Source organism: Novosphingobium sp. ST904, assembly GCF_001298105.1.
In the GTDB taxonomy this organism is placed as follows: Bacteria; Pseudomonadota; Alphaproteobacteria; order Sphingomonadales; family Sphingomonadaceae; genus Novosphingobium.
This window is the reverse complement of record NZ_LGJH01000144.1, coordinates 1-89507: the sequence shown is the minus strand read 5'-3', so window position 1 is coordinate 89507 and position 89507 is coordinate 1. Positions and strand designations below refer to the sequence as shown.

The window sequence follows — 89507 nt, the reverse complement described above, 5'->3', positions numbered from 1 at the left end:
ACATCACCCTGGAAATGGCGCCACTTGAAATCCGTCATCGTTCCGTCCGTCCAATCTCCGCCAAGCATGCTCAAGCTTCACGATTTTTGCAACAGAGCCCCGACGCGAGCGTGAAGCCCTTCACCGCGACGCGGCGGCCGCGATCCGAGCGCCAATGACCAGCGTCGCCATCCCACCAGCGACCATCGCCCAGGTGGACAATCCGGCGCAGGTGAGGGCGCCTGCACTTCTCGCAACGCGATCCCGCACGCTCGAACCGGATCGCATCCGACAGTTGCTGCCAGTCGATGGGATAGAGCCAGCGGTTTTCCGGGCGGATCGGCATCGGACACCTATGAATCATCCGCGAGCGTGATGGAAGCACAATGTACGTGTTGTGTTTTTGCTATGTTCCCTTCACGTTCTTAATCGCGGTATGAGGGACCAATGTCCACCGCTCTTGCCATTCCTGCGTCCACGCCGATTCCTCTCAGCGATCTCCCGCGCCCAGTACAACTCAAGGTCATCGGCGCTGCCGGCGCCGGCTTTCCCAGCCCCGCCCAGGACTGGGAGGAATCGGCGATCAACCTGGTCGATCTCCTGCGCCTCGATCGCGCCGCCAGCTTCGTTTTCCGGGTCAGCGGGCAATCCATGCTCGATGCAGGCCTGTTCGATTCCGATGTGCTCGTGGTCGATCGCGATGCCAGGCCGGTGGACGGCCGCATCGTCATCGCCGTTGTCGATGGCGGCTTCGTCGTTCGCCAGCTTTGCGTGCGCAATGGCGTGCCGACGCTCGAGGCGCGCAACAGCCGCATGCACTACGATCCTGTCGTCGCGGACGAGAGCGTCGAAGTGTGGGGCGTGGTCCGGGCCAGTGTCCGCAACCTTCTGGCCTGATCCGTCATGAGCTGGGCTATCGTCGATATTGAGAACTTCTATTGCTCGGCCGAGCGGGTCTTCGACCCCTCGCTGCGCAATGTGCCGCTGATAATATTATCGAACGGCGATGGCTGTGCCATCGCAAGGTCCTCAGAAGCCAAGGCGCTGCCTATCTCGATGGGGGCGCCCATGTTCAAGATACGCGACATCGTGAAGCGCCACGGCGTGCAATATCGATCGAGTTCGTACGAATTGTACTCGGACATGAACAGGCGCTTCAATCAGGTGCTGGCCGATTTCAGCGATACCGTAGAAATCTATTCGATCGACGAGTCGTTCTTCCGCTTGCCGGTTTTACCTTCCGGCCTGGGCGATGTCGAGCAGGCGCAGCGCATCCGCGCGACGATCAAACAGCATGTCGGCCTGCCGACGCGGATCGGGCTTGGCCCGACGCGCACCCTGAGCAAAGGTCGCCAACGCGTTGGCAAAGGCGTCGGAGGAAGTCTGGAACGGCATCATCGACCTGCACGACGAGGGCCTGCGCCGGCGCATGTTCGCGAAATGGCCGATCGAGGAGGTATGGGCATCGGCTCTGCCATGGCTCGGCGTCTGCGCCCGCTCGGCATCCGCACGACGGCTGATCTTGCCGCGATGCATCCCGATGTTGCCCGCGACGTCGGGACGGTCGTGCTCGAGCGCCTGGTGCTCGAGTTGAACGGCGTTGAATGCAGCGACTTCCAGCCTGAGCCGGAAGCACTCAAGTCCACGGCGGTGACGCGCAGCTTCGGAGAGCCGGTGCGCGACCGTGAGGTACTGCGCGAGGCGATGGTGCGAAGGGCGGTACGTGCGGCCGAGAAGATCCGCGCACAGAAACTCAAGGCTTGCCGATTGATCGCCTTCGCACACGGCAGCCGGTTCAAGCCCAATGCGCCATCGGCTTCCAGGGTCGCACGGCTGTCGCCCTCGACCAACGATCCGCGCGTGATCGCCGGCACCGCGGCGCGCATGGCCGAAGCGATGTTCGAGCAGGGCGGGGTCTACACCAAGTGCGGCGTCATGCTGGAAGGTCTGGAGCCGGAATCCGGCGCGCAGCAGGATCTCTTCGCCGCGCCCGACCCGCGCTCGCCCGCCTTGCTGGCAGCGCTGGACGGCATCAACGACAGGTTCGGCCGTAATACCCTGCGGCTTGCCTCGGAAGGGGTGGGCGCCAAGTCCTACGACATCAGGCGCACCTTCAAGAGCCCGGCGTGGACGACGCGCATCGACCAGGTTCCTATCGCACGCTAAAGGCGGCGCGAAGGGGACCTCCCCATCCAAAGCCCGAACAAGGAACCGGCCATGTGTAATCGCGCCCGTCTGAAGAATGAGCCGGAAACCCTGTTCGACTCGGCCGCCAGGCTGTTCAGCCCCCGGCCGCGAGACAACCGTTTCGATCCGCAGGATCTGCGCCCGAAGGGCCGCTGTCACGTGATCCGCGAGCAGGCAGGGCAGCGCGCATGGGACGTGATGACGTGGGACGTGCTCGGCGGGAAAGCGCCCTGGCCGATGACCAACGTGCGCAAGCTGGGCCTGCCGCAGTGGCGACGCCTCGCCGAAAAGCCGCGCAACCGCTGCATCGTGCCGCTCACCGAGTTCTGTGAGTTCACGCCTGACAAGCACGACCTCGAGGACGGCAAGCCGGCGCTGAAGGGCGAGATGTGGTTCTCCGTCACCGATCAGCCGGTCTTTGCCGTAGCGGGCTTCTGGCAGGCGACCGAAGCGGGCAGCGGCTTTGCCATGGTGACATGCGATGCCAACGAGTTGGTGGCGCCGATCCATCCCAAGGCGATGGTCACGATCCTCGATCCCACGGATGTCGATACCTGGCTGCGCGGTTCCTTCGATGAGATCGCCGCGCTTCAGCGGCCCTACGATGCGGAAAGGATGAGCGTGCGCGGGCCGGTGTTCCCGACGCGGCGCAACGAGACCTGAGGCGGAATCCAAAACGCCGATCCTTGGACCGGCCCCAGTTGGGAGAGGATGCCCGAAGGCACGTCCCTTTTGCATTGCGGTATGGATTTCGCAAGCGCGGTATAAGCAACCCCGGTTGCCTCGTTCGAGCAGGTCAGGCGCTACCCAGCCCCTTGCCGCAGACGAACAGAACCAGCGCGAGGGACATCGTGAACAGCGACAGCCAGATCACGATTTGCCCATAGATGTGCATGACAAGCCCCACCCAGGTGTAGCGCCGCCGCAGGATAATGCCGCTGGCGACCGCGATGAAGAAGGCGATCGTTGTCGGCGTCGTGATCGAGGGCGGGCGATCGAGCACGGCCTCCGCGATGGGCATGAGCCCGATCGCCATGACTAGCACCCACGAGAAACCGAAGAGCAGGTTCCCGGCCATGCTATCCACCGCTTCAGCGGCAACGGGGTTTTCCGTCGAGGTTGTCATTGGGCGGCTCCTATGGAATCCTCCAACGCCAAAGCTGCGGAGGAGCGACTATCATGGGCATCGATTGGGACACGTACCTGATAACCCATGATCAGCCTGGAGGACCATTAATTACATCGGAGATGGAATATGCTCCTGCGCCAACTGGGCCGTTCTCAAAGGGCGAGAAAATCGGCTATATTCTCGGCGTCGCAATCATGATCCCGGTCTTGATCTGGATGGTCAGCCTTACTCTCTGAGCTTGCGGTCATGGAAAAATCCCTTGTCGAGTGCCTGGTTGACCTCTGATTGCAGGTCAGCGCCGCCGATCGCACTTTGCATCCGGCCCTGCCGCTTGGCCTCAGCCTCGCTCTCGAGCTGTTTCCTGCCCGCGGCGATCTGATCGGGGATCGGTGAACTCTCGGCCGGTTCCGCAAGGGTGGGAACCGCGCTCAGCCCCTTCGGGTGATACATGGCCTTGACGTCCTCAGCGCTACTGACCGGCGGTGGTGTGACGTCGGCCGCCAGTTCGGGTTCGCGCAGATAGGGTGCGACTTCAGCGTAGATCGCCTGCTGCCGCTCGCTGAGGAACCTTGCGATCAAGCCGTCGCGCACCTGACGCTGGTGACTGTCGAGCGATACTTCGTGCAATCCGGGGGCCTGCAATCCCGGTTTGGTCGCAGCTTCCCGCCGATACCATTCCGCCAGTTCCTGGCTGAGGTTTTCGCTCATTTGCAGGCCATGGCTTTCCGCGTAATTGGCATCCTGGGACAGCTGCTGGGCCTTCTCCCTGAAGTGGCGAGCCCTTTCCTCATGCGAGTGGGCAACAGAGAGAGCTTCCTCCTCGGACAAGGACGATGTCTTGCTGGCAGATGCGCGTGCAAACGTCCCCGACGTATCCATAGTGCTGTGAGTGTCAGACAGGTTAGTTCCGTTAGCGTGCTCGTCACGGGTGCCATCGTCAGCCGTCGAGCCGCTGTCCGTCGTTCTCGTGTTGTCAGCATCGTATTTAAGTCTGGTCGATTGTTGAATACTGTTATTTTTACTAACCCCGGCAGAGATTGGAGAAAGTCCGCCCCCCATACCTCCAGCCCCCACGCCGACCCCAAGTTTGGCTGACGTCAAATCTGTCGTGTCGGAACCACGAGCAACCCCTTGGGAAACCCGATTCTGGTCTGACGTGCCGGTCTTGTTGGTCACACCGTTGAATGTCGATCCCGAATTCCGGTCAAAATTATCGATAGTGGTGCCGTCGGCCGTGCGCGTTCCTCGCTCCGAGCCGTTCGTAACATCGGTGCTGGTGCCCTGAACGCTCCGATTGGTATGCGATGCCGTGATGACCCTTGCCGCCGCCGCCTCTTCGCTTTCGGCCGCCCGAATATATTGTGATGCCGCCTGCCGGGTTTCACCAACGAAGCCGGTGTTGACGTTCACCCCCATCGGCAGGCGCGACATGGCTCCCGTAACATCCGTCACCACGGCGCCACCTTGGGTGAAGGTCTCGCTCGCTCCATTCGCCAGCCTGGTCGTGAACGAAGACGCCCCTGTCGAATACGTCGGCGCATCGGACCACTGATTGCTCTGCCGCATGTTCGACGTGAGGTTCGCAAAACTGGTGTTCCCGTAGGAATAATTGCCCGTCGTCTGCTCGACGGCCGCCGCCTCGGCCGCATTCTGCGCCGGCGCCAGCATAGAGGTCGCTTGCCCCGAAATCCCCATCGCGCCCCGCGCGAGACCGCCCGCCAGGAAAGGCACGCTCATCAGCATGAACCCGGCGATCGTCGCCGTCTCGGCGTTGACCGCGCCATCCCGGCGTAGTTCGCCAGCGACATGCCGCCTTCGGCCACCGCATTGGCGGCGCTGGTCCCGCGCGTCATGCAGATCATGTGGAGGATGACGTACAGCGGTCCCCAGGCGGCAAGATAGAAGAAGCCCGTCACGTAGCCCTTCAATGTCTGCACGCCGGTCTGCGGCATCAGGAACAGCGGGAAGATCACCGGGAACATCGCGTAGAAGACGACCGTAAGCACGATGTTGAGGATCGGCACCCAGGACATCGCCTGCTGCGCGATGGAATTGTAGGTGTTGCGCGCCTGGATATCGGCCCGCGTCGTCGCGAAGGTGTCGATCGCGGCCGCTCCGGAGCCCCCCGCCATGGCATCGCGCGCCTGCATGAAGGCGTTGATCGCGGTGTTCTGGCGCATCGTGCCGGTGTAATCCGATCCCGAACCGGTGAAGGCCGCGTTCACCACCGGCACGTCCTGACGCAGCTTCGCCTCGGCCGCCGCTTCGGTCAGCTTGGGGAAGGCCTGCCGTCCCCAAAGCCGGGTATGGTCGTTGATGACCGCGCTCCATGCATTGGTGAGACGCTGGTAGGCGTTGTTGCAGGTGATGATGCCGCTATCGACGCCGCCGCCCGAACGCTCGATCCAGGGCTGCGCGCGCGCCACCGAGCCCGGCCCGATATCGGTCCACAAGTCCTTTGAATCGGCGAGCGCGGTCAGGGACTTTTGATGGAGCATGACGTCGCCGAAGGCGCAGTTCTTGAAATGGGCCTGAAGGTTGGTCGCGAACTCGGCGTCGCGGATCTGGAAATTGCGGGTCTGATCGAACAGGCGGGCGCCGTAGATCATGCCGTTGGTGGTGTAGTTGAGCTGGCTCGGCATCACGAACACGGTTTCGGCCGTGCGGGTCAGCCAGTCGCCCACCTGGCTGGTGAAACTGGCGATGACGCCAAGCCCGAGCGGCACGTTGGCGACGGTCGTGGGTGCGAGCGAGGGGTTGATGCGGTCGGTCACCTTCACATCGACGGTCGGCACCATGAGGCAGGTGTAGATCATCGTCGCGCCGAGGAACCAGTTCAGCCATGCGCGAAAGTTCATGGTGAAGGCGACCGAGAGCAGGGCGTAGATGAGGCCCAGCACCATCACCACCCGGATCAGCGACTTGTAGCCGCCGCCGCCCGTCCAGGCGCGACGGCATTGAAGGTGTTGACGATGTATTCGCCGCCGCCGATCGTGAAGACTTCGACCATGGCCCGTTCCCCCTGAACGCTAATCGCCGCTTAGTTGAGCCCCTGGGCGCTGAGGCCCCGCGAGAAGTTAAGGGCGGCCGCCATCCCCGGCGACATCGAGTTCTGGAGCGTCGATTCCAGCATCACCGACTTGTTGATGAGCGCGATCGTCACGTTGAGCGTGTCCTTCAGCTTCATGTCGCGCTGGCTGTATTTCTGGCGCACTTCGGCGAGTTGCCGGCGCCAGGTCTCGGCGGTCGACTGGTCGGCGGGCTGGAAATTCACCTGCGCCTGGCTGACCCGATCGAGCATGTTGTCGATCATCGAACTGAGCAAGTTCACCGCGACGATCTCGGCGAGGGTCTCGGTCTCGTCGACGCTGAAGGTCTGATGCGCCATCGCCTGCACCGCGAGCATCTTGTAGAGCGGCACCGAAGTCATGTTGAGCAGCTGCTGTTCGGACGCATCGAGCGCGGTGTCGGTGCGGATCTTGCCCGCCATGGAAGTGATCATGCGCAGCACGCGCGGACGCAGCGCCGCCGTATCGCTGATCGAAAGCGTCTTCTCGGTGACGCCCAGGCACTTGTCATCGTCATCGCAGGTCAGGATCTTGACGCTCGATCCCGAACTTGTGCCATCGAGCAGCGCGGTGACAACGGCCTCCTCGGCGGGGCCGATATACTGGAGCTTCTTGTCCTCGGCCGCCTTGGGGTTGGTGACGATCGTACCTACCAGCGTCATGAGGTATTCGGAGAATTCCTTGTCGAAGCTGCCGAACTTGTTGGAACGCTTGATCGCCTCCCAGGTGTAGTTGCGCTCGGCCAGCGGAATATGGTCCGCCATCGCGGGATCGCTGTTGCCCTCGAGGACGCTGTCGATCTGGTCTTCAGCGCCGCAGCCCTGGCGCGAACGCGCCCAGTCGGAGAACACGCCCTGGCTGTTGCCGACAGATGCGCAGATGGTCGAACGCGCGCCTTGGGTCTTGGGCCAGACCGCGCCGACGAGGCCCTGCGCCGCCTCGCACGACGAGATGTTCATCTGGTTCATCTGCTGTGCGGCCTGCTGGAACTCGCCCATGATCTTGCTGATCTCGGGCGAGACGGCATCGATCGCGAGCTTGAAGGCGAAGCCCAGCGCGTTGTTGGCGACGGCTTTGAGCATCGCGACCATCTCGGAGGCATTGATGAACGAGAAGGAACCGGCGAACAGATCGATACCGCCGCACCCGGCGCGCGCGCTCGGCAATTGCAGGTTGAAGGGCTGCACGCTCTTTTGCGGGAAGCGGGTCCAGACGTTGCCCCCGGTGTAATACCCCGCCGACTGCCCTGATAGGCGGACGGGCCGGTGACATTGGCCGCCCCGCCCGCATCGTTGAAGAACGAGTTCATCTGGCTCGAGACATCGGCGCGCGCGATGCCGGTGGGCACCATGCTGGCCGCGCCCATCACCAAAGCCCCCGTGGCGATCCGGCGCATCAGAGCGCGGAAGCGGGAAGGGCGCTGGTGTTTGGGATGAGAGGTGGGGGCAGGCTCGTGCATCAGTAGTCACTCCCGACCCTGGTGTTGGTGAGCAGGAATATCCGCTCCATGATCTCGTCGGCCGACATGATCCCGAAGCCGACCGGCATCGTCTTTCGGGTCGCGGTGTCGAACAGGACCAGCGCCGGTGTCGCGTTCCCCGGCACGCCCATGCGTGCACGCTGGCCGGAATCGACGACGTAGTTCGGGAACTGGTTGCTGGGGCCGCCGTCCATCGAGACGGCCATGATCGCCATGTGATGGCTGTCTGCGACCGAGCGCAGGATCGGCGCGAAGATCTCGCAGGCCCCGCACGACTGCGCGAAGAAGTAGAACAGGCCATAGCGCCGGCCGAGGTTCTCGAGAACCTGGCTGCGATCAGCGACGCGGTTGTCCGCCCATGCGCGCTTGGCGACGGTGCCGACCGGGCGCTGCAGCGTGTAATCGAGGTCCGGGTTCTGCCAGAGCGCGCGCTGCCAGGTGTCGGAGAACAGTGAGGCGCGGTCCAGCTGCTCGCGCTGAAAGCGCACATAGGCGATCACGTTCTCCTCGCTGGGTTCAAGAATCGCGCGCGACTTCAATTCGTCGAGCTGCTTCGTGATCGCGGCGATCCGCTCGCTCGCGGACTGCTGGGGCTTGGCCGCCTGCGGCGCGGCTTCGCGCTGCTTTGGCTTCTCGCAGTAGAACCACTGGCCGAGCGGCGCTGGGCGCAGTAGAAGTCGTCGCCCTGCTGGTCATCAGCGGCCGACGCGGTGATGCCCGCCTGTTCCTGCGCGCCCCCCGGCGACGCGAGCGCGAGCGCGGATGCCAGCAAGATGGCAAGATGGCATGTCAGGCGGCGCAGGCGCGAGAGCGGGCCAGCGCCGGAGGGGAGGCCGGAGGCCGGGCGCGGATCAGGCGTTATCGTCATCGACATCGTGATCTCCATCGAGTTCGACCATTGCGAGCTGAAGGACGGACATCATGCGCGCGACGTCGAGCATCCGGGTGCCCTGGTCCATCATGCGCACGATGCCGCGAAGGTGCAGGCGAGAGTGGCGGCGGCCCTCGACAGTGGCGCGCATGCCGCCGTCCTGGCGGACCATCCAGCCCCGGTCGATCAACTGGCGGGATCGATGCTCGATCTCGCGCGGATCGACCTCGCACAAAAACCAGTGCGCGATTGTCGCGGCGATCTGGCCCGAGAGGGAGGGACGGTTGGTGCGGTGAACGCGCAGGAAGATCGCAAGATCGAGCACCGACATGTCGATCATGCTGGGATCGTAGGCGACCGCGCCGCCTTTATCATTGGCTGGTGTGGAGGTCATAGTAGTCCTGGATTTTGGTCTGGATGTCGCCGAGCGTCGCCACCTCGTCGGGCAGCTTCGCCGCGTCGGTGAACTCGGAATAGATTTCCGTGAAATCCATCACCGAGAGGTCAAGACGCGAGAACTCGTCGATGGTGAAGCCCACGCACTGCTCCTTCTTGGGCTTGCCCCAGGGCTTGTTCAGCTGCGGGCGGCCCTGTTCCTGAAGGATGCGCGAGAGCTTGCTCTCGAAGCAGCAGTAGGCGGTGCGCTTGGTCTTGCACACGCCCAGCACGCTCGAGGAGCAATAGGTGCCGACCTTGTGGCACAGGCCCATGCGGTCCTTGACGTCGAGCAGCTTCTCCTCGCTCGAGCACAGGAACATCGTCAGGAACGGGGTTGCGAGCGCGGCGATCGCGGTCGGGCCACCGGCAATGGCGGCAGCACCGGCGCCGGCGGTGATGAGGCCCGAGGTCTTGCCCGCACAGCAGTTGACGAGACCGAACACCGGCTTGTGACAGGTCTCGCGCGATCCTGAGAAGACGGTGAAATTTTCCTCGTCAAATTCCTCGCCCGCCTGCCCCAGCGCATGGAGCGCGACCAGCGCATCCTTGAACTCGGTCGAGGCCTCCCGCTCGATCGTCTCACAATCGCCGTTGATGCAGTAGACGTCGTTGCCGCAGACATATTGCTTGGGATCGTTGCCCGGCGTCGTGGGAACCGGACAGCGGTAGACCTTCTGGCTCACCTTGCAGGCGGAAGGGTCGTAGTCGGGATCGTTCTCGTCATCGATGCACTCGTCGCGCACGTACGAACATTCAGGCTTGTCATCGAGCTCGCCGCAGTCGTTGCCTTGCGTGATCTCGTTGCACGTATAGCTCTTTTGCCAGGCCCAGCAGGGCTGGGTCACCGGCACGCCATTGATGACGCGGGTAACGGGCTCGCTGTCGGTGCACACTTCCGCGCCTTGCGCGGTGCACTGCGGGTTGCCCTCCAGCGCTGCGCAGCCATCGACCTTGTTGGTGGTGACGACAGGCGCGGCGGCATCGACCTTGAACCAGTGCTGTCCCGTGGTTCTCGAGATGACGGGGTATACGGCATTGGGGTTGGTGAAGCTGAATTGATGGTTTCCCACCACGCTGGCCTGAACCGAGCATTCCATCACATGGAGCGGGTAATTGCCGTAATCCTTGTTGCAGCTCCCCGCCGCCGTCGATCCGTATTCGGCCATAGTGCCGCAGTAGGATGCGGTTCCGACCGCCTTGCAGGTGCCGGCGGCGATCTCGTCGGCCATGCTGTCCGGATCGACGTAAGGGCCGATGTCGGCCATATGGTAGTAGTAGAGGGTACGGTTTTCGACCGACACGTTGAGGCTCGACGTGCAGGTGCGGGTAACCTCGTCCAGCTTCGAGCCATAATTACAGGTCGACTCGTAATAGCTGACATTGCCGCCGCCGGGAGGCAGGGGATTGCAGCTTCCCGATTGTCCACCCAGCTGCTCGCCTTGAAGGTAGGTGTCGGGATCGCTTTCGATCGCGGTCGCGCGCTGCGTGGTTGCAAGAATCTCCTGCGGATCGAATGTCGGGCGGGTATGGCCCCGGTCCATTGCCGTCACGAAGGCATCGTTGCCACTCGCCTGCGCGCCGCCATCGGAGACCAGCTTGTCGGGATCGTCGAAATACTGGCTCTGCGGCAATTGCGTCCCCGCATAGCCCGGAACCTGATCCTGCATGCCTTCGCTCGGCATCAGGCTCTTGTCGGCACGCATCGTCTTGCCGAGGGTCTTTCCCTCCTCGCGCGCCTCTTCGAGGGTGGATTGCGCCAGAGTAGATTGTTGGGCCAGCACGCCGCCCGCACCGATACCGGCGCCAATAGCGGCGAACGCCATGATCAGCAGGAGAGGACGGCCGATCCGCCGCACCTCAGCTGGCCTTGCCCAGGTTGCGCAGCGCTACCTTCGCCACGCCGGCGCCGGACCATGGCCGTTGGCGAAGGTCTCGAGCACGTAGTTCACCGAGACATTGCCGGTCAGGCGGTCGTAGGGCGGAAGCTGGGTCTCGCAGTGGAAACCCGAGCACAGGTCGAACTCGGACGACACCGCGACGTAAGTCGGCACCGCCTCGACCTTGAAGGCACGGAACAGGCGCGGATCGATGCCGACATTGGCCACCTGGTCCTTTTCGGTGACCACCTTGCGCAGGCCATCGGTGAACGCCTTCACAGAATTATTCGGAAAACCCCGGAACACCACGACTCCGCCCGCGCGCGCGGTATCGGCGAGCACCCGGCGCAGCGACCGGGGCGGCATCGACAGGCTGGCGAAAACGATGAACTGCGGCGCATCGCCCTTGGCGCCGGCCACGTTCTGCGAAGCGCCCTGGATGATCTCGTCGAAGTCCACCGGGCCGGTGCCGTTCATCGGCAGGTCCGCCCTGGCGAGATTCGTGAGACTCTCCGTGCCGCTGCGCTGCACGGCCAGCGCTTCCTCGCGGAAGGCATCGCCGCGGTTCTTCACATGGTCCGCGAGTGTCTCGGCATCGCCCTGCATGGCGGCGCCGCGCTTCCTGATCGCGTCGATATCTAATCCATCGACATTCTGTGCGATGGCCTGTATCGCACCCACACCGGCGAGCGCAGAAATGACTAAAGTTATGCGTCGCAAGGATAATTCTCCTACAGTAGAGTCAGACGTGGGCGCGGTGCGGTGTCTCCACCGCCCGTCTCCCACGCCTGCTCTCCGAACCGGACTTGCACCTTTCGTTGTGCATCCGGCTCTCCAGAAGTCTTGGCGAACTCGGGTTTTCTCATCCATTTCAGATCGAATCTGCGGACAGGCACGTAGCTCATCAAAAATTGCTCCGTGCCGCCTTCAGCCCAGACCTTGGTGCCCGGATGGGCGACACTCGGTCTGCGCCACGATGCGATCTTCCTACCGGGGACACCTGCGTGCTTGGCCCGCAGCCACAGCCAGAGACGTTGACGCACATGCCAGTCGAGACTGGCGAAGATGCGTTTGGACCCTACACAGTAGCGATAATAGGCGGACCACCCCCGAAGGTATGGATTGAGTTCCTGAAGCATGGCCGTGAGCGAACGCCGAAGCGTCTGCCGACGAGCCAGTTGATTTACCCGAATGCGGAAGCCGTTTATCGGCTCGCGGGGGATTTCGATGCGGGCATGCAGCCCGAACCGGTTGTCCCACTTGAGCCTTACTCGGCATCCCAAGAACCGACAGCCATTGGTCAACGCGGTGATGCGCGTCTTCTCAGGCGAGAGCGTCAGACCCATCGTTTCGTGCAGGTAGGAGGCCAGCGCCTGCTTCTCGGCAAGAGCATCAGCTTCCGTTCCTGACACGAAAATCAGGAAGTCATCGGCATAGCGGACAGGGTAGAAGACCGTTCGACCGGCCCTCCGGTCCTTGTCGCGCTTGATGGCCGCCAGCCTGATCCCATCGGATTTCAGCCGGGGGTCTTCGGGGCGACGTACCCATTGTCGATACCGTTCCTCGATCACGCCAAGCGCGATGTTGGCCAGCAACGGCGAAAGTACGCCACCTTGCGGTGTGCCGGTGTCTGTTGGACTGTAGGAGACATCCTCCAGTACCCCGGCTTTGAGAAACTGCACGATCAGCCGGTTCACCTTGCGGTCCGCGACGCCGTGGCGCACGCGTTCCATCAGTGGGTGATGGCCGATGTTGTCGAAACAGGCCTCAATGTCACCTTCGATGACCCATTGATACGGCGCATCATGTCGGTAGCCATCGGCAGCAGGTTTGCCCCGCGACTGGATGGTCACACGGATATGTTCGAGGCAGGCCTGACTACCTCGTCCGGGCCGAAACCCGTATGAGACAGGCCAGAACCGGGCCTCGAAGATCGGCTCCAGTACTTGTTTGATCGCGCACTGCACCACGCGATCCTTGACCGTAGGGATACCGAGGGGTCGGAACTTCCCCGGTTTGCCGGGCTTGGGGATCCACTTCCTTCGTGCAGGAGACGGACGATAATCGCCCGACCGGAGCTCTTCTCGGAGCTCGTGAAGGAAAAGGCCGACCCCTTTGCCGGTAGCAATTTTCTCTACGGTCGCCCCGTCGACTCCCGGCGTCCGTTTGCCGCGATTGCCGGCAATCGTCTTCCAGGCCATGTACAGATTGCGGGGATCGGTTACCCAATTCCACAGATCACGATATGGTGTCTCGAGGTTTTCCCGACTCCACTGGTATAGCTTTCGCTGAACGCTGAGGAGCCATGCCTGAGGGGCTTGATTATCAGAGTCCACTGATAGTTCCTCCGTCATGAAAGCACACCGACTTCCTGCCCGCCTTCGCCATGTGGACGGCTTTCCCGCCCTCGGACTACTACGCAGGCTCCGCCCCACCAGCGCCCGTCCCCGGTCTCCGCGGATAGCCTGCTCCGAAGCAGGCGGACGATGATGGTTCCCGTGTTCCGACGATCAACCTTGGACCCGTAGGTGCGACGCTTAACCCCTTGCGGTTCAGGCATGCGGACAAGAAAGGACGATCCGCACACGAATACTCTGCGAGAATTCACCAGAAGGCAGTATGCCAAACCAACCGGTTCGCACCGCGATCTCCCCACCCCGTCAGGTGATTGGGAGTTCAACTGTAAATAAAGAGGCTTCAGACACGTCATTCGCTTTTATCTCACCATAGGCCCTGTGGTAGCCCGACCTGCGGCTGACGGGCCGCATCCGGTACAGTTAAGGTCTTCTGCTTTGAGGCCGTCCGCCGGAACGTGGAAAACCTTGGAGACCCCCTTCCGACCCGGCTCCTTCCGCCGAGTGGGGTGGCATCGCAGCCACCGGTCAATCGTCAGCAAGACGATCGAAAGGATATGATGTTGTTTTACATACATATTTCCTTTCTGCGCCGTCACGGCGCTCAAACGCAACAATTGCGTTTGCGCCAGACGAGGTAGCCCATGTCCTCGCCCTGGACGGGGAAGGCACGGCCCGCGTCGGGCGGCATGGTGGAGGCGCCCAGCGGCGAGCAGGCGTTCCTGCCGCTGACCGTCGGGATCGGATTGACCATCTGCACGCGGTACTGCTGCTTCTTGAGCACCGGCATGATGTACTTGTTGCACAGGCCCTTCGAGCCCATCGTCCCCCATGCGAGCCCCTCGCGGTGCATCTTGAAGGCGAAGCGCGCGAGCGCGAGGCGCGAGGCCTGGACGTGGCCGATCGAGGCGCCGACATGGCCGTTCACCGGATACATCGGCCCCTGGCAGCCCGCGCACCAGAAGGTCACATCGAGCGGCAGGCGCGCGGTCGAGGCGATGCAGTCACCCGCGCAGGCGGCCTGCGCGATCGGATTGGCGAAAAGCACCGCCTCGGGATTGATGAGGGTGGTGAGCGTGCTGTCCTGCCACAGCGGGTCGATCTCCGTCATGTAGGCGATATCGAAGCTCGCCTGCTCGAAGCAGATGAAGTCCATGAGGATCTCCATCCAGTAGAGGAGCGGATAGACGTACCAGTGGACGTGCCACTTGGACGTATTCTGCGCCTTGCCGCCGATCTGCGAGGGGCCTTCGAACTGGCCCTGGCCGATGTTGAAGCCGGGCGCGATCTTCATGCCGCCAAGGTTCACGAAGCACCACGGCTTCACCGAGACGTCGGCAAGGCGCACCGGCTCCCAGAATCCCGAGGCGATGCCGATGCGCGGGATCGGGCTGCCGCAGGCGCAGACCGGCAGCGAAGGGTTGCCGGTGTCGGGGCGCGTGCTCGGCCAGATCGAGAGACCGCCGATCGAGAGCGGGAACATGCACGACCAGCAGATATCGGTGATCGGGTTGACGAACTTGCCGGTGCAGCGCGCCGCCGTCTGCGCCTGCGCTGCCGGAGTGATCGCCGCGAAGGCGAAGAGGGCGACAAGGCCCATGAGCAGATGGCGCAGCGCTTTCATGACCTGTCTCCCGTGGCGGCATCAAGGTACGCATTGTCGGCCCGGTTCTTGCGCACCATGTAGAGCGCGGTGTGCACGGCGCTCGCCAGCAGCAGCGAACCCACTGCGATCGGGGCGATGCGACCGAGCCAGGCTGTCAGCGGGGAAATGAACGCGACGCCCAGCGCGCACAGCAGGCACAGCGCTTGGAAGGTGCGGCGCATGGTGCGAAGACGCGGCGTCTCGGGCGCGGCCATGGGCGTGCGCAGGAGGTCGAGCCACAGCGGCATCAGCTTGCCTCCTTCGCGGGAGAAGGGGATTTCGCGGCGGCCGCAGTCTTGAGGGGCGGCACCTTGATCTCGGTGAGCCTGACCACTTTGGCGTCCTGTTCGGCCACGGCAGGCGTATGCAGGATGCCCAAGCGCGAGCTCAGGCGGCCTTCCTGGTCGAAATAGAAGCGGCGCTTGCGCGCGGTCATCTCCTCGAGCGGAGATCCCGCGACGAGGATGATCTTGGCGTTGAGATCGGTATAGCGCGCGGTCGCCCATTCCATCTGCGCCTTGTCGTCGCCGTCGACGAAGACGAGGGCCTGGTGCATCGCCACGAAATCGAGCGGGTTCACCGTTTGCCCCGCGCGGGCGATGGTGTTGCCCTTCTGGTCGCGGATGTCCTTCTCGATCACGATCGTGGGATCGAAGGCCCAGACGCGTGCTTGCGTCGCCGGGGTCAGCCCGCCCACGGGCGTCGGACGGCGCACCCTGGCCTCGACGCGCCTTGCGAACTCGGTGTTCATCCGGTCGATGTCGCCCGAGGCCTGGAGGCCCTGCAGGCGCTGCTCGATCACGGTCAGAAGATCGGTCTCGATGATCGGGAAGGCCTGGCCGAGCACGCCGTGATCGCTGGCCGAGCCGGTGGAGGAGAGCGTCATGGTGCAAAGGGCCACCATCGCCGCGGTTTCCAGCGCCCGCTTCACAGGATCGCCTCCCCGACGCGACGATCTTTTTCGCGCAGGCGTAACCGATCGCGGCATAACGGCTGTCGAAGCCGTCCTTGTGCGGGGTGCCCACATAGTAGCAGCCCGAGGGGATGACGCCGACAGGGCCTGCGGCCAGCGCCTCGCCAAAGCGCGTGCGCGGCTTCATGCGACCCACCACATGGCCCGCCACCAGTACCTCTGCGCCGCGATGCGCGACGGTGTCTCCGGGCATCCCGTAGACGATCTTGCCGAACATCTGCTTTTTCGCCCCGAAATGGCGGATCACCAGCGGATCGGCAGGCGGCACGAAGAACACGTACTGCCCGCGTTGAGGCGTCGCCGTCCTGTGAATCACGAAAGCCCAGTTCGGTAGCGATTCAGACGTGTTGATCAGCAGCCCATGCGTATCGCGCCATTCGGTAATGGCCTGATAAGCGAGACCGCCGACCACCAGCAGACCGATCGCGGCCCAGCGCCGGCGGTTCGGCCGCCAGCGCATCGAGGCGGCTTCGGCCGCGTTACTGGCCGCCAAGCCCATCGGGGCCTCCGAAGCTGGATACGCTCGCACCCATCGCAGGAGCGGGCATCGGGCCGAAGGCGGATGCATCGGGCGCTGCGGCCATGGGATTGCCCGACGGCATGGCGGCGGCACCCTGCGGAGCCATCTGGCCCTGCGGCACCTGTGCCTGCGCCTCGATCGCGCCTTTGAGCATCTGGCTCATCTGCTCGGGGCTGGCGGGTACGGGGCGCTTGATGCCCGAGGCATAGACCGCCTTCATCACGTCAGGGGTGATGTCCCGTACCCCCCTGGAGAGCACCGCCTCGCCGACCAGCACGACCTGGCCCCTGTCGCTGCGGCGCTGCAGCTCGCCGTCGAGCGAGGACATGAAGGCGCGCATCTGGGCCTGTACGTCCTCGGGCGAGGAGGCGCTGCGCGCCTGAGCCTGCACATAGTCGCCCACGATCGCGGAGAGGTTGGCCTTGACGATGTGCTGCTCCGGCGCGGCGGTCAGCGTGCGCGTCACCCACATGCCCCATACGAGGCCGCCGACCAGCGCGGCGCCGATAAGGAGCTGCCCCCCCGTATAGCCCGCGAAAAGGGCCCGGCGCCTGGGGAGGGCGGCAGCGGCCTCACCCGCGGGCGGCGTATCGGCGATGAATTCGAAGGAGGGGCTCTCAGGCGTATCGGTCATGCGCTTTTGCCTCCTGCGCTGATGACGTCGCGTGGCACGATCGCGTGGCGACGAAAGACAATGAGAAGGCCCGCCACCACGACGTGCAGGGCTACGACCAGGAGTTTGAAATCGGCGATGCGCGCGGGCTCGGCCGCGACGTAGCGGGTCGCGAGGTTGGCGAGTTGGTGCATCGTGCCATCGAGGCTGAAGCCGCCGATCGCGACGAAGAAGAGCACGAAGGCGCCCCAGGTCATGAGCAGAGTCACCGCGAGGAAGCCCACGGTATGGAGCAGGGCGTAGAGGAGAAATCCGAAGTCCCCGCGTCCCCCCTGACGGCGAACCGCCGCATCCCGACGCTGTGCGATGATGCTGCCCATGGGTGTCCTCACTCCGCTGCGACGGCCATGCCGCCTGAAGGGATGGCCTGCGGCGCGTTCGTGCCCCACTTCTCCGGGTTGTCCGGGTAGGCGACGCGCTCGATCGCCTCTTCCATCGTCAGCCCCTGGCCGAGCAGGTCGTGGATCGCCGCGAAGATCTTTGGCGAGGAGGAGAACACCGTCGCGGAATAGGGATCGAGCACGAGGCGGCCGACCGCCAGCGTGTCCGGCCCCTTGATCATGACATCGGAGTATTCGGTGCCGTTGCGCTTCAGGGAGCGGAGCAGGGCATCGGTGTAATCGTCCATCTCGAAGCGGTCGTGCTTCTTGAAGTCCGCGATCGTCTCGGCCTTCTGCTGGAGGATCATGAACCAGTCGCTGTTCTCCAGCGCCGCCTTCGACCCATCGGACTTGTAGTAGTCGTTGAGGCTCTGCGTCGCGGTGACCAGCGAGGCGCCATACTTGCGGCAGGTACGCGCATAGGCTTCGATAAAGTCGGCCATCGAGCCGCCCTTGAGCATCTGCCATGCCTCGTCGAGGAGCAGGGCCTTGGGGATCGCACGATCCAGGCGGCGCATCGTCTGCGTCGAGAGGAACATGATCGCGGTCAGCACCACCGAGCGCAGTTCTTCGCGCGAGGACAAATCGGATAGCTCGAAGACGGTAAGGTTGGCTTCGAGTTCGAACGACACCTCGCCCTCGAAGAAACGACCATAGGTGCCGCCCGAGGAGAACGGGCGCATGGCAATGCCAAGATCGATGCCGAGAGGATTTTCCGTCGCGGTCAGCGCCGCGATCACATCATCGATCGATCCGCGATTTCCTTTTTCCTGCCACACCTGGTTGACGGCCCCGTCAATGAGGCCGCGCTCGGTATCGTTCAGTTTATCGACGTGGCGCGCCATCTGGCTGACGATCGATTTGAGCATCGCGAAGCAGTCAACGAGGTAATCCTCGTCCCTCTCCGCGACTTCGGGATCAATCATCGAGAAGGGATTGATGCCCATACCCGAGGCCATGGTGAACTCGACGAAGGCCCCGCCCTGGAGCTTGGCCGAGTGCTCGAAGGAGCGCCCGTCGTCGATCACCACGACCTTCGCGCCCGCGCCGCACAGCGCCGCGCACAGTTCCTGAAGCGCCACCGACTTGCCCGAGCCGGACTTGCCGAACACCGCGACATTGTGGTTGCCCGCCGTGTTCTCGAAGGGCGACCAGAAGAAGGGCTGGCCGCGCCTGCCGATCAGCATCATGTGCGGGTTGTTGCCACCCAGATATTCGCCCTGAAGCGGGGCGAGGCTGGCGGCCGTCGTCGTCAGCACCGAGCGGAAGCGCTTCATGTTCCTGAAGTCGAAGGCGAGGCCATTGGCCATCGTCATCGGCATCGCGGCAAGCAGGCCCTGGACCTGGAGATAGCGATCGTCGAGCAGGTCCCATCCCGCCGCCCGGTAAACGGACTTGAGGATACGCTCGTTGGCATCGCCCTTGCCCTTGGGCGAGAAGGTGGTGACCGAGTAGACCGCCTGGATCAGCTTGCGGCCCTGCCGCAGCTGTTCCTTCACGAACTCCCATTCGCGCGACTGGTCCTTGAGCTGGGGCAAGAGGCGCGCCGACTTGGAATCGGCCAGGCTGGTCGTGCGCATGAACTTGCGGCTCGCGCGCAGGCCCTCGCCTTCCGCATCGGGAAAATCGAGGCATAGATTGGTCGAGACCGGGCAGGGCATGCGCAGTTTGTCGGCGAACATGTCGCCGATGAGCTTGGTCATGTCCCACGGCGCCCAGCGCTGGGGCAGGTTACGCACCGAGAAGGAGCGCACGTCGAAGGTGTCGGGGTAGATCTCGCCGATCTCCGGCGCATCGTCGAGCGTCTTGCCGGTGGGGCGGAAGCGCTCGGTACGCAGCAGCAGCCGGTCGGGATCGATCTGCAGCTCGATATCGTGGCGCACCGCCTGGTCGGCGATGGAATCGAAGGGATTGTAGGTGATCGTGTCGTCACCGGGCGCCGTGGTGGGCGAGGTGATGTCGTCGATCCAGGCGATCAGCCCCTGCGGGTCCATCGGCCGCGCATGGACGCCGATCGATTCCAGCGCCGAGGTCAGCCCTTCCATGACCGAGACGATCTCCTCGCTCGTCACCCGGCTCGATTCCGGCGTCGCATAGGAGATCGCGAGCCGGTGATCGCGCAGGCAGAAGGGCGCGGCCGAGGACAACGAGTTCCACACGCCGTCCAACAAATACTCGGTGCGGTGTTTGGCCATGCGCTCGTAGACGCCGGCGGCCAGATAGCGCGGCAGATACCACTGCGAGAGGCGCGCGCCGACGCGCGGGCTCATCCAGCCATGGAACTGGAGCGATCCCGGCGAAGGGATACCCTCCGACAGGAACTGCGTGAGGATATCTGCGGAACGCTCGTCGGCGCCGATCATCGGCGCGGCCTCGAGCACGAAACCGCGCGAGGCGCTGTTGTAGAAGATCTTCGTCCTGGGATCATAGCTGCGATAAGGCAGCCAGTGGACGAGGCGCGGCACGGCGGTATCGGGCCGCTCGGTCTCCGGCTTGGCGTTATCGCCGAGCAGCGAGCCCATCAGCTTGTCGAGAAAGCTCATGGCTGCCCTCCCGGAACGGACTTCGCCTGGAGCACCGGCAGGGCCGATGCATCCTTTGCCCCCACCCACTTGCCCGAGCCCGTCTTTCCGAAGACGGCTACGTGGTGGATTCCTCGCGCCTCACCGCCACGCAGCGCCCCAATCGGCTTGTCGAAAAAGCTCATGGCTGTACTCCCGGAAACGACCTGGCTTTGAGCACCGGCAGGGGCGAGGTATCCTTCGCCGCCTCGCGCGCTTCAGGCGCGGCGCGGTGGAGCGCGCCCTGGACCGCCGGATTGGCCGCGACCGATGCGATCGCCGCCTTGCCCGCTTCGGTAGCGTGCGCGGGCACCGCGATCCCTGCCGAAGCCGCAGGCGCTGCCGAGACCGCCGCCGGTTTGACCGGCGCGGCGGAAGCGACGGGTGGCGCGGAAGGGGTGGGTGAGGATGCGGCGCCGTCTTTTTGCGCCGGCGACGTGGAGGTGGCGGAGACCTTGGTTCCGGTGGCAGGCTTCACCGGCGCGCGGCGCGGCGCCGTCAGTTTGCGCGAGACCTGATCCTTGATGTCGCCGACGGGATCGGCAACGGCGCTCGGCGCGACGTGGGCTTGGCGGCCTCGCCGTTGCGCGCAGCAGCCACAGCGGCCTCGCTGGGCATGTCGGGATCGATGCCGGCATAGTCGATTGTCGGCGGCTCGGCGCGCTCGACCGCCGCCAGCAGCGTATCCCCGCCGTCGCGGCCGCGACCTCGCGCGGGGTCGTGGCAACCGCACTCGATGCCAGTTCCTCGCGCCATTCACCCTGTTCGACCACGGCATGGACCGCGCTCTGTTCGTGGAGGCGGCCCGCCGCATCGATCTGCGCCGGGAAGACGATGCGCAGCACCCGCTCGCGCGTGCGCACGGTTGCAGCCGCGTTCTGGAAGCCGCGGCCTTCGCGCGGCGGCTCGACATAAGGGCCTGCCGGTTCGATCAGGCGGTCGCCCTCGCTGCCCGAGATCAGCGCGAGCGCGCGATCGTCGATCGTCGCGCTGGGCGCGCAGATGCCGTCAGGCGCGCGGCAGGCGAAGCTCCCCGAGACATTGCCGCCAAGCGACGTGCAGCCCGAAAGCGCCGCGCTCGAGAGCAGGGCGCAGGCGAGGAGAAGCCGGGGGCGGATAGGCGCGCGCATCATGCCTTGCCTCCCGCGATCCAGCTTTCGAGGAACTCGCGCGGGCGATAGCCCTCGATCACCGCGCCGTCCTCGCGCACGATCACCGGCGTTCCTGAAAACCCGTGCTGCCGCGCAAACGCCTCGTTGGCATCGAGGCCCTTGGTGTCGCACGAGCCGCCACCGGTCAGCGTGCGGCCCGCATAGACATCGTGAAGCGCCTTCTCGCGGTTCTTCGCGCAATAGACCTGGTTGGCGAGATCGCGGCTGCCGAACACCGAAATCGGCCGCTCGATCACGCGCACGTTCATCGCGGCGAGCGTATTGGAGAGTGCTCGGCAGTAGCCGCAGCGAAAATCGCTGAAGACGGTGACCGTCTTGCCAGAAGGCTTGCCCCACACGATCGCGCCGTCCCTGGGCAGGCCTGCCAGCGAGACCTTCTGCGCGGGCGCCCCAGCGCCGCCCTTGGGGAGCGCCGCCTGCTTGGGCGTGAAGGCAGCGGTCTCGCCGTCCCCGGCTTCAGCGCCCGCCGCATTGGCCCTGGCCGAGCCGCCCAGCAGCATGTCCGGGTTCATCTCGAGGAGGCGCGTCGCGGTAAGGTCCTGGCGCGTCTCCATGTCGTAGACACGTCCGATCACCAGGTAGCGCGCCGAGCGATCGATGTAGAACAGGTTGCTGCCGGCGGTGACCTCGCACAGCCCGTCGACCTTGTCGCAATTGACGCTGGTGACTTTCGTCTTTGGCAAGCGGGCCTTCAGCAGCTCCTCGACCTTCTTGCCCGAGGCGAGATAAAGTCGCTGGCGTAGGAGGCGCCAGCCACGGCGCCGAGGCCGACGAAACCGGCAAGCGCACAGTAAAGGGGCAGGCGCGCGCGAAGGCGCGTGTTCCATTTGCGCTGAACTTGCAGCGATCCGGTCTCGGACGCCACGGTTGCCTCAGCGGCATCGTGCTGGTCAGTTGCGGACATAGACACCCTCCAGGAAGACGATTTCGACATCGATGCCGGTCGGCATCTCGATGACGGGCTGGTACTGCTCGGCGCGCTCGATCAGGTACTTGCTGACCATGTCGCCGGTCTGCGAGACGCCCTCGCCGAGCCCGCCCTTGGCGATGTCGCCCATCGAGAGGTCCTGCCGCTTGCCGTCGACGATGACGTTGGGCTGGGTCAGCGCATTGTTGGAATTGGCCGAAAAGCCGCGCCCGAAACCGCCGAAGAGCCCTGCAATGAAGGCCTGGGTGATGAGCCCGCCCTCGCGGCTGACGACACGGCCGCGAACGCCAGTCTTGCCGCCGAAGGCGATGAAGCCCTTGACTTCGGACACCGCGTAGCGGCCTCCCGATTGCGGGCAGGTCATCTTCTGGAGCTTGACGTAGACCTTCTCCGAGGAAAGCTCGCCCCGCGCCGCGCCGTTGATGAGGCATCCCTGGATCCTGGTGGTCAAGAGCTTGCCGTTCTGCAGCACCGAGCGGGCAGGGCCGGTGACGCGCAGCACCACGGGCAGCGGATCGGTCTGGCTCTGCACGCCCGCCGCCGCATCGACGCCGACGATGACCCTGGCCGAGGCGAAGCTGTTGGGCGGCAGGTAATTGGGGCTGTCGGTATAGACCGTGTTGCCCTTCTCGATCTTGCTGGCAGTCCCGCCCTTGTCGGTGGTGAAGGACACCATCTTGACTTCGCTGGACCGAACAGGGGGCATGTCCGACCCCCCTGCACTTGGCCCAGGCTGCTGGTAGGTCGGCATGCCGGGACCGTAGAGGGCGGCAGGGCCGGGGGCCGGCGCCTGCGGCGCCGCCTTCTCGTTGATGCGGCGGCGCAGCTCCTCGTTCTCGGCCTGATAGGCGCTGACGACACGCTGGCCATCGGCCGCCATCGACTGGTTCTGCGCGCGCAGTGCCTCGATCTGCTCGCCAAGCTGCGTGACCTTGGCATTGGTGCCGTTCACCGACTTGAGCTGGTTCTCCTGGCTCTGAAAGCGGTTCTCCGACTGCGCCATCCACTCCTGTTCGGAGAGGTTGCGATTGACCATGTCCTTGGTCGAAACCTGCACGGTCTCGCTGCCGCCGCTGTCCTCGCCTTGCGGCCTGCCGTTGTCGCCGAAGATCCAGAAGCTGGCGGCGACGACGCCGATCGTCGCGACGCCTGCAAGCAACATGCGCTGCTTGCGCCGGGTCTCGGCATTGCCGTCGAGCCCGCCATTGACCGGGGCGACACCTTCGCCCTCTTCCGGGCCGTCCAGCGGCTTGCGGCCGCGCGAGAAGATATCCTTGATGCCCATGGCTCAGTTCCCGGTGCGAGAGACGAGGTAGGCGGTGGTCACCTTGCCGGGCGCGAGCTTTGGCTCGGCGATCGACACCGCCAGCGAACTGGCGGGCGCAACGCTCGCCTCGGTAAGGGTCTTTTCCTGCGCGCCCTTGTTCTCGATGCGCAGGACGCGGCCCGTGAGGTCATCGCCGCGATATTCCGCGATCATCTGGACCTTGAGATCGCCTACATAGACCGGGCGCATCGAGCGCTGACGCATCTCGTAGCCATCGACGATCCGCCCCCCGTACATCGCCTGCACGAGTGCAATCGCCTTCTCCTCGCTCGATGCCTGCACCGGGCCCTTTGGACCGGCTTCGGCCAGCTCGGCCTTGGCGATCGCGGGATTGGAGATGAACACCTGCACCGCCTGGTCGCCGCCGATGTTGCAGATGAACTTGTAGACGTAGCCGCGCTTGGAGGTCGCGAAGAAGGAGAGGGCGGGGCGCGCGAAGCCTTCGGGGACCGAGAGGTAGATATCGCCGCGCACCGGCTCGTTGACGACACTGAAATCGTCGGCCGGATTGCCGGTGTTGATCTTGGAAACCGAGGCGAACTCATCCTCGACGAGGCTGATGCGGGTAAGATCGCGCGCCGAGGCATTGCACTGTACCTGGCTGCCGTCAGAGGCCATCAGCGTCTGGTCGCCGAGCGCCATGGCGGGCGAGGCCAGTCCTATGACGGCAAGGCCGATGAGCCCGGCACCGATGAAGCGGCTGACAAGGCAGGTCTGGCGCGAGGCCAGCGTGGTCCCGGCGGTCACTGCGCCGATGGCGTAAAGGTTGTGCGTCACTTGGCGCCCCTTTCTTTCTTCTCGTCCTGGACCATGCCGAAGCCGATGAGCTTGAGGGTCAGGCCCGAATATTCCCAATCGAAGCGAAAGGTGCGCATCTCGCTCGAGACCACCTTCTGCCCGACCACGGTGTTGAGCTTGCCGGTGACCGAGGAGGTCAGATTACGCGTGTCGATGTCCATCGACTGGATCTGAAAATACTGCGAGATGCTCGAGCCGCTCTGTTCGTTGACGATCTTGAGCAGGTCCGCCTTGATCTTGCCCTGCGCGCGCGGCGAGACGATCTCGAGGACCGACTTCATCCAGTATTCGAGGCTGCCGGGCGCGCGGTCGAGGGTGAGGATCGCGGTATCGCGGGTGACCAGCTCGAGATACTCGCGCGAGACGCCTGCACTGGAGAGCGTGAGCGGCGAGCGCAGGACGGGCTGGAGCACGACTTCGCGGCTGCGCGTCATCGCAAAGAGCAGCAGCAGGGCGATGACGCCGGCAAGGACGATCGCCGTGACGGCGAGCAGGTTGCGCTGGCGCAGGATACGCTGGCTCTGCGCGTGCTGGTAAGAGAACTCCATATCAGCCCACCATCAGTCGGAGATAGGAAGGCGGCGTGGCGCGCAGCGACGGGAAGCCGCCGGGAAGATGCCAGTAGGCAAGATGGATCAGCCACGATGTTGCCCGTCCCGCCTTGGCTTTGCGTAAGGCCCACCATCCAAGGAAGGCAAAGCCGATCCCTATGACGATGTGTTGGGACAGGATTCCCCAGATGAAGGGGATGACCATCGCGAGGAACTCATCAAGCGTCCAGAAGCCGATCAGCTCGGGATCGTCGAGATGAGAGGGGATCACATACTTGTCTACCGACATGCCACGCCCGCCTTCCAGGTACGTTGCGGCGCAGCTGCCACTACGCCCGCATCCGGGTTCAGATCGTCGCGGTGACGGTCGAGGTGACGATCGGGATGCCGGTGCCCGCGCCGACGCCAACGCCGACCGGGATCGCGACCTGGCCGAGGCTGAAGCGGCCCGAGGCGAGACCGACAATGCCGCCCGCGAGCGAGAGCACCGTGATGATCTTGCCGCCCGAACCTTCGAGGAAGCCGGTGAACTGGGTCAGCGCGGTGTCGAAGGTGGTGTCAGCACCGGCGAAAGCCGGACCGGCAAAGGCGATGGCCGCAGCCGCGACCGCCGCGGCGGCCAGGACAGCGTTCTCGCGAGCACCGGCCTTCATGAGCAGAGTCTTCATATAAGAGGTCTCCTTGGATCGAGCGCTTTCAAGCGCGCCCAGGGAGAGGCTGCGACGGCGATCTCCACAGCATCAAGTCAACGACCCTCAAACAACGCGGGATGTGAAACTTTTCGCGAAGACACCGGTAATATAAGGTGGCGAATCGTTGATTATGACCGCGTGGGCGGCCGCGCGACCGCCATAACGGCCACCTGGCCGCCCACGCGGTCACGTGGCCGTTACGGCGGTCACCATTTCGATGAAATTGGGAGGACTCCCGCCAACACTTCCCATTATCGGCTAAGTGCTCGATTTGACCTTTTCATCTTTGCGAAAGGTATAATGTGCATTTAGCGAAGGACGAAAGGCAGTGTATCAGGACAAAAGGGTACTTAATCATGGGCGGACAACAAAAACATATATCGCTTAAAGTATCTGATTACTATTTTCGGTTGAGCACCGAAGCTATTAGGCTGCACTCAAACCAGAACAAGGAGTTTTCATCCCTTGAACGGGTGGTCGATGATCGCGCCCAAGCTATTGATTCAATTGCTCTACAATACGATCCGGAGGATATGAAGGAGCATATGCGCCTCATACCAAGCGTTGGTAATACCGAGTTTGGGATCTGCATTTTGCAGTCGAGCGAGCAAAGTATATCCGACGCGATCCCGAAGCTGGAGAAGGCAATGGGCGAATCGATTGCATTCAAAGATGCACTCTCGTTGCTTCTTTTTGATTATATCGTCGAGGCTAACGCGACTGAAGTCATGACTAAACTAGGCATGAATTACAAAGATGCAAAGTCATATAGGAATTTATTAAAGAAAAGAACAATAATGTAGCCGCCTATTGCAACGGGCTGCCATGGTTAACTAACACGCCTCAGTGCCATAAGTCTGGCAGTTGCTTGCACAATATCCCCTGATAGGTATCTCTAACTCCGCGACATTATTCGGGGGATACGGAAATGGGCCTGCCAAAAGCGTCCTGTGCTCAACCTCACGAGCAGACGGTCATCATTACGTCTGGCCTGATCGATTTCATTCTCCATCGAATGAAATCGAAAGGGTTGAGCAAGCGCCAACTTGCTGTGGAAACAGGCATAGGGCGCACAAGGATGATCACATGCCTCAAAGAGGCACAGGACAAACGACGACCGTTCCGCGTCGATGAAATCGACCTCATTCTTCAAATCCTCGAAATCAACGAGGTTGAAGCTTTCCTGGCTTCGGAGATGTTATCAAATTCCGATAGAGCCTTTGAAATGGCAACCGGAGATGCCGATCGGCTAATCGGCTTCCTGTCGGAATTCATTCAGGGCCTCCCCGAAGTCGTTATCGACCTCGTCCACCGACTTGAGGGGCTGGAATGGAGCGACATACAGCCGGCTTATGGTAGGCGTTTGCAGTCTACACTCGTCAAATTTCTCAAGAAGGAATTTGAATCTGCTGTCGCATTGAAAGAGCAAGCCTTCAATCGAAGGTATCTTTGATCGCCTATTAAAGCCTTATTTTCTATGGAGTTGCTACGCGAGAAACTGCTTCGCCGCAAGCCGGTCGTAAAGTGCTTAATTGCAAAATGCTTAAGCCCGGGCTAGGCAATGAGAATGGCAGATTCTCTTTCAACTCATCCAGCTGCAAAGGCGATGCGACGCAAGGCGCAAGCCAAGCGCGGCGAAGGCTGGGTGCGCAACAATTTCTGGCTCTCTCCCGATGCGATCGAAACGCTCGATCAAGCGCGGGATGCAATGGGCCTGTCTTCGCGCGAAGCTGCCATCAATGCGGTGCTCGACCGCATTCGCACCGACATGTTTCTGCAACAGGAGTTTTTGGCTGTGACCAAATAAAGGAAAGCCCGGCACGAAGGCCGGGCGTCCCAAAATCAGCGATCGTTTAAGATCGGCTATGTCTGCGTCGCCAAACGCAAACGGTCACTCATCAAGGCCTGACATAGCCCATCCCGATCACCGAATCAAGGATGCGCGCTTCGCGCCACGGAATCTTTTTGCCTGGTCCGGCCTCCATCAAGGAGGAAGGCAATGGGGACGTATGCTGTCGGGACCGCAGCGCTTAACGCGCTGTCCGGTATCCCGGTTCGCACCGGCAAGGCGCGCTCGGGCGCTTTGCATCGTACAGGGGTGCCCGTGCTGGCGGCAGTCTCGAGGCCGAGACGTTCGAGGAGACGTTTTTCCAGGTGCCCGCCAGGGGCGAACCTGACCGGATGCTGCGCGCGGCGAGGAAGGCCCTCGACGCCGGAAAACGGCTGATGCGCGAGTGTCGCGCGGGGACACGCACACTCAGCGCCAGCGAGCGCCTGCTGACGCGGCTCACCGCCTCGGCGGTGCGAGTCTACGAGGAGCTGACCACGCTCGCGCGCCTCAACAAGGGGCGTGTCTATCCCAGCTACGATCATCTGGTCGAAGCGACGGGCCTTGGCCGCTCGACGGTGCGACGTGCGCTGGCCGCGCTCGAGGCGATCGGCTTCCTGATCCGTCAGCGCCGCTTCAAACGGATGGCGGGCGAAGGGGCTGGGCCGCGCTACGAGCAAACGTCCAACGCCTACCGCCTGCTGCTGCCCAAGTCGGTGCTTGGCTACATGTCGCGCTGGATGCGCCCCGCACCTCTGCCAGTCGATGAAGAATGGCGTCGCCAGGAAGAGGCTGGCGAGGCGGCACGTATGGCTGCGGCCCTGCCCAACTATGAGTTCGCGAGACTGACGGTCGGAGGAGAGATGGGGCGTGTGCTTGCGCGGCTTGGCGCATCTATGGATGCCCGCGAGGCGGAGCGTATCGATGCGAATAATACCGCTATTGCGGCGATTTCACGCTCTGCTGAGCGTGAGGTTCATTTTGAACCTGAAACGCTCACCCATTCTATATATAATAGGACATAAGGAGTTGGCCTAACGTCGGCCAACAACTCGATCTGACGATCCTAAACCCGAACCACCGCTTTCACCGCAAGACATCGCTCTTGCGGCCAGGGCAGGAGTGCCGGCTACGCCGTCACATTGCTCCCGGGAGGAGCAAGCGGCTTTGGCGGCTTCAAAACATGCGCCTTGCGCTTGCTGAAACGTCGCAAACGGGTCTCAGCGCGCTCAAATCGGGCGTTTCGTCAGTAGGAGGAGACAGACACCGTAGGGCCATAAGGTGCATTTACCTGCGAGGACCGGGCCTGGACTGCTCCACCGGAATTGAGCCGCGCCCAGTTGCCCAGGATCGTGGCGACATAGCCTTGCGTCTCGGCGATGCGCGGCACCGCGCCACCCCGGACCCGCCCCGGCCCGGCATTGTAGGCGGCGAGGGCGAGGTGGACCTGCCCGAAGCGGTCGAGGTGGTTGCGCAGATAGCGGGCGCCGCCGCGCAGGTTCTGCGCCGGATCGTATGCGTTGACCCCGAGATCCTGCGCGGTCCCCGGCATCAGCTGGGCGAGGCCGAAGGCCCGCTTGGGCGAGATCGCATAAGGATCGTAGCGGCTTTCCTGGATGATCATGGCATCGAACAGACCGACCGGAATGCCCTGCTCGCAGGCGATCGTGCTCATCATGCCATAATATGACGCGCGCCGCGCTTCGGCAGCGGGCTTGAGGAACCCGGCAGGCCGGTAGGGCAGGGGCACGCAGCCCGGTGTCGCGGCGGGCGCGAAGGGGGCGGGGCCGAGCCCCGGCCAGGCTCCCCGCATCCAGCCCGGAACCGCGATCGAGGAGGTGGCAACGGGCTCCGGCGCGCGATCGGAGGGGTTTTGCGGCTCCGCTTCACCCGTGATCGCGCCAAGCAGGAACGCGCGCGCCATGCGATATTCGACATAGCGGCGGCTCAGATCGTGCACCGAGAAGCCCTCGGGTAACGGCGACGGTGCGGGCGCGGGCGCTGCCTCACCGGCACCGGCCCGCATAACCGGCGAGCTAACGCCGTTCGCAGCCGGACCTGCCATATTACCCGTACCGATCATGCTAATCAGCTCCACCTTGCGCGTCGGTTTTTCTTGTCCGGCGCTGGCTATTGTCGGTGCACTCCCAAGTAAAACGACAAGTGCGGTTACTGCATAACGGTGCATGACGGCCCTCCATTGCCCTTGTGGGACAATTGGACCGCGCGCGTCTCGCCCTTGTCAACACGCCGCCGATTCGAAACTCTTGTCCCGTAATGCTGCTTGACGGGAGATTTCGATCCATGTGGCTGGTCGATCGCGACACCGATGGGAAGGGCAAGAGCCGGATACCGCTGCCCGCGGACCTTCGCGCGGCGCTGGTGCGCTGGTATGTGGGTGAGGGCACGCCCCACGACGAGATCGCAGGGATCACGCTGGTGCAGAACGCGCGGATCGGTCATCGCTGGGTCGCCTGCAACTGCCTTGGCGCCGACAAGGCCCCGCCGATCCTGACGCCTGCCTTCCTCTCCGAGGCCGAAACCTACTATCTGCGCCGTCTTACCAGCACCAAACGGCCCGAACACCGGCCCGACTGCCCGTTCTTCCGCGACCAGGTCACCAACCGCATCACCGAAGTGCGCTCGCACGCGACGCCCTCGATGCCGCCCGACGGCTTCTTCTCGGTGCTGAAGCCCGCGCCCGAGCATCTGGCGCAGCGGCCCGAAGACGATGCCACCGACGATCGCACCCGCAATGCCTCCGTCCCCCGGCTCGCGCGGCTGCTGTGGCGGCTGATGGATGCCGCGAGCGTCAATCGCATCGCGCCCATCGCCTGGGGGCACGAATGGTCGATCCGCGGCGAGTTCGCCGCGCTCACCACGGCGGCCGCGCAGATCGAGATCGCGCCGGGGATCGAGCTGGCGCGGGCGCTGTGGACCCATGCCAGACCGCTCACCGCCAATGTCGTCTATGCCAGCCTGCGCGCGCTCGAGCCGCGCTGGCCCAAGGGCCATGCCTCGCAGGGCTTCGTGCTGCTCTATGCCCCGGCCTTCAAGGGACAGGAGATCCTCCTGCCAGGCGGGGAGAGCGTGGCGATCGCCAACCGCATCCAGTCGCCGTCAGTCAGGGCGAACCGCATCGCCGGGCCGTACCTCGTCCTGATCGTCGCGGGGCAATATCCCGAGGCGCACGGCTATGCGCCGCTGCGCGCCTATGCCCAGCCCATCCATAGCGGCAACCGTTTCGTGGCAGTCGATTCCGATTTCGAGCGATCGGTGCTGCGCACGATCCTGGAATGCCAGCGCCTGCTCCACCGGCGCGGCGTCGACATGGCCATCGACAAGCCGCTGTTCGACACGCTCACCAGGGATGGACCTTGCCGCCCGGATTTCGTGATCGAGGCGCGTTCGCGCGTGACCGGCGAGATGCGCACGCTTGTCGTCGAGGCGATGGGCTTCGAGACCGAGGACTATGCGGCCGCCAAGGCCGTGACCCACCCGCGCATGGCGCGCATCGGCCCGCTCCTCACCATCGGTCGCGCCGAAATCGAGACCGAGCAGGCGCTCGGCAAGCTCATGAGCGCACTCGGCCTGTGAGCGCTGGCAGCCATGCGTGCATTATCGGGACACAGATTAACGGTACGGCGATTGCCCGGACAGTTTTCGGATAGGGGCGAAATGACACCGCAAGGGCGTTATGCGTACGCCAGACAACGCTCCGCGCTCCTGCACGCACGAAAGTGCATTTTGCCTACGCTATGCATCACCGCTGCCTACGGAAAAGGACGAGATTTTAACCCTGCGGATAGATCAGCACCGGGAATGCGCAGGCGAACGCCAGAAGGGCGAAGACCCCGCACCATACCGGCCGCCCGGCCGTGCGCGCGGCTGCCATCACGAACAGCGCCGCCATGACCAGCGCGACGGGCCGCGCCTCGCTAACGGTGGTCACGTAAAGATCGAACACGCGCGCAGATTCTGATCGTAGACGTACGGCAAGCGCTCAGGCATAGCCGCCCTGTTGGAGCAGGCGCTTCGCTTCGACCTCGCCCTGCACGCACGCTATCGGCCGTCCATGCCACGGTCCTTCGATCACCCCCAGCATGATGACCTCGCGCGCCTCGTCGGACGGATCGGCGGCATTGGCGCCGCGCTCGAAGGAGAGCATCGCCTGGCGGTTGCCCGCCAGAAAATCGACGACGATGACCCCGTCGCGCCAGAAGGCGCGATGAATTTTCCACTCGCTCGTATCGGTCATAAGCTTCGGTAATACCCCTGTCGGCGGCAATCTAGCGCGGCTCAGCTCCAGCGCAGCGATGCCGCAAAATAGAAAACGATCCCCAATGTCACCGGGGTCGAGAGCAGATAGAGTTTCTGCCAGCGCCACCACAGCTTCGGCACGAACAGCAAGGCGCTGCGCATGTCGCGCACCTGGCTCCACACTCGCTCGCGCACGCTGTCGTGAAGTGCCACCGTCACCGAGAGCGCCAGCGCGATTAGGCAGCACAGACCCGTCGCCAGGTAGATGGCGAGCCAGTTGGCGATCTCGATGGAGCTGAACTGCGACAGACGAATCCTCCGGTAATCTGCAATTTCCTCATAGATTGCACGGCGCTGCGACACACCTGCAATCGTCAGCCTGTAAGAGAATTACAGGCAATGATGGGGGCAATGCACCCCAAAGCGCAAAAGCTGCAAAACTCTTGGAGTTGAGAGGGAGGGCAAAGTTGGCCGGGAAGAACCGGCCAGCCCTTCAGCCACCGGATGCCCGAGGCCTCGAGCCCGGATCTCGCCACGATCTCTTCACGCATCCGCCCCCCATGAGGATCTACCGCCATGGAACACTTCGTCCTGTTCATCCGGGATCGCGAACATGCGGATATCGCCCAGCTGCATCCCGACGAGGCGAGCGTCGAGACGGCGCTCATCGCCTATGTGCGCGGCCGCGAGCGCTTGACCGGCGCCGTGCCCCGGCTTCACGATGACGAGGCGGTCGCGGCCTGGTCCGCACGGGAGGAGCGTATCTACGCGATCGCGCGCGCCGTGCTGACCCCGCAAGCGGAGAACGATCGATGAGCCTTGTCGCCAACCGGCCCTCGCAAAGGCTGGTCGATATCGTCGGTACGCTGCGCGGCACCTGGCGCGGCAACGTCGCGATGTGCCGCTGCCCGGTCCATAACGACCATACCCCGAGCCTCTCGCTGCGCCAGGGCGACCACGGCATTCTCGTCACCTGCTTTGCCGGGTGTTCGCCGATCGACGTGCTGCGCGAACTCGAGCGCATCGCCATTACCCGCCGCTACGAGCCGCCGCCCGATGCGCCAGGGGGCCGCAGCGCCAATGTCCAGCGGCTGTGGGACGAGGCGCTGCCGGTTCCCGGAACGCTGGGCGAACGCTACCTCGCCTCGCGCTTCCTGCTGCCGGTCCCGGGCGATCTACGCTTCCATCCGCGCTGCCCGCATGGCGCCAGGCCCCATACCGTGTTCAAGCCGGCGCTGCTCGTCGCGGTGCGTGAGGGCCCGAGGCTGGTCGCCTTGCAGCGGATATTCCTCGATCCCGTAACCGCGCGCTACTCCGCCAAGGCGACGATCGGGACGCTGGGTTTTGGCGCCTGGCGTGGCGGCGGCATTGGTAGTGGCGGTGGTCTGGCCATCGGCCTTGCAGAGGGCTTCGAGACCGCGCGGGCCTGGTCGCGGCTGCGGGGACTGCCCTGCTGGGCGAGCCTCGGCTCGCGCCGGTTCGGGCTGGTCACCATTCCGGAGACCGTCACCGGCCTGATCCTTGCCGGCGACAACGACACCGCGGGGCGGCGCGCCGTCAACCGCGCGGCGCGCGCCTATGCGGCCGACAACCGGCTGATCCGCGTCGATATGCCGCCTCCCGGCAAGGACTGGGCGCAGGTTCTGGAGGAACAGGAGCGGGCAGGCAGCCCGGATGCAGGCAGGACGGCCGATGGCGCCGGGACTTCCCGAACGTCCGAAACGCAGGAGTGGAGGGAGGAAGGGAAGGGGTGATCTGCCGTCCGGGCAGAGGAACAGGAGACCCCTTGCCATGCGCGATCTGCTCGATCTTCCCCCCCTCACTGCTCCGCTCAACGATGGCGATGCCGCCCGCCATATTGCTGCATTGCTGGCTGACGGCGCGCTTATCACCCGCCGGGACCTCAACGAGGCGATGACGCGCTGTTTTGGCGGCAGCGATGCCGACGGACGCTGGACCCAGCGCGGCAGCTTCGAGATGCTCGAGCATGCGCTCGCCCTGCACCTGCGCACGCGGCCCTATGCGCTCGAAACCCTCGCCGATGTCTCGGCCGCCACGGCGCTGATGGCGCGGTGCCCCACGCAGACGGTGCGCAGCGAGGAACAGATCGCCTTCCAGCAATTCTCGACCCCTGCCGATATCGCCGCGCTCGCGGTGCTGCTGGCCATGATCGGCCCTGAAGATATCGTGCTCGAGCCGAGCGCAGGCAATGGCCTGCTTACCGCGCAGATCCCGCCGTGCGGCGCGCTCTATCTCAACGAGATCGATCCCCAGCGCCGCGAGCGGCTCGCCTCGGTGTTTCCCGAGGCCGTGGTCACCGGCCATGACGGGGCCGGGCTGGTCAGCCTCCATGCCGCGCTGCCGCGCCCCAGCGTCGTACTGATGAACCCGCCGTTTGCGCGCAGCCTCGGGCGCGGCGCCGACGACCTCGCCGCGCTGCGCCACCTTCAGGCCGCGCTTCGCCGTCTTCGCCCCGGTGGCCGCGCGCTCGCGGTGATGCCCGACTGGTTCGCCCCCGACACCCGGGTGCGCGCCGCCTTCGAGGCGGTGCTCGCCGGATGCAGCGTGCGCACCTCGCTGCGCCTCGAGCACTGCTACCGCAAGCACGGCACCGATATCGCCATCAGGCTCTACGCCATCGACAAGGTGGCCGCCACCGGCGAAGACGACATGCGCCCCGCGACGATCGCGCGCGCCTCGCTGGCGGACCTCATCGATGTCGTGACGATCCCGCCGCGCGCCTCGCTTCCATCCACCGGCGCCAATTCCTTCATCCCTTCCGCGCCTTCTTCCTTGTCTTCCTCTTCGTCCTCATCCGCCTCCGCTCGCAAACCCGCCACGATGTTCGGCGCCGCGCGCAGTGCGAAAGTGGCCAAGCCGCGGCCGTTCCATGCCCCGGTGAAGAACGCGGTGCTGCCCGTCGCCTACCGGGTATTGGAACAGGCTGCGCCGCTGGCCGAGCAGGTCGGGGTCTACCTGCCCTATCGGCCAAGCCGGATCGTCTTCGAGACCGCGGGCGAGCATCCCACCGCGCTGGTGGAATCGGTGGCGATGGGCTCGATCCCCGCGCCGGTCCCGACCCACATCCCGCATCTGCCCGAGCGCACCGTCAGCGAGCGGCTGCTGTCGACCTCGCAGCTGGAAACCGTGGTCTATGCAGGCCACGCCTGGTCGCAGATGCTGCCCGGCACTTTCAGGCCCGCCACCGAAGGCGTCGGCCTTACCCTCGATCCTGAAGGACGAAGCTACCGCAAGGGCTTTTTCCTTGGCGACGGCACCGGGGCGGGCAAGGGTCGCCAGATCGCCGCCTGTATCCTCGACAACTGGCTGCAAGGCCGCCGCCGCCATGTTTTCGTGACGAAGAACGAACCGCTTCTGGAGGATTTTCGCCGCGACTGGACGGCGCTCGGCGGTCTTTCGGCCGACGTGCAGCCGCTCTCCAACTGGAAGATCGGCCAGAGCGTATCGCTCGATCAGGGCGTGCTGTTCGTGACCTATCCGACCCTGCGCTCGGGCCGCTCCGACCATACCCGCCTGCAGCAGATTCTCGATTGGGCCGGAGCCGACTTCGACGGCGTCATCGCCTTCGACGAGGCGCACGAGATGGGCGGCGTTGCCGGCGGCGAGGGCGCGCTCGGGCGCAAGGAAGGTTCGCAGCAGGGCATCGCCGGCGTGCTGCTCCAGAACCGGCTTCCGGGCGCCCGGGTGCTCTATGCCTCGGCTACCGGGGCTTCTGACGTCAACAACTTTGCATACGCGGTGCGCCTCGGTCTGTGGGGACCGGAAACCGCCTTTGCCAACCGCGAGATGTTCATCTCCGAGATCCGCCAGGGCGGCATTGCCGCCATGGAACTGGTGGTGCGCGACCTGAAGGCGCTCGGTCTCTACGCTGCGCGGGCCCTGAGCTTCGCGGGCGTCGAGTACGATGTGCTGCGTCACGCGCTGACGCCGGCACAGATCGAGATTTACGATACATATGCCTCGGCGTGGCACGTCATATTGTCCAACATGGAAGCCGCATTGACGCAAACCGGTGTGATCGATGGCTTCGGGGGTGGTACGCTCAATGCTGGCGCCAAGGCGGCGGCGCGCAGCCGAATAGAGTCTGTTAAGCAAAGATTTTTTGGGGCGGTCTTGCTGGCGATGAAGCTGCCCACGGTGATCGCCGCCGTCGAGGAACACCTCAAGGCTGGTCAGTCGGTGGTGCTGCAACTGGTGACGACGGCCGAGGCGATCCTTGATCGGCGCCTGTCGCAGATGAGCGCCGAGGAACGCGCCGATCCTATGCTGACGCTCTCGCCGGTCGACCAGATCGTTGATTACCTGATGCGGGCGTTCCCGACCCGGCAGATGCGCGTCTTTACCGACGATACCGGTACGGGCCGCTCCGAGCCGATGAGCGACGAGAAGGGCAATCCCGTCCACAATCCCGATGCCATCGCCGCGCGTGACGGCCTGATCGAGACGATCTGCGCGCTGCCGCCGATCCAGTCCGCGCTCGATGCCATCGTCGAGCACTTCGGTCCCGAGCGCGTCGCCGAAGTGACCGGGCGCTCCAGGCGGCTCGTGACGCTCGCCGACGGGCGCCAGAAAGTGGAAAGCCGTCCCGCCAGCGCGAGCCGCAGCGAATCCTCGGCCTTCATGGACGGCACCAAGCACGTGCTGGTGTTCTCCGATGCGGGCGGCACGGGCCGCTCCTACCACGCCAGCCTCGACGCGGTGAACCAGCAGCAGCGTGTCCACTTCCTCCTCGAGCCGGGATGGCGGGCCGATCGGGCGATCCAGGGCCTCGGGCGCACGCACCGCACCCACCAGGCCTCGACCCCGCTGTTCCGTCCGGTGACCACCGACTGCAAGGGCGAGCTGCGCTTCACCTCGACGATCGCGCGGCGGCTCGACAGCCTCGGCGCGCTGACACGCGGCCAACGCCAGACCGGGGGGCAAAATCTGTTCGATCCTTCGGACAACCTCGAGTCCGAGTACGCAAGGGACGCGCTGGTGACGTGGTTTCACCTGCTCGATGACGGCAAGCTCAAGAGCACGACACTGGAAGACTTCACCGCGCGTACCGGGCTCGAGATCCACGACAGCGACGGCGTGATGAAGGAGGAGCTTCCCCCCATCCAGCGCTGGCTCAACCGCCTTCTCGCCTTGCCGATCGGCCTGCAGAACGCAATCTTCGAGGAGTTCCTCGCGCTCGTGGAAACCCGCGTCGCCGCCGCGCGCGAGGCCGGAACGCTCGATGTGGGCGTCGAGACGATCATGGCCGACACCGCCACCGTCATCGACGACACGCTGCTGCGCACCGATCCGAACAGCGGGGCCACCAGTCACCTGCTCACCATCGAGATCGCACGGCGTAAAAACCCCATCGCGCTCGAGCGCATCCTCAGGATCGCCGATGCCCACGCCGGTCCACATGGGGATGCGGCCTTCGTCCACAACGCCCGCTCGGGCAAGGTGGCGCTGCGCCTCAAGGCGCGGCCGTGGATGGACGAGGAGGGCGAGCCGATCGCGCGCGTCGAGCTTCAGCGTCCGTGCCGGCGTGAGTTCCTGCGCGAGGCCGACCTCCTCGAAACCGCCTGGGACGTCATCGATCGCGAAACCTTCGCCGCGCTATGGGCGCAGGAGTACGCCGAGGCGGCCGAGCAGCTCGACGTCGAGACGATCCGGCTCGCCACCGGACTGCTGCTGCCGATCTGGTCGGCGCTGCCGTCGGACCATCTGGCCGTCAACCGCATCGTCGATGGCCAGGGCAACTCCTGGCTCGGGCGTCTCGTGTTCGATCAGCATGTGGTCCAGCTCTACACCAAACTGGGCATAGCGAAGTCCGAGGACATGCCGGTCGAGGCCATCGCCCGTTCGGTGCTGTCCGGGCGCAGCGTCGAGGTGGCGCGGCCCTTCGTGATGACCTTCAGGCGCTCACTGGTGAACGGCAACCCCCGTGTCGAGATCGTCGATGCGCCCGCGAACCAGCTGCCCTGGCTCAAGTCGCTCGGGTGCTTCGTCGAGATCATCGCGTATCGCAGCCGCGTCTTCGTGCCGGTCAATGATGCGGAGAGCGTGATCGGCGCCATCCTCAAGGCGGCGTGAGAGCACTGGCATAATCGAGAGCAATGGTGTATGGACAATATCGTCAATACATATGGAGATGATGTGCGGTTCGAATGGGACCCGGAGAAAGCCGAGATCAATCTGCGCAAGCACCGGATCGGGTTTCCGCTCGCCCAGCGGGTGTGGGACGATCCTTTCCTCGTCATCATCCCTGACCGAACGGTCGATGGTGAGGAACGCTTCCATGCGATCGGTGCGGTGCAGGGCACGGTTATCGTCCTGGTCGTGCACAGCTATCCAGATCCAGATAGCGACAACCGGATACGGATCATCAGCGCCCGAAAGGCAACGCCTCACGAAAGGAGACGGTATGAAGAAGAATCTTGATAAGTCCGAGCGTGAGCAGCTGGCCGCGCTTCAGGCGATGGCAGACGACGAGATCGACACGCACGACATTCCCGAGGCGCCGGAGGCCAACTGGGACCATGCCCACCGTCCGGGCCTTTACAAGCCGCTCAAGAAGTCGGTGACCATGCGGCTCGATCTGGACGTCATCGCCTGGTTCAAGGAACACTCCGATGGGGGCTACCAGACCGAGATCAACCGCACGTTGCGCAAGCACATGCTGCGCCATGAGGCTCGCGTGAGCCGCAAATCCCCGAACGGCACTCAGCACCGAGCAAGCACCTGAGCATGCCATAGGATCACAGCGATATCACGACTTCCCGGGGCCCAAAGAGAGGGAGGGGGAAGGGGCGGGGTGTTCGGGAATTGGTCCGAACAGTGCCAAGAAGGTGATATCCCCATGATCCAGACCGTGAAACTCGCCAGGCTGATCCTCTCCGACATCAACGTGCGCAAGGCGGGCGATGACCTGATCGAACAGTTCGCCGCCGACATTTTCGCACGCGGCGTGCTGCAGAACCTCATCGTGACGCCGGTAAAGAAGCCGCGCGGCGCGTTTGCCGTGATCGCGGGCAGCCGCCGCTACCGCGCGCTGATGCTGCTGGCCGAGCGCGGCGATATCGTGGCGGCCGACTACGACGTGCCGGTGATGACGCTCTCGGGCGACGATGCGACGCTCTCGGAAACCTCGCTGGCCGAGAACTTCCAGAGATTGGCGATGTCTCCTGCCGACGAATGCCGGGCCTTCCAGCACTTCCTGGGAGAGAACGGCGATATCGACGGGGTGGCGAAGCGCTTCGGCATCTCGCGCCGGTTCGTCGAAGGCCGCCTGCGCCTCGCCAATCTCGCCGAGCCCATCTTCGAGGCGCTGGCCCAGGGCACGATCACGCTCGACCTCGCCAAGGCCTATGCCTCGACCCAGAGCCACGAGCGCCAGATGATGGTGTGGAACAGCTACGGCAAGTCCAGCTACTACGGCCCCGACACGATCCGCCGGGTGATCGCCAACGAGAGCATGAAGTCCACCGACCCTGTCGCGTTGCTGGTCGGCGAGGACGCCTATGTGGCTGCCGGCGGCGTGGTCGATCGCGACCTGTTCAGCGATGCCGGCGACAGCTGGCTCAATCCCGAGATCGCGCAGACGCTGGCTGCGGCGAAGATGGAAGCCGAAGCCGCGCGCATCGGCGAGGAACGTGGCCTCGCCTGGATCAGGCCGATCGCCGGGGGCTCGGTCTGGGAAGCGGCACGCGGGCTTCACCGTGTCGACCTGCCGATGGCGGCGCTGACGGCCGAGCAGGCCGCCCGGATCGAGGAGATCGATACCCGTACCGGCGTCATCGAGACCGAGATGGAGAACGAGGAGATCGAGGAGGAAGCTTACGACGCCCTCAATGCCGAATACGAGGCGCTGGGCGAAGAGGTGCAGACGCTGCGCTTCCATCGTCCTGCGCTGCTGCCCCCCGAACTGACCCCGCGCGTCGGCCTGTTCCTGACGCTGGAGAACGACGGCACCATGGAACTGGACGACACCTACTACTCCGAGACCTCGCTGCGCGTCACCCTGGTCGATGATGAAGACGAGGCCGGCGATGAACCGGGCGAGGGCGGCGAAGCCGGTGACGGTGACGATGCCCCTTATATCGACGGCGACGGCGCGATCGTGGCGCGCACCCCGACCTTCCGCATCGAGGAAGGCCCCGCGCGTGGCGGTGGCATCGCCGAGGGCCGCGGCAAGGCCGAGGAGGTCGATCCGGCAGCGGCGGCGCCGGGCGGCAAGGCGATGAGCCAGGTGCTGCTCGACCAGCTCGCGGTCCAGCGCCGCGACGTGCTGGGCGCTTCGATCATCGCCAATCCGGCGCTGGCGCTCGACTACATGCTGTTCGTCATGGCCGACCAGGGCCATGCCGGGGCCTCGTACAACGGAACGACGATCCGCGCGCCGTCGCCGCAGGACCCGGTTCTGGCCAATAGCGTGCCCGGCGCCCGCGCGCGCGATTACCTCGCCGAGGTCCATGAGGGGCTCGATGCCAGCTGGACCGAATCCGGTGACATGGTGACCCGCTTCGAGGCGTTCCGCATGCTGGGCGACGAGGCCAAGGCGGCATGGCTGGCCTGGATCGTGGCGAAGTCCTTCGAGGCCAAGGAAAGCCATTCCACGCGGCAGAACGCGCTGCAGAACCGGCTCGCGACGATCCTCGATATCGATGTGGCCAGCTGGTGGCGGCCGACGTCTGAGAACTTCTTCGACCGCATTCCCAAGGGGGCGCTGCTCTCGCTGCTCGACGACGTCGGCGGTCCCGCGCTCTCGGGCCGTCATGCCAGCCAGAAGAAGGGCGAGATCTCGGCATCGTGCGAGAAGCTGTTCGCCGGCGAGGCCGTGATCGAGGCCGAGGTGAAGGAAGCGGCCCTTGCCTGGGTGCCCGCCGCGATGCGCTTCCCGGTGACGCTGCCCAAGGCCGAGGCCGAGGGCGAAACTGCCGGCGTCGAGAACGACACCGATACGGACATCGATCTCGCTGCACTGATCGGCGACGATGAGGGTGACGACGAGGAGGCCCTGGCGGTGCTTGCCACTGACGGTGCCGAAACGCAGGATCCCGACGATGGCGACACTGAAGACGGCACGATGGACGGGCATGAGGCCATCGACGACGAGGCGGATGGCCTCGATGACGAAAGCCCGCATGTCTTCGGCGACGACGACGCGGTGAGCGAATGGGCCGAGGCCGCCGAGTAAGCCTCCCGCACTGTCCTGACAGGTCTCACGCCGTCTCTCCCCCCGGCAGAGTTCCCGGGCCGGTGCCGACCGCATTGCTAACCGCAGGAGTGCGCCATGTCCATTACCGCGCCGGCACGGCTCCCGGCATCCGCCCCGCGTTCCTCTCGCGATATCGCGCGCGAGGTCACCCGCATGATCATTGCCCGCCTCGAGGCGGGAACGAAGCCCTGGACCCGGCCCTGGTCGCTGACCGGCGAGGGCGGCCGCCCGCTGCGCCATGAGGGCACGCCTACCATGGCATTAATTGCCTCTGGCTCTGGGCGATCGCCGACGCGCGCGGCTATCGTTCGCGCTACTGGATGACCGCGCGCCAGGCCGGGGAGCTGGGCGGCCATGTCCATCGCGATGCTGTTCCCGCCATGTCGATCTATGCCTCCAGCTTCCGCAAGGCCGGTGCTCCCGGCCTCATGGGCGAGAAGACTTCCGGCGCGCTGATCCGCTTCCTGCGCCATTACTGGGTCTACAATGCTGACGAAGTGGAGGGCCTGCCGCGCTACTACTATGCGCGCGACGTGCCGCCGACCCCGGCGCTGCTCTCGCACCGGCAGGCGGCGATCGATGCCTTCTTCGCGCCGATCCCTGCTGAACTGCGCTGGGGCGGGGACCGCGCCTACTACGATCCGGGTGGCGATTACATCCAGCTCCCCCATCCCGGCAGCTTCCGTTCGGCGGATCTGCTGGCCTCGACGAGAGGACACGAGACCGCGCACTGGAGCGGAAATGAAACGCGCCTCAACCGCACTTTCGGCAAGCGGTTCGGCGATGCGGCCTATTGCATGGAGGAACTCTGCGCCGAACTGACTTCAGCGTCGATCTGCGCCGAGCTTGGCTTGCCGAGCGAACTTCACGACAGCCATGCCAGTTACCTGGGCCACTGGATCGACGTGCTCCGGAGCGATCACAGCGCCATCTTCACCGCCGCTTCGAAGGCCGAGCAGGCATTCGCCTACCTCGCCGCCTTCAGCCGTGCCGATTGCGAAGACACGGCCGAGCCGATGAGGGCGGCGGCATGACCCATCACCATCACCTGAGGAGACCGCCCCATGGGCTGGCTTTACATGAACCGTCACCACATGGGCGGGCACGCTACCGCCAAATCCTGGCTCGACGCCCAGTTCACCTTCGATTGGGAAGCGGGAGAAGACGGCATCGCGCACAGCGCGCGCGTCCTCGCCTCCTCCTGCCCCGGCAACAGGGTCTACTACGCCGCCGCGGAGTACCGCGCCAACGGCGAGATAACCGAAGTGCTCGGCATCGTCTGCCTCGTGCGGTGGAACCCGGGGGACAAGGACAATCTCCACTTCGGGTACAAGGACTTGAGCGAAAAAATGGGGCCATGCGAGGATGGCTGCCCCGCCCATATCCTCGACCTGCTGACGCCGACCGACAACGAATATGCCCTCGACTGGCGGCGACGTTGCCGCGCCAACCTCCAGCGCCGTTCCCGGAAGATCGAGGACGGCATGCGCATCCGGCTCGCCGAGCCGGTGACCTTCACCGACGGCTACGAGGGCAGCGAGTTCATCGTCGTCAAGCGTGGCCGCTCGATCACCTTCCGCGTTCCGGACGGCCATGGCCGCTATCGGATCACCGGTTTTCGGGAGCGCGACTGGAGCGTGGCGGTGCAGACCCGCGTGCATCGCACCGTCTTTGCCTCCTCCACCACATCTGCAAGGGCGGTCCCATGACACAGATCCCGATCCGAACCTTCTCGCCCCTTCTGTCACCCTTGCGGGCTGTGCTGTGCAGTCGCGCGCATGCGATCCGAGTGGCGGGCCACATGGCCGACGAGGGCCTTGCCGTCTCGGTTGTCGCCACCCTCGATCCGCTTCAGCCCTGGCGCGTCATCGAGCATCGCGGCGATGTCGCGCCGCTGAGCAGCCCCACCACCAGCCCTGAAGTCGCAGGCCAGAAGCATGCCGCATGCGCCTGATCCTCGTCTCGCTGCTCGCGCTCACCGCCTGCGATGCCGCCGTCTCGCGTGAACCTGCCGATCCCCGCGCCGCCGCGATCGTCGCCCGAGGCCGCGCGATCGACGGCGACACCGTGTCGTTCGATGTGCGCCTGCACGGCGCCGATGCCTATGAGCGCAAGCAGCTGTGCGCCACCGCTTCGGGCTGCTGACCTTGCGGCAAGGCGGCGCAGGACTATGCCTCGCGGTTGCTCAAGTCCGGTAACGCGACGGTCCGCCTCACCGGCAGCGCCAGCTATGGCCGCCCGGTGGGCACCGTCGAGATCGGCGGGCGCGACCTGGGCGAGGCGATGATCGCGGCGGGGCTTGCGATCCCGGTGACCGGCTACCTCAAGGGCCGGCCCGAACAGGCGCGCCGATACATGGCCGCCTATCAGGCCGCCCGTGCTGCAAAGCGCGGCGCGCACGCGGGCAGCTTTACCGAACCGGCCAAGTGGCGTCGCCGGCGAGCGGCTTGCCTGCGAGGCGAAGCCGGGGCGGCGCTGACCCTCTCTGCGCCGGTGCCCCAGCGACCCGAGAAATCCTGGACATCCGGGGCATCGGAAGGGGAGAGGGCGAGGGAAAGGCGAACTCTCATGGAGTAAAGCTCATGCGCTACCGCCATTTTCGCGCCTTCGCCGATACCATCCGCGCCAACGGCGAAACACTCGCCTGCGAATATCGCAGCGTGCTCACCGCCACGCGCCACGAGTTCGACAGCGAGGTCTCGCGCTTCGCCTATGCCGAGTATCTGCGCGCGCTCGCCATGTTCATCGATCCCGATGGCTTCATGGCCGAGCTGGAGAGTCCGGCGCTTCCCGAATTGACGGCGCCAGCGCGCGCATGATATCATTTCGACAAGATGCCATCAAACGGATGCTTTCTCATGCCGGCCCTGACAGTTCGTAATATTCCTGACGACGTCCATCGTGCGCTCAAGGCGCAGGCCGCCTTGCATGGGCGCAGTACCGAAGCCGAGATTCGGGACATTCTATCACGTGCGGTGAAGCCTGAAGGCCGTCCCCGCTTGGGACAGGCTCTCTCCGGAATCTGGAAAGCTGCAGGAATTACCGACGAAGAAGCTGCAGTTCTTGCAAACGCTGGAGAACGCACTCCTGCCGCTCCGATGGCTCTCGACGAATGATTGTTCTGGATACGAACGTCATATCGGAGATGACAAAGGCTGCTCCATCGCGGGCGGTATCCACCTGGCTGGACGAACAGCCGATCGAGACGCTGTTCATCACGAGCGTGACCATTGCTGAGATCCGGTTTGGCATCTCCATACTGGCACAGGGCAAGCGGCGACAATCGCTGGAGGAAGCGATGTCCCGGACGATCGAGCTGTTCTTCGGTAAGATACTCCCGTTCGACGAACGGGCGGCATTCAAGTATTCCGATCTTGCTGTTGTCGCTAGGGCTGCGGGCCGTGGTTTCCCGACGCCGGACGGTTATATCGCGGCTATCGCGGCATCGCGTGGATTTGTCATTGCGACGCGAGATACAGCGCCCTTCCTGGCCGCAAAAATCAACACCATCAACCCTTGGACCGCGTCTTCAACTTAACCGCGATTTTCGCGGTGCCATACATCATGCAAATCAGGACAATCTGCCATGACCGCAATCTCGATCGATGTCGCAAGTGCGAAAGTTGCCCTTGATCGCCTTATCGATGTCGCCCGCTCGGATACTGGGCAATCGAAGCGGGTCGCGAATTTTCTGCTCGCTTGGTGGAACGGTGACGACTGGGGGCATTTTCCCATCGCCGACCTGTTCGGACTCGACCGGGAAGTCGGTCTCGATATCGCAAGGATCGTCGGTTTTCTCGCGGCTTATCCCGAGGCGATCTATGCTGATCAGTTCGGTCGGCGCGAGGAGCTCATTGCTCTCGTCCATCAGTGGCGTGAGGTTGTTAGCGAAACAACCTGATCTGAATCGAGGCACCATTTTCCCTCTGCACCCCCAAGGCACGGGAGCGGAGGGGGAAGGGGAAGGGCGGGCGTGAGGATGCGCCCGATCTTGCCCGAAAGTGCCTCGCAATGTCCTACGATGTGCCGTTCCGCCACCACCAGGCTCTCGATCCCAGCGCGCTGACCAGCCTCACCGCCGCGCTTCACGCCATCAACCGGGGCATCGAGGACTGCCGCGTCGCCGGTATCGGCCCCGACAACGACCCCGCCCTTCTCCTGCTCGCGCGTCATCTCGGCCGCCTTGCCGAGGCCGCGAGCGAGGAGGCAGCGCTGCGCAGTGCCTGCACGCGGCGCATCGCCGAGCTGGATCGCCATCCCGCACTGCTGGCCCTTGCCCTGCGCGGTGTGTCTCACGACAAGGCGGCCAAGGACCGCTTCCACCGTGACGCGCGCCAGGCCATGCGCCGCCTCGCGATCGCGCTGGATCTTTCCGAAGGCCGCTACAACGTCACCTCGCACTATGGCGACGCGGCGATTTCCGGGAGCGTCGTGCTCACCTCTCCCGAGATCGAGGCATCCATCGCCATCGGCCCACTCCACGAGGACAACGAGGTCAGCTACTTCGCGAAGCGCGGCCCCGCAGCACGCGAACGCCTGCGCTTTGCGCGTATCTCGGACTTCATCAGGGCCGAACGCTTCGCCGCGCGGCTGAAGCGCGAGTTGCGGCTTGCCGATATCGTCCCGGCACCGGCGTCATCCCCGGCGCCGGTCCTGCCGATGCCCGCGGGCATGCCGGTCCCGGCGCTGATGCCGATGGCTCCGGCGCCAGACTCCGCCCGGCCACTCGCAGCGTGAGGAGGCGGCCATGCACATCGATCAGGCCATTGCCATCGTCACGGCGGATGCCGCGCGCCTCGAGCGCTATGTCGAACGGCGCGAGGGCTTCATGGATGCGCTGGACTGGACGGCCATGACCGACCGGGACATCTTCGAGGCCACCATGCTGGACCACCTCCTCGAGACCGATATGGCCGAGGCGTTCTCCTGTGTGATGCATCTCGAAGAACTATCCGCCGCTGGTATCACTCAGGTCACCGGCGTGGTGCGCTTCGCCCCTTTCCCGAGGCCCTGGCACCCGGAATGGGGCACTCTCGAAAACTGATCCCTCGCAAAGGAGCCGATCATGAGCCGTCATGTCCTGCCCGGCAAGGACGTTGCCAGTTCCGTCGCCATCGGATGGGACCGGCCACTCGGCACATTCTTCGTCCAGGTGATGCAGCCCCATCCGCGCATCGACGGCGAGGAATGGGCCTTCATCTGGAAGGGCACCGCACCGGGCGAACTGCCCACCGCCGCCGCCGCGATCGAGATCGCTGCGCCCTTTGTGGATCTGCCGGGCGATATCGGCGCGACGCTGGAGACCGACCGCCTGCGCACGCTCGGCACGTTCGACGGGCCGGCACAGCGGGCGGCAAAGCCGTTCATCGCCCATGAGACGGCTACCGTCCGGAACGAGGCGACGGCGCGCGAGGCCGGATACACGCATGCCGTCATCGCTGACAGTTCGATGCATACGCTCGAATTGCTGGTCAGGCCCGGAACCGACCTCGACTCCACTTTCACCGCCTACGACCGCAACGCCTGCGAACTGCTCGACGTCCATGGCTGGGACTTCAGCATCGAGCCGGAGTGACGCGCAGCATCGCATGTGATAGAGTGAATACCCGTATTCAAAGGAGACCCTCGCCATGGCGACGTCCGTGCGTCTTGCCCCCGATGTCGAGCAACGGCTCGATCACCTCGCGTCCGTGACCGGGCGGACCAAGGCCTATTACCTGCGCGAGATCATCGAGCGCGGCATCGAGGACATGGAAGACATCTACCTCTCGGACAAGGTGCTCGAGGATATCCGCGCCGGTCGCGAGACCACCAGCTCGCTCGACGATGTGGAGAAGCGGCTTGGCCTGGCGGATTGAACTGTCCTCGTCCGCAGAAAAGTCCCTTTCCAAACTCGATCGCCAGACCGCCAAGCGGATCGTCACCTTCCTGCGCGAGCGCGTGGCGGCCAGCGAAGATCCGCGCGCCTCCGGCAAGGCGCTCACCGGCCCGATGGCGGGGCGCTGGCGCTACCGGGTCGGCGACTACCGGCTCGTGTGCCAGATCGAGGACGGCAGGCTGCTGGTTCTCGTGCTGACGATCGGCCATCGCAGCGACATCTACCGCTGATCCCCAAATATTTTCCCAAGGCATCCCATAGCCTTTGAGTTGAGGGGGAGAGGGCTTGTCGATCCATTTGGGATCGACGGAGAAGCCCATGCCCTATCATATCGATCTTGGCGGCGCGCGGCGAACGAGCCGTGCGCGCAGCTTGGCCAGACCCCCGACTTCGCGCGCGTGACGCCTTCGAGGTGAACGCCTACATGCTGGCGGTGATCGCGCTTCATGGCCTGCCGCCCAAAGGGTGCCGCCTCGCGTCATACCCCAACCACCACGACTTCGGCACCTATCGCACGCTGGTGCTGCACATCGACGATGAAGCCGATCCGGCGGTAGCCGCCTATGCCGAGGCCGTGGAAGAGGGCCTGTCCAGCTGGATCTCGGCCTGCTTCTCTCCTCCGGTCGAATATGACGGCTGCGTCGCCACGGTCCCGCGCCGCAAGCATAGCGAACTGGTGATCGGCGCGCTGCTGGTCTCCCGACCGAGGCCGGATGGCACATTCGCCATTCCCGATTTCGAGAGGGTTCACACCAACCTTACCGCCGCCTTCCCCGAAGCGGCCGAGGCCGCCCGCACGCGCCTCGCTGCCTGATCCTGCCTGAAGGAGCACCCCTCATGTCCAATTCCTACGTCAAAGCCGCCTTCAGCCTTTTCATGAGCGCGGAGGATGCAGCGATGCTCGCCAAGGCCGAGCGCGCAAGCGAACTGCTGACCGACAATCACAGTGACACGGACCTGAAAATCTCGTTCGATGCACTCGGACACGATTTCATCACCCTGTTCCCCGCCAAGGGGCCGAACCACTTCGGCAGTTTCCTCGAGCTGTTCGACGATCCTTCCTGGCCGATGTTCGATTGCGACATCCACGTAGGCGATGCTGACTCCTGCGGCGTTTGCGAGGTCACCTTCAGCGGCGAACAGTTCGGCATCGAGGCCGTGGCAAATCTGATCCATGCCGCCTGCAAATCCGCGCTGCCTTGCGGCTTCGAATGGTCCTGCACCTCGGACAAGCTGCGCTGTGACGAGTTCGGCGGCGGCTACGTGGTCATCACCGGGGATGGCCCTGCTTTCCACACGACGTCCACTCTGCTGCGCGAGGCGCTGGCTGCGATTCCGGTACCTGTCGATCAGGCCATATCGCCTTTCGATCCCGCGCTGGTGACCATCGAGCCCAAACGCTTCAGCGTCACGCAGGGCGAAGTGCTGGTGTCCTATGGCGGCCAACGCATCGAGCAGTATGGCGACAGCATCCGCCTGGTCGGCCGTGACTATCAGGGGCACCCCGACGAATTCTGGATCGCCGTCGCCTATCGCGAGGCGATCGGGCGCGGCCTTGCGACCCGGCTCCCGGTCACCGAGGAGGCGGCCTTCATGTCGCCGCTGGCACGGTCATGACTACTGCCGCCGCCCCCGCCGTTACCTTCAACCCCGCCGATCCGCAATGCTGGATCGCGCGGGGGCGTCCGATCGAGCAGGCCGAGACCCTCGCTGCGATCTGGCAGGCATGGCCCGATCTTCCCCCCGGCGCATCGCTTGAAGCGCGCATGGCGCGCCTGAAGGTCCGGGTCACGGCGATGAAACCCTTCAACGACGCCATCGCCGCCGCGAGTGAGCGCGAGCGGCGCGCACGCAACTTCGCCTTCATGGACGGCAAGGCCGCACGCGGCGAGATCGCCGATCACGATCTTGCGATCCTCAGGGGCCGCGACCTGCACGGCTATGACTGGAACGAGGCCGTGACTTATGCTTGGGGCTGGTATGGAGCGCATAGCGGCTCGCCTTATGGCCCTTCGCTCGATGCGCGCCGAACGCCCGAGCAGCTGGCCGCCTACGATCGCGGCTTCGCCGATGGCGGCGGCAACCGCGATGACCTGTTTGATGCCGCACGCCGCAGCAACCTTGCCGCGCTGCGCGCCGACAACCGGCGCACCCCCGATGTCGTGAACATCCCGGGGCGGCCGCTGCCGAGCAGCTGGCCGCAACCCGGGGACCATGCCCGTCCGACCCGGTGGTCACGCCGCCTCATCATCCTCGCCGACAGCGATGCCGGCACCGCGGGCGATGTGCTGGCGCAGATCCGCGCGCTTCCCGGAGCGGCCGAGGCCGCGATCGTCGTCCTCGACCCCGAGGCCGGGTTCGTCAGCGGCGACGATTATGCGTGGACGTTGCCCGATGCGGCCCCGAGACCGCTCACGCGCGAACGCGCCGAGGCGCTGATCGGCGATCCCGCGCAGGATGGATCGACACCAGCTGGCATAACGACACCGCGCCCAGCTTCCAGGTGGCGATCGGGCCGATGGGCGAGCCGGTGCAGATCTGGATCGACCATCCCGATTCCGCGCAGCGCGAGGTTCCGGGCATCGCCCGGTTCCTACTGACTCGGCGCAGTCCTGACGACGACATGGCGGAGATTCACGCAGGCGAAGACTGGAACGCCGCACTCGAGCACGCCTCGCGCGAGCGGCTCGCCTGCGCCTTCGCGCGCGGCCTCATGATCGAGCTGACCCCGGCGCAGTGGCGCGCCATGCGGCTCGCCAACCGTCGCAATGCCGATTTCGTCTGCGCCTCGCACGATCACTGCGACGCCAACATGGTGATGCTGGCGGCGTGGGAAACCGAGCGCGCACCGATGCTGAGCCCGGCGCAGCGTGCTGCCGGGATCGGCGAGGACATTGCGCACGCCGATGCCGCATGGACGATCGCCAAGGCCCATTACCTCACCGCAAGCGAGGAGGGCGCACGTTTCGATATCTGGCGCATGAGCGGCGTCCATGTCGCGAGCCTGATCCGCGCCGGATGCGAGTTGGGTTCTGAACCGGGCACCGAAGCCGCGCACGACAGTCCAGGGCGCATCTATAGCTGCGGTTTCATCGAAGCCCATGGCGAGCGCTGGAGCGTCACGATCGGTAACGAGACCCGTACCTTCGACCACCTGATCGATGCCGAGGCGCACTTGTGGCGCGGCTTTGCTGCACTGGAAAGCGCCCGACAGCGGCCACCTATCCCGATTGTTCCTGAGGCCGTGAGAGCGGAGGAGGAGGGTAAAGGGCGGGGCGCATGATGATGCGCGCCCGTTCACCGGGAGATCCGCCATGAACACCGTCACCCCGTTTGCGCCCACCGGCGCTCCGCCGGATGCGGCCGCCCCGGCGGCGAACGCCGTGCCGATCGGCCGACACTCCCGAGGGCCGCTGCATCTCGACCTCGACCGCCTCCTGGCGGGCCGCATGCTGGTCCAGGGCGGCTCGGGCGCGGGTAAGAGCCGGACCTTGCGCCGTATCGTCGAGGAGGCCTTCGACTATGTGCAGACGATCATCGTCGATCCCGAAGGCGAGTTCGGCAACCTCGCCGCGCACATCGGCGCGACCACCCTCAAGGCCGCCGAGATCGCCGCCGACGGATTGACGGCCGCCGCCCTGCGCGCGCGGCGCCACCGCATCGCGCTCCACCTTGGCCTCACCGACCTCGATCCCGAGGCGCGCATCGTCAAGGCATCGGCCTTCTTCGCGGGGCTCGTCGGCGCGCCCAGCGAGGACTGGAAGCACACCGTGCTCGTCGTGATCGACGAGGGCCATCTGCTCGCGCCCCACCAGGCGGGCACCGCGCGCGACGCCGATATCCGCCGCCTCGGCGTCGCGACGCTGACCGACCTGTGCGCCAGGGGGCGCAAGCGCGGTATCGCCCCGGTCATCGCCACCCAGCGCCTCGCCAAGCTCTCGGCCTCGGTGATCAGCGAGCTGCACAACTTCCTCATCGGCATCAACGTCTTCGACCGCGATGTCGCCCGCGCTGCCGATATCCTCGGCTTCTCGCGTGCGGAATCGGAGAAGCTGCGCACGCTTGCCGCAGGCGAGTTCCATGCCTTCGGTCCCGCGCTTGCGCCCGAGCCGGTGCTGGCGCGCATCGATCCCACCATCACCGAGCATCTGGGCGCGACGCCCCTGCTGCACGGCGCGGCCGATATCGACGGCGCCGAGGCCGCGCGGCTGCTCGACCTCGACGGCTTGCGCGAGACCACCCCGGTACGCGGCGATGCACTGAAACTGCGCGGCACCCGCGCGCTCGATGCCTTTCTCCTCGACGAGGCCGCGCGGTCGCGGCCGCGATCTGCCTTGCCCTGCGCCGGATCGCCCCCAACGCGACCACCGCCGCCGAACTCGCGCGCCACCTCGATACCCCGGCCGAAGCCGTCGACCGCGCGCTCGACCTGCTCGCCGCCATCGCCGCCGTCGACACCATGCCGCGCGGCGATGACCGCATGGCGCGGCTTCATGCTCGCCTGCGCGCCCGCATCGCCGACGTACCCGTCGTCGCGCTGCCCTGACCCCCCGCCTGAAGGAGACTGTCATGACCATGGCAATCGATCCCGACGACACGCCGATCGTCGTCGAACTGGTCGCGTGCCCCGCGTCGCTGCCCCTTCCGCCCCTGTCTCCTGCCGGAGCGCCGGGCGAGATGACATGGCGCAAGGATGCCTGGACGCCCGATGAGATCGCCACTCTGCGCCGTCTCTTTGCCGATGACGTGCCCGTCACCGAGATCGCCGAGGTTCTTGGCCGGGGCAGGCAGGGGGTGCGCGACCGTATCTATGTACTCGGGCTTCGCCGCCATTCGCAGCGGCCATGGAACGAGCTGGAGGACGAGGAACTGATCCGGCGCTACGGTGACGAGGCGACCGCCGGCATCGCCGCCGACCTTGGACGTTCCTGCATGGCGACTTATGCCCGCGCCGCGCTGCTTGGACTTGCCCGGACCGGCGCGCCGCCCTAGATGCCATGGGAGGATGCCCAGCTTCGCTCCGGCTACGAGACCGGCATCCCCATCGCCGAGATCGCCGTTCTGATCGGACGGCCCCATTACGGGGTCTCGGCGCGCGCGGCCCTGCTCGGTCAGCGCCACAAGCATATGCCCCGCGACTGGAGCGCTGCCGAGATCGAGCGCATGATCGCGCTTCAGGAAGCGGGGCACTCCTATACCGAGATCGGCCAGATGCTGGGGCAGGAGGGTCACACGACGCGCAGCAAGAGCGCGATGAAGGCGATCATGCGCAAGATCGGCGAGGGCAAGGGCTGGGGCCGCGCCTGGACAGCCGAGGAGAACGAATTGCTGAAGGCCGCCTATGCGAGCGGTCAGAGTCTGACGCACCTGCAACGGGGCCTTTCGCGCAGTGCGCACTCGATCCGCTGGCGCGCCCGATACCTCGGGCTCACCGGCACCCACGCCAACCGGGCGGGATGGCGCACCGGCCCGGACTGGTCCGAGGCCGATCTGGATCGGCTGCGCCGTGACTATGGGCGCGTGCCCACCGCTGACCTCGCCCGCGCGATGGGGCGCAGCAGGGCCGCGATCTTCACCCGCGCAAATCTGCTCGGTCTTTCGCACGGCTACCAGCGCCCCTGGAGCGAGGACGACAAGGCCGCGCTCACCATCGCGCATGCCCGCGCCATCGACATTCGCGACCTTGCCGATGCGCTCGGGCGCAAGGCCGCAGCGGTCCACAAGTATGCGGCAAAGCAGGGGCTGGCCTTCGGCCGCCGCAAGCGCGCGGCGACACCCAAAAGCCTTCCCGAGATCCTCGCGCTGGACGCGGCGGCACCCGCGTCAAAGGGCGGCTGAGGGAATATCCCGCGTCTTCCCATGAGTATCGGCGGAGAGAGGGAAAGCGAAGGATGACGATGGGGAATGGTCCCTGTCCGCATCAAGCGATGGAGATTTTCATGGCCTCTCACCCCCACGCGTACCCGCAGGTCTCACCCGTCCAGTCCGCTACGGACACGTCCCTGCAGGCGAACATCCTGATGATCTGGCCGGACGGCACGTATTGCCGAGGCGACGAATACGATCCCGCTGACTTCGCACATATGTCCGACGACTACGAGATCGCCGACATGGCCGATTTGCCGCAGGCGCAGCGCGTGGTTCGCGACTGGCCGGACGGTGCCGCTGAGATTGCGGACTTCATCGCACACGACCTCGCCTGAGCGCGGTCGCCACCAAACCACACCTTTCAGGAGATCCGGCCCATGGTCGATCGCGTGTCCGCGTCGATTGAAATCGGCGGAACAATCGGCTCTGCCGATTACACCCGGCTTGTCGCGCTTATCGGCGCCGAGGCCCTTGCCATCCAGTGGGATGGCGAGGACTTCGCGCCCGAACACCGGCAGGAGGGCCAGTCGCTACGCCTCTATGCCCACGAGGTGGCATGGGGGCGCTTCGATGCGCTCGAGGCAACCTGCATCGAGATGGGCTTGCCCTTCGCGCGCTGGTCTGGCGGATGTTCGGGCCAATGGGGATCGGAGCGTGTCGTCTTCACCGGCGAGGGCGAGCCGCAGCCTTACCCGGTCGATGAAAGCGACACCGTGCTGATCGGCCGCGCCGCCATCAAGCAACTGGGCTCGATCGAGGCGGTGCTCGCATGGTTCGATGCCGCCGACTTTGCCATCCCACCGCTCGTGGTGACGGGAGATGACGAAGCCGCCGACGACGTTGCGGCCGATGCCTCCCAGGGCGCGTGACATGGCCTCGATCATCATGCCGCGTCCGCCTGTCGCCCTTGCCTACGGCATCGGCGTCGATTCCACCGCGCTCCTGATCGAGCTGGTGAGCAGGGGGGAGAAGCCGGAAATTGTGATAACCGCCGATACCGGGACGGAAAAGCCTTCGACTTACGCCTATCTCGACGTGATCGGCCCATGGATGAAAAGCCATGGCATTCGCCATGAGATCGTGCGCTATCAGCCCAAGCGCTTCAAGCACTGGCCGCCCTACTATTCGCTCCTGGAAATGGCGCTCACGAACGCGACCCTTCCGAGCAAAAGCCTCGGCGGCTCCAGCTGCAGCCTCAAATATAAGAAGGCACCCCAGGATGCCTTCCTCAAGACATGGCAACCCGCGATCGATGCCTGGGCGCGCGGACAGAAGGTCACGCGCCTGATCGGCTTCGATGCGGGGTCACGCGACCGTGCCCGCGCCGCCCATGCCGCGACGATCGACGATCCGCTCTATTCCTACCGCTATCCCTTGCAGGAATGGGGCTGGGACCGCGATGCCTGCATCGCCCGCATTGCAGCCGAGGGCCTGCCCTTTTGCGAAAAATCGAGCTGTTTCCTGTGTATAGGAATGGCCCCGGCGGAGGTTCGGGCACTCCCGCGCTGGTGCCTGCGGCTCATCGTCCTCGTCGAGGCGCGGGCTGCGCCGCGGCTCCATACCGTGGAGGGGCTGTGGCGCAAATCCACCCGCGCGAGGCCGGGGCGCATGACCGATTTCATCCGGCACGAGCAGCTGCTCCCTGATGCCGAGATCGACACCATCGTGCGCGATGCCCCGCTCGACCTCGTCCGCTTCCAGGACGTAGCCGCCACGATTCCGATCGAGGAGCGCCCGACAATGCGCGACTGGCTCGAGCGCTTCAATGCTGGTGCGCTGCCGAACGGCAGTGCTGCCGTCCGCGCCGTCGCCGCATAAAGCATATCTGCACATAGGGAGTACCCGCGCTGATGTTACGCACACCCGCCGATCACGCCTCGCGCACCGAGATCATCGGTCGCCTGAACGATCGCTGCCGGCTCGGCCTCGACCGCACTGCACGGACCGTCATCACCCGCAATTGCCTTGCGACCTTCAGCAACGGCGAGCGCATGAGCGAGATCGTCGCGCAGGCGCGCATCCTCGCCGCCGTTCGCGCGCACCGCTTCCCCCAGGACGACAGGAGTGAGCGCGATCGCAGCCAGGTCGAGTACGAGGGGCAGACCATCTACTTCGCGATCGACGCCTACGACCTCGATCTTCGCTACGGCTCGGACGATGCCGCCGATGCGTCGCTCACCCGCCGCGTCATGACGATCATGGTGCGCGAGGACCTGTGATCCATCAACCGCTGCCGATCGCCCGACAGGTCTTCGACTTGCGGCGATAGACCTCGCGGCCGCACGCGGTGCAGGCGCCAACGTAATGCAAACCGTCCCACCGGGTCTTATGCCAGTCGGGCTTGTGGCGGTTGAACAGACACAGGATCGATTGCGGGATCATCGGCGTCGCGCCCTTCGGTTACAACGGTTTGCCTCCTGAGAGGCCGTGCCACCGTCTCGAGTGTACCGCAGCGCAACATACACTGCCTTGGGCAGTGTATCCACCACGGCAAGGCGTGCCGGTTGTCAAAAGGACGGCGATATCGGATTTGGTTGCGGCGACGCCCTTTGTTCCTGACCAAACAGGTCAGGCATGAATACTGTGCCTGCAGGATACAGTCGGCGGCAGGACGGTCGCGTTGTCCTGCCGCCTGTCGATGGCATTAGCAGCCCGTTACTTGCCCGCAACATGTAATCGCCAGTGCAAACGATAACGGGGCCGCATCCGTAGCAGCGGATACGACCCCCGTCGATTCCAGGAAGCCTCGCATGCTAACAAGGTTCTGCCCGGTATAACCCTCGGTGGCGATAGCGGGCCCGCGACCCGCAGATCGCCGCCCTCTGCGCGTCTCTTTATGGAAATCTGACCGATCGCTGCGCGATCGCTCCTGCAGAAAGGATCACTATCATGGAACCACTGCGGCACCTCGATCGCGACATCCGCCGCGCCCGTCTTCTGGCCGCGCGCACGCGGCCCGTGGGCGGCATCAACCGCCGCGGAATCTTCAGCGGCCACTGGGATCGCGGCGACGTAGTTCGCCAGTTTCGTGGCGGTAACGGATCGTGGCTTGGCCTCGCTACCTACCTACAGGTGGACGAGAATATCTCTACCGAAGATGAACGGCCCATACGAAACCGGCCCCCACATCCCTTTGAAGGGACATGAGGGCCGGATCGTTCGTGCGCCTCTCGCACCGGACTTCACCAAAAGGACTTCACCCGAAGGACATCACCCAAAAGGGACAACTCATGACTGCCATACCGCTCTCGCCGCGACGCCAGCGCCTGTCGAATTTCTCCAACGCCTACGCCGTCGCCTGCCAGCTTCGCGAAACCACCGGCGCCGACCAGTTCGTCGTGCGCACCGGGAATCCCATTCAACCTTTCCGTGTTTCGCGGGATATCCCCGACAACACGGAAACCATCCTCGCCCTGGTCGCCTGAGCCTTTGGCGACAAATACGGTTCAGACCCCCAGCTTGCTCATCAGATCGTGCGCATTCGGGCCTTCCAGTCCCGATGCGTAAGTCCAGTATTTGCCGCTGAGGCCTTCATTCATCAGCACCCGGCACATGCGCGCGCGGTCGTAGGCGAACTGCTTCGCCTCGCTCAGCACCAGGATCGCCACCTCGAACGAGGCACCGTCGAGCATGTGCCACAGCCGCATCTGGAGTGGATTGCGATCCTGAAGGATCGCTTCCATCATCGCGAAGCCTTCGCCCGGATGCACCTTGGTCTCGTAATCGGCCTGAAGCCGCTCGTAGGCTTCCAGCACCTCGACCGTCGCATAATAGGCCGTGTTCAGGTCCTGACCCATCAGCGCCGCCGCGACCATGCGCATCGTCTGCGACTTCTCGGGATCATTGAGCACGTCCATCAGCGGCAGATCGTAATCGTAGTTCTTCAATACATCGCGCATTTTCATGAGAAGTCCTCCTTCGGTTAGTCCAAGCGAGAGACTACCGATGTCGGAGAACAAATCTAGTACGAGACCTATCTATTCGCGGTGCGTATCGATCGGATCGTTCCCGCTATCGCCGCTCGACCACCGCATCGCCGCATTTGCCGCAGTGCAGCACCGCGTTAACCTCTCGTTAGGATTTGACCGGGCAACCTGCCTCCCGGCGAATGAGTGCAGTCTTGTTCCCTGCCGGCCCGACACTCGACCCCAGCCGACCCCCTGTTGCACTTAAAGGTGTCGCGGTAACCCGGCCTTGGCCCCGCCCGTAATCCCGGCCGCGAAGCGCTTGCGCCGCCCCGCTCGATCCGCTTTTCTGCGCGTGATCCCCTGCCATAAAGGACGTGCCTCGTGACACCCTTCATGCTCGCCTTCCTGTGCACCATCGTTCCTGCCGTACTGATCGTCGTCATCACGGATATGGCGGGCGCCTTCAAGCTCCCTCATCCCGATGCACGGCCGCTATCGAAGAGCCAGCGGCTGTGCCGCTTCCTCCTCCTCAACTGGCCGTGGATCAGCGCGCCGTTCCTGCTCGCCTTCGGCGCCTGGCGCCTCGCGCAGGCCGACCTGCCCGCTTCGAGCTGGTTCAACATCGCCATGATCGTCCTCGTGCCGGTCTGCTTCACTCTGCTCCTGATCCAGCCCTGGGAGCGCAAGCGGGGCATCCAGTGAGCCTGGCGACCTGTGCTCACGAGCACAGGTCCGCAACCGCGATACCATCGAGCGCGGCCATCGCCTCCGGCGATACCAGCACCAGCAGCCCGCGCTTGCCGCCGTTCACCGCAATCTCGTCGAAGCCCAGCGCCGAACGGTCCAGGTAGACCGGACTGCGCCGACGCTGCCCGAACGGGCTGATCCCGCCCTTCACATACGCCGTCACCTGCGCCGCACGCAGCGGGTCCATCATCGCCGCAGACTTGCCGCGCGCCGCCTTCGCGGCCTGTTTCATGGAGACCTGCCGGTCGGCAGGCACCACCACGCACATGGGATCGCCGTCCACCTCGATCATCAGTGTCTTGAATACCCGTTCGGGCGGCAAGCCGATCGCCTTCGCCGCATCGCCCGCCAGATCGCCTGTCCCCGCTATGAAGACATATTCCGCTACGCGGTAGGAAATGCCCGCCTCGCTTAGGAAACGGGTCGCCGGTGTAGCCGCTGGCGTGCGCGTCTGGGACTTGCTCATCCCCGCTCCATCAACCCCCGGAGCGCTCCCGGCAATTGAAGTTTTGGGGACTGAGATCGCCGGGAGCTTCGGCCCCATCGCGGGGGGCATGGACAGGGCCGCAAACGGCCCCATAAGGCACGCGCGCGGCGCGCGCTACCCTTATGGACACTTGTCACCAGATCGCCGCGGCGCACTAGCTACAGGCCCGCCACGCGGTCCTTCAACTCGCCGCTCGCTCGGAAGGTAACGACGCGGCGCGCCGATACCGTTACCTCTTCGAGCGTCTTGGGATTGCGGCCGACCCGCTCGCCTTTGTCGTTGAGAACAAACGTCCCGAAATGGGTGATCTTCACATTCTCGCCGCGTTCCAGTGCTCGCGCAATGTGCTCCATGATGCTTTCGACAAACAGCAGCGATTCCGCTCGCGACATCTTAACATTGCGATGAACCGCCTCTGCTATGTCGGCCCGCGTCAAACTGCCGGGTGAATCCTCGCTCAAGGTGCGCCTCCACATGCTGCAATTGCACACTACCGCAATCCAGTGTCGAATCAACGTATTGGCCGCTTGCACACGTACGGTTGACAGAGCCCGGTTTGCTTGACGGATTTGCGATATCGCCCATCGCGGCTCATCCGGCTCTCCCCAAGGCAGCAGGGGGCATCCCGCCCTCTGGGCGCGACCGGGCTCTGCTCGCCTCCGGCTCATGAAGCCCCTACGGGTCTCCACCCTGACGGGCTTCGATCCCTTGCCCAGGCGTCGCGCATGCACCCTACCACAGGCCATGTCCCGCGCCCCGCGCCACGACGCACCGCGATGATGACGGCCTACCGGCCGACGCCTTCGTCCATGCCGGGGACCGGCGAGGACGCCGATCCCCGGCACCAACCTCGCGCCAGGTCATTCACCACACTCTGCGCCACCCCCGCCAGTGTCCCGGCGTCGCACACCGGGTTGCTCGATCAAAAGCTGCCTCCGACCAGGCTGCGCTAGCCAATCCGCGCTGGCTGGCTTTTGTCCGCTATCGCAGACAGCCAGCGCGGATCGGCAAGCTCCGCCAGGCCGCAGCGCGACGTCTTTTGATCGAGCGATCCCCGGCGTGCCACTTGGAACACAGGCGAAGGTGGCTCCGTGTGCGGTGAATGACAAACCCACCCCGTGCGCTCTGTTGGTCAGTAATGACGGCCCTGACGGGCGACGTTCCTTGGTAAAGGCGCTACCGCGCCTAATAGAACGGCTCAGGTTCACCATGCACGGTAAATATCTGTCAAGAACTCTATGAACTTCAATGCTTTAGGGGGAGGGAGTATAAGAAAGATGTCGGAAGCGAAGGGGAAAGGCCCCGGACCAAAGACAAGGGGGACAGGCCCCCGCAACTAGGAGTAATGCTCATGAACATCGGTTCCTTCAAGCTCGTCAATGGTCAGCTTCTCGGTTCGGTCGCAACCCTGACTGTCGACCTTCCCCGCCTTGGTCTTCGCCCCGTCGAGAGCGCCAACGAAAAGGCCCCCGCGTTCGAGATCATGGCCCTCAACGTCGCGCGCAAGTGGGTGCAGATCGGTGCCCTTTGGGAGATGACCAGCAATTCCACCGGCGAAGTTTTCTACAATGGCCGCATGGAAGACCCCAGCCTCAATGAACCCCTGCCCGTCATGCTCTTTGGCGACGACGAAGACGGCTATCGGATGGTCTGGAACCGCCCGCAGGCCCGCCGCGAGAACATGGACGGCACCCGCCAGACCCGCCAGCGCCGCACCAAGGCAGACGAGGCATTCGGCGAAGGCAACGCCACCGAAGACGGCCAGCTTGCCGATCAGGGCGAGGACTTCGTGCCCGCCTTCTAAGCCCCCCGAGCGGGAAGGGAGAGGTTAGCCCCCTCTCCCGACCCTATCGCTATCCCCTGCCAAAGGATGAGTTACGATGACCAAGGAAACGAATGACCGGCGCTATACCAGCTTTGCCGACCTTGCAAAAGCCATGGGGACCAACCCCGCCGACCTGCGTAAGCAATACCTCGACAAGGCGATTGCCGACGCCAACGGCGAAGGTAGCGACCCGCGCCCGACATGGATGCGCGAGGAGCGCAAGGCCGATCTTGCCCAGCGCAAGGAAATGGAGGAGCGCGACCGCGAAAACGAGATCGCCGACATGATGCGCGAAGACACCGTTTGCGACAGCTTCCACGAGGCATTCGGGGACGTAGGCGCGCTTTCCATCCTCGAAATCGGGGACGCGCCGCAGGAACTCGACATGCCCGAACCCGCAGAGGCGCAGGCCGAATGTCACGCCATCGTTACGACCATCTTTGACCTGTTCCGCGATACCCGCCTTGAGCCGAGCGCACAGGCCATCGCATGGGGCATCGTCAATTCCTTCCACTACGAAGCGCAGAAGCTGGCGAACGAGGAAGACCGGCTTTCCGGCGAACTACAGGACATGGCCCGCCGCCCCGATCCGTCCGAAATCTACGCCACCGAACTGGAAGACTTGCAGCTTCGTGCGCAGACCAAGCTGGAACAGCGCAGCGCTATCGAATGCATGCGCGACTATGCCGCCGACTGCTACCGTTCGCAGACCGGCAGGCCATGGAGCGCCGCGCGCGGTTCCAAGGTGTCCAGCGTCACCACCGCCAGCCAGATCGCATCGGCCGATTTCCTCAAGGCGCGGGCAACCGCCCTTCGCGAGAAGCGCAATCCCACCGGGCCTATCGTCGTCTTTTCCGGCGGTCAGGAATGGCACGATTTCCAACAGCTTTACGCCCGCCTCGACCAGATCAAGGCCCGCATTCCCAGCATGACCCTTTGCACCACCGGCCAGCGCAAGGGATGCGACGCCATCGCCGCCGCATGGGCCGCGAACAACGGCGTTCCCCTTGTCGCATTCGTGCCCAACTCCAACCGCTACGGAAAGTCCGCAGGTTTCCGCCGCAACGAACAGCTTTTGAACCTCAATCCGGTTGAAGCCATCGTCTGCCAAGGCACCGGCATTCAGCTTAACTTGCTTGAGGAACTGAAGCGCAAGAACGTCCCCACCCACGCTTTCCCGATCAGCGGGCAAGCCCCTATCGCCGCCGATACCAAGCGGCAGGCGTGGGGATGATACCCTAACCAGACAGGGGCGGACCAGCGCCGCCCCACCCTTTCCTTGGCAGGGACGATGCGGCCAGCGACGGGACCAACCCCGGCGCTGGCCCTTTGTCGTTTGCGCCGCGTATGTGGGGGAAACCCTACGGTTCCCCCCACGCCAGGCGGGGCGCGATTGCCGGTCCCGACATCGCCCCCGCCGGGGCGCGCCGGAACCGACAATCGCGCCCGCCTTCCCCCTCCGGTAAGGCGCTGCCGCAGGCAATATGATCACGCCCGCCAGGCATCATCCGGCCGCGCCAAAATCGAGGCCGGAAGAGCCCCTCGCGGGCATCGAACCCGCTCGCCGCTGCTGCCGCGATCATGGGCAGAAGTTGCACCCCGCAGTCACCGGGCGCGGGGCCGCCCTCTCGCCTCGCTCGCGTCCCGCACAAGGCCGCCGCCTTGCGACGTGCGCTACGCACGTCGGCAGTCTCCCGGCGAGAGGGGAAAACACACACGGTCCTCCCAGAATGTCCTGCGCCGCACAGCCGCGTCAAGGATGAGCGGTCCCCCCAATTTTGACGCGGCCTGCGCTCCGCTCCGCTGCGCTCCAACCACGACAAAATCGGTTCCCCCACTCCCCGCTTCGCGCGCCGGCCAAGCCCCGCGTCCCTGACCCGGCTGCACGGCGCAGGACCGACAGGAACTGTCATGACGACAAGGAGACATAACTATGACCGCCATCATCACTTCACTGCGCAGCGACCTCGAAGCCATCGCCGACAGCATCAACGTCGGCGCGCCGACTACGAGATCTGGGCGTGCCGCTTCAGCGAGGCATGCGGCGGCTACTTCAGCACGCTCGACCCCGACCAGCGCCGCGCCGCGATCGGGATCGCCAGCGACCTCGGCTACCGCACCCCCGAAGAGGAACCCGAATACAATCCCGGCGTCTGCTGGCGCTCCGGTATCAACAGCGCATATTGCCACTGCGGCCATCACGAATGAGGCCGCGCGGGAGCTCCGGTCCATGCCGGAGCCTCCTGTTTCGTACGTCGCGCCCATGCGGCCGCGTCCGGGGCATCGAACCCCGGACGCGGCGGCCCTGCGATGGCATCCGGACGTTCCCGGCGCGGCCATGGCCGCCCCCGATCCGTCGCCGGATCGGGCCAGATCGGGCCGGAGATGAGAGGGTGGAAAAGGATCGGTTCCACCGATAGAGGAAGTGAAGCGATGACCATCACCTTTCGCGTCAAGGACGAAACCCGCACCCCCGTCGCGCCCCAGTTCATCACCCATCTTCGCGCCGTCGCCCTGTGCCACCTCCTCACCGAAAAGGCCCTGCGCCTTGGCGAGGACATGGTCTATCCGATCCATGGTTCGCTGGACTCTGCCAGCTACGCTTTCGAGGCCCGCGTCTGCCCGGTCGCGCTCGCCCAGCTCAGCCGCATTTTCTACGACTGGCCCCCCGCCATCGCCCTGCTCGACGAAGCCCAGTTCCGCCGCCGCCGCCTGCGCATCACCCGCGCTTCCGCTCATGGGCGCGTCATCATGGAAATCTCCACCAGCCACGACTTCGCACCCGAAGTCACCATGCCCAACGCCGGGGCCTATGCCCTGCTCAAGACGCTCGGCCTCAGTCCCGACAGCTACGGCGCGATCTCCCTCACCGACATGCGCCGGCGCCTGACCGATCCGGTCATCCGGGGGCGCCTCGAGGGCGATCCCAAAGGCCTCGGCCGGTACGTCCATGACCTCGAGCGCATGGTCGAGACCGATACCGTTTCCGGCCAGCTTTCCATGGCATCGACTTGACCTTTTACGGCCACTCCTGAACACTCCCGCGCGTCCCTTACCGGACGCACCCGAATGTAAAAACTGACAAGGGAAGCCCGTAGCCTGACGGCTACGCGCTTCCCTTTTTTTGCTTCATACCCTCGCGCAGGCTGACGCCGCGACCACCTGCCGGACCCCGCCGCGCAAGGTCCGCCGCGAACCCCGTTCACCGTGTCGGCAAGGGCGCGACCGGACCCGGCTCGCTCGTCCTGGGCTATCGCCCAGAACTACGCATCGCCGGAACAGGTGCGGCGCATGTGGTGCACGTGAAAATGGCCGTGCGGGGCTCCTCTTCCCCGCACGGCCATCGTCTTGTCGGTCCTGTCCAAGCGCTCAGCCCCCTGTGTCCAAACGCTTCTCGACCTCGTCCATACCCAGCGTCTTCACCGCACCCATGAGCCGCTCCAGCCTGTCCAGCGGGATCTTCAAAAGTCCCGCCTTCTCGATCCTCCCGATCGCCGCCTCGCGCACCCTTGCCTCATGCGCCTTACGGCGCTCGGCAAGCCTGCGTTCCTCGGCCTCGATCGCGGCCATTTGTGCGTCCAGTGACTTCGCCATGTTCCTTACCTTTCCGGTTCGGCTGATCGGCTCTGAACACACCCACAATAACCCCCATCACCCCCAAGGAAAAGATGCGCCGTACTCCCCTACGGGCGCGCCCAAAATGGACACCGTTTCTTCATGACCGCACATGCCAATTTGCCTGCGCGAAGCGCCGTCACCCGGCCCCTCATTCCGCCTCACGGCGACCTTTGCCACCCGAAAACCGGATGCTAATCAGGACGATACCGAGGCCCCGATTACCCCCAATGCACACGGACGATACGATAGCTCAGGAGGCACACCCTACGCACGGATGTGCGGGATTAAATTCCTTTATATCAATGGCATAAAATATAAAAACTATGAAGTACCAGCGAGTACCAGCTTGAGTACCAGCGAGTACCGTGATTTATACTATGTTTATTCCAGTATCTTAGGTGGTACTCATCGATACTCATTGCAATTTCGTGGCTTTGAAGACCCTGTTGCTATCCCGGATGATTAGCGGTACAAACATCTCGCTTTGCGTAAGCCCACCATCCTCCCTGCTAGGAGGTTGGTTTGACATCATCACTTCAAAGAATGATCCGTCTGGATCGTCGGCAATATGCTCGCCTTGAAAAGATAGCCAAGGATCAGGGGCGCCCGGTTTCCGAGCTGATACGTCGCGCGATCAGCGACTATCTCGACCAGGACAAAATTCTCACGGCAAGCCAGCTTCGGCAGGCCCGGCTGATGGAATATACGCAAGCCGCGATCGACACGATCCTGCGCGAAGATCACTACGATCAGCGCCAACTCGTCATCGACGAGACAACCCGCCGCATGGAGCGCTATCATGGCGCGTAATGCTCCGCGCAAGCGCGGCGGCAAGGACCGCGAAGACATCCGCAGCGACGGCTCGCCCCAGCCCCTCAAACACGATTCCCGGCGTGGCAAAACACCCCGCAACAACGGCAACTTCGTGCGCGGCTCGCAGCTGGTCAACACCCAGGTCCTGATGTGGCTGCAGGGCGCGAAGATGCCCGCCCTCATGTGGCTGGGCCTGTTCGGACTGGCCTACTTCATCATCATGTCCTTCACGCTGGACGAGAACAACTTCCAGCTCATCTGCATGCGCGTGCTCTCCTGGCTGTGGGACTGGTGCGCATTGAATCCGATGAAGCAGGCCAACCTGGTCCTCCCGGACAACTCGGTGCGCCACACCTACATGGGTTACGTGCCCTACGTTCCCGAGGTCGCGCTCGCCTGGAGCAAGGCGCTGCGCGGGCTGATGGGATCGATCCTGATCGCCTCCTTCATCACCGTCCCCGCCTCGATCTGGTACGTCGATTTCTCGAAGCGGCGCGGCAAGTCGATCATGGAGGAACGCCACGAGCGCGGCGCCATGCTCGTGGACCGTGAGGTGCTCCTCGATGCGATCAACCAGCACAACCGCGAGAAGTTCATCGCCGAGGCCCGCGACCTCTTCCCGGACAACACCCCGAGAGAGGTGCTGGACATGCCTTTCGAGGCCCGCAAGGCCGCCGGTATCCACCACCCTTACGACATTGCCGGCATCCCCTATCCGCACCGCCTCGAGCAGTCCCACACCATGCTGCTGGGCACCACCGGCACCGGCAAGACCACGGTGCTGCGCAGGCACATCGCGCAGATGCGCCAGCGGCAGGACAATGCCGTCGTCTTCGATCTCACCGGCGCCTATGTCGAAGCCTTCTACGACCCCTCGCGCGACACCATCCTCAACCCCATGGACGCGCGCTGTCCGGCATGGTCGGTCTTCAACGACTGCGAGAGCTATTCCGAGTTCACCGCCGCCGCATCGGCGCTGATCCCGTCCGATGGCGGCTCGGCCGAACCGTTCTGGGCGATGGCCGCGCGCACCCTGTTCATCGAGATGTGCATCAAGCTCATCGAGAAGGGCCAGACCTCCAACCGCGCGCTCGCGGAAAACCTCATGACCGCCGACCTCAAACAGGTCCACAAGCACCTCCAGAAGACCATCGCCGACCCGCTCACCGCGCCTGAAGCGCGCGCATGGCCGAATCCATCCGCGCCGTCTTCAACACCAATGCGCAGGTCCTGCGCTTCCTTCCTGACGAGGGCGATCAGTTCTCGATCCGATCATGGATCACCGCCGACAAGAAGCCCGGCGGCATCCTGTTCATCACCTCCAACTACACCGACCTCGAGATGAACAAGGCCCTGCTCACGCTGTGGTCGAACCTTGCCATCCACTCGCTCATGACCATGAAGCACACCCGGTCCCTGCGCACCTGGTTCATGTTCGACGAACTGGGCGCGCTCCATCGCCTCCCCGCCATCGAGAACGGCCTGCAGACCGCGCGCAACTTCGGCGGCGCGATGATCCTGGGGCTCCACTCCTTCGACAAGCTGGTGCAGGTCTACGGGGAGGAGAACGCCCGCAATCTCTCCTCGCTTGCGCGTACCAAGCTGATGCTGGCCGCCGCCGATCTCGACACCGCCGAGCAGTGCGCCCGCTACATCGGCAATCGCGAGATCCGCCAGATGGATGAGGGCTACTCCTACGGGTACAACTCCACCCGCGACGCCTCGACCCTGACGCCGCGCAAGCAGGTCGAGCCGCTCGTCATCCCCGACGACATCATGAACCTGCCCTCGATGCACGGCTTCGTGAAGTTCCCCGACGGCTTTCCCGCAGCGCGCGTGCAGCTCGAATGGAAGCGCTATCCCAAGGTCGCCGAAGGCTTCGTGCCGCGCCCGAAGCGCGGCCCCGACGATCCGGGCGGACAGGGACGCGGAAGAGGGGGTAAGCCCAAGGGCGGCGATGACGGTGGGCGCGGTGAAAGCCCTGCGCTCAGTGATGAGGAACTGGCCGCGCGCGATGTGCCCATCGCGCTCGCGGCCAATATCCTCTCGCAGCCTTCCGAGCAGGAGCGTGAGGAACAGGAAGGACGCGATCCGAACACGCGCGAAGCCCTCGAGCGCATGGACCCCGGCGGTGCCCGTGACGGCGCTGACAGGTCACAGGACGGTGCAGACGGCAGGACCGGAGAGACCGGCCTTGACACACCCGAGAACGGGCTTGCCCGTGCCGCGGATCGCATGTCGGGTCGCGACGACAATGCCGTGGCCTCCCGTTCCTCGCTGCGCGAAGGCGAGGAGGAAGCATCGCGCTCTCAGCCCCATCCTTCCGAGGAGGATCTTGGTGTGCGTGAGGCGCGCGACGGCTTCGGCACCGGCGACGGTATCGATCATGATCATCATCACCATGGCCCCGGCGATGCCGACTTCGGGATCGGGGACTGATCGATGCACTCGATCTCCGCCGTGCGCTCGGCCTCGGGCGCCGCCAAATACTTCACCGCCGACGATCTGGTCAGCGGCGAATACTACACCGCCGAGCACGCCGGCGAGGTCAGCCAGTGGGCCGGCGAGGGGGTGAAGGACAGCCCCCTCGCTCCCGGCACTACAGTGACGCGCGAAGCCTTCGAGAAGGTGCTGAACGGCGAGACCCCGAACGGCGAGCAACTGCGCCAGTTCGAGGGCCGCCGCCCCGGCATCGACATGACCTTCTCCGCGCCCAAGTCGGTCTCGCTCATGGCCTATATCGCCGGCGACAAGCGCATCCTCGGACCCGAAGGCGCGCACTTGAAGGCGGTCCAGAAGACCATGGCCTGGGTCGAGAAGAACCTCGCCGAGACCCGCAAGGACGTCGACGGCAAGAAGGTGCCGGTCCAGACCGGCAATCTCGTCTACGCCCTGTTCCAGCACGACACGAGCCGCGCCCGCGATCCGCAGGCCCATGTCCATGCCGTCGTCGCCAACATGACCCGTCTCCCCGACGGCACCTGGCAGGCGCTCCACAACGACCGCATCTGGCAGAGCAACTCGGTCATCGGCACGATCTACCACGCCAACTTGCGCGATGAGATGGAGAAGCTGGGTTACAAGGTTCAGCTGGACGGCAAGCACGGCACCTTCGAGATCGTCGGCGTCCCCAGGGCGGTGATCGACGCCTTCAGCCAGCGCCGCGAAGAGATCCTCATGAAGTCCGAGGCGCTGGGCATCGTCTCGCCCAAGGGGCGCGACAGCCTTTCGGTCAATACCCGCGACGCCAAGGTCAAGCTCGACGATCGCGACGAGCTGGTGAAGGAATGGATCGAGAAAGCTGAAAGCCTCGGCTTCAACGGCAAGGAGATTCTGGAGGCGGCACTACGAGCGTCGCGCGAGCAACCTGAGAACCTTGCCGTGCGCGGCTACAAGGCCATGCTGGAGGTGGTCAATACCGCGCGCGAGTTCGTCTCCGGGCTCCTGCGCTCGCCCGAGCCGCTGGTCGATGCCGGGATCGCGCGCTTCGCGCAGTCACCCGCCGATGCCCGCGCGCAGCTCGCCGTCGCCTCAGCGGTGCGCATCCTCGGCCAGCGCGAAGCCGCCTTCCAGGTCCACCAGGTCGCCAAGACCGCGCTCGATCTCGGGCTCAAGGGCGTCACCATCGATCACGTCGAGGCCCGCATCGATCGCCTGATCGCCAAAGGTGATCTCGTCGCTGGCGAGATCCGCCACAAGGGCCGTCTCGTCGAGGCGGTGACCACGCCCGAGGCGCTGAAGATCGAGCAGACCATCCTCGATCGCGTCGAGGCTGGAAATGGCAGGGCAATCGCGATCGTCGATGCCGCCAGCGCCCCCACCCGCCTGCAGGAGGCCGCCGCCCCGCGTGAACTGAACCAGGGCCAGCTTGCCGCGGCCACCATGATCGTCTCGGGCACAGATCGCTTCGTCGCCGTCCAGGGCGTTGCCGGTGCGGGCAAGTCCACCATGCTGCAGGCCGTCGCCACCCTCGCGCGCGAGGAAGGCAGGCAGGTGCTCGGCCTCGCCTTCCAGAACAAGATGGTCGGCGACATGCGCGAAGGCATGGTGCCCAGGCACATGTCCGCCGAGGACATGGAGAAAGCGGGCGTCTCGGCGCAGACGATCGCCTCGTTCGTCTGGCAGAACGAAAAGTATCTCAGCGATCCGGCCAGTCCAGGGGCGCAGGCGCGCCGCGACGAGCTGGCGGGCACGATCGTCGTCGTCGACGAGACCTCGATGGTCTCCAGCGAGGATATGCTGAAACTCATGCGCATCATAGAAGCGCTCGGCATCGGACGCGTCGCCTTCGTCGGCGACCGCCAACAGCTCTCCTCGATCGATGCGGGCAAGTCCTTCGCCATGGTACAGGCCGGCGGCATCACCATGGCGCGCATGGAACAGAACGTGCGCATCAATCCCGAGAACAAGCAGCTTCTTACCGTCGCCGCCCTCGCCAACACCGGCAAGGCGGGCGCTGCGCTGAAAGTGCTGGGCGAGAATGTCACCGAGCATGAAAGCCCCGCGCAGCAGGCGGCCGATACATGGCTGGCCCTCTCCGCTCAGGAGCGCGCGGCCACCGCGGTCTTCGCCTCGGGCCGCGAAACCCGCGCCGAGATCAATTCCGCGATCCAGGAAGGGCTTTTGCGCGAGGGCACGCTGAAGGGCGACGGGCTCTACATCACTGTCCATGACAAGATCAGCAAGGAGCGCGAGCAGCTGCGCTATGCCCACCATTACACCATGGGGCAGACGCTCACGGTCACCGGACAGGTGCGCGAGGTGGGGCTCGGGCGCGGCCAGTACCAGGTGGCCCGCGTGTTTGAGAACGGCAAGGTCCAGGTCACCGGACCCGGCGGGCGCAGCATCCGCTTCGATCCGCAGCGTATCGATCCCGCCATCCGCCGCGACCGGCTCGAGCTGTCCGCGCTGCAGACCGTGAAGATCCACGAGGGCGACACCATCCGCTGGACGGCTACCGACAAGGAGCGCGGCCTCGATAACTCCGCGCTCGCCAGAATCGTCTCGATCGAGGGCGGCAACGTCACCGTCGAGACGGCCAGCAAGGAGCAGGTGACGCTGGGGCGCGGCGATCCGATGCTCAGCCGCCTCGACCTTGCCTATGCGCTCAACATGCACATGGCGCAGGGCGTCACCGCTGACAAGGCCATCGGCGTCATGCTCTCCTACGAGCACAACCTCTCCAACCAGCGCCTCTTCAACGTCCTCGTCACCCGTGTTCGTGACGGTCTCACCATGATCGTCGATGATCGCCAAAAGCTGGAATGGCGGCTCGACAGCAATCCCGGCGACAAGACTTCCTCGCTCGAGAGCATCGGCAGGCTCGATATCGACGGTCCCGGCGCGAAGGCGGCTGCGGCCGACGCGGCGCTGACGGCCGCCTTCGATAGCCTCGAGGGTGGGAACGGCGGTGGAGCTGGCGGCCTCAATGGCCCGGCTGCGGGCAATGGCGCCATGAGCGAGGGCAAGGTGGACTGGAGCGATGTGCCTGCCTTCCCCGTCGGCGATGGGGCCGAGGGTAGCAGGCAAAGCGATGGCGCCGGTGATGCGCAGCGCAGCGACGGCGACCGGGCCCGCATGCCCGATCCCGATCCGCTGAATCTGAACGACCTGCCGCCGATGGGCGTCTCCGACACCGACTATGCAAAATACGAGCCGATCGAGATCGATGGCGAGCCGATCTACGATCCCGGCGCCGACGAGAGCCTCTCCGCGCCGCGCGAGAAGGAGGATATCGATCCGCTGCGCCAGGCGCTGCTCGATCACCTCGAAGGCGACGGTCTCGGCGTGGTCGACAGGACCGTCGATGACCTCACCGGCATCCCGCCAATGCCCGGACGCGATCCCGACCTCATTCCGGGCCTCCCGGAAAAGAACCTGGGACTGGACCTGTGAACCGTGACGATTTTCCCATCAATATCTTCAACTGCGACATTCATGACGATGAGGATCTCGATACCCTCGAATACCTCATCAGGCAGGCGCGCGAGGGGCATATCCGCCTCGTCGTAGTCGACGAGGACATCGGCCTTGCGCATCGCTACGCCGACCCCGAGCGTGACCAGCACATCGATGCCGATCGCGGCAACTGGGACGTCTTCGCCGACAATTTCCTGCCCGACCATCACGCAGCCTTCAGTCGCGATGTGATCGGCGACTTCGTACCCGAGCCGGCGCGATCCGACGCGGTGGCGGTCCTTGCAGCGATCATGGTGGCCGCATCGGGCGAACCGGGCGGGGACCTGTCCACCATAGCCGCCATGGCGCGCCAGGCCGACGTCGGTGCGATCCGCACCATCCTCGAAGACCATGGCGCCCCGGCTATACGCGATCAGCATGCCATGGTGGTGCAGGCCGTGCTGAACGGGGTCGCACGCCGTTTCGTGAAGCGCGATCCCGATATGCCGCGCGTGTCGCTTGAGCGCTGGGCCGACGCCGATCCCGGCCCGATCCTGTTCATCACCGCCCATGCCCCATCGATGAAGCATGCCCCTCGGTGCGTGCCATGATCAGCGCGGGGATACCGTGATGCCGAAGGCCGCTGCGACCCCCCGGCGATTGCCTCAGCGCCGATTACTGGCTGGAAAGGATCATCTGATGCCTCTGATACTTATTGCCGCCGCCGCGCTGGCGGGCTGCACCGTGACGGATGGCTACACTATCAGGTGCAATGGCGAGCGCATCCGCCTGCTGGGCGTTGATGCTCCCGACGATCCGGGCAACAGCCGGTGCAGGCCGGTGCTCAAGCCCGGCACGATCTGCGACCGGCAGCGGGCTGCCGCAAGCAAGGCTTCGCTGCAAGGGATCATGGCGGGGCCTCTATCCATCGAGCGCGTGGGCACAGATCGTTACGGGCGCACGCTGGCGATCGTCTACGCGCAGGGCCGGAGCCTTTCGTGCCACCAGATCGCGGGCGGGCAAGCTACCTATGTGGCCCGCTGGGACCAGGGCGCACGGGTGGCGCGTGAGTGCCCGCGCGAGGCGGCGGGGGCGGCGCGATGACCGGCGGCGGCGCGCAGATCGCGGCGCTGCCGCGCTTTACCGCCCCTGCCCCCATTTCCGGCTGTCGCAGGAGGATGCCATGCGCGAGCATGTAACCCCCACGCCCCGCACCCCTCGCGAAATCGTCTTCGAACATGCGCTCATCCTGCGCCGTCTCTCAGGGCAGATGCGCAGCGTCCTGCGCGAGCCGGAGACGATACCCATGCCCGCCACCCTGCGTCGCTCCCTCACGGACAGCGCCAGGGCATTCGAGGAGTGTGCCGGCGACCTCGAGGCACTCGCCGCCACCGCCAGTCATACCCTCGTGCGCGTGCCGACCTGGCGCGATGGCGTGAAGGCGGCGCTGGGTTTCCTCGTTCCCTGCGCCGCCTTTCTCGCAATCGTGGCGCTTGTGGTGTCCAGCGTGCCGCAAGCCCCGACTGATCCCAAAGAGATACAGCGCTACCTCGACGATGCAAAATGGATACAGATGTACGAGGACCGCCTGGAAGCCACTTCGCGGGGCGAACATGGGCCTCGATGACCGCGACTACATGCGCGCTCGCTATCGTGAGCGGCGTGGGCTCGGCGCGACGCGCTGGAACGACCGCAAATCGCGCGTCGAGCACGATGGCGCATGGTTTTCCGCGAAGAACCAGGGTTTCGACTACCAGAAGAACCGCTGGCGACCCAGGAAGCCTGATCGCTCGGGCAGGATCGGTTGGGCGCTGGCGGGTCTCGCGGTGCTTGTCGGATCGCGATCCCGGCCTGGCGCGACATCAAGCTGACGGGATGGCTCCACGATACTGAAACGGAAATCCCCTTCCCCGCCTCGGGCAGCGTCACCGTCAACCGCAGCGTCGATCCCAAATCGGCCATCTCGCGCCTTCGCATCATCGCCGCGCGCGGCAATGCCCTCGTCCAGCTCTACGATCCCGGCACCGGCGCGCATGTGATCTCGGTCTACGCGCGCCGTAATGCCGACGTCGCCGTGCCCGTCCCCCCCGGAACCTATCGGGTCAGGATCGTCGAGGGCGACAAATGGCATGGCGGTCAGCGCTACTTCGGTATCTCGACGGTCTCGCAGACCGTCAGCGCGCCCGTGCGCATCGATCCGCACTGGACCCGCGTGATCGACCTTCACCGCAGCCGCTGGGGCAATCTTCGCGCCAGCGTGGATATCCGCTCACCCAAACCGCTCGATTGAACAGGAAGACCGCACGACGATGATCCTCAAGCCCTCCACCAAGTCCGATGAACTCGCGGAAATGATACAGTTCCTGGACGATCCCGGCTTTGCCCTTTTGCCCGCGTCCGTGCGCAAGGCAGCGAATGCGCGGCGGCGGGGCATCGACGGCGAGAAGTGCACGGCCCACATCCTCGATCGCAAATTCCATGCGATGCCCGACCATGCGCTGATCCACGACCTGCGCATCCCTGACGGCATCGGCGGCTGTGCGCAGTTCGACCACATCGTGCTCTCGCGCCTGTCGCGCACGGCCGCGATCTTCGAGGTGAAGAATTACGGCGGCCGCCTCTCACGAAATGCCCATGAAGAATGGATGGTGTGGTACGAGGGGCGCAGGCGGCCTGTGTCTATCGCGAATCCCCTGGCCCAGGTCCGCCGACAGCGCGAGGTGCTGCGTGAGTGGCTGCGCGCCAACCAGCATGACAAGGCTTTCGAGCAGATCGGCGTCTTCGTCATCATGCCGCCCGGCTGCGACATCGATCGCAAGGCGGTCACCGCCGACTTCAGCGTCTACAAGGCGGACAATGTCATCGCCGAATGGAACCAGCTTGGCGGGATCTCGCCGCTCGGCAAACTGTTCTCCACCGGGGTCTCGCAAGGCTCCCTGCGTGCCATAGGCACCCAGCTTGTCGCGGCGCACGTTCCCGACGGCAAGACTATCCATGAACGCCTACGCATAGCTCCTCCCGCGTTGGAGGACACGCCCGAAGATACTACAGCCATATCTCCGACAATTACCGCCGAAACCGATGTGACAGCTGACGCCACACCTGATGCCGTGCCCGAGCAGGTCGTCCTTGTCGCTCCGACTCTCGAAGTGGCCCCGCCTGCGGCCCCAGCCCCGCATCCGCTCCCTCCGGCGCGCGGCGGCGCAAGGCGAGCGAGCCTCAGATGCTGGCGCCCGGGATTTCGCAAAAGATCCTGCGCGATGGCCGCGTTGCCTTCCTTGCCGATCCCGACAACGATGAAGCCGCGGCACGGCTTGCCGCCGCCAGCGAGGGGCATGCGAAATGGAATCGGCAATATCGCAACTGGCTATGCGAAGCCGATGCGGCCGAATTTGTCCGCGCCGTCCTGCTCGTCGATCCGTCAGCCGGAACCGGGGTCATGGCTTCAGGTCCTCAACCAGTCAGTCTTCACGTTGAACAGGGGTAATCTTCCATGCGACACATGCTCACCACTGCCGTCATTGCTATCGCGGCGTTCGCTGCTTCGCCCGCCACTGCCCAAAAAATGGGCAAGGGCGGCATCGGCATCGACGAAACCTCCGAGGTTCCCCGCTGCGATGTACCCCTGGGCACCATCGCGCTCGTCGAGGATCGCACCGCCGCGCCGAGCGAGGAGGATATCCCCGCAGGGCTTCGCGCCATGATCCGCATGGCCGAGGCGCAGAATGGCGGCGCGGCGCAGAAGATCGATCTGCTGCCGTTGCTGAAACTGCTGACCGCACAATCCAACTGCTTCCAGGTGCTCGATCGCGGCGAGGGCTTCGATGCGCTCCAGCGCGAACGCGCGCTGGCCGCGGGCGGCACCGTGGCGGGCGGGAATACGCAAGGGGCCTTGCTGGCGGCCGACTACCTCCTGACCGCGCGCGTGCTCTATTCCGATGGCAATGCCGGTGGCAGCGGCGGCGGTCTCGGCACCATGTTCCCCGGCGCGATCGGCTTCAAGTCGAAGAAGCTGGAGAGCCAGACGATGCTCACGCTTGTCGAGGTGAAGACCGGGCTGCAGAAGGCCGTCGCCACCGGCACCGCGCGCAAGAAGGATATCTCCATCATCGGCGGGGCGCTGACCGGCTCCGGCATTGGTGCGCTAGGCGGCGGCTATACCAGCACCGATATCGGCAAGATCACTTCGTTCGCGCTGCTGGATGCCTTCCGCAAGCTCACCCGAGATGCACAGGGACGCATCGTGCCTCCGGCCCCGGCAGCAACGACCTCCGCGCCTCTTGCCCTTCCAGCTGCTCCCGCAGGATCCACCGGTGCGGTGCCGGCAACAGGAGCCTCCGCGCAGTAGGAGCCGAGAGGGAAGGAAGGGAGGGCATGGCGGGAGAATGAGCCCCCTGCCCTTCATTCCCCAAATGGAGCCATGGGTCATGAACGCGCAGACGGATCTGTTCGGCGAGGAGCCGCAAGACGCAGCGATCGAAGATGTCATCGAGGGCGCCGGCATCACGCCCGGAGAGCCGCTGGCGATGCCCTGCGGCTTCCTCGATCGCACCAATACCCGGTGCAAACGGCTTGCATGGCGGCCCGTGATGATGAACGGAAAGCAGCTGCACAGTCACGGCCGACCCATGCTCCATTGCGAGATGGCGTGTTTCACCGCCTTCCATGGCGAGCCGGGCGCTCGAACGGGGAAACAGGGCGATGAGTGAGACCATAGGAGTGACCGGCACGATCGAAGCTTCGCCGCGCGGTCCCATGCTGAAGGATACAGACGGCATGTGGTGGCGGTTGATCGGCGAAATCGACACGATCGCCACTGAGGATGACCTTGTGCGGGTCGTCGGGCGCAAGCGTGGCGCTGCCGCCATCGAGATCGACTATCTCGGCCCGTGGCAAGCTGATGCACGGTCCCCGCCGCTTTCCCCGGTGCCCGTGCTGCGGCGCTTCGGTCTGCGAATGGAGGCGCGGGTCCCCGGTCGAGGGATGCCGCCAGTGCCGCCGTCCCATGGCGCTCATGCGCTATCCCTTACCCTGGAAGAGCCCTTTGCGCCTCCTCGGCCTGTTCGACATGGCCTCCAGCCTTCAGGCCTACGCGACCATCGCAATCGGCGCATTGTTCGCCCTGGGCACGCTGTCCCTTCCCGGCCTGGTCAAGGCCATCGCCATCCTGCTCTACGTGATGGGCTCGATCCTGCTCGCTGACGGCGTACTGGGCCTCGTTTCCGGGATCGACCGGACGTGGGGCCGCATCCACTACGGCGGGCGCGCCATGGCCTTTGCCTCGGGCAAGCTGGTGCTGGGATCGCTCGCGCTAATGCTCACCATCATCGGCTTGCTCATATGACCCGTTCGGCCGACCTTCTCCACAGCGATCTTGTCGCAGGAGTTGGCCGAGGCGATTGGCGAGGCAAGCCCCTCCCCGCATGAAGATCTCGAACGAGCCAGCTCGTGACCACCTTGCTGCGGACCTTCTCCCCGCGCCTAGAGCGTTTAATCGGTCTCTATTACGGGATAGGTGTCCCGCAAGCCGGTGCTGGCGAAGTCGCCGAGAGCTTCGGCATCACCCGCGCGCGCATCGACATGCTGCGCAAGGAAGCGCTGCGCAGAATGCGGATAGCGGCAAGGCACATCGATGCGGCCGAACCTGAGCTGATCGCCGACCCAGCCTATCCGCTGCCGGGAGGCTGGGCCATGCCGGACATGGTGAACCGGAATGCCCGTTTCCTAGCGAGGCTTAATGAGGCTCGCGGCCTGCCCGTCGCGTCAGTAAAAGAACACGAAGTCGCGAAGAAGCGGAAGCCGCGTAATCGTAAGGCCTCTGCGATGGTTCGGACATGGGCGCCCTCCCCTACGCGGCAGGCGCTCGATCCCGCTTTCGTCCATCGATCAGCACTGGTCGATGGGCTTATCGGCGCGGGGCAGGTTGTCGTTCTGCCTGCCGGCGCCACGGCTATCGTCGCTGGCGCCGAATATGGCGGAATTGTTGGGCTGCTCGCTGGGTTTATCGCCATGCCAGTCATGGCGTTTGCCTATGAACGATGGATGGCAGGGCGATAAGCAATATGAGCTCTCTCTACGGCGGGCGCGCCATGGCCTTCGCCTCGTGCAGGCTGGTCATCCCAAAAGGGGAACCGACCCCAGTGAGAATTATCGGTCAGATCTGTTCCCCAGCTTGCCTCCCATGCCGATAAGCTGACTGCCGAACACATGCTCGACCCGCGCCCGCACCGATAAGCGGGTCGCCATGCGCATCCAGGCCCGCGTAGCGGCTCTCAAGGTCGAAAATCCAAGCTGACCCATCGCAAACTCTCAGGTGCTCGCGCCTATCGCCGACCCTCTGAATCCGATTCTAGCCGGTCAGGGAAGACCAATTTTGCGAGGCGCCCTTAAGTTTACTGCGACACAAATCTCCGGGAATACGGCACCACTGCACCACTGCACCACTGCACCACTGCACCGTGGACTTCAGTCGTAGACCTTTGGATTGCCTGTTGGAGCGATCCCGCGTGTCCCAAGGAAAGGCCGGAGCGATCCGAGGCTCATTGCTATATTGCAGTAAATACGTATCGCAGTGGGAACGGAGATACGTGTTTACGTATAATCGTACTCAGTCAATCCCCACAGGTAGTCGGCGATGCTCTTATCTTTTTCGACGTGGGTTTGTCGCTGGCAGTGATGGGGCGATCGGCCAGGACACGCGGGGTCGCGCCGCCTTTACGAACGCCGCCGCCCGCCCCGCCCGTATTAGGCAGGATGCCACCGCGGCTCATCGCGCGGCGATTATGGATGCTGATCGGCGTGCGAGTAGTGGTCGGTGTTCTTGCGGCCAACGCTAGCGCCAGCGGCACTCAGTATGGAGGGCTCGTTGGGCTGCTCGCCGGCGTTATAAGCCCTGCCTGTCATGGGGTGCACTTATGAGCAATGGATGACCTTGAGACCTTTACTGCCACGCTTATCTCCGGAGACACTGCGTCACTGCGTCACTGCGTCACTGCGTCACTGCGTCACTGCGTCACTGCGTCACGGACGTCAGTCGGAGAAGCCTTGATCGCATGTTGGACCGATTTCGCGTCTCCGAAGGAAGAGCCAGAGCAATTAGAGCTTCATCGCCGCAATGCAGTAAATCCGTAGCGCAGTGGACACGGACATGCGTATTTACGTAAGGTCACGTTCAATCAATCCCCGCAGGCAGTCGGCGATGCTCTTATCTTTTTCGACGTGGGTTTGTCGCTGAAGGGTTGGGGCGATCGGCCAGGACACACGGGGGTCGCGTCGCCTTTACGTACGCCGCCGCCCTCCCCTGCCCATATTGGGCAGGATGCCACCGCGGCTCATCGCGGCGATTATGGATGCTGATCGGCGTGCGAGTAGTGGTCGGTGTTCTTGCGGCTAACGCTAGCGCCAGCGGCACTCAGTATGGAGGGCTCGTTGGGCTGCTCGCCGGCGTTATAGGCCCTGCCTGTCATGGAGTGCACTCATGAGCCATGGATGACTTTAGACCGGGTAGCAAGTTTACTGCCACGCGTATCTCCGGAGACACTGCATCACTGCATCACTGCATCACTGCATCACTGCATCACTGCATCACGGCATCACTGACTTCAGTCGTAGAAGCCTTGATTGCATGTTGGAGCGATTCCGCGTCTCCGAAGGAAGAGCCAGAGCAATTCGAGCTTCATCGTCGCAGTGCAGTAAAGCCGTAGCGCAGTGGACACGGACATGCGTACTTACGTAAGGTCGCGCTCAATCAATCCCCGCAGGTAGTCGGCTATGCTCATATCGTTTTCGAGGCAGTGCCGCTTGATCTGTTTGTGGACTGATTTAGGGAGGTCCAGTGTCGTTCGGGTGGTCGGTTCCTTGTCCGAAGCTGCAGTGGCTCCTATGGGTTTCGCCGATGCCGCCTGGGGTGCAGGGGAGGGGGCTGTGGCATCTCCGCCGCTCAGGAACCGCTCTGCAGCCTGCGGATCAACGACAGCCGTTTTAGCGGGGGAAGGGCGGCGCATGGCCGTTATGGACTTGCTCACGCGGTTACTCCCTCGATCTCAATAACTTCATCGCAGAACGCCTTGATCTCTTTCGCCGCGGCGCTCGCAGGGGCGGTATCGAATACTGTGAGGCCTGCCGTCGTCGCCTCCGCAACCGCCACGCGCGACGCGATCTCAGTGCGCATCAACGGGATTTCGGATTCCTCGAATGCCTGCTTTGCGGATCTACTGATTGCAGTATTTGCCACCTTGCAGTTCATAACGAAGGCCGCAGATAAACCTGGCTTAAACATCTGGATCTCCCGTACGAGATTGGCCGTCTCGTCGCTGGCCCAAAGATCAAATCCGGCAGGCCGCATCGGAATGATGATCCGATCAGAGGCCATCATGACCGACCGAGCGATCTTGTCCGAACGGGGTGGGCCGTCGATCACAACAAAATCATAGCCGTTTGCGACCCTATCGATATCGCGGTGGACCGTCTCGGTCGCGAGCGCGACGACGGCAAAATCTGGAGCGGTTTCGCGCATGGTTAGCCACGTCATAGCCGAACCCTGAGGATCGCAGTCGAGGAGGAGGGTACGTCCCTTCGTCGACAGCGTTTGCGCTAAATGAAGGGCGAGTGTGGTCTTCCCCACTCCCCCTTTCTGGCTCAGTAATGCAGTAATCATTTAAATCAGTAACCCCGTGCCCGCGTCGATACGCAAACCCGTATCGCAGGCTTTGCGGTGATGCGGAAGGGGGTAATTACGGTCATACGTACTACCGTGGATACGGACTGCAGTATATCAGTACATGCATCCTCATCCGGGACCGTGGTACCTTGTGGCTAGAGGTGGCCTCGGAAAACTGGACACCGGGATAAGTGGGTTTTCGCCCTGACGGCCGCAAGGATGGCCGCGTGACAGGAGTCGAGATGTGCAAACGCCCCGTAGGAATCATACACGGTAAGCATGCGGCCAGAGAATGAGTTGGTTGACGTGGGTCATCCGGCGAGGCCCGCGCGCATCAGTGGGTCGCCATGGAAATTTTCTCAGCGCTCCTTATATTTGCTGCCGTTCGCCCGGTTTCACTCATGGGCTGCCTGTTGAGAGAAAATGCATGAGCGCCGCCGCTTACTACAATCACAATGCGGCTACTGCCCGCCTCGCAGCTCAAAACGAGACCCTTCCGCAACGCCGCCGGCAGCATGAGCGTTCAGCCGAACGCTGGGAGGAGATGGCGCGTGCGGCCGAAGAGACCGAACGCCGCGCCACTGCCAATGAAGCGGACAAGCGGGCGAGGGCGGCTGAGTAGGCGCCAGGATCAACCACCTGCGAATATTGGCGCTCGGAGCTTTTCTCCTTGCTTTGGATTTACGCAGCGTCGAGTGCGACGGGTCTGTTGCCAGACCGGAACCTGGAGTGATGTCTGAATATGCCTGAAGTCGAAGCCAAGCAAGCCGGCGTTGCCGCGCTGACCGTCGAACTGCTGAGCGCATACCTTGCGAACAATTCGGTTCCCTCCGAAGAACTCGCGAACCTCATCCGTTCTACCCGCTCGGCATTGACCGAAGAACTTGCGCCGGCGGTCGTCAAGGATCCCGCGCCGACGTTCACGCCCGCTGTGTCCGCCCGCAAGAGCATCGCCTCACCCGATCATATCCTCAGCCTCATCGACGGAAAGCCTTATCAAACCCTCAAGCGGCATCTCGCGCGCCACGGGCTCACGCCGGATAGTTATCGAGAGCGGTTCAGCCTTCCCAGCAGCTATCCGATGGTAGCACCGAGATTCGCGGCGAAACGTCGGGCTATTGCCGAGAAGATCGGCCTGGGACGGAAGAAGCAAGGCGAGGTGGCTTCTGAAGAGGGCAAACCGCTGACAGCCGGTGATGTGCCGATGAGCGGCGCGGACGAAATCGCCTCTGAAGCTCTCGCGAAAGCGGTAACGGCATCTGTGCCTGCCTCCAAGGCGAGCAAAAGGGGCCGTGCTGCGAAACCCCCAAAGGCTGACGCTGCAGAAGTGAAGGGTGCTGCCGCAAGGCGGCCCGTGGAAAGCGAGGGCGTTGTCCCGCCTGACGCTGCGCAGGACCAAGCGCGACCTGAAGACGCCTCATCGAGCGAAACGACCGCCAAGCGCCCGTCGGAATCCGCTCCGGCAAAACCTCCCAAAGCGGCCCGTGCGAAAAAGGCGCAAGTCTCGACAGCAGAGAACACGCCAGTCCCCGCCGTGACCACCGACGCGGCGACAGAAGAGGTGGCGCCCGCCGAGGTGAAGCCCGCTCTCAAGTCGCGCGCTCGTCGCGGAAAGCTGGGCCTGTTCGGCAACACCGCAACCGAGGACACCTCTGTGCCTTCACCGTCTGAGGCCTCAGACGCTGGCGTTTCGGCCGCGGCAGAAGCTGCGGCTCCCGTCAAGCAGCCCAAGTCCAGGCGAATGGCGAGGCCCACAAAGCCAGCGACGGCTACCGCTGCGAAAGTGCATGACAAATCGTAAGGCCGAACCGGATTGAGCGGGCGGCGAAACAGACTCGCGTCGTAATTTTCACCTCTTGGAGGGGTCATGACGACGGCAGGCACAACCGATGTTCGCAATGAAATGAAGGAGGACCAACTATGAACAACAATGATCTGGCCGATGTGATCGCCCAAGCTGAGGGCGTCACCAAGGCCGATGCCCGCAAGCTGGTCGACACGGTGTTCGCCGCGATCGGCGATGCCGCCGCCAAGGGAGAAGAAATCTCGCTTAACGGCTTCGGAAAGTTCAAGGTGAAGGACAGTCCCGAGCGCGAAGGCCGCAACCCGGCCACGGGTGAAGCAATGACTTTCAAGGCTTCGAGGAAGCTGACCTTTGCACCGGCAAAGGCCGTGAAGGACAAGTTGAACGGCTGAGGGAAGGAGAGGGCGCTGTCGGACGACGGTGCCCTCTCACTCGTATAATACCTGACGACGTACCGAGAGGTACGCTGCCTTGATGAATGTTCGCCGGTGCAAGCGCGAACGGTTGATCAGCGGCGGGTTTTCTTCACCAAAGCGACGATGCCAAAGCCGACTGCGGCGAGAACGCCAGCTTTCGCGGCTCCCTTGAGGAGCCCCGGCGCGGCCCATCCCGCCACTGCGCCCTTGAGGCCGCTGTCGCCATCCTGACGGTCGATCTTCGCGGCGATCGCCGAACTTATGAGCTTACCGAACATGTGTTTCCTTCTCGTGAGATAAAGCCGACCATGAGCCGGTCGTTCGCGGCGATGGTGCTGCCCTATGGCAGGCTGGACTTAATCGTGGACCATGCGGGGGCTATGGTCCACGGCAACTCGGAATAAGGCGGCACGCTGGGCGCAACGCGCCAACCCTTGGAGAAGAAGTACGCATCCGATAGCCGCCGCGGCGCTCCCGTAACCAGGTCGCCCCGTTGACGATGGTTCAGGCGGCGAGTTCCTCGGCGGCCTGCTGCTGAGCGGTCTTCCAGTTCCACGGCAGGAGTTCGTGAAGGTGGTTCTGTGGGATGTCGGCGATCCGGGCGAGGACGTCGGTGAACCAGGCGAGCGGATCGACGTCGTTGAGCCGAGCCGTGCCGAACAGGCTGAACATCATCGCCGCACGCTCGCCGCCACGGTCTGAGCCCACGAACAGCCATGCTTTCCTTCCTCGAGCAACGCTGCGCAGTTGGCGCTCCGCGGCGTTGTTAATGGGCATGATGTTCTTCGATGCCGATCGCGGTCGCCAAGTGACTCTGTTTAGGGTAGCTTTTGCTGGCCGGGATAGGGGCATCGGGAGCACGAAACGGTGGCAGGCCGACCTTTCGATGAGCTGCGAGCTCGAGTTGTTACATGGCCGCCCCTACGACTTGCCCGGCTGCGCTGCGAGCGCGGATCCGTAGATGTCGTGCAAGCCACTGGCTCCCAAACAATGGAGAGCATGTATGAAAATCATTGGCATGGATATTCATCGATCGTTCGCCCAAGTGGCGGTTCTGGAAGGTGGTCAGGTCACTAAAGAACTTCGCGTCGAACTCACCCATGTGCCTCTCGTGGCTTTCGCCAAGACGCTCAGCCTTAACGACGAGGTCGTGATCGAGGTGACCGGTAATAGCGCGGCTGTGGAACGGCTCATGCGACCGCATGTCAAACGAGTCGTCGTGGCCAATCCCCGCCTGGTTCGCGCAATTGCTTATGCGCGTGTTAAAACCGACAAAATCGACGCCGTAACCTTGGCGAAGCTTCATGCGGCGGGCTTCTTACCAGAAGTCTGGGTAGCTGATGATGATACGTACAACCGCCGGCGCCGCGCCGCGGAGCGGGCAGGTGTGCTAGCCCAACTCGTCCGCATCAAAGGACGGATGAAGGCCATTCTTCACGCGAACCTGATCCCCCCGTACAAAGGCCATCTCTTCGGCAAGGCTGGGCAGCGGTGGCTTGATAGCCTGCCGCTCCCCGAAGAAGAACGCGGACTGATGCAGCGTCTGATGGCGGAGATGGAGCGTGTATCGGCGCAGCTGGCAGAGATCGACAAGGCGCTGGCACAACAAACCCTGGACGATCCGCGCGCGCACAAGCTCATGACGATTCCAGGCATAGGAGCGATCGTGGCTTCGGTCGTGCTGGCTTCAATCGGCGACATCGCGCGCTTCGCATCGCCGGACAAGCTCAGCAGCTACTTCGGTCTAACGCCAAAAATTCGTCAATCAGGTGACCATCCGGCACGGCACGGCCGCATCTCCAAGCAAGGCAACGCCGACGCTCGCAAGATGCTGGTAGAAGCGGCTTGGTCAGCCAAAACGGCACCGGGGCCTCTGCGGGCGTTCTTCAACCGCGTGCAGAAGAAGCGTGGTTCAGGTGCTGCTGCCGTTGCGACGGCACGCAAGCTTGCGGTGATGATCTGGCATGTTTTGTCGAGCGGGACAGAATACGCCTACGCGAGACCGTCGTTCACGGCAATGAAGCTGCGGAAGGTCGAATTGATGGCCGGAGCACCGCGGGCGTACGGCAAGGCGGGTTCGGCCCGCGATTATTGGATTAAGGAGATCAGGGACCGCGAAGCAGGCTATGTGGCGCGTGCTGAAATGGCATACGAGCGCATGGTCGCAGCTTGGAAGCCAAAGCCTGAAAAATCTTCTCCCGGATGACGATTGGGGCTTCTCAACACCATCCGTCGAGAGACATATCCGGCCATCGGCGAGGAAGGTGGTGAAGCCCGCCCAGTCGTTCTGAAGGTAGGCGATGGCCTTGGCCACGGCATCGTGACGGGAGAGCTTGCTGCGCGTTTCGTGCATCCAGGCCTCCAGTTCGGCAACGATCGGAGCGGACAGCTCCTGGCGAACGGCCAGGCGCTCGGCGGCAGGCTTGCCGTTGATGCCGCGCTCGATGGCAAAGAGCCGATCGATGATCTCGAGCGCCTCGGTTGCCAGCGGCGAGATGAGCGGCGCAGTGCCTTTTTTCTTGCGCTTGAGCTGCTGCCTGATGTCGACGAGCTTGAAGAATTCCCGGCGTGCATGAACCCAGCAATTTGCGCGCGTCATGGGCTTATCGGCCCAGCCTTCCTCGAGCAGGGCATTGAAGCCGGCATACCTGTCGACCTGGAGAATACCGGTATAGCCGGCCAGGTGGGCGCGAGGATGCTCGCCCCTGCGATCGCTGGAGTAGTAGCACAGCGCCACCGGCGGCGCCGGCCCGCCGAACGGGCGATCGTCGCGCACATAGTCCCAGATCCGCGCTACGCTGGTTTTCAGCTTGGCCAGAAGTGGAACGGTGGTGTCGTCTGCATGCAGGCGGTCAGCGGCAAGCCCGTGCGCCTCCAGCAGCAGGAACAGGGGTTTCACCGCCACGCAGATCGCGCCGATCTGATCCGCGAGCGTCGAGAGGCTCAAGGGGATGCCCTCGGCCTCGAGCCGGTCACGCTGGCTGTTGAGAGGCTGGTGCAGACCGTACTTCTGGAAGGCCAGGTTCGCCAGGAAGTGCGGCCCGAACATCCCGCGCGGCGTCACGTGGAAGGGCGCTGGTGGCTGGCTGATCTTCTCGCACTTACGGCACGAGACCTTCTCCCGGACCGTCTGGATCACCTTGTGGCGGGCCGGTATTCTCTCGAGCGTTTCGGTGATCACCGGGGGCAGATGGCTAAGATCGTCCGAGCCGCAGCACGGGCAAAGCTCTGGCGCTGGGATGACGACCTTCTCGCGCGGAACGTCGGCCGGGAAGTCGCGGCGGGTGGACCGCTTGCGGGTGAACGCTGCGACCGCGGTGGTCTTGTCGGCGGCAATCTGGCCAAGCAGCTCAGCCTCGCTGGCATTGGCCTCGAGTTCCTCGAAGGTGAGTTCGAGCTGACCCAGCAGGCGCCGGCTGCGCTCGGAGCTCGCGCCGTATTTGTCGCGGCGCATCTTCTCGTTCATCAGCTCGAGGTGGGCGTTGCGGGCCAGCAGATCAGCGTTGATCGCCCAGACTTTGGCAACCCGTGCTTCGGCCTCGAGCAATCTGGCCTGGGCCTGTTCCTGAACGATGGCGACCTCAGCCTCGGCCTTATCGGCCCGTTCCTGAACGAGCGCAAACTCAGCGCGAAGCTGGATGAGATCGTCGGACGGGTCGCTTGCAGGCATGCTTTTTTATAACACGAACCTGCCGCAAACCCCAGGATTTAAGCCAGTTTTCCCGCGTATTTTGTCTCACCAATGCGCCCGGACAGGCGGGATTTCTCGCACCTTGATTGACGCGGTGGATCAGCCGACCTGGGTCGGGCGCCAGGTCTCCCGGGGGTTACGCCAGTCTATACCCTCGAGCAGGCAGGCCATCGCCGATGCCGAGATGGCCACCGTTCCGTCCTTTGCGGCGGGCCACACAAAACGTCCCTTTTCCAAACGTTTTGCAAATAATGACATCCCGAGGCCGTCATGCCACAGGATTTTGCAAAGCGCCCCGCTCCGCCCGCGGAAGACGTACAGGTCGCCAGCATGGACATCCTTTTTCAAGGCCTCCTGAACCTGCAAAGCGAGCGACCGCATGCCCTTGCGCATGTCAGTATGGCCTAACGCGAGCCAGACCTTGCCTCCGCTCGGGACCGGGATCATCGGATCAGCGCCTTCAGAACAGCCGCGGCCATGCCGGGCGGCGCCGATGCGTAGATGTTCACGCGCCGCCCACCAGGCAGATCCACCACAACAGCCGGCGGCGACGGTAACGGCTTGCTGCCTCCGTCATCAAGGACGACGCTTCGACGAAGCCGACCTGCGCCGACGCCGCAGCGCCCGCCACCCCAGCCTCCAGGCACGCCTTACGGCGCCAGGTGTAAACCAGCGCCGTCGATACGTCATACTGGCGGGCTACACGCGCCACGCAGGCGCCAGGAGAAAATGCCTCCGCCAGAATCTTCGCCCGCTCGTCCTCGCCCCAGCGCCGCCGACGCTCACGCCCGCCGAAAACCGTGATCTACCCAAGAAACATTATGATGAATTGCGTTCAGCAGTTGCGGACGGCAGAGTCCGTGCTGGCCCGCGGGATCAGCGCTCCGGGTTGATTAGTCTTGATCAAGGGAGAAATGTTTTCAGCGTGGACCTTCTTGGGCCAGAGGATGTTGCCCTGTCCTGTGAAATCAACGGATTCCATACACCATCATTTGTGGCGACCTGCCAGTGGGCGCATGATGGAGCATCCTTCTCCATCGAAGGTAGCCCAACTGTGATTTCTCATGCCGTGATCCATCGCAAAGCGCTAGAAGGCGCATGGTCTAGGCGCGTGGGCGATGCCAATGGCGGCGGATGAAGCCGACAATCAGGTGATTCCGACACCATCGGCTCGCCAGCGTACCTTTACGACCAGATTCTGCGATGCCCCGGTTTGGCGGCAGGACGATAGGGCGCACGCTGCGCCCGGCTCAACTTTCACGCAGGGCCACTATGCGAAGGCCTTCGTGCCGTCCGGCAGCCGCGATTAGCCCGGCCTCTTCGAGCGTGACGGCAGCCTGCGAGGCGGTGCGCTTTGTTACGTCCAGCGCGCGGGCGATTTCGGCGCGGGTGAGGGGCCCCAGGCCGGCCAGCAGCGGCCAGACATCGCGGGCGCGCGAGGAGCGGTTGGTTTTCGCCAGCCTGGCCTTGCCAAGGTCGATTGCGGCGCGGGAACCGATGATGTCGGTGCGCACGGCGGCCGCGCCGGTGCGCAGCGCCTCGGCGAGGATCGCCGGGATCGCGCGCTCGCGCAGATTCTGGAAGGCTTCGCGCGGGACCAGGCCGGCAAGCGCCAGCGGCGCAGCCCCCAGGGCGAACAACTGCGGGCGCAGGGAAACCGCGAGCGCGGCGGCCCAGGCGCCGCCGCGCGCAGGCGGGCGGCTGAAGGCGCGGCCGGCGGCGAGGTACGTTTCCGAGCCGCCCTCGAGGAAGGCGGTCTCCTGCTCGCTCAATTGCGCGACGAGATCGACCAGCGTCGCGAGGGGATCCTCGCTCGGCAGCAGCGCATCGAGCCGATCAAGCGCGGTATCGGCGATCGCGTAGACGCGCGCGAAGGTTTCCGGGGCGCTCTTGGCGGCGAGCACCGTGCAGGCCGCCTCGGCGAGCGGTGGCGCGGCGCGGCGGGCGATCCATGACAAGAAGGCGTCGCGCTCGGCGGCGTAAGGACTGCGCACCAGCTCGGCCGCGTCCAGCCCCGGGTCGTGATCGGGACCTGTGTTTTCAAAAGGATAGGCGCGGACATGGTGCGCCCACAGGCGGCGCAGCGAGCGGCGGGCAAGGAGGGTGGCTTCGGGCCCGGCGAGCAGCGGCAGCGCGCCGTCGATGCGGGCCAGTTCGAGCTGCCAGGGGCGCGGCGCGGGTGTCACGCGGGCTACAGTATAGGAAATCGCGAAAAGGTAAACTCTGCTTGTATGGTCTATAGCCTGTCCGATAAGTTCCCTTCACGGACAGGATAAATCGGGCTACAACGCGGGGTGTCGGTTTTCCTAAATAACCGGACGACGGAATGGCGTAAAAACCTTGCGCGGCAGATTTCGCCATAAAATCGCAATTCTGCAGTTTGATTGCCTCGATCGCACAATCTTTCAGGTCGAGCACCTGCAACCTGAGCTTCTCTTATCCAGGCTACTATCTATCCTGCGTATCTCAGGCGGTTTCGCCCTTCTCGCTTAGCCCTGTAGAGCGCCTGGTCCGCTTGCCTGATCAGTTCGTCGGCACTCACATTACCGGTGCCAGTCGCGACGCCGATGCTGACGGTGATGGTATCAAGCGCCGTGTCATCCCAGCGGATTCGTTCGATCGACAGTAAGCATTCTGACCGAACACCAGACACAGGACCAAGCTGACAAGCCCGAGCGTGACGGATGCTCTGCCCCAGCGCTGCGTCTCCCCTAGCGCGTCATGACCACGTTCGTGGGCGACGTTCAGCATCATGGGCACCACGAGCAATATGCCAAGTGTAACGGTGGAAACCCACGAAACGAACATACCGATCGAGGGTGCGGTCGAAAGGGAAACGGCGATGACGCTGCTCGACGCGGCAGCTGTCAGCGCTGCCGCGCTGAATTTTGCGACCGCCAATGGGGTGTAGAACGTGTCGGGATTCTGGCTGATATTGCGCATCAATGCGTAACCGACGAGAGCCTCGACGACGTTAGCCAGGGTTAGGCTCAGGGCCGCGCCCACATCGTCGCCGACAAGACAGTTGGCGGAAAGGCTCGCGCAAGCGCCGAACAACAGGACCCATCTGCGCTGGCGGGGGCCTGTCAGCAACAATGCACCGACCAAGACCCCGCTCGCCGGCCATATCGTGGCTATGCCGTCCTTGCCCTGGGTAAGCCACAGCGCTCCTAGCCCGAAAAATTCACGCGGAGGGGTGAGTGCAGGCTGCAATTCGGATTTTGTGCAGGCGGTAGACGCGTAGCTTCATTGCCGGAGATGAGCCGGATTTCAGGGTGATTGAGGTTTGCGGGTTGAAGGGCGGGGTTTGGTTTGAAGGGGCGCTGCCCTGTGGATCAGGTGACGAGGCGAGGGACGCGGTCGAGGGCGAGGCGGAAGATCTTCTTGTCCGGGCAGGCGTTGGGCCATTGGATGCGGATCAGGGTCTTCAACTCGGTGACGCGGGCAGCTACCTTGATGAGACGCAGGCGCAAGGTATCGAACTGGACGGTACGCCAGGCTGAACGTTTGGGCATGGCGCTACGCAGGCCCCACATGAGCCAGTAGGCACCGGCATGGAGAAACAGGCGCAACTGGTTGGCGGTGGCCCTGGTGCAGGATGTGCGATCGGCAGCGAGGTGGGTCTTCCAGGACTTGATGTGATTTTCGGCCTGACCTCGCCGGCAATAGACTTGCTCGTAGAGCCGGCGGGGCGAGCCCTTCTTAAGATTTGTGACGACGAAGCGAGTGTCCGCGCCCTGATCGCCGACTTCGACGCGGGCGACAATCCGCTCGACGCGGCTCCAGCTTTTGGCGCCGTCGTGGAAGGACTTGAAGCGACGCGCCTTGCCGGCTTGGGGCGCGCGTCGAAGCGGGCTTTAGTGCTGGCCTCGAGATCGGCGATGTGACGGCGCAATGTCGACGTGGGCGCGACGCCCAGGATGAATTCGTGTCCGCCAGCCCGGCACCAGTCGATGACTTCAGGGCAGCAATAGTGGCTGTCGCCGCGCAGCAGGATCTGCGTCTTTGGCCAGTTGGCGCGAATTGCACGCATCAGGCGACGCAGGAAAGCCCTGATCTCCTTGCCGCCGGGCCGTTTGGCCGGGCGCAGGACGGCGGTGATGAACCGCCCCTCGCCATCGAACACGACGATGGGCTGGAAGCCATATTCGTCATGATGGGCGTTGAACAATCGCAACTGCTGGCCGCCGTGTACGGCATCGAAGGTGTCATCGATGTCGAGGACAATACGCCTGGGCACGGTGCGGAAACTCTCGCAATACAGATCCACCATCGCCCGGCCCATGTGCAGGAGCGCACGCGTGTCGGGCAGGTTTTCCAGGCGTGAGATTGTCGGCTGCGAGCAAAGTGCACGGTCCGATGGAGCCAGGCCAAGCGCCATCTTGAACACCGGGTCGATGCGCAGGCTGGAAGCGTCATTGCCATCTTCATAACCTGCCGCGATCATCATCAGTCGGAACCGGATAATGTCGGCAAGGGAGTGCGTGATATGATCCGGCGCACGGGGATCATTGATGCAGGCAGCCATACGATCAGCTACACCAAGGCGCTGCTCAACCTCGCGCAACAGCAAAATACCGCCGTCCGAGGAGAGCAGACCGCCATCGAAACTGGCATCTATCCGCTTGCCAGAAACGGGTGACAAACCGGTCAGCGGCAGAGTAGAACCGTCCATGGCGGGTGTGGCTTTCCTGAAATGACGTCGATCGGCTTAAGCAACCAAATCATACGTTAAATCAGCGCTTTACGCCACATCCGCCAACCCGTGTGAATTTTCCGGGCTAGGGCGAGGCCGAAATAGGCCAGCCCAGCGGCGAGGGGCCACAGGAGTACTTGAATCGTGTCCCGAATTTCGGATCTCATGGAGTGCAACGTGACGCGATCAAGGTTAACATTAGCCCTATTTTCCTCGTTTTCAAGATTGTGACACCCAGCCCGAATGAGGGTGCCAGTTACTGTATCGCGACGTGTTTACGGATATCACGAT

Annotated in this window: 97 protein-coding genes and 14 pseudogenes; 67 read left to right on the top strand and 44 right to left on the bottom strand. The window is 64.2% G+C overall.

What is annotated here, in order from left to right; all coding sequences use genetic code 11:
- Nucleotides 1-70: 70 nt before the first annotated feature.
- A complete protein-coding gene (locus tag ADT71_RS13475) occupies nt 71-325 on the bottom strand; it encodes a hypothetical protein (RefSeq protein WP_231635866.1) in 255 nt (84 codons plus the stop codon).
- Between the two features lie 101 nt (nt 326-426).
- Here ADT71_RS13475 and ADT71_RS13470 point away from each other — a divergent pair, with 101 nt between their 5' ends.
- The 3 genes and pseudogenes from ADT71_RS13470 to ADT71_RS13460 all read left to right on the top strand — a co-directional run bounded on the left by ADT71_RS13470 (nt 427) and on the right by ADT71_RS13460 (nt 2829).
- Entirely contained in the window at nt 427-876 is a 450-nt protein-coding gene (locus ADT71_RS13470) for a LexA family transcriptional regulator (RefSeq protein ID WP_054437554.1), read from the top strand.
- A 6-nt stretch (nt 877-882) separates the two neighbouring features.
- Nucleotides 883-2145: pseudogene (locus ADT71_RS13465) on the top strand (Y-family DNA polymerase).
- A 51-nt stretch (nt 2146-2196) separates the two neighbouring features.
- A complete protein-coding gene (locus ADT71_RS13460) occupies nt 2197-2829 on the top strand; it encodes an SOS response-associated peptidase family protein (RefSeq protein WP_054437552.1) in 633 nt (210 codons plus the stop codon).
- A gap of 133 nt (nt 2830-2962) precedes the next feature.
- On the opposite strand, the gene ADT71_RS13455 is transcribed toward ADT71_RS13460, so the two are convergent.
- Nucleotides 2963-3292 (bottom strand): hypothetical protein, encoded by a 330-nt coding sequence (locus ADT71_RS13455; protein ID WP_082370339.1) that lies wholly within the window; start codon nt 3290-3292, stop codon nt 2963-2965.
- A gap of 53 nt (nt 3293-3345) precedes the next feature.
- Here ADT71_RS13455 and ADT71_RS13450 point away from each other — a divergent pair, with 53 nt between their 5' ends.
- Nucleotides 3346-3531 carry a hypothetical protein gene (locus ADT71_RS13450; protein ID WP_054437550.1) on the top strand — a complete coding sequence of 62 codons (186 nt, stop codon included), beginning with the start codon at nt 3346-3348 and terminating at the stop codon, nt 3529-3531.
- On the opposite strand, the pseudogene ADT71_RS13445 reads toward ADT71_RS13450, so the two are convergent.
- The 22 genes and pseudogenes from ADT71_RS13445 to ADT71_RS13350 form a co-directional block, all read right to left on the bottom strand.
- A pseudogene (locus ADT71_RS13445) lies at nt 3521-6305 on the bottom strand (conjugal transfer protein TraG N-terminal domain-containing protein). The gene ADT71_RS13450 and the pseudogene ADT71_RS13445 sit on opposite strands and share 11 nt — an antisense overlap.
- Nucleotides 6306-6335: 30 nt before the next feature.
- Nucleotides 6336-7714, bottom strand: a pseudogene (locus ADT71_RS13440) (conjugal transfer protein TraH).
- Nucleotides 7715-7821: 107 nt separating this feature from the next.
- A pseudogene (locus tag ADT71_RS13435) lies at nt 7822-8636 on the bottom strand (conjugal transfer protein TraF).
- A gap of 58 nt (nt 8637-8694) precedes the next feature.
- Nucleotides 8695-9108, bottom strand: a complete 414-nt coding sequence (locus ADT71_RS13430) for a hypothetical protein (RefSeq protein ID WP_054437549.1) — start codon at nt 9106-9108, stop codon at nt 8695-8697.
- Nucleotides 9086-10975 carry a conjugal transfer protein TraN gene (locus ADT71_RS13425; RefSeq protein ID WP_054437563.1) on the bottom strand — a complete coding sequence of 630 codons (1890 nt, stop codon included), beginning with the start codon at nt 10973-10975 and terminating at the stop codon, nt 9086-9088. Before ADT71_RS13425 ends, ADT71_RS13430 begins: the two co-directional genes overlap by 23 nt.
- Nucleotides 10976-11038: 63 nt before the next feature.
- Nucleotides 11039-11749 carry a type-F conjugative transfer system pilin assembly protein TrbC gene (gene trbC, locus ADT71_RS13420; protein ID WP_369818249.1) on the bottom strand — a complete coding sequence of 237 codons (711 nt, stop codon included), beginning with the start codon at nt 11747-11749 and terminating at the stop codon, nt 11039-11041.
- Nucleotides 11750-11760: 11 nt separating this feature from the next.
- Nucleotides 11761-13230: a group II intron reverse transcriptase/maturase gene (ltrA, locus tag ADT71_RS13415; protein WP_231635864.1), complete on the bottom strand. Its 1470-nt coding sequence runs from the start codon at nt 13228-13230 to the stop codon at nt 11761-11763.
- Between the two features lie 757 nt (nt 13231-13987).
- Complete coding sequence (gene traU / locus ADT71_RS13410; RefSeq protein WP_054437544.1) at nt 13988-15007, bottom strand: conjugal transfer pilus assembly protein TraU; 1020 nt, start codon at nt 15005-15007, stop codon at nt 13988-13990.
- A complete protein-coding gene (locus tag ADT71_RS13405; protein WP_054437543.1) occupies nt 15004-15276 on the bottom strand; it encodes a hypothetical protein in 273 nt (90 codons plus the stop codon). Before ADT71_RS13405 ends, traU begins: the two co-directional genes overlap by 4 nt.
- Nucleotides 15276-15959, bottom strand: a complete 684-nt coding sequence (gene traW, locus ADT71_RS13400) for a type-F conjugative transfer system protein TraW (protein WP_369818248.1) — start codon at nt 15957-15959, stop codon at nt 15276-15278. The genes ADT71_RS13405 and traW overlap by 1 nt, the downstream gene beginning before the upstream one ends.
- Nucleotides 15960-16032: 73 nt before the next feature.
- Nucleotides 16033-16461 (bottom strand): annotated as a pseudogene (locus ADT71_RS30350) (S26 family signal peptidase); the annotation flags it as partial.
- A 19-nt stretch (nt 16462-16480) separates the two neighbouring features.
- Nucleotides 16481-17155 (bottom strand): type-F conjugative transfer system protein TrbI, encoded by a 675-nt coding sequence (locus ADT71_RS13395; protein WP_054437542.1) that lies wholly within the window; start codon nt 17153-17155, stop codon nt 16481-16483.
- The gene (locus tag ADT71_RS13390; protein ID WP_054437541.1) at nt 17152-17514 is read right to left on the bottom strand and encodes a hypothetical protein; all 363 of its coding nucleotides are present in this window, start codon (nt 17512-17514) and stop codon (nt 17152-17154) included. Before ADT71_RS13390 ends, ADT71_RS13395 begins: the two co-directional genes overlap by 4 nt.
- Nucleotides 17515-17522: 8 nt before the next feature.
- Entirely contained in the window at nt 17523-20117 is a 2595-nt protein-coding gene (gene traC, locus ADT71_RS13385) for a type IV secretion system protein TraC (protein WP_054437540.1), read from the bottom strand.
- Nucleotides 20114-20281 carry a hypothetical protein gene (locus tag ADT71_RS31380; RefSeq protein WP_156336588.1) on the bottom strand — a complete coding sequence of 56 codons (168 nt, stop codon included), beginning with the start codon at nt 20279-20281 and terminating at the stop codon, nt 20114-20116. Before ADT71_RS31380 ends, traC begins: the two co-directional genes overlap by 4 nt.
- A 72-nt stretch (nt 20282-20353) precedes the next feature.
- Nucleotides 20354-21268, bottom strand: coding sequence for a hypothetical protein (locus ADT71_RS13380; RefSeq protein ID WP_054437539.1), 915 nt, complete (start codon nt 21266-21268; stop codon nt 20354-20356).
- Nucleotides 21265-22211, bottom strand: a pseudogene (locus ADT71_RS13375) (DsbC family protein). The gene ADT71_RS13380 and the pseudogene ADT71_RS13375 overlap by 4 nt, the downstream one beginning before the upstream one ends.
- On the bottom strand, nt 22198-23520 hold the full coding sequence (locus tag ADT71_RS13370) for a TraB/VirB10 family protein (RefSeq protein ID WP_054437538.1): 1323 nt from the start codon (nt 23518-23520) through the stop codon (nt 22198-22200). The pseudogene ADT71_RS13375 and the gene ADT71_RS13370 overlap by 14 nt, the downstream one beginning before the upstream one ends.
- Before the next feature lie 3 nt (nt 23521-23523).
- Complete coding sequence (locus tag ADT71_RS13365; RefSeq protein ID WP_054437537.1) at nt 23524-24339, bottom strand: type-F conjugative transfer system secretin TraK; 816 nt, start codon at nt 24337-24339, stop codon at nt 23524-23526.
- Complete coding sequence (locus tag ADT71_RS13360) at nt 24336-24908, bottom strand: type IV conjugative transfer system protein TraE (protein ID WP_054437536.1); 573 nt, start codon at nt 24906-24908, stop codon at nt 24336-24338. The genes ADT71_RS13365 and ADT71_RS13360 overlap by 4 nt, the downstream gene beginning before the upstream one ends.
- 1 nt (nt 24909) lies before the next feature.
- Entirely contained in the window at nt 24910-25200 is a 291-nt protein-coding gene (traL, locus tag ADT71_RS13355; RefSeq protein ID WP_054437535.1) for a type IV conjugative transfer system protein TraL, read from the bottom strand.
- Nucleotides 25201-25258: 58 nt separating this feature from the next.
- A complete protein-coding gene (locus ADT71_RS13350) occupies nt 25259-25579 on the bottom strand; it encodes a TrbC/VirB2 family protein (RefSeq protein ID WP_054437533.1) in 321 nt (106 codons plus the stop codon).
- 380 nt (nt 25580-25959) lie between these two features.
- Between ADT71_RS13350 and ADT71_RS13345 the strand changes: the two genes are divergently transcribed.
- The 4 genes from ADT71_RS13345 (at nt 25960) to ADT71_RS13330 (ending at nt 28456) form a co-directional block, all read left to right on the top strand.
- Nucleotides 25960-26406: a hypothetical protein gene (locus tag ADT71_RS13345; protein ID WP_132469828.1), complete on the top strand. Its 447-nt coding sequence runs from the start codon at nt 25960-25962 to the stop codon at nt 26404-26406.
- A gap of 125 nt (nt 26407-26531) precedes the next feature.
- Entirely contained in the window at nt 26532-27056 is a 525-nt protein-coding gene (locus tag ADT71_RS13340; protein ID WP_054437531.1) for a hypothetical protein, read from the top strand.
- 114 nt (nt 27057-27170) lie between these two features.
- Nucleotides 27171-27410 carry a hypothetical protein gene (locus tag ADT71_RS13335; protein WP_132469829.1) on the top strand — a complete coding sequence of 80 codons (240 nt, stop codon included), beginning with the start codon at nt 27171-27173 and terminating at the stop codon, nt 27408-27410.
- A gap of 374 nt (nt 27411-27784) precedes the next feature.
- A complete protein-coding gene (locus ADT71_RS13330) occupies nt 27785-28456 on the top strand; it encodes a helix-turn-helix domain-containing protein (protein ID WP_054437528.1) in 672 nt (223 codons plus the stop codon).
- Nucleotides 28457-28677: 221 nt separating this feature from the next.
- Here ADT71_RS13330 and ADT71_RS13325 read toward each other — a convergent pair whose 3' ends face one another.
- Nucleotides 28678-29514, bottom strand: coding sequence for a lytic transglycosylase domain-containing protein (locus ADT71_RS13325; protein ID WP_132469831.1), 837 nt, complete (start codon nt 29512-29514; stop codon nt 28678-28680).
- Nucleotides 29515-29735: 221 nt separating this feature from the next.
- On the opposite strand from ADT71_RS13325, the gene ADT71_RS13320 reads away from it, so the two are divergent.
- Complete coding sequence (locus ADT71_RS13320; RefSeq protein ID WP_054437524.1) at nt 29736-31028, top strand: hypothetical protein; 1293 nt, start codon at nt 29736-29738, stop codon at nt 31026-31028.
- A gap of 196 nt (nt 31029-31224) precedes the next feature.
- Here ADT71_RS13320 and ADT71_RS31375 read toward each other — a convergent pair whose 3' ends face one another.
- The 3 genes from ADT71_RS31375 to ADT71_RS13310 are packed head-to-tail and all read right to left on the bottom strand — an operon-like array spanning nt 31225 to nt 32000.
- Entirely contained in the window at nt 31225-31398 is a 174-nt protein-coding gene (locus ADT71_RS31375) for a hypothetical protein (RefSeq protein WP_156336586.1), read from the bottom strand.
- A 36-nt stretch (nt 31399-31434) separates the two neighbouring features.
- Nucleotides 31435-31689 (bottom strand): hypothetical protein, encoded by a 255-nt coding sequence (locus ADT71_RS13315; RefSeq protein ID WP_054437523.1) that lies wholly within the window; start codon nt 31687-31689, stop codon nt 31435-31437.
- Between the two features lie 41 nt (nt 31690-31730).
- Nucleotides 31731-32000 (bottom strand): hypothetical protein, encoded by a 270-nt coding sequence (locus ADT71_RS13310; protein ID WP_054437557.1) that lies wholly within the window; start codon nt 31998-32000, stop codon nt 31731-31733.
- Between the two features lie 267 nt (nt 32001-32267).
- Here ADT71_RS13310 and ADT71_RS13305 point away from each other — a divergent pair, with 267 nt between their 5' ends.
- From ADT71_RS13305 to ADT71_RS13175, 32 genes and pseudogenes are all read left to right on the top strand, one after another.
- The gene (locus ADT71_RS13305; protein WP_054437521.1) at nt 32268-32507 is read left to right on the top strand and encodes a hypothetical protein; all 240 of its coding nucleotides are present in this window, start codon (nt 32268-32270) and stop codon (nt 32505-32507) included.
- Nucleotides 32504-33445 (top strand): toprim domain-containing protein, encoded by a 942-nt coding sequence (locus tag ADT71_RS13300; protein ID WP_082370338.1) that lies wholly within the window; start codon nt 32504-32506, stop codon nt 33443-33445. Before ADT71_RS13305 ends, ADT71_RS13300 begins: the two co-directional genes overlap by 4 nt.
- Before the next feature lie 37 nt (nt 33446-33482).
- Nucleotides 33483-37784, top strand: a complete 4302-nt coding sequence (locus ADT71_RS13295) for a strawberry notch-like NTP hydrolase domain-containing protein (protein ID WP_054437519.1) — start codon at nt 33483-33485, stop codon at nt 37782-37784.
- Between the two features lie 30 nt (nt 37785-37814).
- Nucleotides 37815-38132, top strand: coding sequence for a BrnT family toxin (locus ADT71_RS13290; RefSeq protein WP_054437518.1), 318 nt, complete (start codon nt 37815-37817; stop codon nt 38130-38132).
- The gene (locus ADT71_RS13285; RefSeq protein WP_054437517.1) at nt 38116-38436 is read left to right on the top strand and encodes a BrnA antitoxin family protein; all 321 of its coding nucleotides are present in this window, start codon (nt 38116-38118) and stop codon (nt 38434-38436) included. The genes ADT71_RS13290 and ADT71_RS13285 overlap by 17 nt, the downstream gene beginning before the upstream one ends.
- A gap of 114 nt (nt 38437-38550) precedes the next feature.
- Nucleotides 38551-40887 carry a ParB/RepB/Spo0J family partition protein gene (locus ADT71_RS13280; protein WP_082370337.1) on the top strand — a complete coding sequence of 779 codons (2337 nt, stop codon included), beginning with the start codon at nt 38551-38553 and terminating at the stop codon, nt 40885-40887.
- Between the two features lie 96 nt (nt 40888-40983).
- Nucleotides 40984-41333 (top strand): annotated as a pseudogene (locus ADT71_RS35720) (ArdC-like ssDNA-binding domain-containing protein); the annotation flags it as partial.
- Nucleotides 41334-41336: 3 nt separating this feature from the next.
- The gene (locus tag ADT71_RS35715) at nt 41337-41942 is read left to right on the top strand and encodes an ArdC family protein (protein ID WP_369818251.1); all 606 of its coding nucleotides are present in this window, start codon (nt 41337-41339) and stop codon (nt 41940-41942) included.
- A gap of 30 nt (nt 41943-41972) precedes the next feature.
- The gene (locus tag ADT71_RS13270) at nt 41973-42617 is read left to right on the top strand and encodes a hypothetical protein (protein WP_054437514.1); all 645 of its coding nucleotides are present in this window, start codon (nt 41973-41975) and stop codon (nt 42615-42617) included.
- A 92-nt stretch (nt 42618-42709) separates the two neighbouring features.
- Complete coding sequence (locus ADT71_RS32150; protein ID WP_197283019.1) at nt 42710-42862, top strand: hypothetical protein; 153 nt, start codon at nt 42710-42712, stop codon at nt 42860-42862.
- The gene (locus tag ADT71_RS33635; RefSeq protein WP_231635863.1) at nt 42853-43053 is read left to right on the top strand and encodes a hypothetical protein; all 201 of its coding nucleotides are present in this window, start codon (nt 42853-42855) and stop codon (nt 43051-43053) included. The genes ADT71_RS32150 and ADT71_RS33635 overlap by 10 nt, the downstream gene beginning before the upstream one ends.
- 36 nt (nt 43054-43089) lie before the next feature.
- The gene (locus tag ADT71_RS33630; RefSeq protein WP_231635862.1) at nt 43090-43485 is read left to right on the top strand and encodes a thermonuclease family protein; all 396 of its coding nucleotides are present in this window, start codon (nt 43090-43092) and stop codon (nt 43483-43485) included.
- 5 nt (nt 43486-43490) lie between these two features.
- A complete protein-coding gene (locus ADT71_RS13260) occupies nt 43491-43727 on the top strand; it encodes a hypothetical protein (RefSeq protein ID WP_054437512.1) in 237 nt (78 codons plus the stop codon).
- 39 nt (nt 43728-43766) lie between these two features.
- A complete protein-coding gene (locus ADT71_RS30345; RefSeq protein WP_082370336.1) occupies nt 43767-44024 on the top strand; it encodes a hypothetical protein in 258 nt (85 codons plus the stop codon).
- Nucleotides 44021-44446: a type II toxin-antitoxin system VapC family toxin gene (locus ADT71_RS13255; protein ID WP_054437511.1), complete on the top strand. Its 426-nt coding sequence runs from the start codon at nt 44021-44023 to the stop codon at nt 44444-44446. The genes ADT71_RS30345 and ADT71_RS13255 overlap by 4 nt, the downstream gene beginning before the upstream one ends.
- 48 nt (nt 44447-44494) lie before the next feature.
- Entirely contained in the window at nt 44495-44809 is a 315-nt protein-coding gene (locus ADT71_RS13250; protein ID WP_054437509.1) for a hypothetical protein, read from the top strand.
- 110 nt (nt 44810-44919) lie between these two features.
- Complete coding sequence (locus tag ADT71_RS13245; protein ID WP_197283018.1) at nt 44920-45645, top strand: hypothetical protein; 726 nt, start codon at nt 44920-44922, stop codon at nt 45643-45645.
- A 10-nt stretch (nt 45646-45655) separates the two neighbouring features.
- Entirely contained in the window at nt 45656-45952 is a 297-nt protein-coding gene (locus ADT71_RS13240) for a hypothetical protein (RefSeq protein WP_054437508.1), read from the top strand.
- Nucleotides 45953-45973: 21 nt separating this feature from the next.
- Nucleotides 45974-46483, top strand: a complete 510-nt coding sequence (locus ADT71_RS32145; RefSeq protein ID WP_197283017.1) for a hypothetical protein — start codon at nt 45974-45976, stop codon at nt 46481-46483.
- A gap of 55 nt (nt 46484-46538) precedes the next feature.
- Entirely contained in the window at nt 46539-46766 is a 228-nt protein-coding gene (locus ADT71_RS13230; protein WP_054437507.1) for a DUF6290 family protein, read from the top strand.
- Nucleotides 46750-47016: a type II toxin-antitoxin system RelE/ParE family toxin gene (locus ADT71_RS13225; RefSeq protein WP_054437506.1), complete on the top strand. Its 267-nt coding sequence runs from the start codon at nt 46750-46752 to the stop codon at nt 47014-47016. The genes ADT71_RS13230 and ADT71_RS13225 overlap by 17 nt, the downstream gene beginning before the upstream one ends.
- A gap of 131 nt (nt 47017-47147) precedes the next feature.
- On the top strand, nt 47148-47600 hold the full coding sequence (locus ADT71_RS13220) for a hypothetical protein (protein WP_369818247.1): 453 nt from the start codon (nt 47148-47150) through the stop codon (nt 47598-47600).
- Between the two features lie 23 nt (nt 47601-47623).
- On the top strand, nt 47624-48403 hold the full coding sequence (locus tag ADT71_RS13215) for a hypothetical protein (protein ID WP_054437505.1): 780 nt from the start codon (nt 47624-47626) through the stop codon (nt 48401-48403).
- Entirely contained in the window at nt 48400-49386 is a 987-nt protein-coding gene (locus ADT71_RS13210) for a hypothetical protein (RefSeq protein WP_054437504.1), read from the top strand. Before ADT71_RS13215 ends, ADT71_RS13210 begins: the two co-directional genes overlap by 4 nt.
- Complete coding sequence (locus ADT71_RS13205) at nt 49305-50069, top strand: hypothetical protein (RefSeq protein ID WP_054437503.1); 765 nt, start codon at nt 49305-49307, stop codon at nt 50067-50069. Before ADT71_RS13210 ends, ADT71_RS13205 begins: the two co-directional genes overlap by 82 nt.
- Nucleotides 50070-50100: 31 nt before the next feature.
- Nucleotides 50101-51332, top strand: a pseudogene (locus tag ADT71_RS13200) (helicase HerA domain-containing protein).
- A 23-nt stretch (nt 51333-51355) separates the two neighbouring features.
- Nucleotides 51356-51778: a hypothetical protein gene (locus ADT71_RS33625; protein WP_231635861.1), complete on the top strand. Its 423-nt coding sequence runs from the start codon at nt 51356-51358 to the stop codon at nt 51776-51778.
- A complete protein-coding gene (locus tag ADT71_RS13195; protein WP_231635860.1) occupies nt 51779-52624 on the top strand; it encodes a hypothetical protein in 846 nt (281 codons plus the stop codon).
- 101 nt (nt 52625-52725) lie between these two features.
- Nucleotides 52726-52989, top strand: a complete 264-nt coding sequence (locus ADT71_RS13190; protein ID WP_132469837.1) for a hypothetical protein — start codon at nt 52726-52728, stop codon at nt 52987-52989.
- 42 nt (nt 52990-53031) lie between these two features.
- A complete protein-coding gene (locus tag ADT71_RS13185) occupies nt 53032-53523 on the top strand; it encodes a hypothetical protein (RefSeq protein WP_054437499.1) in 492 nt (163 codons plus the stop codon).
- 1 nt (nt 53524) lies between these two features.
- Entirely contained in the window at nt 53525-54472 is a 948-nt protein-coding gene (locus tag ADT71_RS13180; RefSeq protein WP_231635859.1) for a hypothetical protein, read from the top strand.
- Between the two features lie 32 nt (nt 54473-54504).
- Nucleotides 54505-54873: a DUF3768 domain-containing protein gene (locus ADT71_RS13175; protein WP_054437495.1), complete on the top strand. Its 369-nt coding sequence runs from the start codon at nt 54505-54507 to the stop codon at nt 54871-54873.
- A 4-nt stretch (nt 54874-54877) separates the two neighbouring features.
- Here ADT71_RS13175 and ADT71_RS31365 read toward each other — a convergent pair whose 3' ends face one another.
- Nucleotides 54878-55036, bottom strand: coding sequence for a hypothetical protein (locus ADT71_RS31365; RefSeq protein ID WP_156336584.1), 159 nt, complete (start codon nt 55034-55036; stop codon nt 54878-54880).
- Between the two features lie 507 nt (nt 55037-55543).
- Here ADT71_RS31365 and ADT71_RS30340 point away from each other — a divergent pair.
- Nucleotides 55544-55801, top strand: a complete 258-nt coding sequence (locus ADT71_RS30340; RefSeq protein ID WP_132469838.1) for a hypothetical protein — start codon at nt 55544-55546, stop codon at nt 55799-55801.
- 83 nt (nt 55802-55884) lie between these two features.
- On the top strand, nt 55885-56079 hold the full coding sequence (locus ADT71_RS13170; RefSeq protein WP_054437493.1) for a hypothetical protein: 195 nt from the start codon (nt 55885-55887) through the stop codon (nt 56077-56079).
- A 21-nt stretch (nt 56080-56100) separates the two neighbouring features.
- Here the strand turns inward: ADT71_RS13170 and ADT71_RS13165 are convergent, their stop codons facing one another.
- Nucleotides 56101-56559, bottom strand: coding sequence for a hypothetical protein (locus ADT71_RS13165; RefSeq protein ID WP_054437491.1), 459 nt, complete (start codon nt 56557-56559; stop codon nt 56101-56103).
- A 384-nt stretch (nt 56560-56943) separates the two neighbouring features.
- Between ADT71_RS13165 and ADT71_RS13160 the strand changes: the two genes are divergently transcribed.
- Nucleotides 56944-57264, top strand: coding sequence for a hypothetical protein (locus ADT71_RS13160; RefSeq protein WP_132469839.1), 321 nt, complete (start codon nt 56944-56946; stop codon nt 57262-57264).
- A 16-nt stretch (nt 57265-57280) separates the two neighbouring features.
- On the opposite strand, the gene ADT71_RS13155 is transcribed toward ADT71_RS13160, so the two are convergent.
- Together ADT71_RS13155 and ADT71_RS13150 are read right to left on the bottom strand one after the other, a co-directional pair.
- Nucleotides 57281-57775, bottom strand: a complete 495-nt coding sequence (locus ADT71_RS13155) for an aminoacyl-tRNA deacylase (RefSeq protein ID WP_054437488.1) — start codon at nt 57773-57775, stop codon at nt 57281-57283.
- Between the two features lie 179 nt (nt 57776-57954).
- The gene (locus ADT71_RS13150) at nt 57955-58257 is read right to left on the bottom strand and encodes an integration host factor subunit alpha (RefSeq protein ID WP_255351641.1); all 303 of its coding nucleotides are present in this window, start codon (nt 58255-58257) and stop codon (nt 57955-57957) included.
- Nucleotides 58258-59147: 890 nt separating this feature from the next.
- Here ADT71_RS13150 and ADT71_RS13145 point away from each other — a divergent pair.
- The 4 genes from ADT71_RS13145 (at nt 59148) to ADT71_RS13130 (ending at nt 62636) form a co-directional block, all read left to right on the top strand.
- Nucleotides 59148-59600 carry a DUF736 domain-containing protein gene (locus ADT71_RS13145; protein ID WP_054437483.1) on the top strand — a complete coding sequence of 151 codons (453 nt, stop codon included), beginning with the start codon at nt 59148-59150 and terminating at the stop codon, nt 59598-59600.
- Nucleotides 59601-59676: 76 nt separating this feature from the next.
- A complete protein-coding gene (locus ADT71_RS13140) occupies nt 59677-60855 on the top strand; it encodes a DUF2493 domain-containing protein (RefSeq protein WP_082370335.1) in 1179 nt (392 codons plus the stop codon).
- Nucleotides 60856-61532: 677 nt separating this feature from the next.
- On the top strand, nt 61533-61829 hold the full coding sequence (locus ADT71_RS13135; RefSeq protein WP_054437481.1) for a hypothetical protein: 297 nt from the start codon (nt 61533-61535) through the stop codon (nt 61827-61829).
- 225 nt (nt 61830-62054) lie between these two features.
- Nucleotides 62055-62636 (top strand): hypothetical protein, encoded by a 582-nt coding sequence (locus tag ADT71_RS13130; protein WP_054437479.1) that lies wholly within the window; start codon nt 62055-62057, stop codon nt 62634-62636.
- Nucleotides 62637-62990: 354 nt separating this feature from the next.
- Here the strand turns inward: ADT71_RS13130 and ADT71_RS13125 are convergent, their stop codons facing one another.
- A complete protein-coding gene (locus tag ADT71_RS13125; protein WP_054437477.1) occupies nt 62991-63215 on the bottom strand; it encodes a hypothetical protein in 225 nt (74 codons plus the stop codon).
- 567 nt (nt 63216-63782) lie between these two features.
- Here ADT71_RS13125 and ADT71_RS13120 point away from each other — a divergent pair.
- The 9 genes and pseudogenes from ADT71_RS13120 to ADT71_RS35710 all read left to right on the top strand — a co-directional run.
- The gene (locus ADT71_RS13120; protein WP_054437474.1) at nt 63783-64049 is read left to right on the top strand and encodes a ribbon-helix-helix domain-containing protein; all 267 of its coding nucleotides are present in this window, start codon (nt 63783-63785) and stop codon (nt 64047-64049) included.
- A pseudogene (locus tag ADT71_RS13115) lies at nt 64039-66491 on the top strand (type IV secretion system DNA-binding domain-containing protein). The gene ADT71_RS13120 and the pseudogene ADT71_RS13115 overlap by 11 nt, the downstream one beginning before the upstream one ends.
- Nucleotides 66492-66494: 3 nt before the next feature.
- On the top strand, nt 66495-69947 hold the full coding sequence (gene mobF / locus ADT71_RS13110; protein ID WP_054437472.1) for a MobF family relaxase: 3453 nt from the start codon (nt 66495-66497) through the stop codon (nt 69945-69947).
- Nucleotides 69944-70561 carry a type IV secretion system DNA-binding domain-containing protein gene (locus ADT71_RS13105; RefSeq protein ID WP_054437470.1) on the top strand — a complete coding sequence of 206 codons (618 nt, stop codon included), beginning with the start codon at nt 69944-69946 and terminating at the stop codon, nt 70559-70561. Before mobF ends, ADT71_RS13105 begins: the two co-directional genes overlap by 4 nt.
- Before the next feature lie 88 nt (nt 70562-70649).
- The gene (locus tag ADT71_RS13100) at nt 70650-71054 is read left to right on the top strand and encodes a thermonuclease family protein (RefSeq protein WP_054437468.1); all 405 of its coding nucleotides are present in this window, start codon (nt 70650-70652) and stop codon (nt 71052-71054) included.
- 79 nt (nt 71055-71133) lie between these two features.
- On the top strand, nt 71134-71577 hold the full coding sequence (locus ADT71_RS13095; RefSeq protein WP_132469842.1) for a hypothetical protein: 444 nt from the start codon (nt 71134-71136) through the stop codon (nt 71575-71577).
- Entirely contained in the window at nt 71564-71821 is a 258-nt protein-coding gene (locus ADT71_RS32140) for a hypothetical protein (RefSeq protein WP_197283015.1), read from the top strand. Before ADT71_RS13095 ends, ADT71_RS32140 begins: the two co-directional genes overlap by 14 nt.
- Nucleotides 71755-72240 carry a hypothetical protein gene (locus ADT71_RS13090; RefSeq protein ID WP_054437464.1) on the top strand — a complete coding sequence of 162 codons (486 nt, stop codon included), beginning with the start codon at nt 71755-71757 and terminating at the stop codon, nt 72238-72240. The genes ADT71_RS32140 and ADT71_RS13090 overlap by 67 nt, the downstream gene beginning before the upstream one ends.
- 19 nt (nt 72241-72259) lie before the next feature.
- Nucleotides 72260-72673, top strand: a pseudogene (locus tag ADT71_RS35710) (nuclease-related domain-containing protein); the annotation flags it as partial.
- Here the strand turns inward: ADT71_RS35710 and ADT71_RS32135 are convergent.
- Nucleotides 72572-72946 (bottom strand): hypothetical protein, encoded by a 375-nt coding sequence (locus ADT71_RS32135; protein ID WP_054437463.1) that lies wholly within the window; start codon nt 72944-72946, stop codon nt 72572-72574. The pseudogene ADT71_RS35710 and the gene ADT71_RS32135 sit on opposite strands and share 102 nt — an antisense overlap.
- 227 nt (nt 72947-73173) lie before the next feature.
- Here ADT71_RS32135 and ADT71_RS32130 point away from each other — a divergent pair, with 227 nt between their 5' ends.
- The 6 genes and pseudogenes from ADT71_RS32130 (at nt 73174) to ADT71_RS13060 (ending at nt 76007) form a co-directional block, all read left to right on the top strand.
- The gene (locus ADT71_RS32130; RefSeq protein WP_054437461.1) at nt 73174-73437 is read left to right on the top strand and encodes a hypothetical protein; all 264 of its coding nucleotides are present in this window, start codon (nt 73174-73176) and stop codon (nt 73435-73437) included.
- Nucleotides 73438-73443: 6 nt separating this feature from the next.
- Nucleotides 73444-74298: a CsgG/HfaB family protein gene (locus ADT71_RS13075; protein ID WP_054437460.1), complete on the top strand. Its 855-nt coding sequence runs from the start codon at nt 73444-73446 to the stop codon at nt 74296-74298.
- Between the two features lie 79 nt (nt 74299-74377).
- Complete coding sequence (locus tag ADT71_RS13070) at nt 74378-74659, top strand: hypothetical protein (RefSeq protein ID WP_054437457.1); 282 nt, start codon at nt 74378-74380, stop codon at nt 74657-74659.
- Nucleotides 74616-74828: pseudogene (locus tag ADT71_RS35005) on the top strand (DUF5818 domain-containing protein); the annotation flags it as partial. The gene ADT71_RS13070 and the pseudogene ADT71_RS35005, both read left to right, overlap by 44 nt.
- 166 nt (nt 74829-74994) lie before the next feature.
- Entirely contained in the window at nt 74995-75294 is a 300-nt protein-coding gene (locus tag ADT71_RS13065) for a hypothetical protein (RefSeq protein ID WP_132469845.1), read from the top strand.
- Nucleotides 75295-75398: 104 nt separating this feature from the next.
- Nucleotides 75399-76007 (top strand): hypothetical protein, encoded by a 609-nt coding sequence (locus ADT71_RS13060; RefSeq protein ID WP_054437453.1) that lies wholly within the window; start codon nt 75399-75401, stop codon nt 76005-76007.
- Between the two features lie 1963 nt (nt 76008-77970).
- Here the strand turns inward: ADT71_RS13060 and parA are convergent.
- The gene (gene parA / locus ADT71_RS13050; protein ID WP_054437449.1) at nt 77971-78606 is read right to left on the bottom strand and encodes a ParA family partition ATPase; all 636 of its coding nucleotides are present in this window, start codon (nt 78604-78606) and stop codon (nt 77971-77973) included.
- A 430-nt stretch (nt 78607-79036) separates the two neighbouring features.
- Between parA and ADT71_RS13045 the strand changes: the two genes are divergently transcribed.
- From ADT71_RS13045 to ADT71_RS13035, 3 genes are all read left to right on the top strand, one after another.
- Entirely contained in the window at nt 79037-79231 is a 195-nt protein-coding gene (locus tag ADT71_RS13045; protein ID WP_054437447.1) for a hypothetical protein, read from the top strand.
- A 120-nt stretch (nt 79232-79351) separates the two neighbouring features.
- Entirely contained in the window at nt 79352-80410 is a 1059-nt protein-coding gene (locus ADT71_RS13040) for a MucR family transcriptional regulator (RefSeq protein ID WP_054437445.1), read from the top strand.
- A gap of 119 nt (nt 80411-80529) precedes the next feature.
- On the top strand, nt 80530-80805 hold the full coding sequence (locus tag ADT71_RS13035; RefSeq protein WP_054437443.1) for an HU family DNA-binding protein: 276 nt from the start codon (nt 80530-80532) through the stop codon (nt 80803-80805).
- Nucleotides 80806-80921: 116 nt separating this feature from the next.
- Here the strand turns inward: ADT71_RS13035 and ADT71_RS13030 are convergent, their stop codons facing one another.
- Together ADT71_RS13030 and ADT71_RS13025 are read right to left on the bottom strand one after the other, a co-directional pair.
- Nucleotides 80922-81107, bottom strand: a complete 186-nt coding sequence (locus ADT71_RS13030; RefSeq protein ID WP_054437441.1) for a hypothetical protein — start codon at nt 81105-81107, stop codon at nt 80922-80924.
- A 226-nt stretch (nt 81108-81333) separates the two neighbouring features.
- A pseudogene (locus ADT71_RS13025) lies at nt 81334-81597 on the bottom strand (transposase domain-containing protein); the annotation flags it as partial.
- A gap of 250 nt (nt 81598-81847) precedes the next feature.
- Here ADT71_RS13025 and ADT71_RS30325 point away from each other — a divergent pair.
- On the top strand, nt 81848-83035 hold the full coding sequence (locus ADT71_RS30325) for an IS110 family transposase (protein WP_082370332.1): 1188 nt from the start codon (nt 81848-81850) through the stop codon (nt 83033-83035).
- A gap of 9 nt (nt 83036-83044) precedes the next feature.
- Here ADT71_RS30325 and ADT71_RS13010 read toward each other — a convergent pair.
- The 7 genes and pseudogenes from ADT71_RS13010 to ADT71_RS12985 form a co-directional block, all read right to left on the bottom strand.
- Nucleotides 83045-84499: pseudogene (locus ADT71_RS13010) on the bottom strand (IS66 family transposase); the annotation flags it as partial.
- Nucleotides 84500-84619: 120 nt separating this feature from the next.
- Complete coding sequence (gene tnpB / locus ADT71_RS13005) at nt 84620-84967, bottom strand: IS66 family insertion sequence element accessory protein TnpB (RefSeq protein ID WP_054437437.1); 348 nt, start codon at nt 84965-84967, stop codon at nt 84620-84622.
- A 58-nt stretch (nt 84968-85025) separates the two neighbouring features.
- Entirely contained in the window at nt 85026-85262 is a 237-nt protein-coding gene (locus tag ADT71_RS13000) for a transposase (RefSeq protein ID WP_231635867.1), read from the bottom strand.
- A gap of 508 nt (nt 85263-85770) precedes the next feature.
- Nucleotides 85771-86706 (bottom strand): helix-turn-helix domain-containing protein, encoded by a 936-nt coding sequence (locus tag ADT71_RS12995; RefSeq protein ID WP_054437435.1) that lies wholly within the window; start codon nt 86704-86706, stop codon nt 85771-85773.
- 266 nt (nt 86707-86972) lie between these two features.
- Complete coding sequence (locus tag ADT71_RS35705; protein ID WP_369818250.1) at nt 86973-87089, bottom strand: diguanylate cyclase domain-containing protein; 117 nt, start codon at nt 87087-87089, stop codon at nt 86973-86975.
- Nucleotides 87059-87733, bottom strand: coding sequence for an MASE1 domain-containing protein (locus ADT71_RS33610; RefSeq protein ID WP_054437433.1), 675 nt, complete (start codon nt 87731-87733; stop codon nt 87059-87061). Before ADT71_RS33610 ends, ADT71_RS35705 begins: the two co-directional genes overlap by 31 nt.
- Nucleotides 87734-87855: 122 nt before the next feature.
- Nucleotides 87856-89195: pseudogene (locus tag ADT71_RS12985) on the bottom strand (IS1380 family transposase).
- Between the last annotated feature and the right edge of the window lie 312 nt (nt 89196-89507).

Excerpts from the sequence above, each read along its gene's own strand:
- ADT71_RS30325 (WP_082370332.1), top strand. The coding sequence starts at position 81,848 with ATGGATATTCATCGATCGTTCGCCCAAGTGGCGGTTCTGGAAGGTGGT.
- ADT71_RS13345 (WP_132469828.1), top strand. The coding sequence starts at position 25,960 with ATGGGCGGACAACAAAAACATATATCGCTTAAAGTATCTGATTACTAT.
- ADT71_RS13045 (WP_054437447.1), top strand. The coding sequence starts at position 79,037 with ATGAGCGCCGCCGCTTACTACAATCACAATGCGGCTACTGCCCGCCTC.
- ADT71_RS13210 (WP_054437504.1), top strand. The coding sequence starts at position 48,400 with ATGACTACTGCCGCCGCCCCCGCCGTTACCTTCAACCCCGCCGATCCG.
- ADT71_RS33625 (WP_231635861.1), top strand. The coding sequence starts at position 51,356 with ATGACCATGGCAATCGATCCCGACGACACGCCGATCGTCGTCGAACTG.
- ADT71_RS13390 (WP_054437541.1), bottom strand. The coding sequence starts at position 17,514 with ATGGGCAGCATCATCGCACAGCGTCGGGATGCGGCGGTTCGCCGTCAG.
- ADT71_RS32145 (WP_197283017.1), top strand. The coding sequence starts at position 45,974 with ATGAGCCGTCATGTCCTGCCCGGCAAGGACGTTGCCAGTTCCGTCGCC.
- ADT71_RS13070 (WP_054437457.1), top strand. The coding sequence starts at position 74,378 with ATGAACGCGCAGACGGATCTGTTCGGCGAGGAGCCGCAAGACGCAGCG.
- ADT71_RS13165 (WP_054437491.1), bottom strand. The coding sequence starts at position 56,559 with ATGAAAATGCGCGATGTATTGAAGAACTACGATTACGATCTGCCGCTG.
- ADT71_RS13250 (WP_054437509.1), top strand. The coding sequence starts at position 44,495 with ATGACCGCAATCTCGATCGATGTCGCAAGTGCGAAAGTTGCCCTTGAT.
- ADT71_RS13280 (WP_082370337.1), top strand. The coding sequence starts at position 38,551 with ATGATCCAGACCGTGAAACTCGCCAGGCTGATCCTCTCCGACATCAAC.
- ADT71_RS13300 (WP_082370338.1), top strand. The coding sequence starts at position 32,504 with ATGAGCCTTGTCGCCAACCGGCCCTCGCAAAGGCTGGTCGATATCGTC.
- ADT71_RS33635 (WP_231635863.1), top strand. The coding sequence starts at position 42,853 with ATGCGCCTGATCCTCGTCTCGCTGCTCGCGCTCACCGCCTGCGATGCC.
- tnpB (WP_054437437.1), bottom strand. The coding sequence starts at position 84,967 with ATGATCCCGGTCCCGAGCGGAGGCAAGGTCTGGCTCGCGTTAGGCCAT.
- ADT71_RS13270 (WP_054437514.1), top strand. The coding sequence starts at position 41,973 with ATGGGCTGGCTTTACATGAACCGTCACCACATGGGCGGGCACGCTACC.
- ADT71_RS13340 (WP_054437531.1), top strand. The coding sequence starts at position 26,532 with ATGGGCCTGCCAAAAGCGTCCTGTGCTCAACCTCACGAGCAGACGGTC.
- ADT71_RS13330 (WP_054437528.1), top strand. The coding sequence starts at position 27,785 with ATGCTGCGCGCGGCGAGGAAGGCCCTCGACGCCGGAAAACGGCTGATG.
- ADT71_RS13245 (WP_197283018.1), top strand. The coding sequence starts at position 44,920 with ATGTCCTACGATGTGCCGTTCCGCCACCACCAGGCTCTCGATCCCAGC.
- ADT71_RS13470 (WP_054437554.1), top strand. The coding sequence starts at position 427 with ATGTCCACCGCTCTTGCCATTCCTGCGTCCACGCCGATTCCTCTCAGC.
- ADT71_RS32130 (WP_054437461.1), top strand. The coding sequence starts at position 73,174 with ATGCTGGCGCCCGGGATTTCGCAAAAGATCCTGCGCGATGGCCGCGTT.
- ltrA (WP_231635864.1), bottom strand. The coding sequence starts at position 13,230 with ATGGCCTGGAAGACGATTGCCGGCAATCGCGGCAAACGGACGCCGGGA.
- ADT71_RS13290 (WP_054437518.1), top strand. The coding sequence starts at position 37,815 with ATGGACAATATCGTCAATACATATGGAGATGATGTGCGGTTCGAATGG.
- ADT71_RS13450 (WP_054437550.1), top strand. The coding sequence starts at position 3,346 with ATGGGCATCGATTGGGACACGTACCTGATAACCCATGATCAGCCTGGA.
- ADT71_RS13360 (WP_054437536.1), bottom strand. The coding sequence starts at position 24,908 with ATGGAGTTCTCTTACCAGCACGCGCAGAGCCAGCGTATCCTGCGCCAG.
- ADT71_RS30340 (WP_132469838.1), top strand. The coding sequence starts at position 55,544 with ATGGAACCACTGCGGCACCTCGATCGCGACATCCGCCGCGCCCGTCTT.
- ADT71_RS13100 (WP_054437468.1), top strand. The coding sequence starts at position 70,650 with ATGCCTCTGATACTTATTGCCGCCGCCGCGCTGGCGGGCTGCACCGTG.
- ADT71_RS13170 (WP_054437493.1), top strand. The coding sequence starts at position 55,885 with ATGACTGCCATACCGCTCTCGCCGCGACGCCAGCGCCTGTCGAATTTC.
- ADT71_RS13130 (WP_054437479.1), top strand. The coding sequence starts at position 62,055 with ATGACCATCACCTTTCGCGTCAAGGACGAAACCCGCACCCCCGTCGCG.
- ADT71_RS32140 (WP_197283015.1), top strand. The coding sequence starts at position 71,564 with ATGGGCCTCGATGACCGCGACTACATGCGCGCTCGCTATCGTGAGCGG.
- ADT71_RS13260 (WP_054437512.1), top strand. The coding sequence starts at position 43,491 with ATGCGCTACCGCCATTTTCGCGCCTTCGCCGATACCATCCGCGCCAAC.
- ADT71_RS13040 (WP_054437445.1), top strand. The coding sequence starts at position 79,352 with ATGCCTGAAGTCGAAGCCAAGCAAGCCGGCGTTGCCGCGCTGACCGTC.
- traU (WP_054437544.1), bottom strand. The coding sequence starts at position 15,007 with ATGAAAGCGCTGCGCCATCTGCTCATGGGCCTTGTCGCCCTCTTCGCC.
- ADT71_RS13190 (WP_132469837.1), top strand. The coding sequence starts at position 52,726 with ATGGCCTCTCACCCCCACGCGTACCCGCAGGTCTCACCCGTCCAGTCC.
- ADT71_RS13095 (WP_132469842.1), top strand. The coding sequence starts at position 71,134 with ATGCGCGAGCATGTAACCCCCACGCCCCGCACCCCTCGCGAAATCGTC.
- parA (WP_054437449.1), bottom strand. The coding sequence starts at position 78,606 with ATGATTACTGCATTACTGAGCCAGAAAGGGGGAGTGGGGAAGACCACA.
- ADT71_RS13240 (WP_054437508.1), top strand. The coding sequence starts at position 45,656 with ATGCACATCGATCAGGCCATTGCCATCGTCACGGCGGATGCCGCGCGC.
- ADT71_RS32150 (WP_197283019.1), top strand. The coding sequence starts at position 42,710 with ATGGCCGACGAGGGCCTTGCCGTCTCGGTTGTCGCCACCCTCGATCCG.
- ADT71_RS13295 (WP_054437519.1), top strand. The coding sequence starts at position 33,483 with ATGCGCGATCTGCTCGATCTTCCCCCCCTCACTGCTCCGCTCAACGAT.
- ADT71_RS13075 (WP_054437460.1), top strand. The coding sequence starts at position 73,444 with ATGCGACACATGCTCACCACTGCCGTCATTGCTATCGCGGCGTTCGCT.
- ADT71_RS30345 (WP_082370336.1), top strand. The coding sequence starts at position 43,767 with ATGCCGGCCCTGACAGTTCGTAATATTCCTGACGACGTCCATCGTGCG.
- ADT71_RS13325 (WP_132469831.1), bottom strand. The coding sequence starts at position 29,514 with ATGATCGGTACGGGTAATATGGCAGGTCCGGCTGCGAACGGCGTTAGC.
- ADT71_RS13180 (WP_231635859.1), top strand. The coding sequence starts at position 53,525 with ATGGCCTCGATCATCATGCCGCGTCCGCCTGTCGCCCTTGCCTACGGC.
- ADT71_RS13350 (WP_054437533.1), bottom strand. The coding sequence starts at position 25,579 with ATGAAGACTCTGCTCATGAAGGCCGGTGCTCGCGAGAACGCTGTCCTG.
- traC (WP_054437540.1), bottom strand. The coding sequence starts at position 20,117 with ATGAGCTTTCTCGACAAGCTGATGGGCTCGCTGCTCGGCGATAACGCC.
- traL (WP_054437535.1), bottom strand. The coding sequence starts at position 25,200 with ATGTCGGTAGACAAGTATGTGATCCCCTCTCATCTCGACGATCCCGAG.
- ADT71_RS13430 (WP_054437549.1), bottom strand. The coding sequence starts at position 9,108 with ATGACCTCCACACCAGCCAATGATAAAGGCGGCGCGGTCGCCTACGAT.
- ADT71_RS13120 (WP_054437474.1), top strand. The coding sequence starts at position 63,783 with ATGATCCGTCTGGATCGTCGGCAATATGCTCGCCTTGAAAAGATAGCC.
- ADT71_RS13285 (WP_054437517.1), top strand. The coding sequence starts at position 38,116 with ATGAAGAAGAATCTTGATAAGTCCGAGCGTGAGCAGCTGGCCGCGCTT.
- ADT71_RS31380 (WP_156336588.1), bottom strand. The coding sequence starts at position 20,281 with ATGAGCTTTTTCGACAAGCCGATTGGGGCGCTGCGTGGCGGTGAGGCG.
- ADT71_RS13335 (WP_132469829.1), top strand. The coding sequence starts at position 27,171 with ATGGCAGATTCTCTTTCAACTCATCCAGCTGCAAAGGCGATGCGACGC.
- ADT71_RS13145 (WP_054437483.1), top strand. The coding sequence starts at position 59,148 with ATGAACATCGGTTCCTTCAAGCTCGTCAATGGTCAGCTTCTCGGTTCG.
- ADT71_RS13370 (WP_054437538.1), bottom strand. The coding sequence starts at position 23,520 with ATGGGCATCAAGGATATCTTCTCGCGCGGCCGCAAGCCGCTGGACGGC.
- ADT71_RS13425 (WP_054437563.1), bottom strand. The coding sequence starts at position 10,975 with ATGGCGTTCGCCGCTATTGGCGCCGGTATCGGTGCGGGCGGCGTGCTG.
- ADT71_RS13175 (WP_054437495.1), top strand. The coding sequence starts at position 54,505 with ATGTTACGCACACCCGCCGATCACGCCTCGCGCACCGAGATCATCGGT.
- ADT71_RS13380 (WP_054437539.1), bottom strand. The coding sequence starts at position 21,268 with ATGATGCGCGCGCCTATCCGCCCCCGGCTTCTCCTCGCCTGCGCCCTG.
- ADT71_RS13460 (WP_054437552.1), top strand. The coding sequence starts at position 2,197 with ATGTGTAATCGCGCCCGTCTGAAGAATGAGCCGGAAACCCTGTTCGAC.
- ADT71_RS13215 (WP_054437505.1), top strand. The coding sequence starts at position 47,624 with ATGTCCAATTCCTACGTCAAAGCCGCCTTCAGCCTTTTCATGAGCGCG.
- ADT71_RS13140 (WP_082370335.1), top strand. The coding sequence starts at position 59,677 with ATGACCAAGGAAACGAATGACCGGCGCTATACCAGCTTTGCCGACCTT.
- ADT71_RS31365 (WP_156336584.1), bottom strand. The coding sequence starts at position 55,036 with ATGATCCCGCAATCGATCCTGTGTCTGTTCAACCGCCACAAGCCCGAC.
- ADT71_RS13305 (WP_054437521.1), top strand. The coding sequence starts at position 32,268 with ATGGAACACTTCGTCCTGTTCATCCGGGATCGCGAACATGCGGATATC.
- ADT71_RS13315 (WP_054437523.1), bottom strand. The coding sequence starts at position 31,689 with ATGACCGATACGAGCGAGTGGAAAATTCATCGCGCCTTCTGGCGCGAC.
- ADT71_RS35715 (WP_369818251.1), top strand. The coding sequence starts at position 41,337 with ATGGGCGAGAAGACTTCCGGCGCGCTGATCCGCTTCCTGCGCCATTAC.
- ADT71_RS13125 (WP_054437477.1), bottom strand. The coding sequence starts at position 63,215 with ATGGCGAAGTCACTGGACGCACAAATGGCCGCGATCGAGGCCGAGGAA.
- ADT71_RS13230 (WP_054437507.1), top strand. The coding sequence starts at position 46,539 with ATGGCGACGTCCGTGCGTCTTGCCCCCGATGTCGAGCAACGGCTCGAT.
- ADT71_RS13135 (WP_054437481.1), top strand. The coding sequence starts at position 61,533 with ATGACGACAAGGAGACATAACTATGACCGCCATCATCACTTCACTGCG.
- ADT71_RS13030 (WP_054437441.1), bottom strand. The coding sequence starts at position 81,107 with ATGTTCGGTAAGCTCATAAGTTCGGCGATCGCCGCGAAGATCGACCGT.
- ADT71_RS13320 (WP_054437524.1), top strand. The coding sequence starts at position 29,736 with ATGTGGCTGGTCGATCGCGACACCGATGGGAAGGGCAAGAGCCGGATA.
- mobF (WP_054437472.1), top strand. The coding sequence starts at position 66,495 with ATGCACTCGATCTCCGCCGTGCGCTCGGCCTCGGGCGCCGCCAAATAC.
- ADT71_RS13475 (WP_231635866.1), bottom strand. The coding sequence starts at position 325 with ATGCCGATCCGCCCGGAAAACCGCTGGCTCTATCCCATCGACTGGCAG.
- ADT71_RS13255 (WP_054437511.1), top strand. The coding sequence starts at position 44,021 with ATGATTGTTCTGGATACGAACGTCATATCGGAGATGACAAAGGCTGCT.
- ADT71_RS32135 (WP_054437463.1), bottom strand. The coding sequence starts at position 72,946 with ATGGATAGTCTTGCCGTCGGGAACGTGCGCCGCGACAAGCTGGGTGCC.
- ADT71_RS13395 (WP_054437542.1), bottom strand. The coding sequence starts at position 17,155 with ATGACCGATACGCCTGAGAGCCCCTCCTTCGAATTCATCGCCGATACG.
- ADT71_RS13405 (WP_054437543.1), bottom strand. The coding sequence starts at position 15,276 with ATGCCGCTGTGGCTCGACCTCCTGCGCACGCCCATGGCCGCGCCCGAG.
- ADT71_RS13035 (WP_054437443.1), top strand. The coding sequence starts at position 80,530 with ATGAACAACAATGATCTGGCCGATGTGATCGCCCAAGCTGAGGGCGTC.
- ADT71_RS13455 (WP_082370339.1), bottom strand. The coding sequence starts at position 3,292 with ATGACAACCTCGACGGAAAACCCCGTTGCCGCTGAAGCGGTGGATAGC.
- ADT71_RS13185 (WP_054437499.1), top strand. The coding sequence starts at position 53,032 with ATGGTCGATCGCGTGTCCGCGTCGATTGAAATCGGCGGAACAATCGGC.
- ADT71_RS13195 (WP_231635860.1), top strand. The coding sequence starts at position 51,779 with ATGCCATGGGAGGATGCCCAGCTTCGCTCCGGCTACGAGACCGGCATC.
- ADT71_RS13155 (WP_054437488.1), bottom strand. The coding sequence starts at position 57,775 with ATGAGCAAGTCCCAGACGCGCACGCCAGCGGCTACACCGGCGACCCGT.
- ADT71_RS13205 (WP_054437503.1), top strand. The coding sequence starts at position 49,305 with ATGGGCGAGCCGGTGCAGATCTGGATCGACCATCCCGATTCCGCGCAG.